At 72.2% G+C, this 115,343-nt stretch carries 98 protein-coding genes, 1 tRNA gene and 3 pseudogenes (2 of these 102 only partly in view); 41 read left to right on the plus strand and 61 right to left on the minus strand.

All coding sequences use genetic code 11. The annotated features are described in order from the left end of the window. Both QIS99_RS12445 and QIS99_RS12450 read left to right on the plus strand, forming a co-directional pair. Positions 1-1,112, plus strand: partial view of an acyl-CoA dehydrogenase family protein gene (locus QIS99_RS12445; RefSeq protein WP_282513281.1) — the 3' portion only. It extends 46 nt beyond the left edge of the window; 1,112 of the gene's 1,158 nt are visible here — the last part of the coding sequence; its start codon lies beyond the left edge, outside the window; the stop codon is at positions 1,110-1,112. Then, positions 1,109-1,981, plus strand: a complete 873-nt coding sequence (locus QIS99_RS12450) for an acyl-CoA thioesterase (RefSeq protein ID WP_282513282.1) — start codon at positions 1,109-1,111, stop codon at positions 1,979-1,981. The genes QIS99_RS12445 and QIS99_RS12450 overlap by 4 nt, the downstream gene beginning before the upstream one ends. 120 nt (positions 1,982-2,101) lie before the next feature. On the opposite strand, the gene QIS99_RS12455 is transcribed toward QIS99_RS12450, so the two are convergent. Both QIS99_RS12455 and QIS99_RS12460 read right to left on the minus strand, forming a co-directional pair. Continuing rightward, on the minus strand, positions 2,102-2,890 hold the full coding sequence (locus QIS99_RS12455) for a phosphatase (protein WP_282513283.1): 789 nt from the start codon (positions 2,888-2,890) through the stop codon (positions 2,102-2,104). A 115-nt stretch (positions 2,891-3,005) separates the two neighbouring features. Next, complete coding sequence (locus QIS99_RS12460) at positions 3,006-4,508, minus strand: PucR family transcriptional regulator (protein WP_282513284.1); 1,503 nt, start codon at positions 4,506-4,508, stop codon at positions 3,006-3,008. A gap of 190 nt (positions 4,509-4,698) precedes the next feature. On the opposite strand from QIS99_RS12460, the gene QIS99_RS12465 reads away from it, so the two are divergent. The 3 genes from QIS99_RS12465 to QIS99_RS12475 all read left to right on the plus strand — a co-directional run bounded on the left by QIS99_RS12465 (position 4,699) and on the right by QIS99_RS12475 (position 8,913). Then, a complete protein-coding gene (locus QIS99_RS12465) occupies positions 4,699-6,183 on the plus strand; it encodes a sodium:solute symporter (protein WP_282513285.1) in 1,485 nt (494 codons plus the stop codon). 76 nt (positions 6,184-6,259) lie between these two features. Further along, a complete protein-coding gene (gene speB / locus QIS99_RS12470) occupies positions 6,260-7,246 on the plus strand; it encodes an agmatinase (protein ID WP_282513286.1) in 987 nt (328 codons plus the stop codon). Next, the gene (locus tag QIS99_RS12475) at positions 7,243-8,913 is read left to right on the plus strand and encodes a thiamine pyrophosphate-binding protein (RefSeq protein WP_282513287.1); all 1,671 of its coding nucleotides are present in this window, start codon (positions 7,243-7,245) and stop codon (positions 8,911-8,913) included. The genes speB and QIS99_RS12475 overlap by 4 nt, the downstream gene beginning before the upstream one ends. Positions 8,914-9,039: 126 nt before the next feature. Here QIS99_RS12475 and QIS99_RS12480 read toward each other — a convergent pair whose 3' ends face one another. After that, positions 9,040-10,485 carry a S28 family serine protease gene (locus tag QIS99_RS12480; RefSeq protein WP_282513288.1) on the minus strand — a complete coding sequence of 482 codons (1,446 nt, stop codon included), beginning with the start codon at positions 10,483-10,485 and terminating at the stop codon, positions 9,040-9,042. 113 nt (positions 10,486-10,598) lie between these two features. After that, positions 10,599-10,949 carry a hypothetical protein gene (locus tag QIS99_RS12485; protein ID WP_282513289.1) on the minus strand — a complete coding sequence of 117 codons (351 nt, stop codon included), beginning with the start codon at positions 10,947-10,949 and terminating at the stop codon, positions 10,599-10,601. Between the two features lie 346 nt (positions 10,950-11,295). Here QIS99_RS12485 and QIS99_RS12490 point away from each other — a divergent pair, with 346 nt between their 5' ends. Next, positions 11,296-11,865, plus strand: a complete 570-nt coding sequence (locus QIS99_RS12490) for a hypothetical protein (protein WP_282513290.1) — start codon at positions 11,296-11,298, stop codon at positions 11,863-11,865. Here QIS99_RS12490 and QIS99_RS12495 read toward each other — a convergent pair. From QIS99_RS12495 to QIS99_RS12510, 4 genes are all read right to left on the minus strand, one after another. After that, on the minus strand, positions 11,849-15,622 hold the full coding sequence (locus QIS99_RS12495) for an ABC transporter ATP-binding protein (RefSeq protein ID WP_282513291.1): 3,774 nt from the start codon (positions 15,620-15,622) through the stop codon (positions 11,849-11,851). The two genes, QIS99_RS12490 and QIS99_RS12495, sit on opposite strands and share 17 nt — an antisense overlap. A gap of 115 nt (positions 15,623-15,737) precedes the next feature. Beyond that, positions 15,738-17,630, minus strand: coding sequence for a glycoside hydrolase family 3 protein (locus QIS99_RS12500; protein ID WP_282513292.1), 1,893 nt, complete (start codon positions 17,628-17,630; stop codon positions 15,738-15,740). A gap of 271 nt (positions 17,631-17,901) precedes the next feature. Then, positions 17,902-18,702 (minus strand): sugar phosphate isomerase/epimerase family protein, encoded by an 801-nt coding sequence (locus QIS99_RS12505; protein WP_282513293.1) that lies wholly within the window; start codon positions 18,700-18,702, stop codon positions 17,902-17,904. A gap of 107 nt (positions 18,703-18,809) precedes the next feature. Next, the gene (locus QIS99_RS12510; RefSeq protein ID WP_282513294.1) at positions 18,810-19,850 is read right to left on the minus strand and encodes a LacI family DNA-binding transcriptional regulator; all 1,041 of its coding nucleotides are present in this window, start codon (positions 19,848-19,850) and stop codon (positions 18,810-18,812) included. A 338-nt stretch (positions 19,851-20,188) separates the two neighbouring features. Here QIS99_RS12510 and QIS99_RS12515 point away from each other — a divergent pair, with 338 nt between their 5' ends. The 5 genes from QIS99_RS12515 (at position 20,189) to QIS99_RS12535 (ending at position 27,288) form a co-directional block, all read left to right on the plus strand. Next, complete coding sequence (locus QIS99_RS12515) at positions 20,189-21,340, plus strand: Gfo/Idh/MocA family protein (RefSeq protein ID WP_282513295.1); 1,152 nt, start codon at positions 20,189-20,191, stop codon at positions 21,338-21,340. Further along, positions 21,337-22,515 (plus strand): dihydrodipicolinate synthase family protein, encoded by a 1,179-nt coding sequence (locus tag QIS99_RS12520; RefSeq protein ID WP_282513296.1) that lies wholly within the window; start codon positions 21,337-21,339, stop codon positions 22,513-22,515. Before QIS99_RS12515 ends, QIS99_RS12520 begins: the two co-directional genes overlap by 4 nt. Then, complete coding sequence (locus QIS99_RS12525; RefSeq protein ID WP_282513297.1) at positions 22,512-23,348, plus strand: sugar phosphate isomerase/epimerase family protein; 837 nt, start codon at positions 22,512-22,514, stop codon at positions 23,346-23,348. The genes QIS99_RS12520 and QIS99_RS12525 overlap by 4 nt, the downstream gene beginning before the upstream one ends. Before the next feature lie 186 nt (positions 23,349-23,534). Next, entirely contained in the window at positions 23,535-25,778 is a 2,244-nt protein-coding gene (gene recD2 / locus QIS99_RS12530) for an SF1B family DNA helicase RecD2 (protein WP_282513298.1), read from the plus strand. Between the two features lie 220 nt (positions 25,779-25,998). Beyond that, the gene (locus QIS99_RS12535; protein ID WP_282513299.1) at positions 25,999-27,288 is read left to right on the plus strand and encodes a citrate synthase; all 1,290 of its coding nucleotides are present in this window, start codon (positions 25,999-26,001) and stop codon (positions 27,286-27,288) included. Between the two features lie 672 nt (positions 27,289-27,960). On the opposite strand, the gene QIS99_RS12540 is transcribed toward QIS99_RS12535, so the two are convergent. The 5 genes from QIS99_RS12540 to QIS99_RS12560 form a co-directional block, all read right to left on the minus strand. After that, positions 27,961-30,303, minus strand: coding sequence for a heavy metal translocating P-type ATPase (locus QIS99_RS12540; protein WP_282513300.1), 2,343 nt, complete (start codon positions 30,301-30,303; stop codon positions 27,961-27,963). Positions 30,304-30,413: 110 nt separating this feature from the next. Continuing rightward, positions 30,414-30,743, minus strand: a complete 330-nt coding sequence (locus tag QIS99_RS12545) for a heavy-metal-associated domain-containing protein (RefSeq protein WP_282513301.1) — start codon at positions 30,741-30,743, stop codon at positions 30,414-30,416. A gap of 145 nt (positions 30,744-30,888) precedes the next feature. Next, positions 30,889-31,812 carry a PrsW family intramembrane metalloprotease gene (locus QIS99_RS12550; RefSeq protein ID WP_408909540.1) on the minus strand — a complete coding sequence of 308 codons (924 nt, stop codon included), beginning with the start codon at positions 31,810-31,812 and terminating at the stop codon, positions 30,889-30,891. A 133-nt stretch (positions 31,813-31,945) separates the two neighbouring features. Then, positions 31,946-32,143 (minus strand): helix-turn-helix transcriptional regulator, encoded by a 198-nt coding sequence (locus QIS99_RS12555; RefSeq protein ID WP_282513302.1) that lies wholly within the window; start codon positions 32,141-32,143, stop codon positions 31,946-31,948. Positions 32,144-32,486: 343 nt separating this feature from the next. Then, positions 32,487-33,392 carry a sugar phosphate isomerase/epimerase family protein gene (locus tag QIS99_RS12560; protein ID WP_282513303.1) on the minus strand — a complete coding sequence of 302 codons (906 nt, stop codon included), beginning with the start codon at positions 33,390-33,392 and terminating at the stop codon, positions 32,487-32,489. Between the two features lie 224 nt (positions 33,393-33,616). Here QIS99_RS12560 and iolC point away from each other — a divergent pair, with 224 nt between their 5' ends. From iolC to mmsA, 4 genes are all read left to right on the plus strand, one after another. Next, entirely contained in the window at positions 33,617-34,549 is a 933-nt protein-coding gene (gene iolC / locus QIS99_RS12565; RefSeq protein ID WP_408909546.1) for a 5-dehydro-2-deoxygluconokinase, read from the plus strand. Between the two features lie 113 nt (positions 34,550-34,662). Continuing rightward, positions 34,663-35,463, plus strand: a complete 801-nt coding sequence (iolB, locus tag QIS99_RS12570; protein WP_282513305.1) for a 5-deoxy-glucuronate isomerase — start codon at positions 34,663-34,665, stop codon at positions 35,461-35,463. Then, entirely contained in the window at positions 35,460-37,346 is a 1,887-nt protein-coding gene (gene iolD, locus QIS99_RS12575; protein WP_282513306.1) for a 3D-(3,5/4)-trihydroxycyclohexane-1,2-dione acylhydrolase (decyclizing), read from the plus strand. The genes iolB and iolD overlap by 4 nt, the downstream gene beginning before the upstream one ends. A 56-nt stretch (positions 37,347-37,402) precedes the next feature. After that, a complete protein-coding gene (gene mmsA / locus QIS99_RS12580; RefSeq protein ID WP_282513307.1) occupies positions 37,403-38,905 on the plus strand; it encodes a CoA-acylating methylmalonate-semialdehyde dehydrogenase in 1,503 nt (500 codons plus the stop codon). 19 nt (positions 38,906-38,924) lie between these two features. Here the strand turns inward: mmsA and QIS99_RS12585 are convergent, their stop codons facing one another. Beyond that, positions 38,925-39,359 carry a GNAT family N-acetyltransferase gene (locus QIS99_RS12585; protein WP_282513308.1) on the minus strand — a complete coding sequence of 145 codons (435 nt, stop codon included), beginning with the start codon at positions 39,357-39,359 and terminating at the stop codon, positions 38,925-38,927. Between the two features lie 118 nt (positions 39,360-39,477). On the opposite strand from QIS99_RS12585, the gene QIS99_RS12590 reads away from it, so the two are divergent. Together QIS99_RS12590 and QIS99_RS12595 are read left to right on the plus strand one after the other, a co-directional pair. Further along, positions 39,478-42,132 (plus strand): alpha/beta fold hydrolase, encoded by a 2,655-nt coding sequence (locus tag QIS99_RS12590; protein WP_282513309.1) that lies wholly within the window; start codon positions 39,478-39,480, stop codon positions 42,130-42,132. Further along, positions 42,129-43,031, plus strand: coding sequence for an ABC transporter permease (locus QIS99_RS12595; RefSeq protein ID WP_282513310.1), 903 nt, complete (start codon positions 42,129-42,131; stop codon positions 43,029-43,031). The genes QIS99_RS12590 and QIS99_RS12595 overlap by 4 nt, the downstream gene beginning before the upstream one ends. A 78-nt stretch (positions 43,032-43,109) precedes the next feature. On the opposite strand, the gene QIS99_RS12600 is transcribed toward QIS99_RS12595, so the two are convergent. The 3 genes and pseudogenes from QIS99_RS12600 to QIS99_RS12605 form a co-directional block, all read right to left on the minus strand. Then, on the minus strand, positions 43,110-44,852 hold the full coding sequence (locus QIS99_RS12600) for a vWA domain-containing protein (RefSeq protein WP_282513311.1): 1,743 nt from the start codon (positions 44,850-44,852) through the stop codon (positions 43,110-43,112). Positions 44,853-45,004: 152 nt separating this feature from the next. Beyond that, positions 45,005-45,141: pseudogene (locus QIS99_RS32175) on the minus strand (acyl-CoA dehydrogenase family protein); the annotation flags it as partial. Between the two features lie 87 nt (positions 45,142-45,228). Continuing rightward, a pseudogene (locus QIS99_RS12605) lies at positions 45,229-45,399 on the minus strand (SCP2 sterol-binding domain-containing protein); the annotation flags it as partial. Positions 45,400-45,553: 154 nt separating this feature from the next. On the opposite strand from QIS99_RS12605, the gene QIS99_RS12610 reads away from it, so the two are divergent. Further along, positions 45,554-47,500, plus strand: a complete 1,947-nt coding sequence (locus QIS99_RS12610; RefSeq protein WP_282513312.1) for an AMP-dependent synthetase/ligase — start codon at positions 45,554-45,556, stop codon at positions 47,498-47,500. After that, a pseudogene (locus tag QIS99_RS32430) lies at positions 47,464-47,829 on the plus strand (hypothetical protein); the annotation flags it as partial. The gene QIS99_RS12610 and the pseudogene QIS99_RS32430, both read left to right, overlap by 37 nt. Positions 47,830-48,021: 192 nt before the next feature. Here the strand turns inward: QIS99_RS32430 and QIS99_RS12620 are convergent. The 3 genes from QIS99_RS12620 to QIS99_RS12630 form a co-directional block, all read right to left on the minus strand. Further along, positions 48,022-48,660 (minus strand): class F sortase, encoded by a 639-nt coding sequence (locus QIS99_RS12620; protein ID WP_408909541.1) that lies wholly within the window; start codon positions 48,658-48,660, stop codon positions 48,022-48,024. Positions 48,661-48,971: 311 nt separating this feature from the next. Further along, complete coding sequence (locus tag QIS99_RS12625) at positions 48,972-49,655, minus strand: hypothetical protein (protein ID WP_282513314.1); 684 nt, start codon at positions 49,653-49,655, stop codon at positions 48,972-48,974. Positions 49,656-49,841: 186 nt separating this feature from the next. Further along, positions 49,842-50,246 carry a VOC family protein gene (locus QIS99_RS12630; RefSeq protein WP_282513389.1) on the minus strand — a complete coding sequence of 135 codons (405 nt, stop codon included), beginning with the start codon at positions 50,244-50,246 and terminating at the stop codon, positions 49,842-49,844. 412 nt (positions 50,247-50,658) lie between these two features. Here QIS99_RS12630 and QIS99_RS12635 point away from each other — a divergent pair, with 412 nt between their 5' ends. Beyond that, positions 50,659-50,817, plus strand: a complete 159-nt coding sequence (locus QIS99_RS12635) for a hypothetical protein (RefSeq protein ID WP_282513315.1) — start codon at positions 50,659-50,661, stop codon at positions 50,815-50,817. Positions 50,818-50,847: 30 nt separating this feature from the next. Here QIS99_RS12635 and QIS99_RS12640 read toward each other — a convergent pair whose 3' ends face one another. Both QIS99_RS12640 and QIS99_RS12645 read right to left on the minus strand, forming a co-directional pair. After that, entirely contained in the window at positions 50,848-52,641 is a 1,794-nt protein-coding gene (locus QIS99_RS12640) for a serine/threonine-protein kinase (protein ID WP_282513316.1), read from the minus strand. 179 nt (positions 52,642-52,820) lie between these two features. Then, positions 52,821-52,893: transfer RNA gene (locus QIS99_RS12645), tRNA-Arg, on the minus strand. Positions 52,894-53,200: 307 nt separating this feature from the next. On the opposite strand from QIS99_RS12645, the gene QIS99_RS12650 reads away from it, so the two are divergent. The 4 genes from QIS99_RS12650 (at position 53,201) to QIS99_RS12665 (ending at position 59,550) form a co-directional block, all read left to right on the plus strand. Next, a complete protein-coding gene (locus QIS99_RS12650) occupies positions 53,201-54,832 on the plus strand; it encodes a dynamin family protein (RefSeq protein WP_282513317.1) in 1,632 nt (543 codons plus the stop codon). Between the two features lie 5 nt (positions 54,833-54,837). Then, positions 54,838-57,243, plus strand: a complete 2,406-nt coding sequence (locus QIS99_RS12655) for a GTPase (protein WP_282513318.1) — start codon at positions 54,838-54,840, stop codon at positions 57,241-57,243. 183 nt (positions 57,244-57,426) lie between these two features. Continuing rightward, positions 57,427-57,924 (plus strand): single-stranded DNA-binding protein, encoded by a 498-nt coding sequence (locus QIS99_RS12660; protein ID WP_282513319.1) that lies wholly within the window; start codon positions 57,427-57,429, stop codon positions 57,922-57,924. 177 nt (positions 57,925-58,101) lie between these two features. Then, on the plus strand, positions 58,102-59,550 hold the full coding sequence (locus QIS99_RS12665; RefSeq protein ID WP_282513320.1) for a Cys-Gln thioester bond-forming surface protein: 1,449 nt from the start codon (positions 58,102-58,104) through the stop codon (positions 59,548-59,550). Between the two features lie 277 nt (positions 59,551-59,827). Here the strand turns inward: QIS99_RS12665 and QIS99_RS12670 are convergent, their stop codons facing one another. The 15 genes from QIS99_RS12670 to QIS99_RS12740 all read right to left on the minus strand — a co-directional run bounded on the left by QIS99_RS12670 (position 59,828) and on the right by QIS99_RS12740 (position 68,262). Next, entirely contained in the window at positions 59,828-61,090 is a 1,263-nt protein-coding gene (locus QIS99_RS12670; RefSeq protein ID WP_282513321.1) for a tyrosine-type recombinase/integrase, read from the minus strand. After that, a complete protein-coding gene (locus QIS99_RS12675) occupies positions 61,090-61,287 on the minus strand; it encodes a helix-turn-helix transcriptional regulator (RefSeq protein WP_282513322.1) in 198 nt (65 codons plus the stop codon). Before QIS99_RS12675 ends, QIS99_RS12670 begins: the two co-directional genes overlap by 1 nt. A gap of 2 nt (positions 61,288-61,289) precedes the next feature. Further along, complete coding sequence (repSA, locus tag QIS99_RS12680) at positions 61,290-62,669, minus strand: replication initiator protein RepSA (RefSeq protein ID WP_282513323.1); 1,380 nt, start codon at positions 62,667-62,669, stop codon at positions 61,290-61,292. Beyond that, positions 62,666-62,911 carry a hypothetical protein gene (locus QIS99_RS12685; protein ID WP_282513324.1) on the minus strand — a complete coding sequence of 82 codons (246 nt, stop codon included), beginning with the start codon at positions 62,909-62,911 and terminating at the stop codon, positions 62,666-62,668. Before QIS99_RS12685 ends, repSA begins: the two co-directional genes overlap by 4 nt. A gap of 5 nt (positions 62,912-62,916) precedes the next feature. Beyond that, a complete protein-coding gene (locus QIS99_RS12690; protein ID WP_282513325.1) occupies positions 62,917-63,102 on the minus strand; it encodes a hypothetical protein in 186 nt (61 codons plus the stop codon). Positions 63,103-63,194: 92 nt separating this feature from the next. Then, positions 63,195-63,740 carry a GGDEF domain-containing protein gene (locus QIS99_RS12695; protein WP_282513326.1) on the minus strand — a complete coding sequence of 182 codons (546 nt, stop codon included), beginning with the start codon at positions 63,738-63,740 and terminating at the stop codon, positions 63,195-63,197. A gap of 5 nt (positions 63,741-63,745) precedes the next feature. Next, positions 63,746-64,057 (minus strand): SpdD-like protein, encoded by a 312-nt coding sequence (locus tag QIS99_RS12700; RefSeq protein WP_282513327.1) that lies wholly within the window; start codon positions 64,055-64,057, stop codon positions 63,746-63,748. Between the two features lie 23 nt (positions 64,058-64,080). Beyond that, positions 64,081-64,239, minus strand: a complete 159-nt coding sequence (locus QIS99_RS12705) for a hypothetical protein (protein ID WP_282513328.1) — start codon at positions 64,237-64,239, stop codon at positions 64,081-64,083. Positions 64,240-64,249: 10 nt separating this feature from the next. After that, a complete protein-coding gene (locus QIS99_RS12710; RefSeq protein ID WP_282513329.1) occupies positions 64,250-64,438 on the minus strand; it encodes a mobile element transfer protein in 189 nt (62 codons plus the stop codon). Between the two features lie 22 nt (positions 64,439-64,460). Further along, positions 64,461-65,153, minus strand: coding sequence for a DUF2637 domain-containing protein (locus QIS99_RS12715; protein ID WP_282513390.1), 693 nt, complete (start codon positions 65,151-65,153; stop codon positions 64,461-64,463). A 95-nt stretch (positions 65,154-65,248) separates the two neighbouring features. Continuing rightward, a complete protein-coding gene (locus tag QIS99_RS12720) occupies positions 65,249-65,404 on the minus strand; it encodes a hypothetical protein (RefSeq protein WP_282513330.1) in 156 nt (51 codons plus the stop codon). 5 nt (positions 65,405-65,409) lie between these two features. Further along, positions 65,410-65,598 (minus strand): hypothetical protein, encoded by a 189-nt coding sequence (locus QIS99_RS12725; protein ID WP_282513331.1) that lies wholly within the window; start codon positions 65,596-65,598, stop codon positions 65,410-65,412. Positions 65,599-65,676: 78 nt separating this feature from the next. After that, complete coding sequence (locus QIS99_RS12730; RefSeq protein WP_282513332.1) at positions 65,677-67,017, minus strand: FtsK/SpoIIIE domain-containing protein; 1,341 nt, start codon at positions 67,015-67,017, stop codon at positions 65,677-65,679. 2 nt (positions 67,018-67,019) lie between these two features. Continuing rightward, the gene (locus QIS99_RS12735) at positions 67,020-67,349 is read right to left on the minus strand and encodes an SCO3933 family regulatory protein (RefSeq protein ID WP_282513333.1); all 330 of its coding nucleotides are present in this window, start codon (positions 67,347-67,349) and stop codon (positions 67,020-67,022) included. Between the two features lie 133 nt (positions 67,350-67,482). Beyond that, on the minus strand, positions 67,483-68,262 hold the full coding sequence (locus QIS99_RS12740) for a GntR family transcriptional regulator (RefSeq protein WP_282513334.1): 780 nt from the start codon (positions 68,260-68,262) through the stop codon (positions 67,483-67,485). An 18-nt stretch (positions 68,263-68,280) separates the two neighbouring features. Between QIS99_RS12740 and QIS99_RS12745 the strand changes: the two genes are divergently transcribed. The 4 genes from QIS99_RS12745 (at position 68,281) to QIS99_RS12760 (ending at position 72,212) form a co-directional block, all read left to right on the plus strand. Further along, the gene (locus QIS99_RS12745; RefSeq protein WP_282513391.1) at positions 68,281-68,757 is read left to right on the plus strand and encodes an NUDIX hydrolase; all 477 of its coding nucleotides are present in this window, start codon (positions 68,281-68,283) and stop codon (positions 68,755-68,757) included. Positions 68,758-69,431: 674 nt separating this feature from the next. Continuing rightward, on the plus strand, positions 69,432-71,096 hold the full coding sequence (ettA, locus tag QIS99_RS12750) for an energy-dependent translational throttle protein EttA (protein WP_282513335.1): 1,665 nt from the start codon (positions 69,432-69,434) through the stop codon (positions 71,094-71,096). 10 nt (positions 71,097-71,106) lie between these two features. Next, entirely contained in the window at positions 71,107-71,538 is a 432-nt protein-coding gene (locus QIS99_RS12755; RefSeq protein WP_282513336.1) for an acyl-CoA thioesterase, read from the plus strand. Continuing rightward, positions 71,535-72,212: a serine/threonine-protein kinase gene (locus tag QIS99_RS12760; RefSeq protein ID WP_282513337.1), complete on the plus strand. Its 678-nt coding sequence runs from the start codon at positions 71,535-71,537 to the stop codon at positions 72,210-72,212. The genes QIS99_RS12755 and QIS99_RS12760 overlap by 4 nt, the downstream gene beginning before the upstream one ends. A 57-nt stretch (positions 72,213-72,269) precedes the next feature. Here the strand turns inward: QIS99_RS12760 and QIS99_RS12765 are convergent, their stop codons facing one another. Further along, positions 72,270-72,674 (minus strand): globin, encoded by a 405-nt coding sequence (locus QIS99_RS12765; protein WP_282513338.1) that lies wholly within the window; start codon positions 72,672-72,674, stop codon positions 72,270-72,272. Positions 72,675-72,880: 206 nt separating this feature from the next. Between QIS99_RS12765 and QIS99_RS12770 the strand changes: the two genes are divergently transcribed. After that, complete coding sequence (locus QIS99_RS12770; RefSeq protein ID WP_282513339.1) at positions 72,881-73,924, plus strand: methyltransferase domain-containing protein; 1,044 nt, start codon at positions 72,881-72,883, stop codon at positions 73,922-73,924. A gap of 27 nt (positions 73,925-73,951) precedes the next feature. On the opposite strand, the gene QIS99_RS12775 is transcribed toward QIS99_RS12770, so the two are convergent. The 11 genes from QIS99_RS12775 to QIS99_RS12825 all read right to left on the minus strand — a co-directional run bounded on the left by QIS99_RS12775 (position 73,952) and on the right by QIS99_RS12825 (position 90,445). Next, on the minus strand, positions 73,952-75,658 hold the full coding sequence (locus tag QIS99_RS12775; RefSeq protein WP_282513340.1) for an FHA domain-containing protein: 1,707 nt from the start codon (positions 75,656-75,658) through the stop codon (positions 73,952-73,954). Between the two features lie 27 nt (positions 75,659-75,685). Continuing rightward, a complete protein-coding gene (locus QIS99_RS12780) occupies positions 75,686-77,110 on the minus strand; it encodes a vWA domain-containing protein (RefSeq protein ID WP_282513341.1) in 1,425 nt (474 codons plus the stop codon). Between the two features lie 84 nt (positions 77,111-77,194). Then, on the minus strand, positions 77,195-78,754 hold the full coding sequence (locus QIS99_RS12785) for a protein phosphatase 2C domain-containing protein (RefSeq protein ID WP_282513342.1): 1,560 nt from the start codon (positions 78,752-78,754) through the stop codon (positions 77,195-77,197). Positions 78,755-78,757: 3 nt separating this feature from the next. Further along, positions 78,758-81,451 carry a serine/threonine-protein kinase gene (locus QIS99_RS12790; protein ID WP_282513343.1) on the minus strand — a complete coding sequence of 898 codons (2,694 nt, stop codon included), beginning with the start codon at positions 81,449-81,451 and terminating at the stop codon, positions 78,758-78,760. Then, positions 81,438-82,835, minus strand: coding sequence for a coiled-coil domain-containing protein (locus QIS99_RS12795; RefSeq protein ID WP_408909542.1), 1,398 nt, complete (start codon positions 82,833-82,835; stop codon positions 81,438-81,440). The genes QIS99_RS12790 and QIS99_RS12795 overlap by 14 nt, the downstream gene beginning before the upstream one ends. A 68-nt stretch (positions 82,836-82,903) precedes the next feature. Beyond that, complete coding sequence (locus QIS99_RS12800) at positions 82,904-83,902, minus strand: glutamate ABC transporter substrate-binding protein (RefSeq protein WP_282513345.1); 999 nt, start codon at positions 83,900-83,902, stop codon at positions 82,904-82,906. 40 nt (positions 83,903-83,942) lie between these two features. Further along, positions 83,943-85,322, minus strand: a complete 1,380-nt coding sequence (locus QIS99_RS12805; RefSeq protein ID WP_282513346.1) for a hypothetical protein — start codon at positions 85,320-85,322, stop codon at positions 83,943-83,945. Positions 85,323-85,552: 230 nt separating this feature from the next. Next, the gene (locus QIS99_RS12810) at positions 85,553-86,569 is read right to left on the minus strand and encodes an N-acetylglucosamine kinase (protein WP_282513347.1); all 1,017 of its coding nucleotides are present in this window, start codon (positions 86,567-86,569) and stop codon (positions 85,553-85,555) included. After that, positions 86,560-87,825 (minus strand): 6-phospho-beta-glucosidase, encoded by a 1,266-nt coding sequence (locus QIS99_RS12815; protein ID WP_282513348.1) that lies wholly within the window; start codon positions 87,823-87,825, stop codon positions 86,560-86,562. Before QIS99_RS12815 ends, QIS99_RS12810 begins: the two co-directional genes overlap by 10 nt. 111 nt (positions 87,826-87,936) lie before the next feature. After that, on the minus strand, positions 87,937-89,130 hold the full coding sequence (locus tag QIS99_RS12820) for an ROK family transcriptional regulator (RefSeq protein WP_282513392.1): 1,194 nt from the start codon (positions 89,128-89,130) through the stop codon (positions 87,937-87,939). A gap of 223 nt (positions 89,131-89,353) precedes the next feature. Next, the gene (locus tag QIS99_RS12825) at positions 89,354-90,445 is read right to left on the minus strand and encodes a mechanosensitive ion channel family protein (RefSeq protein ID WP_408909543.1); all 1,092 of its coding nucleotides are present in this window, start codon (positions 90,443-90,445) and stop codon (positions 89,354-89,356) included. A gap of 312 nt (positions 90,446-90,757) precedes the next feature. On the opposite strand from QIS99_RS12825, the gene QIS99_RS12830 reads away from it, so the two are divergent. After that, on the plus strand, positions 90,758-91,294 hold the full coding sequence (locus QIS99_RS12830; protein ID WP_282513349.1) for an HNH endonuclease: 537 nt from the start codon (positions 90,758-90,760) through the stop codon (positions 91,292-91,294). Between the two features lie 103 nt (positions 91,295-91,397). Here QIS99_RS12830 and QIS99_RS12835 read toward each other — a convergent pair whose 3' ends face one another. Next, complete coding sequence (locus tag QIS99_RS12835; protein ID WP_282513394.1) at positions 91,398-94,430, minus strand: beta-N-acetylglucosaminidase domain-containing protein; 3,033 nt, start codon at positions 94,428-94,430, stop codon at positions 91,398-91,400. Positions 94,431-94,784: 354 nt separating this feature from the next. Between QIS99_RS12835 and QIS99_RS12840 the strand changes: the two genes are divergently transcribed. The 5 genes from QIS99_RS12840 (at position 94,785) to QIS99_RS12860 (ending at position 98,772) form a co-directional block, all read left to right on the plus strand. After that, positions 94,785-95,048 carry a hypothetical protein gene (locus tag QIS99_RS12840; RefSeq protein ID WP_282513350.1) on the plus strand — a complete coding sequence of 88 codons (264 nt, stop codon included), beginning with the start codon at positions 94,785-94,787 and terminating at the stop codon, positions 95,046-95,048. Between the two features lie 83 nt (positions 95,049-95,131). Beyond that, positions 95,132-95,371, plus strand: coding sequence for a hypothetical protein (locus tag QIS99_RS12845; RefSeq protein WP_282513351.1), 240 nt, complete (start codon positions 95,132-95,134; stop codon positions 95,369-95,371). Between the two features lie 206 nt (positions 95,372-95,577). Beyond that, a complete protein-coding gene (locus QIS99_RS12850; RefSeq protein WP_282513352.1) occupies positions 95,578-96,516 on the plus strand; it encodes a DMT family transporter in 939 nt (312 codons plus the stop codon). 55 nt (positions 96,517-96,571) lie between these two features. After that, the gene (locus tag QIS99_RS12855) at positions 96,572-97,480 is read left to right on the plus strand and encodes a LysR family transcriptional regulator (protein WP_282513353.1); all 909 of its coding nucleotides are present in this window, start codon (positions 96,572-96,574) and stop codon (positions 97,478-97,480) included. Positions 97,481-97,722: 242 nt separating this feature from the next. Next, positions 97,723-98,772, plus strand: a complete 1,050-nt coding sequence (locus QIS99_RS12860) for a selina-4(15),7(11)-diene synthase (RefSeq protein WP_282513354.1) — start codon at positions 97,723-97,725, stop codon at positions 98,770-98,772. A gap of 170 nt (positions 98,773-98,942) precedes the next feature. Here QIS99_RS12860 and QIS99_RS12865 read toward each other — a convergent pair whose 3' ends face one another. The 7 genes from QIS99_RS12865 to pepN all read right to left on the minus strand — a co-directional run bounded on the left by QIS99_RS12865 (position 98,943) and on the right by pepN (position 107,585). Beyond that, a complete protein-coding gene (locus QIS99_RS12865) occupies positions 98,943-100,223 on the minus strand; it encodes a cytochrome P450 (RefSeq protein WP_282513355.1) in 1,281 nt (426 codons plus the stop codon). 75 nt (positions 100,224-100,298) lie between these two features. Continuing rightward, positions 100,299-101,636: a cytochrome P450 gene (locus QIS99_RS12870; RefSeq protein ID WP_282513356.1), complete on the minus strand. Its 1,338-nt coding sequence runs from the start codon at positions 101,634-101,636 to the stop codon at positions 100,299-100,301. Beyond that, positions 101,633-102,274: a GTP-binding protein gene (locus tag QIS99_RS12875; RefSeq protein ID WP_282513357.1), complete on the minus strand. Its 642-nt coding sequence runs from the start codon at positions 102,272-102,274 to the stop codon at positions 101,633-101,635. The genes QIS99_RS12870 and QIS99_RS12875 overlap by 4 nt, the downstream gene beginning before the upstream one ends. Beyond that, positions 102,255-102,614 (minus strand): DUF742 domain-containing protein, encoded by a 360-nt coding sequence (locus tag QIS99_RS12880; RefSeq protein ID WP_282513358.1) that lies wholly within the window; start codon positions 102,612-102,614, stop codon positions 102,255-102,257. Before QIS99_RS12880 ends, QIS99_RS12875 begins: the two co-directional genes overlap by 20 nt. Beyond that, on the minus strand, positions 102,611-103,033 hold the full coding sequence (locus QIS99_RS12885) for a roadblock/LC7 domain-containing protein (protein WP_282513359.1): 423 nt from the start codon (positions 103,031-103,033) through the stop codon (positions 102,611-102,613). The genes QIS99_RS12880 and QIS99_RS12885 overlap by 4 nt, the downstream gene beginning before the upstream one ends. Next, positions 103,033-104,721, minus strand: coding sequence for an ATP-binding protein (locus QIS99_RS12890; protein ID WP_408909547.1), 1,689 nt, complete (start codon positions 104,719-104,721; stop codon positions 103,033-103,035). Before QIS99_RS12890 ends, QIS99_RS12885 begins: the two co-directional genes overlap by 1 nt. Positions 104,722-105,017: 296 nt before the next feature. After that, complete coding sequence (gene pepN / locus QIS99_RS12895; protein ID WP_282513361.1) at positions 105,018-107,585, minus strand: aminopeptidase N; 2,568 nt, start codon at positions 107,583-107,585, stop codon at positions 105,018-105,020. Positions 107,586-107,701: 116 nt separating this feature from the next. On the opposite strand from pepN, the gene QIS99_RS32325 reads away from it, so the two are divergent. Genes QIS99_RS32325 through QIS99_RS12910 form a run of 3 tightly spaced genes read left to right on the plus strand, consistent with a single transcriptional unit; the run spans position 107,702 to position 108,986 of the window. Continuing rightward, positions 107,702-107,959, plus strand: coding sequence for an ATP-binding cassette domain-containing protein (locus QIS99_RS32325; protein WP_408909544.1), 258 nt, complete (start codon positions 107,702-107,704; stop codon positions 107,957-107,959). A gap of 36 nt (positions 107,960-107,995) precedes the next feature. Beyond that, positions 107,996-108,799 carry a helix-turn-helix domain-containing protein gene (locus QIS99_RS12905; RefSeq protein ID WP_282513362.1) on the plus strand — a complete coding sequence of 268 codons (804 nt, stop codon included), beginning with the start codon at positions 107,996-107,998 and terminating at the stop codon, positions 108,797-108,799. Further along, positions 108,789-108,986 (plus strand): DUF397 domain-containing protein, encoded by a 198-nt coding sequence (locus QIS99_RS12910; protein ID WP_282513363.1) that lies wholly within the window; start codon positions 108,789-108,791, stop codon positions 108,984-108,986. The genes QIS99_RS12905 and QIS99_RS12910 overlap by 11 nt, the downstream gene beginning before the upstream one ends. 28 nt (positions 108,987-109,014) lie before the next feature. Here QIS99_RS12910 and QIS99_RS12915 read toward each other — a convergent pair whose 3' ends face one another. The 3 genes from QIS99_RS12915 to QIS99_RS12925 form a co-directional block, all read right to left on the minus strand. After that, positions 109,015-109,467, minus strand: coding sequence for a type II toxin-antitoxin system HicB family antitoxin (locus QIS99_RS12915; protein ID WP_282513364.1), 453 nt, complete (start codon positions 109,465-109,467; stop codon positions 109,015-109,017). A 44-nt stretch (positions 109,468-109,511) separates the two neighbouring features. Continuing rightward, positions 109,512-109,703 carry a type II toxin-antitoxin system HicA family toxin gene (locus QIS99_RS12920; protein ID WP_282513365.1) on the minus strand — a complete coding sequence of 64 codons (192 nt, stop codon included), beginning with the start codon at positions 109,701-109,703 and terminating at the stop codon, positions 109,512-109,514. A gap of 147 nt (positions 109,704-109,850) precedes the next feature. After that, positions 109,851-110,717: a LysR family transcriptional regulator gene (locus QIS99_RS12925; RefSeq protein ID WP_282513395.1), complete on the minus strand. Its 867-nt coding sequence runs from the start codon at positions 110,715-110,717 to the stop codon at positions 109,851-109,853. Between the two features lie 109 nt (positions 110,718-110,826). Here QIS99_RS12925 and QIS99_RS12930 point away from each other — a divergent pair, with 109 nt between their 5' ends. Then, a complete protein-coding gene (locus QIS99_RS12930) occupies positions 110,827-112,005 on the plus strand; it encodes an MFS transporter (RefSeq protein WP_282513366.1) in 1,179 nt (392 codons plus the stop codon). Between the two features lie 93 nt (positions 112,006-112,098). On the opposite strand, the gene QIS99_RS12935 is transcribed toward QIS99_RS12930, so the two are convergent. Further along, entirely contained in the window at positions 112,099-113,115 is a 1,017-nt protein-coding gene (locus tag QIS99_RS12935; RefSeq protein WP_282513367.1) for an aspartate-semialdehyde dehydrogenase, read from the minus strand. Between the two features lie 354 nt (positions 113,116-113,469). Between QIS99_RS12935 and QIS99_RS12940 the strand changes: the two genes are divergently transcribed. Next, positions 113,470-113,904 (plus strand): NUDIX hydrolase, encoded by a 435-nt coding sequence (locus QIS99_RS12940; RefSeq protein ID WP_282513368.1) that lies wholly within the window; start codon positions 113,470-113,472, stop codon positions 113,902-113,904. Positions 113,905-114,059: 155 nt separating this feature from the next. Then, positions 114,060-115,343, plus strand: the 5' portion of a protein-coding gene (locus QIS99_RS12945; RefSeq protein ID WP_282513369.1) for a TIGR03767 family metallophosphoesterase. 456 nt of this gene lie beyond the right edge of the window; 1,284 of the gene's 1,740 nt are visible here — the first part of the coding sequence; the start codon lies at positions 114,060-114,062; its stop codon lies beyond the right edge, outside the window.

The following is a 115,343-nucleotide window of genomic DNA, read 5'->3' on the forward strand; positions in this document are numbered from 1 at the left end:
CCCTGCGCGCCTTCATCGAGACCGAGGTCGTCCCCGTCTACGACGAGTGGTTCGAGGCCGGCCAGGCGCCCCGCGACTTCTACTACAAGCTCGGCGAGCTGGGCGTCTTCGGCATCCGTGTGCCCGAGGAGTACGGCGGCGCGGGCATCGACTCGCACAAGTTCGAGGCCGTCATGTACGAGGAGACCGCCCGCGCGGGCGTCTCCTTCGGCGGCTCCGGCGTGCACGTTCTGCTGGGCCTGCCGTACATCCAGATGCTCGCCGACGACGAGCAGAAGAAGCGTTACCTCCCGAAGTTCGTCACCGGTGAGGAGATGTGGGCCCTCGCGATGACCGAGCCGGGCACCGGCTCCGACCTCGCGGGCATGAAGAGCACCGCCAAGCTCTCCGAGGACGGCACGCACTACGTCCTCAACGGCGCCAAGACCTTCATCACCGGCGGCGTCCACGCCGACCGCGTCATCGTCTGCGCCCGCACCGCCGCGCCGACCGCCGAGGACCGCCGCTTCGGCATCTCGCTGTTCGCCGTCGACACCAAGGCCGAGGGCTACTCGGTGGGCCGCAAGCTGGACAAGCTCGGCCTGAAGACCTCCGACACCGCCGAGCTGGCGTTCGTCGACGTCAAGGTGCCCGTCGAGGACCTGCTCGGCGAGGAGAACAAGGGCTTCTACTACCTCGGCCAGAACCTGCCGTCCGAGCGCTGGGGGATCGCGTTCGGCGCGTACGCGCAGGCCAAGGCGGCCGTCCAGTTCGCCAAGAGCTACGTCCAGGACCGCACTGTCTTCGGCAAGTCCGTCGCGTCCTTCCAGAACACCAAGTTCGAACTGGCCGCCTGCCAGGCCGAGGTGGACGCCGCCGAGGCCGTCGCCGACCGTGCCCTGGAGGCGCTGGACGAGGGCGAGCTCACCCCGGCCGAGGCCGCCTCCGCCAAGCTGTTCTGCACCGAGGTCGCGCACCGCGTCATCGACCGCTGCCTCCAGCTGCACGGCGGCTACGGCTTCATGAACGAGTACCCGATCGCCCGCCTCTACGCCGACAACCGCGTCAACCGCATCTACGGCGGCACCAACGAGGTCATGAAGATGATCATTGCGAAGGACATGGGTCTGTGACCTCTCCGCTCGACGCCCTGCTCGATCTGCTCGACCTGGAGCGGATCGAGCGGGACATCTTCCGGGGGCTGTCGCGCTCCGCGATCGTGCCGCGCGTGTTCGGCGGCCAGGTCGCGGCCCAGGCCCTGATCGCCGCCGGACGCACGGTCCCCGAGGGGCGTGCGGCGCACTCCCTGCACGCCTACTTCCTGCGCCCCGGTGACCCGGGCGCCCCGATCGTCTACACGGTCGACCGGATCCGCGACGGCAGATCCTTCACCACGCGACGCGTGGTGGCGGTTCAGCACGGGCTGCCGATCTTCCACCTCTCCGCGTCGTTCCAGGAGTACGAGGAGGGCCTGGAGCACCAGCTGGCCATGCCCGCGGCGCCGGACCCGGAGTCGCTGCCCACCGCCGCCGAGATGCTGCCCCGTGACCTCCCGCCCGACGTGGCCGAACGCCTGGCCGAGGCCCGCGCGGCCGTCGACCTGCGCTATGTGGACACCCCGCCGTGGGGCAGTGTCGGCACCCCGCGCCCGCCGCGCTCCCAGGTGTGGTTCCGCACCAACGGCAAGCTCGCGGACGATCCCCTGCTGCACGTCTGCCTCGCCACGTACGTCTCCGACATGACGCTGCTCGACTCGGTGCTGCTCGCCCACGGGCGCGGCGGCTGGGCGGTCGGTGACGTGGTGGGCGCCTCGCTGGACCACGCGATGTGGTTCCACCGGCCGTTCCGCGCCGACGAGTGGCTGCTCTACGACCAGGAGTCGCCGTCGGCCTCCGGCGGGCGCGGGCTCGGCCAGGCGGGGATCTACACCCAGGACGGACGGCTCGCGATCTCCGTCATCCAGGAGGGCGTGGTGCGGGTGCCACGCGCGAAGGGCGCGTAGGCGTAGGCGAAAGGGGCCTTTGCAGGCCCGGCGAAAGGGCCCCTGGACGGCCCGGCGAAAAGGGCCTCCACGCGCGCGTGGAGGCCCTTTTCGAAAAACCGGCCTCTAGAGGTCCGGTTTTCACGACTCCGGTGTCAGCCCCGCCGAGTCCAGCAGGTACGCCGTCATCGGGTCGTAGAAGCGCGGGTCGGTGACGTGGTCGTCGAGCGGGACCGTGACCTGGACGGTGCCCTCGGCCTCGCCGATGAACAGGGCCGGGTCGTTGCAGTCCGCGTACCCGACGGAGTCCAGGCCGCGCTGGCCCGCGTACCCGGCCCAGCCGTGGTCGGCGACGACCAGGCCGGGTTGGGGGCGGCCCTCGCGCTCCAGGCCGTCCAGGATGGCCTTCATCGGCTCGGGGGAGTGGGTGTGCCACAGGGTGGCGCCGCGCTCCAGGACCGCCACGTCGGCGAACTGGAAGACATAGCCCTCGTCGGCGGTGAGCCCGGCGGGGATCACCACGATCTCGCAGCCGGCCGCACGCAGCGCCGCCGCCGTCGCGCGGTGCACGTCGAGCAGGCCGCCGGGGTGGCCGGTCGCGAACAGCACCCGCTCCTTGCCCGCGGCCGCCTTGCGCAGCCGGGCCCCCATCCGCTCCAGGGCGTCGACCGTCAGCTCCGGGTCGATCGTGTCCTGGCCCGTGCGGTGCCCCGGGTCGTCGACCACGCCGCACCGCTCGGCCATCACCGCGAGCACGTCCTGCTCGTCCGTCCAGCGGTCGCCCAGCTCCAGGCCCAGCCAGTAGTGGCGGTCGCCGTTCGCGAGCTTGCGGTAGTGGGAGAGGTTGTTGTCGCGGGGTGTGGCGACGTCACCGGCGATACGGGTGCGGACAAGGTGGTCGACGAGTGCGGCACGGCTGGGTATCGGCATGCCCCCCATTGTGCCGTCGGCCCGGAGCGGCCGGGCCAGGCGTTCCGAACCCTGGGACCCTCCGTGCGCGAATCCGTACGCGGAAATCCGCACCCAAGGGACCCAAGGGGCGGAATCAGAGGTTCCGCAGGGCGAACCACAACTCCATGCGCACATCCGGATCGTCCAGATCCGTTTCAAGCAGCGTGGAGCAGCGGGCGATCCGCTGCCGGACCGTGTTGCGGTGCACGCCGAGGGCCACCGCCGAACGGTCCCAACTGCCGTGCAGCGAGAGCCAGGTGCGCAGGGTCTCCACCAGGGCCGGATTTCCTGCGAGCGGATCGAGCAGCACGCGCGCGTGCGCCTCGGCCTCCTCGGGCTCGACGAGTGCGGCGAGCCCGGACTCCCGGTCCCGCACCAGACCGGTGCGCGTGACCTCCGCCCGCCGCAGCGCCCGCGCCGCGCGTGCGTCGGCCGCGGCCAGGTCGCCGACGGCGGCCGGGGCGGACGCCCCGAGGGTCCAGCCGGGCGGCGGATCGAGCGCGTGGTCGGCGGGCACGAGCAGCCGTACGACATCCGTGCCGGGCTCGTCGTCGGCCGGGTCGACCAGGGGCGTGCCCAGGGACACGGCGAGCGCGGACGGGGACGGCGGGGTCCGCTCCGCTCGGGACGGCAGCACGCGCGCGTGCACCACGCGCCACGCCTCGCTCCCGAGCAGCGCCCCCGCCCGCTCCGGAGCGGAGCCGAGCAGCAGCCGGACGAGCGCCGCCGACCGGGCCCCCTCCGACGCGCTCTGATGCTCACCGGTGAGCAGCGAGAGCAGCACCACCGCGGCCCCCGTGATGGTGTGATCGCCCGCCGCGCGGTGCTCGGTCGCGACGCCGAGCGCGAAGCCGCGGCCGCCGCCCAGGGCGTACGCCGTCAGGTGCACGGGACCGGCCGTGTCCGCCGCCGCGGTGGGCGCCCCCGGGGTGGCCCGGCGTACGACCGCGGTCAGCTCGCGCAGCGCCGTACGGGCCGCCTCACCGGTGCGCCCGGCGGACTGCAGCTGCGTCCCGTCGGGGCCGTACAGGAGCGCCGCCCCGCCGAGGCGGGCGGCCAGCTGGTGCAGGACCGCGGGGACCGGGTCGGGGCGCGCCGCAGCGGTCGCCAGGCCCTGCTGCGCCTCGGCGACCCGGCGCAGCTCCGCGTGCCGTGCCTCGGCCATCAGCCGCCACACCGCGCGTGCGACGCCGCTGAACGTGGTCTGCGGCGGCACTTCGAGGAGCGGCAAACCGTGCCGGTCGCAGGCCGCCACGAGGGCGCGCGGCACCGTGTCGTGCACCGGCGTGACCCCGAAGCCGAGCGCCGCCCCGCCCGCCCGCACGACCTGCGCCACATAGGCGTCCAGGTTGCCGTCGCCCGCCTCTCCGATGTGCACGCCGGCCGTCAGGAGCAGCTCGCCGCCCAGCAAGTACGGGGAGGGGTCGGAGAGTTCGGAGGTGTGCGCCCAGTGGACGACGGTGCCCGCCTCGCGCGCGTCGGGGCCGGCGATCTGGCGCAGCCCGAGCGAGTCGAGGGCGAGCAGCGCGGACAGCGCCACCGGCACCACGGGCGGGGCCGACGGTGTGGAGGAGGGCAGAGACGCGGGTGTGGACATGAGGAGTGGACGATCCCTCCATTCACGATGAGAGAAGTGGAGGAAACGTACACTTCAGCGTCGCTTTCCGGCCACTTAAGGTCGTGCCGACCGCCGGCCGCGGGTACGGGCGGATGTCCCCTCGGCCGGTCACCCCTCACATCCCCCGTATCTGCACGACACGCCACCGAGGTGCGCAAAGGAGGGCCGCATGGCCGTCGACTACACAGTGATCGTCATCTATCTCGTCGGCATGCTCGCCATGGGCTGGTGGGGCATGCGCCGCGCCAAGTCCAAGAGCGAGTTCCTGGTCGCCGGGCGCCGCCTCGGACCGTGGTTCTACTCCGGGACGATGGCCGCGATCGTCCTCGGCGGCGCCTCCACCATCGGCGGCGTCGGCCTCGGCTACCAGTACGGCCTGTCCGGCGCCTGGATGGTGTTCACCATCGGCCTGGGCATCCTGGCCCTGTCGGTCTTCTTCTCGGCGCGCATCGCGCGTCTGAAGGTCTACACCGTCTCCGAGATGCTCGACCTGCGCTACGGGGGCCGCGCCGGCGTCATCTCCGGCGTCGTCATGTGGGCGTACACGCTGATGCTCGCGGTCACCTCGACCATCGCGTACGCGACGATCTTCGACGTCCTCTTCGACGTCCACCGCACCGTGGCGATCATCCTCGGCGGCACCATCGTCGTCGCCTACTCCACGCTCGGCGGCATGTGGGCGATCACGCTCACCGATATGGTGCAGTTCGTCGTCAAGACGATCGGTGTGCTGCTCCTGCTGCTGCCCATCGCCGTGATCAAGGCGGGCGGCTTCAGCGAGATGAAGGCGAAGCTGCCGACCGAGTACTTCGACCCGCTGGGCATCGGCGGCGAGACGATCTTCACGTATGTGCTGATCTATACGTTCGGCATGCTCATCGGGCAGGACATCTGGCAGCGCGTCTTCACCGCCCGCAGCGACAAGGTCGCCAGCCGCGGCGGCGCCGCGGCCGGCACGTACTGCCTGGTCTACGCGATCGCCGGCGCCGTCATCGGCACCGCGGCCAAGGTCATGTACCCGAACCTGGAGAGCGCCGACGCCGCGTTCGCCACCATCGTCAAGGACGAACTGCCCATGGGTGTGCGGGGCCTGGTGCTCGCCGCCGCGCTCGCCGCCGTCATGTCCACCTCGTCCGGCGCGCTGATCGCCTGCGCCACCGTCGCCAACAACGACATCTGGTCGCGGCTGCGCGGAATCGTCAAGCCCGCCGGGCACGACGAGGGGCCGCACGACGAGGTCAAGGGCAACCGCCTGTTCATCGTGATCATGGGCGCCGCGGTCGTGGTCATCGCCATCGCGCTCAACGACGTGGTGCAGGCCCTGACCGTCGCCTACAACCTGCTCGTCGGAGGACTGCTCGTGCCGATCCTCGGCGGCCTGGTGTGGCGCCGCGGCACCGCGGCCGGAGCGCTCGCCTCCGTCGCCGCCGGCGGCCTCTCCGTCATCGGCCTCATGGCGTACCACGGCATCCTCGCCACCCAGCCGATCTACTACGGCCTGCTGATCTCGCTCGGCGTGTACATCGCCGTCTCCCTGGCCACCCCGCCGACCGACGCGGCCGTCCTCGCCGCCTGGCGCGAGCGCCTCGCGGGCCGCGCCGAGGAGCCCGACGAGCACCCCGCGGCCCCCGCAACCGCTGTGACCAGCAGCTGAACCCCGAGCGCGGCCCATTGTCAGTGGGCCGCGCAACACTTGGAACCGACTCGAACAAGCAGGAGGAAGAACGACCATGAGCAGCGCCGAGACCCCGACCCCCCGCGGCCCCGTCGACTCCTCCCGCGTCCCGCGCTACGCAGGCCCGGCGACGTACGCCCGCCTGCCGCGGCTCGACGAGGTCGGCGGGAAGACGGACGTCGCGGTGGTCGGCGTCCCCTTCGACACGGGCGTCTCGTACCGGCCGGGCGCCCGCTTCGGCGGCAACGCCATCCGTGAGGCGTCCCGCCTGCTCCGCCCGTACAACCCGGCGCAGGACGCCTCGCCGTTCGCCCTCGCGCAGGTCGCGGACGCGGGTGACATCGCCGCCAACCCGTTCAACATCAACGAGGCGGTGGAGACCATCGAGGCCGCCGCGGACGACCTCCTCGGCACCGGCGCCCGCATGATGACCCTCGGCGGCGACCACACCATCGCGCTGCCGCTGCTGCGCTCGGTTGCGAAGAAGCACGGCCCGGTCGCGCTGCTCCACTTCGACGCCCACCTGGACACCTGGGACACGTACTTCGGCGCGGAGTACACCCACGGCACCCCGTTCCGCCGCGCTGTCGAGGAGGGCATCCTCGACACCGAGGCGCTGTCCCACGTCGGCACCCGCGGCCCGCTCTACGGCAAGCAGGACCTGACCGACGACGAGAAGATGGGCTTCGGCATCGTCACCTCGGCGGACGTCTACCGCCGGGGCGCCGACGAGGTCGCCGACCAGCTCCGCCAGCGCATCGGCGACCGCCCGCTGTACATCTCCATCGACATCGACTGCCTCGACCCGGCCCACGCCCCGGGCACCGGCACCCCGGAGGCGGGCGGCATGACCTCCCGCGAACTCCTGGAGATCCTGCGCGGCCTGTCCTCCTGCAACCTGGTCTCGGCGGACGTCGTGGAGGTCGCCCCGGCGTACGACCACGCGGAGATCACCGCCGTCGCCGCCTCCCACACGGCGTACGAACTGACCACGATCATGTCCCGCCAGATCGCCGCGAGCCGGGAGGGAACCACCGCGTGACCCACGACCACGACCTGGAACTGCTGCCCACCGCAGCGCAGAGAGAGGCCGCCCTCAACCCGCCCGCCGGGCGGACCGGGGGAGACCTGGTCGTCGAGACCCTGCGCGGCCTCGGCGCCGCCACCGTGTTCGGCCTGCCCGGGCAGCACGCCCTCGGCATGTTCGACGCGCTGCGCCGCTCCGACCTCGGCTATGTCGGCCTGCGGGTGGAGAACAACGCGGGCTTCGCCGCCGACGCATACGGACGTGTCACCGGCGAGGCCGCACCGCTGCTGCTCTCCACCGGACCCGGCGCGCTGATGTCGCTCGCCGCACTGCAGGAGGCGGCCGCCGCGAGCGCGCCCGTGCTCGCGATCGGCAGCCAGGTCCCGGCGGCAGGCCTCGGCGGCGGCAGACACGGCTATCTGCACGAACTCCGCGACCAGCAGGCCTCGTTCCGGGACGTGGTCAAATCCGTCCACACCGTCCGTACGCAGTCGCAGATCCCCTCGGCGATCGCGGCGGCGTGGGAGTCAGCGCTGACCGCGCCGCACGGACCGGTGTGGGTGGAGATCCCGCAGGACGTCCTCCTCGCCGAGACGAGCCTGCCGGTCGTCACCGCGATGGACGCCACCCCGCGCGAGCTGGTGCCCCGGCCCGAACTGACCGCGGTCGCCGCCGATCTGCTCACCAAGGCCGAGCGTCCGGCGATCATCGCAGGCGGCGGAGTGGTGCGTTCCGACGCCGCGGGCAAGCTGCTCGCGCTCGCCGAGAAGCTCAACGCCCCGGTGGTCACCACCTTCGGCGGCAAGGGCGCCTTCCCCTGGGAGCACCCGCTGTCGCTGCAGTCCTGGATGGAGGACCGGCACACCACCGACCTCCTGGAGGACGCCGACGTCCTGCTCGTCGTCGGCTCCGGCCTCGGCGAACTCTCCTCGAACTACCACACGTTCGCCCCGCGCGGCCGGGTCGTGCAGATCGAGGCGGACGCCGGGAAGCTGGAGTCCAACCACCCCGCCCTCGGCATCCACGCGGACGCCCGCCTCGCCCTCTCCGCCCTGCTCGACACGGTCGAGGAGCGGCCCGACGCGGACGCGGCCGGCCGGGTCGCCGAGCTGCTCGCCAAGGTCCGGGAGCGCCTGGACGGCCAGGAGTTGGCGCTCGAACGGCAGGTCCTGGCCGCCGTGCGCGAGGCCCTGCCCGCCACGTCCCCGTCGTTCTGGGACATGACGATCCTCGCCTACTGGGCCTGGTCCGCCTGGCCCGGAGCGATGCACTCCGCCCAGGGCGCGGGCGGCCTCGGCTACGGCTTCCCGGCGGCGCTCGGCGCGGCCACCGCCGACCCGACCCGCCCGGTGCTCGCGGTCTCCGGCGACGGCGGCGCGATGTACTCCATCGCGGAACTGGCCACGGCCAGGCAGTACGACCTGAACGTCACCTGGCTGATCGTGGACGACGGCGGGTACGGCATCCTCCGCGAGTACATGACGGACGCCTTCGGCGAAGCCACGGCGACGGAGCTGTCACGCCCCGACTTCGTGGCGCTCGCCGAGTCCTTCGGGGTGCCCGCGGTGCGGACCTCGGTGGAGACCCTGGCCGAGGACCTCGCCAAGTCCCTTGCGGCGCCGGGGCCTTCGGTGGTCGTGCTGCCGGCGCTGCTGCGGATGTTCGCGCCTACGCATCTGTGAGGTGCCCTCAGTCGCCGGACGGGCTCACATGGAGCCGTCCGGCGACTGAGTACGAGCCCGCAGGGCGACTGAGGACGAGCCCGCAGGGCGATCGACGGTGCGATGCCCTGCGCTGCGAGCGCGACGCTAGGGCCGCAGCCCCTCCCGTACGTCCCGCTTGTCCAGCTTCGCGTCCCGCGGGGCCAGCGGCTTCGCCTTCGCCGGGTCGGCCTTGACCGCCGCTGGGGCGACTCCGGCCCACTGAAGGATGTCGGCGGTCGCCTTCGCCCGCTCGTCGGCGACGAGACCGGCCACATCGGCGCCGTGGTTGCCGCCCGGCACGGTCACCGCGTACGCGTCCTCAGTGCCCTTGCCCGGGCGGAACGGCTCGGCGCCCCATGGGTCGTTCTGGCCGTACACGAAGAGCATGCGCTCGGCGTTGTGCCGCACCCAGCGGTCCACGTCGCGCATCGCCGACGGGTCGAACGACATCGGGATGTCCCGCGGCACGAAGGTGCGCGGCGGCTGGTAGCCGTACCGGGTCAGGCCCTCCAGGTGCGGCTGCCGGATGGTGGGCGCGCCCAGCTCGGTACCCGCCTGGTAGTAGTACGGCGTGTAATTGGCCAGGCTCTGGTCGGTGTAGGCGGACCAGCCGGCGATCGTGTCGATGTAGTCGAAGAGTTCCTTGTCGCTGACCGCGGCGGCGTCCGGCACGTCGGCGCAGTCCTTCTCCAGGCTGTACTGCCAGAAGCCCCAGGCCGTGTCGAGGACCGTCGCCTCGAAGGCCTTGTCGAGGGTGCCCACGGTCTTCGTGGTGTAGTCGCCCGCGGCCAGGAAGTCCGCGTACAGCTTCTGCAGCGGCTCGCGGCGCACCAGCGCCTCCCGCTCGACGGCCTGCAGCGCCTCGCGGCACTTCTTCGGCCCGACGGTCTCGAAGAACCGGTCGTACGCCGAATCCTCCTTGTTCACCACGTCGTTGGGCGCGACGTACGCGACCACGCCGTCCATGTCGCCGGGGTGGAAGCGCTCGTAGTACGTGGCGGTCATGCCGCCCTTCGAACCGCCCGTGGCCAGCCACTTCTTGGTGTAGATCGGCTTGAGGGCCTTGAACAGGCGGTGCTGGTCGGCGGCGGCCTGCCGGATGTCGAGCTTCGACCAGTCGGCGGGGTCGGGGCGCGACGGGCTGAAGTAGCGGTACTCCAGCGAGATCTGGTTGCCGTCCACGATCCGCGTCGGCTCGCTGCGGCGCGGGGTCGTGGAGACGTGGTAGCCGGAGGTGTAGAACACCGTCGGCCGTGCGGTGTCCTTGTGCAGGACGGTCAGCCGCTGCTCGAACGTGCCCTTGGCGGGCCTGCGGTGGTCGATCGGCTGCGTGTAGCCGAGGACGAAGAAGCGGTAGCCCGGGTACGGCTTCTCCTCGATCAGCCGCATGCCGTCGATCGCGAGCAGCCGGTCCTTGATGTCGGTCTCGGTGGTGGCGGATCGGTCCGCCTGCGGCTGAGTCTGCGGCTGTGCGGCGGTGGCCGCGCCCGCCGCGCTCACGGTGCCTATGAGCACCACGAGCGACAGCAGCCATCTGAGTGCGTTGCGCATGCACCCTCCCCTGTGTCACGGATGTCCGCCGGAACCTATCGGAGCAACTCCTGTGGCACCAGAGGGGATTGGGAGCCCAGTGGCAGTTCAGTGGCCGTCAGCTCAGTTGTCGTTCAGCACTGGATCCAGCGCGGCTTCAGCGAACCGTCGCCGACCGAGCCCGTGACCTTCACGCAGCGGTGGGCGGCGCGCACCGACAGCGGGCCCGCGTACCTGCGGAACGTGCCGGAGCGGGTGATGGCGCGGTGCCCGCGGGCCTGCAGGGTGACGGACATCTTGCGGGCGCGGCCCGGCTTCTCGGCGTACGTGAGGGCGCAGACGAAACCGGCGCCCTTGAAGACGGTGACGCGGCCGGTGGAGAACCTGAACGTCTTGATCTTGTGGCCCTGGCAGGGACCCGCCGCGACGGCCTGGGCGGCGGATGGGGAGACGAGGGCGAACAGCAGGGCGGCGGCGAGCGTCACACAGCCGAGCAGTGTCCGCCGGGCACGCCCGGTGGATCCGCCGCCACGCCCGCGTGCGGCACTTCCACGCGGGCGTGCGGCACTTCCACGCGCGCGTGCGAAGCGTCCACGTGCGCGGGCGAAACGTCCACACGCGCGTGCGAAGCGTCCGGCACCCCAGTCCCGTATCCCACTGCGCACAGTCGCCCCTCCCGTTGCTGCTGCTCCTGCCGCGTGCTGCAGCGTACTGAAGTACGGACGCTCCCCCTAGAGGGGCGGTCGCAGCATCTGACGGAGCTTTACCGGCGCGCGGTGCAACCTCCCGGGGGCACCCGACGTCGAACAGTCAGAGAGAAAGGCGGTCCCCATGGCGAAGACGCCTCCGCGTACGTCCGGCCGCACCGGCCGGTTACTCCTCGTCGTCGCGACCCTCACCGCGCTTGCCGCGGTCCCCGCGGCGGCCGCAGTACAGACGGAACCCGAACCCGCACCCGCACCCGCACAACAGGCGAAGGAGCGCTCGGCACCCGTACAGGCGAAGGAACCCTCGGCCGCCGCGGCGCCCTCCCATTCGGGTGGTCCCAAGAACGTCGCCGAGCGCGTCGCGCACTTCTACGCCGCGTACGTCGACGTCGCCTACTCCGCCAACGACCTCGCCGACGACTCCGCGGCCACCGAACTCCGCAAGTTCTACCTGACGTCCGAGCTGCGCTCCCGGCTCGCCAAGTGGGAGCAGCAGAACGAGGCCGACGGCGTCCTGATGGCGCAGAACGTGCCGAGCGCCTGGAAGGTCACCCCCGGCGACAGCGGCATGGGACACACCTGGTCCACGGTCCGGCTCACCTGGGGCAGCGGCCAGGACCGCACGTACACCTACATCGCGGTGCAGTCGGACCTGGCCACCCGGAAGATCTCCGACATCAAGTCGAAGTACTGACCTTCACCGGCTCGCCCTCCACCGGCTTCCCGATGAACGTGCGCCACAGGCGGGCGTACTTGCCGTCCAGGGCGAGGAGTTCGTCGTGCGTGCCGTCCTCCGCGACCCGGCCGTGGTCCATCACGACGACCCGGTCGGCGCGGGCGGCGGTCGTCAGGCGGTGCGCCACGACCAGCGTGGTGCGGCGCCCGGCGAGCCGGTCCGCGGCCGCGTTGACCTGCGCCTCGGTGGCCAGGTCGAGCGCGGCCGTGGCCTCGTCGAGGAGCAGGATGTCCGGATCGACCAGTTCGGCGCGGGCCAGGGCGATCAACTGCCGCTGGCCGGCGGAGAGATTGCGGCCGCGCTCGTTCACGGCGTGCAGATAGCCGCCGTCGAGCCGGGCGATCATCTCGTGCGCCCCGACGGACCGCGCGGCCGCCTCCACCTCGGCGTCGCTCGCGTCAGGGCGTCCGTACGCGATCGCGTCCCGCACCGTGCCCTCGAAGAGGTACGCCTCCTGCGGCACCACGCCCAGGCGGTGCCGGTATGAGGCGAGGCCCAGCGCGCGCAGGTCCGTGCCGTCGACGGTGACCCGGCCCGCCGTCGGGTCGTAGAACCGGGCGACGAGCTTGACCAGGGTCGACTTGCCCGCGCCGGTCTCGCCGACGAACGCGACGGTCTGGCCGGCGGGGATGCGCAGGCTGACGTCGGACAGCGCGGTCTCGCCGGACGTGGCCGGGTCGGCCGACCCGTACCCGAACTGCACGTCCTCGAAGGCGATCTCGCCGCGCAGGGACGGCACGTCGAGCGGCTCGGCGGCGTTCTTCGTGGACGTGGGCTCGCGAAGCAGTTCCTGGATGCGGCCCAGCGAGACGGTCGCCTGCTGGTATCCGTCGAAGACCTGCGACAGCTGCTGCACCGGCGCGAAGAACAGGTCGATGTAGAGCAGATACGCCACCAGCGCGCCCGTGGTGAGGGTGCCCGCGTCGACCCGGTGCGCGCCCACGATCAGCACCGCGGCCGCCGCCACCGACGACAGCAGCTGTACGAACGGGAAGTACACGGAGATCAGCCACTGGCCGCGGATCCGGGCCTGGCGGTAGCTGTCGCTGCGTTCCCGGAACCGCGCGGCGCCGGACCGCTCGCGGCGGAAGGCCTGCACGATCCGCAGCCCGGCGACGGACTCCTGGAGGTCGGCGTTGACCACCGAGATGCGCTCACGCGCGAGTTCGTACGCCTTCACGCTGGACTTGCGGAAGAAGTACGTGCCGACGATCAGGACCGGCAGCGTCGCGAAGACCACGAGCGCCAGCTGCACATCGATCACCAGGAGAGCGGCCATGATGCCGAAAAACGTCACTACAGAGACGAACGCGGTGACCAGGCCGGTCTGCAGGAACGTGGAGAGCGCGTCCACGTCGGTCGTCATCCGGGTCATGATGCGCCCGGTCAGCTCCCGCTCGTAGTAGTCCAGTCCCAGCCGCTGCAGCTGCGCGAAGATCTTCAGGCGCAGCGCGTAAAGGACCCCCTCGCCGGTGCGGCCCGTCATCCGGATCTCGCCGGTCTGCGCCGTCCACTGCACGAGCGTGGTCAGCAGTGCGAGTCCCGCCGCCGTCCACACCGCGCCCAGCGCGACCTGCTCCACGCCCTCGTCGATGCCGTGCCGGATCAGCACCGGCAGCAGCAGCCCCATCCCGGCGTCCACCGCGACGAGCAGCAGCGCGAACAGCAGCGGCCGCCCGAACCCCCGCAACAGCCGCCGCAACCCGTACGACTCCTCCGCAGCGACCGCCCGCGCCTCGTCCACGCGCGGCGTCTCCGTGGCCGGCGGCAGCGCGTCCACCTGCGCAAGCAGCTCGGGCGTCGCCGGAGTGCCCGCCAGGGCTGTGCTTTCGGCGTCCCGCCGCTCCCGGTCCCCGGTCCACAGCCTCGGCGTGATCCCGCGCTCGGCGTCGAACTCGGCGTCCAGCTCGGCCCGTACGGACATGTCCTCGTCGGCCTCGCCCGCCACCGGCAGCGGTGCGACGTGGCCGGGGGAGACCCCGCCCAGCTCGTCCGGGTCGGTGAGCAGGCGCCGGTAGAGGGCGGAGCGCTCCTCCAGCTCCTCGTGCGTGCCGATGTCGGCGAGGCGGCCCTCGTCGAGCACGGCGATGCGGTCGGCGAGGTTGAGGGTGGAGCGGCGGTGCGCGATGAGCAGCGTCGTACGGCCCGCCATGACGCTGCGCAGGGCCTCGTGGATCTCGTGCTCCACGCGCGCGTCGACGGCCGATGTCGCGTCGTCCAGGACGAGCAGGCGCGGGTCGGTGAGGATCGCGCGGGCCAGGGCGAGGCGCTGGCGCTGGCCGCCGGAGAGGGTCAGGCCGTGCTCGCCGACCTTCGTGTCGTACCCCTCGGGCAGCTCGGCGATGAACCCGTCGGCCTGCGCCGCGCGTGCGGCGGTTTCGATCTGCTCCTGCGTGGCCCCGGGCAGGCCGTACGCGATGTTGGTGCGGACGGTGTCCGAGAACAGGAACGAGTCCTCGGGGACCAGACCGATCGCGGCGCGCAGCGACTCCAGGGTCAGCTCGCGGACATCGTGCCCGCCGACCAGGACCGCGCCGTGCGTCACGTCGTAGAAGCGCGGCAGGAGCAGCGAGACGGTCGACTTGCCGCTGCCGGAGGCGCCGACGAGGGCGACGGTCTCGCCGGGCCGGATGGACAGCGAGAACCCTTCGAGAACGGGACGCTCGTCGTCGTACGCGAACGACGCGTCGTCGAACTCGACCGTCGCGGGAGCGTCCGCCGGGAGTTCCTTCGTGCCGTCCCGCAGGGCGGGCTCGGTGTCGACCAGCTCCAGGACCCGCTCCACGCCCGCGCGCGCCTGCTGGCCCACGGTGAGCACCATGGCGAGCATCCGCACCGGGCCGACCAGCTGCGCCAGATACGTCGAGAACGCCACGAACGTGCCCAGGGTGATCTGCCCGCGCACCGCCAGCCAGCCGCCAAGGGCCAGCATCGCGACCTGGCCGAGTGCGGGCACGGCCTGCAGCGCCGGGGTGTACCGCGAGTTCAGGCGGATCGTGCGCAGCCGGCCAGCGAACAGCTTCCGGCCGACCTCGCGCAGCTTCCCGGTCTCCTGCTCCTCCTGTCCAAAACCCTTCACCACGCGTACGCCCGACACCGCGCCGTCGACCACGCCCGCGACGGCGGCGGCCTGCGCCTGCGCATACCAGGTGGCCGGGTGCAGGCGGCTCTTGCTGCGCTTGGCGATGAACCACAGGGCGGGCGCGACCGCGAGGGCGACCAGCGTCAGCGGCAGCGACAGCCAGGCCATGATCACCAGGGAGATCAGGAACAGCAGGATGTTGCCGATGGTCATCGGCAGCATGAAGAGCAGGCCCTGGATCAGCTGCAGGTCGCTGGTGGCGCGGCCGACGACCTGCCCGGTGGACAGCTCGTCCTGCCGCCGGCCGTCCAGCTTCGCGATCGTGTCGTACATGTCCGTGCGCAGGTCGTGCTGCACGTCCAGGGCGAGACGGCCGCCGTAATAGCGACGGATGTACGTGAGCACGTACACGACGACCGCCGCGCCTATGAGGAGCCCCGTCCACACGGCGAGGGAGCGCTTGGGAGTGTCGATGACGTCGTCGATCACCACCTTGGTGATCAGCGGGACCAGCGCCATCACGGCCATGCCCGCGAGGGAGGCGCCGAGGGCGAGCACCACGTCCCTCGGGTGCCGCCAGGCGTAGCCCGCGAGCCGCCGAGCCCACCCCTGCTGCTGATCTGCCCCGGTCACGTATCGGCCTCCCACCGCGCGCTGCACTGACGGAATGACCAACACCCGCGCGAGGGCATTTCATCCCACCGCAACAAACGGGGGCCGAAGGACGCAGGCCAATGGGGCTGTGGTCCTAGTCCCGGTCCCGGTCCTGGTCCTGCTCCTGGTCCCCGTCCTCGCCCCCGTCCTCGCCCTCGTCCTCGTCCTCGTACGACAATCCGTAGCCGACCGGATACAGCACGCTCCCCGCGTCCTCCGCCCGCTGCACCGGCACCGGAAGCCGGCCCTCCGGCTCCGCCCGGCCGGCGATCACCCGGGCCGCCGCCCGCAGCTCCGTGTCGGTCCAGGAGTACGCCGCGAGGCACGCCCGCACCTGCGGCAGCTGCGCCACGTCGTACGGGTTGCGGATCGCGACCGCGACCACCCGGACGCCCGTCGCCAGCAGCCGCTGCACGAGCGTCCGCTGCGGACTCGTCGCCGTCACGTTGTACGTCCCCACGACCACGGCGTCCTTGCCCGCCGCCGCGGCCACCGCCTCGTCGATCTTCGCGGCGGACGGGGCCGTACCGGTGGACAGCGCGCCGGCCGTGAACCCGAGCTCGGTGAGGGCGCGTGCCAGGACCGTGGTGGGCGGACCCGTCGTACCGGAGGGGGACGCGGGGTCGGCGCCGACCACGAGGACGTTCCGGTGTGCGCGGGCCGACAGGGGCAGCAGCCCGCCCTCGTTGACCAGGAGCGTGGTCGTGCGGTCGGCGATCCGCTCGGCCGCGGCCAGGTGCGCGCGGGTGCCGACTTCCCGCTCCACGCGCGCGTGCGTGACGTACGGCTTCCGGAACAGGCCGCGGCGGGCCTTGAGTTCGAGGATGCGCAGGATCGACGCGTCGAGCCGCTCCTCGGTCAGCTCGCCGTCCCTGACCGCCCGGAGCACCGCGTTCCACGCGACCTCCGGCTGCGGCGGGTTGAGCAGCTGGTCCACGCCCGCCTTCAGGGCGAGCACCGGGACCCGGTCGTCCCCGTACTTGGTGCGGACGCCCTGCATGCCCAGGGAGTCCGTGACGACCACGCCGTCGTAGCCGAGCTGCTCGCGCAGGATGCCGGTGAGGATGGGCGCGGAGAGCGTCGCCGGGTCCTCGGCCGGGTCGAGCGCGGGGACCACGATGTGCGCCGTCATGACCGAGTCGATCCCGGCCGCGATCGCCGCCTCGAACGGCGGCGCGTCCAGCTTCTGCCACTCCTCGCGCGTGTGGTGGATCGTCGGCAGCGAGTAGTGGCTGTCGTCCTTGGTGTCGCCGTGCCCGGGGAAGTGCTTGCAGGTCGCGGCGACCCCGCCGCTCCCGTACCCCTCGACCTGCGCCTCGACGAGCCGCGCGACGGCCTCGGGGTCGGAGCCGAAGGAGCGTACGCCGATCACCGGGTTGGCGGGGTTCACGTTCACGTCCGCGACCGGCGCGTAGTTCTGCCGGATGCCCATCGCGGCCAGCTCCCGGCCCGCGATCAGCGCGGCCCTGCGGGCGTCGGCGGGTGCGCCGGTCGCGCCGAGCGCCATCGCGCCGGGCATCAAAGTGGCCGGTTTCCCGACCCGTGCGACGATGCCGTGCTCCTGGTCGGTGGAGATCAGCACCGGTATGCGGGTGGGCTGTTCGAGCGCCGCGCGCTGGATGCCGTTGGACAGGTCGGCGATCTGGTGCGGCTCGCGGGTGTTGTGCGCCCAGCCGAAGTAGATGATGCCGCCGACGCGGTACTTGGCGACCAGTTCGGCGGCGTTGCGGACGCCCGCCTCTTCCAGGTTCTTGTCGACGTCGGCCTGGTCGGGCTCGGTCGCGGAGTGGCCGTAGACCCGCATCACGAAGAGCTGGCCGACCTTCTCCTCCAGGCTCATGCGGTCGATCAGGGCGCGCAGGGCGGTGCGGTTCACGGTGCTGTCGTCCGCCGCACGCGCGGAGCCGTTGCCCACCGCGAGGGCGGCGGCGGAACCGGCGGTGGCGGCGAGCAGCGTACGTCTGGAGGTGCGGAGGCGATCGGACATGTCGCTCCCGAGACTCGGAGCCCGGGGCGGCACGGCCCTGTGTCCGTGGACCGTGCGGCCCCGGACTGGTGAAGAAAACTGCCGGGAGGATACGGATAGTCGGAAAGTTTCTTACGGTCAAGAAGGCGGGAGCCGAGCGGGCCGCCCGAGGCGCGGGTTGCGCAAGTCGGGCTGCACGCGCGCGTGGTGGCGGGTTTCGTCCGTACGTGTGGGTGGTGCAGGGTTCCGCACGCGCGCGTGGTGGCGGGTTTCGCGACAGGTGGCGCCGCTCTCAGGCCGACTCGTTGAGCAGCCGCCCCAAATGCTCCCGCCCCGCCGCCAGTTGCTCCGGAAGCGGTGGCGCCTCCGGGTGCCAGCGGGCCTCGTACTCCCAGCACAGCCACCCGTCCCAGCCCTCGCGGCTGAGCAGCTCCACGCACTCCGTGAGCGGCAGCACGCCCGCACCCAGCGCGAGCGGCGTGGTGTCGGCGGCGGAGGCGATGTCCTTGACCTGGACGTAGCCCAGATACGGCGCCAGCGCGGCGTACGACATCGAGGGCTCCTCGCCGCCGAGCCAGGTGTGCATGACGTCCCACAGGGCGCCCGCGTGGCGGTGTCCGACGGCGCCCAGCACGCGCGCGGCGGCGGCGCCCGTGCGGTGCGAGTCGTGCGTCTCCAGGAGGATCCGCACGCCGACGTCGGCCGCGTGCTCGGCGGCGAGCCCCAGTCGCCGCGCGGCCGTCGCGTCCGCCTCGTCCGCGCCCTGTTCGCCGGTGCCGCCGGGGAAGACCCGTACGAACGGGGCGCCCAGGTCGCGGGCGAGCGCGCACAGGTCTCTCATCTCCGCGAGCACCGGCGCGTCCGGTCCGGGCGCCGCCACGCGCGCGTACCCGGCGATTCCCAGGACCTGCACACCGGCCGCCCTGAACTCGGCGGCGGCTTCCGCCCGTCCGGCCGCACCGAGCCCGGGGTGCACCGGCTCCTCGGCGTGCGCGCGCAGCTCGACGCCGTGGTAGCCGTGCGCGGTGGCGAGCCGCACCACGTCGGAAAGCGGCAGTCCGGGCACGCCGAGGGTGGAGAAGGCCAGCTTCACGGCGGGCTCCTGGAGGGGGAGAGCGGCGGCGACTTGGGGCGGACCTTAGGAACCGGCGGCCTCAGGGCGCAAGCCTCGCAAGCCCCTGGCCCGCCCTCGGCCGCTGCTCACACCCGTCCCGTGGACCCCCGTACGACCAACTCCCCGTGAATCGTGGCCACGCCGCCCGGCGGCTCCTGCTCGCGGCCCATGGCGATGCGGCCCGCGCGTGCCGCCGCCTCGGCCAGCGGCAGCCGTACGGTCGTCAGGGCGGGCACCGCGTCCACGCTGAACGGCAGGTCGTCGAAGCCGGCCACCGAGACGTCGTCCGGGATGCGCCGGCCCGCCTCGCGCAGCGCCGCGCACGCGCCGAGCGCCACCGTGTCGTTGGCCGCGACGATCGCTGTCAACGCGGGCTCGCGGCGCAGGAGTTCGACGGTGGCCGCGTGGCCGGTGGCGCGGTCGTACGGGCCGTGCAGGGTGAGCTCGTCGCCGCGCGGGAGGCCTGCGGCGGCGAGGGCGTCCCGGTGGCCCTCCAGGCGGTCCCGGGTGGTCGTTCGCTCCTCGGGGCCCGCGATGTAGCCGATGGTGCGGTGGCCGAGCAGCAGCAGGTGCTGGGTGAGGGTGCGGCCGCCGCCTCGGTTGTCGAAGGTGAGCGCGACGGTGCCGGTCTCGGGCGCGGGCGGGCGGCCGCACAGCACCACGCGCGTGCCTGCGTCCGTGAGCCGCTGCAGCTTGGTGGTGAGCGCCGCCGCGTGCTCGGCGTCCTCGACGGCGCCGCCGGTGATGACGACCGCCGCCGCGCGCTGGCGCTGCAGCAGGGTCAGATAGGTCAGCTCGCGCTCCGGTGAGCCGCCGGTGTTGCACACCACCGCGAGCCGCTCCCCGCCCGCGCGCCCCCCGGGTCCGCCGATCTCGGACTGCACGGCGCCCGCCATGATCCCGAAGAACGGGTCGGCGATGTCGTTGACGAGGATGCCGACCAGGTCGGAGGTGGCGGCGGCGAGGGAGCTCGCGGGCCCGTTGAGGACGTAGTCGAGTTCGTCCACCGCGCGGAGCACGCGTTCCCTGGTGGCGGCCGCCACCGGGTAGTTGCCGTTCAGGACGCGGGAGACGGTGGCGGGGGAGACCTGGGCGCGGGCCGCCACGTCCGCCAGGGTCACGGTCATCTGCATGCCTCCGTGGTCTCTCTTCGGTTCCACCTTCGGTTCCCACCGCGTCGGCGGGCGGGGCGGGCGGTTCCCACCGCGTCGGCGGGCGGTTCCCACCGCGTCGGCGGGCGGTTCCCACCGCGCGCGGGCGGTTCCCGCCGCCGAGTGGCTCCCGCCGACGGCCGGAAGACCGCCGCCACGCGCGCGTGGCGCCGCTTTCCGCGACGGTCCGGCGCTCCCTGTGGGGCACTTCGACCGGCCCTCTTGTACGGGGCTCGTCAGGCAGGCTAGCTTTTCTTGCGATAGAAAGCGCTTGCTACGACGGCACAGGCCGGTACGGCGTACGGAGGACACTCGTGACACGTAAGACAGTGCGCATCGCCATGAACGGGGTGACCGGGCGGATGGGCCACCGCCAGCACCTGGTCCGCTCGATCCTCGCGCTGCGCGAGCAGGGCGGCCTCGACCTGGGCGACGGCACCGAGCTGTGGCCCGAGCCGGTCCTCGTCGGCCGCCGCGCGCACGCCCTGAAAGCGCTCGCCGACGCGCACGGTCTGGAGCACTGGTCGACCGATCTGGACGTGGTGCTCGCCGACGACACGGTCGACGTCTACTTCGACGCTCAGGTCACCTCCGCCCGCGAGGAGGCCGTCAAGAAGGCCATCGCCGCCGGAAAACACCTCTACACAGAGAAGCCGAGCGCCACCACGCTGGAGGGCTCCCTCGAACTGGCCCGTCTCGCGGACGCCGCGGGCATCAAGCACGGCGTCGTCCAGGACAAGATCTTCCTGCCGGGCCTGCTGAAGCTGAAGCGCCTCCTGGAGGGGGGCTTTTTCGGCCGTGTCCTGTCTGTGCGCGGCGAGTTCGGCTACTGGGTCTTCGAGGGTGACTGGCAGGAGGCGCAGCGCCCGTCGTGGAACTACCGCGCGGAGGACGGCGGCGGCATCGTCGTCGACATGTTCCCGCACTGGGAGTACGTGCTGCACGAGCTGTTCGGCCGTGTGAAGTCCGTCCAGGCCCTGACCGCCACCCACGTGCCGCAGCGCTGGGACGAACAGCGCAAGCCGTACGCCGCGACCGCCGACGACGCCGCATACGGCATCTTCGAGCTGGAGGGAGGCGCGATCGCGCAGATCAACTCCTCCTGGGCGGTGCGGGTCAACCGCGACGAGCTGGTCGAGTTCCAGGTCGACGGAACGGAGGGCTCCGCCGTCGCGGGCCTGCGCAACTGCCGCGCCCAGCACCGCTCGGCGACCCCGAAGCCGGTGTGGGACCCGGACGTCCCTGCCACCGACCGCTTCCGCGAGCAGTGGCAGGAGGTGCCGGACAACGGCACGTTCGACAACGGCTTCAAGGTGCAGTGGGAGCTGTTCCTGCGCCATGTGGTCCTCGACGAGCCGTACCACTGGGACCTGCTCGCGGGCGCGCGCGGCGTACAGCTGGCGGAGCTCGGGCTCAAGTCCTCCGCCGAGGGCCGCCGGTACGACGTGCCGGAGCTGACCCTGTGACCCTCCTGCTGCCCACGAAAAACGGCGCCACGCGCGCGTACGTGCCGCGGACCGAGCCGTTCCGGCCCTCGGGCTCGGCGCCGCTCGCGTCCCGCACGGTGTTCTCCGCCGCGCATGTCGTGGCCGACCCGTACGCCGACACCTCGCCGGACGGACCGGCGGCCGTCGACTGGGATGCGACGCTCGCCTTCCGCCGCCACCTGTGGTCCCACGGCCTGGGCGTCGCCGAGGCGATGGACACCGCGCAGCGCGGCATGGGCCTGGACTGGGCGGGCGCGGCGGAGCTGATCCGGCGCTCGGCGGCCGAGGCGAAGGCGGTCGGCGGCCGCATCGCCTGTGGCGTCGGCACTGACCAACTGACGGCCGTGCCCGACGCCTTCGCGTCCGCTCCCGCCGCCCTGAGCCAGGTCCTGGGCGCCTACGAGGAGCAGCTCGCGCTCGTGGAGGGGACGGGCGCGCAGGCCATCCTCATGGCGTCCAGGGCCCTCGCTGCCACGGCCCGCGGCCCCGAGGACTACCTCACGCTCTACGGCCGGCTGCTGCGCCAGGCCGCGGAGCCGGTGATCCTGCACTGGCTGGGCCCCATGTTCGACCCGGCGCTCACCGGCTACTGGGGCTCGACCGACCTGGACGCGGCGACGGAAACCTTCCTGGAGGTCATCGCCGCACACCCGGACCAGGTCGACGGCGTCAAGATCTCGCTGCTCGACGCGGATCGCGAGACCGCCCTGCGCCGCCGCCTGCCGCAGGGCGTGCGCTGCTACACGGGCGACGACTTCCACTACCCGGAGCTGATCGCGGGCGACGCACACGGCTTCAGCCACGCCCTGCTCGGCATCTTCGACCCGCTCGGACCGCTGGCCGCGGAAGCGGTGCGTGTCCTCGACACCGGCGACACGGACGGGTTCCGCAAACTCCTCAACCCGACCGTGGAGTTGTCCCGCCATCTCTTCCAGGCGCCCACCCGCTTCTACAAGACGGGTGTCGTGCTCCTCGCCTGGCTGGCGGGCCACCAGCGCCACTTCACGATGGTCGGCGGCCTCCAGTCGGCCCGCTCCCTGCCCCACCTGGCCAGGGCGTACGAACTCGCCGACGGCCTCGGTCTGTTCCCCGACCCGGACCTCGCCGAGGCCCGGATGAAGTCCCTCCTGGACGTGTACGGAGTCGCCCGATGACCGTTGACGTGAGCCGCTTCAGCATCAACCAGATGACGGTCAGGCAACTGCCGCTGCCGGAACTGGTCGCGGCCTGCGGGGAGCTGGGCGTCAGCGGGGTCGGCCTGTGGCGCGAGCCGGTCGCGGCGTACGGCCTCGACGCCGCCGCCAAGCTGGTGCGCGAGGCCGGTCTCACAGTGACGACGCTGTGCCGCGGCGGCTTCCTCACGGCGATCGATCCGCACGCGCGTGTGCGGGCGATCGACGACAACCGCCGCGCCGTCGACGAGGCCGCGACCCTCGGCACCGGCACCCTGGTCCTGGTCTCCGGCGGCCTGCCGCCCGGCAGCCGCGACCTGCACGGCGCCCGCGAACGCATCGCTCAGGCCCTGTCGGAGCTCGGCCCCTACGCGCGCGAGCGCGGCGTGCGCCTGGCGGTGGAGCCGCTGCACCCGATGTACGCGGCCGACCGCTGCGTGGTCTCGACGCTCACCCAGGCCCTCGACCTGGCGGAACGCTTCCCCGCCGACGAGGTGGGCGTCTGCGTGGACACGTACCACCTGTGGTGGGACGACCGGGCCTTCGCGGAGGTCGCACGCGCGGGGGCGGGCGGTCGGCTGTACGCGTACCAGCTCGCCGACTGGACGACGCCGCTGCCGCAGGGCGTGCTCAACGGCCGCGGCCAACTCGGCGACGGCACAGTCGACTTCCCCGAGTGGCACGCACGCATCACCGCCGCGGGCTACACGGGCCCGGTCGAGGTGGAGCTGTTCAACGACGAGCTGTGGGCCCGCGACGGCAGGGAGGTCCTGGCGGAGACGCTGGAGCGGTTCGCGACGGTGCGTTTCCCGTGACCCGCCCCCTCTCGTGACTCGCCCCATCCCTGCCCCGCCCCATCCCGTGACTCGCCCCATTCCCTGCCCCGCCCCCTCCCCTGACCCGTCTCTTCCAGGTCCCCGCGCCGCTGGTCGGGGCACGACCCCAGCCGAGTTATCCACAGGCCCGGCCCGACTGTCCGAGCCCGGCGGTAGCGTCGTGGCATGTCGAAAGCGGCGGGGAGCCCGGCAGCGGGCACGGCAAGGGGTCTGACGGCGGTCGAGGGCGTCCTGGAACGCATCACGTACGCCAACGAGGAGAGCGGTTACACGGTCGCGAGAGTCGACACGGGCCGCGGCGGCGGCGATCTGCTCACGGTCGTCGGCGCGCTGCTGGGTGCCCAGGTCGGTGAGTCCCTGCGCATGGAGGGCCGCTGGGGCTCGCACCCGCAGTACGGCAAGCAGTTCACGGTGGAGAACTACACGACGGTCCTGCCCGCCACCATCCAGGGCATCCGCCGCTATCTCGGCTCGGGCCTGGTCAAGGGCATCGGCCCGGTCTTCGCCGACCGCATCACGCAGCACTTCGGCCTGGACACTCTCGACGTCATCGAGCAGGAGCCGAAGCGCCTGATCGAGGTCCCGGGCCTCGGCCCGAAGCGCACGGAGAAGATCGCCGCCGCCTGGGAGGAGCAGAAGGCCATCAAGGAGGTGATGGTCTTCCTGCAGAGCGTCGAGGTGTCCACCTCGATCGCGGTGCGGATCTACAAGAAGTACGGCGACGCCTCCATCTCCGTCGTCAAGAACCAGCCGTACCGCCTCGCGGCGGACGTCTGGGGCATCGGCTTCCTCACCGCCGACCGCATCGCCCAGGCGGTCGGCATCCCGCACGACAGCCCGGAGCGCGTCAAGGCGGGCCTGCAGTACGCGCTGTCGCAGTCCACCGACCAGGGCCACTGCTTCCTGCCCGAGGAGCAGCTGATCGGGGACGCGGTGAAGCTCCTCCAGGTGGACACGGGCCTGGTCATCGACTGCCTCGCCGAACTCGCCGGTGAGGAGGAGGGCGTGGTGCGCGAGCAGGTGCCGGGCCCCGCGGGGGACGGACCCGTCACGGCGGTCTATCTGGTCCCGTTCCACCGGGCCGAACTCTCCCTGTCCGCCCAGGTGCTGCGGCTGCTGCGTACGGACGACGACCGGATGCCCGCGTTCCAGGACGTCGACTGGGCGAAGGCCCTGGCCTGGCTCCGGCAGCGCACGGGCGCCGAACTCGCCCCGGAGCAGGAGGAGGCGGTGAAGCTGGCCCTCACCCGCAAGGTCGCCGTCCTCACCGGCGGCCCCGGCTGCGGCAAGTCCTTCACGGTCCGCTCGGTCGTCGAGCTGGCCCGCGCCAAGAAGGCCAACGTCGTCCTCGCCGCCCCCACCGGCCGCGCCGCCAAACGCCTCGCCGAGCTCACCGGCGCCGAAGCGTCCACGGTGCACCGCCTGTTGGAGCTGAAGCCGGGCGGGGACGCGGCGTACGACCGGGAGCGGCCGCTGGACGCCGACCTCGTGGTGGTCGACGAGGCGTCGATGCTCGACCTGCTGCTCGCCAACAAGCTGGTCAAGGCCGTGCCGCCCGGCGCCCATCTGCTCTTCGTGGGCGATGTCGACCAGCTGCCCAGCGTCGGCGCCGGCGAGGTGCTAAGAGACCTGCTCGACGAGACCGGGCCGGTGCCCGCGGTGCGCCTGACCCGGATCTTCCGGCAGGCACAGCAGTCCGGCGTCGTCACCAACGCGCACCGCATCAACTCCGGTACGCCACCGCTCACTCAGGGCCTGAAGGACTTCTTCCTCTTCGTCGCGGAGGAGACCGAGGAGGCGGGGCGGCTCACCGTGGACGTCGCGGCCAGACGCGTTCCGGCCAAGTTCGGCCTCGACCCGCGGCGGGACGTCCAGGTGCTGGCGCCGATGCACCGCGGTCCGGCGGGTGCGGGCGTGCTCAACGGACTGCTCCAGCAAGCGGTGACACCGGCCCGGCCGGACCTGCCGGAGAAGAGATTCGGCGGCCGCACGTTCCGCGTCGGCGACAAGGTCACGCAGATCCGCAACAACTACGAGAAGGGCAAAAACGGCGTCTTCAACGGCACCGTCGGCGTCGTCACCGCACTCGACCAGGACGAGCAGCGCCTCACGGTCCTGACGGACGAGGACGAGGAAGTGCCATACGAATTCGACGAACTGGACGAACTGGCACACGCCTACGCGGTCACCATCCACCGCTCGCAGGGCAGCGAGTACCCGGCGGTGGTGATTCCGGTCACCACCGGGGCGTGGATGATGCTCCAGCGGAACCTGCTCTACACCGCCGTGACCCGGGCCAAGAGGCTGGTGGTCCTGGTCGGTTCGCGCAAGGCACTCGGCCAGGCGGTGCGCACGGTCTCGGCGGGACGCCGCTGCACGGCGCTTGACCACCGGCTTCGCGGGAACTGACGATGCGCGGGTGCACCGGCTGATCGATCATTTCGGTGGCAAAGGTCACGAGGGGGTTCCGGAACCGGGGCGAAGGGGGCAGGATGAGCAGGCTGGCGGCACTGAGTGCCGCCAATAGGCCCAATGGTCGACCCCGAGTGCACTCTCCAGGGCCAAATGGGGGATGGTAGAGACAGTCAGGGCACCTCGAAGAAGAGGCACAACGTCGGTGAGGGATGACGTGAGCGACAACTCTGTAGTACTGCGGTACGGCGATGGCGAGTACACCTACCCGGTGATCGACAGCACCGTCGGCGACAAGGGCTTCGACATCGGGAAGCTCCGCGCCCAGACCGGTCTGGTGACTCTGGACAGCGGGTACGGCAACACCGCCGCCTATAAATCCGGCATCACCTATCTGGACGGCGAGCAGGGCATCCTGCGGTACCGCGGCTACCCGATCGAGCAGCTGGCGGAGCGCTCCACCTTCCTTGAGGTGGCCTACCTGCTCATCAATGGCGAGCTCCCCACGGTCGACGAGCTCTCCACCTTCCGCGACGAGATCACCTCGCACACGCTGCTGCACGAGGACGTCAAGCGGTTCTACGACGGCTTCCCGCGCGATGCGCACCCGATGGCCATGCTGTCCTCGGTGGTCTCCGCGCTGTCCACGTTCTACCAGGACAGCCACAACCCGTTCGACGAGAAGCAGCGTCACCTCTCGACGATCCGCCTGCTCGCCAAGCTTCCGACGATCGCGGCGTACGCGTACAAGAAGTCGGTCGGCCACCCGGTGGTCTACCCGCGCAACGACCTCGGTTACGTCGAGAACTTCCTGCGCATGACGTTCTCGGTGCCGGCCGCCGAGTATGACCTGGACCCGGTCGTCGTCTCCGCGCTCGACAAGCTGCTGATCCTGCACGCGGACCACGAGCAGAACTGTTCGACGTCCACCGTGCGCCTGGTCGGCTCCTCGCAGGCGAACATGTTCGCCTCGATCTCCGCCGGTATCTCCGCGCTCTGGGGCCCGCTGCACGGCGGCGCGAACCAGTCCGTCCTGGAGATGCTGGAGCAGATCCAGGCCGACGGCGGCGACGTCGACTCCTTCATCAACAAGGTGAAGAACAAGGAGGACGGCGTCCGCCTGATGGGCTTCGGCCACCGGGTGTACAAGTCCTTCGACCCGCGCGCGAAGATCATCAAGGCCGCCGCGCACGACGTCCTGTCGGCCCTCGGCAAGTCCGACGAGCTGCTCGACATCGCGCTCAAGCTGGAGGAGCACGCGCTCTCCGACGACTACTTCGTCTCGCGCAACCTCTACCCGAACGTGGACTTCTACACGGGCCTCATCTACCGCGCGATGGGCTTCCCGACCGAGATGTTCACCGTGCTGTTCGCCCTCGGCCGCCTCCCGGGCTGGATCGCCCAGTGGCACGAGATGATCAAGGAGCCGGGTTCCCGCATCGGCCGCCCGCGCCAGATTTACACCGGCGTCGTCGAGCGCGACTTCGTCCCGGTCGAGTCCCGCTGACCCGGAGCCTCACCGACACCTCGCCGCGAAACTCGGCGCCCAGGTACTGAGAATCCGGCACCCGGGTACTGAGAATCCCGGCACCCAGATACAGAGAAGCGCCCCGCGACCGGTCCCCCCACGGGCCGGCCTGCGGGGCGCTTCCCTTTGTCCCCGGTTCGGATTCCCCCCACGGGATCCGGCCGGGCGTCCAAGAGTGCTGCGCCGAGCACATGTCGCGGTCCGCCGGGACGCGTACGCACGGGAGGGCCGCTCAAAGCTCCCCGGTGCACGTGCCCCGGCCAACGCTCTCCCCAGCGCCCTGGAGCGCGGGGGTACCTCTGCTGGGAACGTCCCCCAAGACATCCCCATATGGTCCGGAACGCCCCCCAAGACGTTCCAGCCATCGCACTCTTAGACCTGCGAACCCCCTGAATGGTTACGTGCCAATCTCTGTGATCTAGGTCTCTTGTATATGTCCGACTACATACACAAGGGCCCGATTGGGGGATCGGGGACCCAGAGTAAGGGGGTTGTGGGGGGTACGTGAAGGTGTTCACCGATCCTTCTCGTACCCCGAGACAGAACCGTCCCTTCGGCGGACGGCGGACGGCGGACGGCGGACGGCGGACGGCAGACGGCGGACGGCAGGGCGGCAGGGCGGCAGGGCGGCAGGGCGGCAGGGCGGCGGTGTCAGCGGAAGGACTTCAGCCGCAGGCTGTTCGTCACCACGAAGACCGACGAGAACGCCATCGCGGCACCCGCGATCATCGGGTTGAGCAGCCCGGCCGCGGCCAGCGGCAGCGCCGCCACGTTGTAGCCGAAGGCCCAGAAGAGGTTGCCCTTGATGGTGGCGAGGGTGCGCCGGGAGAGCCGGATCGCGTCGGCGGCCACCCGCAGATCTCCCCGTACGAGCGTGACGTCGCCCGCCTCGATCGCCGCGTCCGTGCCCGTGCCCAGGGCCAGGCCGAGGTCGGCGGCGGCGAGGGCGGCCGCGTCGTTGACCCCGTCGCCCACCATGGCGACCGTACGGCCGGCCGCCTGGAGCTCGCGGACGGCGGCCACCTTGTCCTGCGGCAGCACCTCGGCGCGCACCTCGTCGATGCCGACCTCGGCCGCCACCGCCTCCGCCACGGCCCGGTTGTCGCCGGTCAGCAGCACCGGAGTGAGGCCGAGGGCGCGCAGCTCGCGGACCGCGTCGGCGCTGGTCTCCTTGACGGCGTCGGCGACGGTGACGACTCCGCGTGCCACCCCGTCCCAGGCGACGGCCACCGCGGTACGGCCCCCGGCGCGCGCCTCGGCGAGGGCGGCCGACAGCTCGCCGGACAGGCTGATCCCGGCCTCGGCGAGCAGCTGCTCGCGCCCGACCAGGACGGCACGCCCGTCGACGGTGCCGCGCACGCCGAGCCCGGGGACGCCGGCGAAGCCCTCCGGCGCGGGCAGCGGCGCCCCGGCCGTGGCCTCGGCGCCCTGCGCGACGGCCCGGCCGACCGGGTGCTCGGAGGCGTGCTCCAGGGCGCCCGCGTACCGAAGCAGCTCCTTCTTGTCGGTGCCCTCGGCCGCGTACACGTCCTGGAGTTCCATGCGGCCGGTGGTGACGGTGCCGGTCTTGTCCAGGACGACCGTGTCGACGCGGCGGGTGGACTCCAGTACCTCGGGGCCCTTGATGAGGATGCCGAGTTGCGCGCCGCGGCCCGTGCCGACCAGCAGCGCTGTGGGCGTGGCCAGGCCGAGCGCGCACGGGCAGGCGATGATCAGCACGGCGACGGCGGCGGTGAACGCAGCGGCCGCGTCGCCCGTCATGCCCAGCCAGGCGCCGAGTGTGGCGGCGGCGATGAGCAGGACGACGGGTACGAAGACGGCGGCGATCCGGTCGGCGAGCCGCTGCACGGCGGCCTTGCCGCTCTGTGCGTCCTCCACGAGCCGTGCCATCCGGGCGAGTTGGGTGTCGGCGCCGACCCTGCTCGCCTCGACGACGAGCCGGCCCGAGGTGTTCACGGTGGCCCCGGTGACCGGGTCGTCCACGGTCACGTCGACGGGCACGGACTCGCCGGTGAGCAGGGAGGTGTCCAGGGCTGAGGCGCCTTCGACGACGGTGCCGTCGGTGGCGACCTTCTCTCCCGGCCGTACGACGAAGCGGTCGCCGACGCGCAACTGTCCGATGGGGACGCGCACTTCACGGCCGTGGCGCAGCAGTGCGGCGTCCTTGGCGCCGAGTTCGAGCAGCGCCCGCAGCGCGGCGCCAGCCTTCCGCTTGGCGCGGGCCTCCAGGTACCGGCCGAGCAGGATGAACGTGACGACTCCGGCGGCGACTTCGAGATAGATGGCACCGGAGGCGTCGGTACGGGTCACCGTCAGGTCGAAGCCGTGCCGCATGCCGGGCATGCCGGCCGTGCCGAGGAACAGCGCCCACAGGGACCAGCCGAACGCGGCGAGCGTGCCGACCGACACCAGGGTGTCCATGCTGGCCGCGCCGTGCCGGGCGTTGGTCCAGGCGGTGCGGTGGAAGGGCAGCCCGCCCCAGACCACGACGGGTGCGGCGAGGGTCAGCGAGAGCCACTGCCAGTGGTCGAACTGCAGGGCCGGGACCATCGCCATGAGCACGACGGGCAGCGCGAGCACGGCGCTGACGAGCAGCCGCCTGCGCAGCGCCTCGGCCTCGCCGTCGCCTTCCGCCTTGGCCCCTTCTGCCGTGGCCGCATCCGCCTTGGCCCCTTGCGTCCCGGCCGCATCCGTCCCGGCCGCATCCGCCTCCGAAACCGTGGGTTCCGGTTCCGGCGGGACGATCTCCTCGGCGGTGTAGCCGAGCTTCTCGACCGTCGCGATCAGGGCGCTCACCTCGACCCCGTCCGCGTACGCCACCTTCGCCTTCTCGGTGGCGAGGTTCACGGAGGCGGTCACTCCGTCCAGGCGGTTGAGCTTGCGCTCGATCCGGGACGAGCACGAGGCGCAGGTCATTCCGCCGATGGTGAGCTCGACCTCTGTGCCCTCCGGGGCGGTCTCGGGGTGCTCGGTCTCGGTTGCCGTGTCAGTCATGGCAGGTCACGGGTTTCTCTATGTCTGGTCGCTGTACGGGGACGGGGCGCGGCGGGACGGGACGGGACGGGATGGGCGGGGCGGGGCGGCACCCGCCCCGCCCCCGACGGTCAGGCGCGACCGGTCAGCTCGTACCCGGCCTCGTCCACGGCCGCGCGCACCGCGGCCTCGTCGAGCTCGGCCTCGGAGACGACGGTGACCTGGCCGGTGGCGGCGACCGCCTCGACGGAGGTCACGCCCGGCAGCTCGGAGATCTCCGCGGAGACGGCGCCCTCGCAGTGACCGCAGGTCATCCCGGTGACCTGATAGACGGCGGTGACGGCGGAGGTGGCGGTGGCGGTGCCCTCGGGAGCGGCGGCCGCGCTGTCGCCGTGGCAGGAGCCGGAGTGGGAGCAGCAGGAGCCGGTCGTCTGGGTCTCGGTCTCGGTCTGGGCGCTCATGTCGTTCTCCTCGTCGAGGGCGTCTGGTCGGTCCGCGGCCGGTGGCGCGTAGCGTCGGTGTACGAGGCCGGGCGGGCGTGCGGTGCCGCGGCGTAGAAGAGGCAGCCGCCTTCGCTCCCCTCCTGACACTCCCGACTGTATACCCCTAGGGGGTACTTCTCCAAGTGGGGTCACGACGTGCGAGCGAACGTGCCCAGCCGAGGGCGAGCAGCGTGATCACGGCGAGGCCGCCGAGCGAGAAGAGAGTGAAGAGGTGTTGCTGCTCGTCGGTCGGGGTCGGCAGATACCCCTGGGCGAACAGCGAGCTGTCCAGGTGGCTGGTGGTGATCAGGAGAACGAGCGAGACGGCGATCCCGTGCATCGAGTCCCACAGCGCGTGCAGCAGGGCCACGCCGAGGTAGGTGCCGAGCACCGGACCGGCGAACCGCCAGCGGCCGTCGGGGCGCCGGTACGCGAGCAGGACGGCGCCCGTGATCGCCGTCCACAGGCCGTGCCCGAACGGCGCGAGGATTCCGCGCAGGATCTCCGTCTCGATCAGCGCCTGCAGGTCGATGCCCTGGGTGGAGAGCGCGGCGTTGAACGCGTACCCGGCGCTCTCGAACGCCGCGAAGCCGAAGCCCGTGGACGCGCCGAGCACCAGACCGGCCCGCACGCCCCGCAGCTGCGGCCGGTGCCGGAGCAGCAGCATCAGGGCGCCGAGCTTGACCGCCTCCTCGATCAGGCCGACGCCGACGAACATCCACAGCGAGGGGTGCAGCAGGTAGTACTCCATGACCGAGGCGCCGAGGACGCCCAGGATCCCGCCGGTCAGGAAGCAGCCGAGCAGGGTGCCGACGCCGAGATCGGCGCCGTGCCGCTCGTACGCCCACAGCGCGAACACGCACGGCACGAGAAAGCTGCCGAGCAGGATCAGGGTCGGCAGCAGCGTCGAGTTCTGGGTCGTGTACGTGACGATCGCGGTCAGCGCCCACAGGGCGAGCCCGGTCCACAGGCAACGCTTCCACAGCCTGGGGGAGGCGGTGGCGGAGGGGCGGGGGCGGCGCGGGGGTGCGGACGGTGGCTCGGTCACGGGCTGCGAACCCCTCCAAATCGGGTGAAATCCGGGACTTCCCGAGTCTAGGCAGGGGGTGCGGGCCGTGCAGTGCGGACGCGAAGGCCCCCGAGCGGTCGTCGCGCGGGGGTCTGGGCGAGGGCGGTGCGGGTCACTCTCTGCGGCCCCGGTTCCTGGGGCGGCTCGCCACCCAGGCGTGGATGGTGTCCGCGTACCAGTAGGGCTTGCCGCCCTCCACGTGGTCGGGCGAGGGCAGGAGCCCGTGCTTCCGGTAGGAGCGCACCGTGTCCGGCTGGACGCGGATGTGTGCGGCGATGTCCTTGTACGACCAGAGCTTGCGGTCGGTCATCAGTGGTACCTCCCTGTCCGCGCGCAGTGGCGGCCCGGGGGAGCCGTCGGGGGAGCTGGGCGCGAACCGGCCTGCAGCCAGCCTGTGCCCGGCGAGCGACGCTGAGTGACCGTCGGGGAGGGCCTGTTGAACGGGTGTGACGGGAAACCCGCGTTCCCGAGACATGTGTGACGGAAGCCGGACTTTGGTTACGTGAGTGATGCATGGGGCGGGCGGGGCGGCCGTGCGTAAAGGCCGTGTATCTGGTCAAGGCGTGCGCCCCCGGCGCATGGTGGTGCACGGCCGCGCCACGCGCGCCCCGCCGTATACGCCCGCGCGTATACGCCCGCGTGCGCGTACGCGGTCAGGCGCCGCAGCCGCGCAGGTACTGCCGGGTCCGGCGGGCGATCGGCAGCGGCTGCTCAGGCGGGCACGGGTACATGTCCTGCTCGACGATCGCGAACAGCTCGACGCCCAGCTGCTGCGCCGCGTCCAGGACCGGCGCGAGGTCCGGTGTCCCGGTGGGCGGCTCGCACATCACCCCGCGGGCCACGGCGGGACCGAAGGGCAGGTCCTCGGCGCGGACCGCCGCGAGGACGCCGGGGTCGACCTGCTTGAGGTGCAGATACCCGATGCGTTCGCCGTACGTCTCGATCAGCTTGAGGCTGTCGCCGCCGCAGTACGCGTAGTGCCCGGTGTCCAGACACAGGGAGACGAGGTCGGGGTCGGTGGCGTCGAGGAGGCGGGCGACGTTCTCCTCGGTGTCGACATGGGTGTCGGCGTGCGGGTGCACGACGATCCGCAGTCCGTGGCGCTCGCGCAGCTCGCGGCCGAGGCGTTCGGTGCCCTCGGCGAGATGGCGCCACTGCCCGGCGGTCAGCTCGCGGTCCTCCAGGACCTCGCCGGTCTTGTCGTCGCGCCAGAAGGCGGGGATCACGACCAGGTGCCCGGCGCCCGCCGCGCGGGTCAGCTCGGCCACCCGGGAGACGTGTTCCCAGGTCGCGTCCCAGACGGCCGGGCCGCGGTGCAGGCCGGTGAAGACGGTGCCGGCGGAGACGCGCAGGCCGCGCCGCCCGGTCTCGGCGCGAAGGCGACCGGGGTCGGTGGGCAGATAGCCGTACGGGCCCAGCTCGATCCACTCGTAACCGGACTCGCAGACCTCGTCGAGGAAGCGCTGCCAGGGGACCTGACGGGGGTCGTCGGGGAACCAGACGCCCCAGGAGTCGGGGGCCGAGCCGATGCGGATACGCGACATTCGCGGCAACGTCATATCCGTCAGACTCAAGGCGTCCGAAGAGCACTGTCAAGGGCATGATCCGAATGTCAAGGGCATGATCCGAACGTAAGGACAAAGTGTTGACAGGGGTGGGGGCCGGGGCTGGACCCTGGGGGGTGGCTCCCGGGGCAGCGGCGACGGAAGGGGCATCGAGAGTGACCGGTCCGAGCGCACCGCAGCAGCCGCCGCGGCAGGCCGATCCGTACGACCTGATCACCATGGGCCGGATCGGCGTCGACCTGTACCCGCTGCAGACCGGGGTGCCGCTGCCCGACGTCGAGGCGTTCGGGAAGTTCCTCGGCGGCTCGCCGTCCAACGTGGCGGTGGCCGCGGCCCGGCTCGGACGCCGTACGGCCGTCGTGACCCGCACCGGACAGGACCCGTTCGGCAGATATCTCCGCCGGGAACTGCGGGAGCTGGGCGTGGACGACCGCTGGGCCACACCGGTGGACGGACTGCCGACGCCCGTCACGTTCTGCGAGATCTTCCCGCCCGACGACTTCCCGCTGTACTTCTACCGGCAGCCCAAGGCGCCCGATCTCACCCTGCGCGCCGAGGAGCTGGACCTCGACGCGATCGGCCGGACGCGGATCTTCTGGGCGACCGGGACCGGCCTGTGCGAGGAGCCGAGCCGCACGGCGACGCTCACCGCCCTCGCGCATCGCGCCAAGGCCGGCGCGGCCACCGTCCTCGACCTCGACTGGCGCCCCATGTTCTGGGCGGACGGCCCCGACGCGGCCCGCCCGCACTACGCGGCGGCGCTCGCCCACGCCACCGTCGCCGTCGGCAACCTCGACGAGTGCGAGGTCGCCACCGGCGTACGCGAACCCGAGGCCGCCGCCCGCGCCCTGCTCGCCGCCGGGGTCGAACTGGCCGTCGTGAAACAGGGCCCCAAGGGCGTGCTCGCCCTGGACCGCACGGGCGCGCGCGTCGAGGTGCCGCCCGTGCCGGTCGAGGTCGTCAACGGCCTGGGCGCGGGGGACGCGTTCGGCGGCGCCCTCTGCCACGGGCTGCTCGCGGGCTGGCCGCTTGAGCGCACCACGCGGTACGCCAACGCCGCGGGCGCGATCGTCGCCGGTCGCCTCGCCTGCTCGCCCGCGATGCCGTACGCGCACGAGGTCGAGGCCGTCCTGGAAGGGGGCGCGCGGTGAGCCTCGTCGTCGACCCGGCCGAGCAGGCCCGCTCGACGCCGCCGCGCCGCTTCGCCGAGGCCCGGCAGCACAGGCGGCATGCAGCATAGGCGGCATACGGAGAGGACCACCTGATGCACCTGCCGGCGGGCTCCACCGCGACCGGCCCGTACGCCCTGGACATCGACCCGGAACGGGCCGGCTGGACGTACGCGTCCCTGCGGGTCCTGCACCTCGGTCCCGGAGGCTCGCACTCCTTCGGCACCGGGGACAGCGAATGGATCGTGCTTCCGCTGAGCGGTGGCTGTACGGTGCGCACGGACGGTGAAGAGTTCCAACTCACCGGCAGGGCAAGTGTGTTCGACGAGGCGAGCGACTTCGCCTATCTGCCACGTGACGCCCACGCCCAGATCGCCTCCGGCGCGGGAGGCCGCTTCGCCCTGGCAGGAGCGAAGTGCGAGCGTCGACTCCCCGCCCGCCACGGCCTCGCGCCGGAGGTTCCCGTCGAGGAGCGCGGCAGCGGGCGGTGTGCGCGCCGGGTACGGAACTTCGCGGCCGCAAGCGTCTTCGAGTGCGACCGCCTGATCGCCGTCGAGGTGCTCACACCCGGCGGGAACTGGTCCTCGTACCCGCCGCACAAGCACGACGAGCACCGGCCGGGCGTCGAGTCCGAGCTGGAGGAGATCTACTACTTCGAGATCGACGGCCCGCACGGCCTCGGCTACCAACGCGTCTCCCCGTCCCGCCCGGGCGGCACCGACCTGCTCGCCGAAGTCCGGGGCGGCGACGCGGTGCTGGTGCCGGACGGCTGGCACGGGCCGTCCATCGCGCAGCCGGGGCACGCCATGTACTACCTGAACGTAATGGCGGGACCGGGCGCCGAAAGGGAATGGAACATCTGCTTCCACCCCGACCACCAGGAGGGCTACCGATGAGCACCGCAGGAGACACGGCGCGTCTGACCGTCGCCCAGGCCCTCGTCCGTTTCCTCGCCGCCCAGCACACCGAACGCGACGGCGTACGGCAGCGGCTGATCGGCGCCACCTGGGGCATCTTCGGGCACGGCAACGTCGCCGGGATCGGCCAGGCACTCGTCGAGTACGGCGGCCTCATGCCGTTCCACCAGGGCCGCAACGAGCAGGCCATGGTGCACGCCGCCGTCGGCTACGCCCGGCAGTCGCGGCGCCTGTCCGCGCACGCCGTCACAACGTCCATCGGCCCCGGCGCCACCAACCTCACCACCGGCGCCGCCCTCGCCACCATCAACCGCCTCCCCGTCCTGCTCCTGCCCGGCGACACCTTCGCCACCCGCCCCGCCGACCCGGTCCTCCAGCAGCTCGAAGTGCCATACGCGGGCGACGTGTCCGTGAACGACTGCCTGCGCCCCGTCTCCCGCTGGTTCGACCGGATCACCCGCCCCGAGGCCCTGATCCCCGCCGCACTCCAGGCGATGCGGGTCCTCACCGACCCGGCCGACACGGGCGCCGTCACCCTCGCCCTGCCGCAGGACGTGCAGGCGGAGGCGTACGACTGGCCGGCCCGGTTCTTCGAGGAGCGGGTCTGGACCGTGCGCCGCCCGAGCCCCGACCCACATGAACTGGCCTATGCGGTACGGGAGTTGAGCGCCGCCCGCAGGCCCCTGATCGTCGCTGGGGGCGGGGTCCGGTACAGCGCGGCCGAGCACGCGCTGCGGGCCCTCGCCGACGCCACCGGCATCCCCGTCGCCTCGACCCAGGCGGGCAAGGGCGCGCTGCCCCACGACCACCCGGCGGACGTCGGCGGCATCGGCCACACCGGCACCGCCACCGCCGACGCCCTGGCCCGCACCGCCGACCTGGTGCTCGGCGTCGGCACCCGCTGGTCGGACTTCACCACCGCCTCGCACACCCTCTTCGCCGCGCCCGACGTGCGGTTCCTGAACCTCAACATCGCCCCGTCCGACGGCCACAAGATGGCCGGCCGGACCCTGATCGCCGATGCGCGTGCCGCCCTCGAAGCCCTCACGGAAAGCCTCCAGGGCCACCGCGTCGACCCCGCGTACAAGGCCGAGTACACCCACGCCAAGTCCGACTGGGAGTCCCGGGTCTCCGCCGCCTACGCCGCCCCCGACCCCGGCGCCCGCCCCACCCAGGCCCAAGTCCTCGGCGCCCTGGACGCGTTGGCCGACGGCGACGACGTCCTCATCAACGCCGCCGGCTCCCTCCCCGGCGACCTGCACAAACTGTGGCGGGCCCGGTCCGCGCAGCAGTACCACGTCGAGTACGGCTACTCCTGCATGGGCTACGAGATCCCGGCCGCGCTCGGCGTGCAGCTGGCCGACCCGGGCCTGCGGGTGTGGGCGCTCGTCGGCGACGGCACGTATCTGATGATGCCCACCGAGATCGTCACCGCCGTCCAGGAGCATCTGCCGGTCAAGGTGGTGATTCTGCAGAACCACGGGTACGCGTCCATCGGCGGGCTCTCCGAGTCCGTGGGCGCCGAGCGCTTCGGCACCGCCTACCGGTTCCGGGCGCCCGACGGCTCGTACACCGGAGCGCCGCTGCCCGTGGACCTCGGGGCGAACGCGGCCTCGCTCGGGATGCGGGTGCTGCGCCCGAAAACAGTGCGTGACCTGCGCGAAGCCCTCGCGGACGCGCGCGAGTCCGACGTACCCACATGTGTCTATGCGGAGACGGAAACGGCCGACACTGTGTCGGGCGTGCCGCCCGCGCAGGCGTGGTGGGATGTTCCTGTGGCCGAGACCGCGAGCCGCCCGGCGGCGGCCCGGGCCCGCGAGCAGTACGACCGGCAGGCCCGGTCACGCCGCCGCCACCTGTAGGCGCGCCTCCCGCGTGCCGCCGCCATCCGTGAGGAACCGCAAGGGAGCTGTACGCCATGACGAAGACCGTTCACCACTGGATCGGCGGCAGGACCGTGGAGGGTGCGTCGGGTCACTCCGGCCCCGTCACCGACCCGGCGACCGGTGAGGTGACCACCCGCGTCGACTTCGCCTCGGCCGCCGAGGTGGACGCCGCGGTCGCCGCCGCCAAGGCCGCCTACGCGCAGTGGGGCCAGTCCTCGCTCGCCCAGCGCACCGCCGTCCTGTTCAAGTTCCGCGCGCTGCTCGACGCCAACCGGGACGCGATCGCCGAGCTGATCACCGCCGAGCACGGCAAGGTGCACTCGGACGCGCTCGGCGAGGTCGCGCGCGGCCTGGAGATCGTGGACCTGGCCTGCGGGATCACCGTGCAGCTCAAGGGCGAGCTGTCGACCCAGGTGTCCAGCCGCGTGGACGTGGCGTCCATCCGCCAGCCGCTCGGTGTGGTCGCGGGCATCACGCCGTTCAACTTCCCGGCGATGGTGCCGATGTGGATGTTCCCGATCGCCATCGCGTGCGGCAACACCTTCGTCCTCAAGCCGTCCGAGAAGGACCCCTCGGCGTCCCTGAAGATCGCCGAGCTGCTGACCGAGGCGGGCCTCCCGGACGGTGTCTTCAACGTCGTGCACGGGGACAAGGTCGCCGTCGACCGCCTCCTGGAGCACCCGGACGTCGCCGCCGTCTCCTTCGTCGGCTCCACCCCGATCGCCAAGTACATCCACACCACCGCCTCCGCCAACGGCAAGCGCGTGCAGGCGCTCGGCGGCGCCAAGAACCACATGCTGGTGCTGCCCGACGCCGACCTGGACGCCGCCGCCGACGCCGCGGTCTCCGCCGCGTACGGCTCGGCCGGTGAGCGCTGCATGGCGATCTCCGCGGTCGTCGCGGTCGGCGACGTCGCCGACGACCTGGTCGCCAAGATCCGCGAGCGCGCCGAGAAGATCAAGATCGGCCCCGGCAACGACCCGACCTCCGAGATGGGCCCGCTGATCACCGCCGCCCACCGCGACAAGGTCGCCGGTTACGTGCAGGGCGCCAAGGAGCAGGGCTGCGAGGTCGTCCTCGACGGCACCGGCCACTCGGTCGAGGGCTTCGAGAACGGCCACTGGATCGGCCTGTCCCTGCTCGACCGCGTCCCGGTCACCGCCGACGCCTACAAGGACGAGATCTTCGGCCCGGTCCTGTGCGTCCTTCGCGCCGAGACCTACGAGGAGGGCCTGGCCCTCATCAACGCCTCGCCGTTCGGCAACGGCACCGCGATCTTCACCCGGGACGGCGGCGCCGCCCGCCGCTTCCAGCTGGAGGTCGAGGCCGGCATGGTCGGCGTGAACGTGCCGATCCCGGTGCCCGTCGGCTACCACTCCTTCGGCGGCTGGAAGGACTCGCTCTTCGGCGACCACCACATCTACGGCAACGACGGCACGCACTTCTACACCCGCGGCAAGGTCGTCACCACCCGCTGGCCCGACCCGGCGGACGCCCCGGCCGGCGTCGACCTGGGCTTCCCGCGCAACCACTGAGCGGGACCCGGAGCTGGGCTCAGGGTGCGCGGAACTCCCAGGTGAGGACCGCGCACCCGCCCGCGCCCACCGCCCCCGTCGAGCGGTACGCCGCCAGCGCCCCGGCGTTGTCCAGGTCCACGCCGACCCACATGTCGTAACAGCCCAGCTCCTCGCAGAGCGCGGTCAGCGCGGCGATCAGCGCCCGCGCGATGCCACGGCGCCGGTACGGCTCGGCCACGGCCAGCTCGTACAGGCACATCTCGACGCCCTTGTCCGGGTGCAGCATCTCGATGCCCGTGATGAAGCCGACCGGCTGCCCGTCGGCGTACGCGAGGAACATGTGGTGGCCCGCGGCGGACAGGAAGCGCTCCGCCCACTCCGGGCGCGCGGGGGAGTCGAACAGCGGCCCCGCGGCGACGAGTTGGCCGACGGTCGTGGCGCGGCGGATGTCGTGCGGGCTCGTCATCGGCATGACGGGATTCGTACCACGGGCGCGGTACTCGGCACCCCCGGTATACGACCGGGGGAGGTGACGAGGCTCCCCCTGCCGGGTGCTCCGGCTGTCAGACCCCGCCCGTACGGTGGAACGCATGCAACGAGACACGTCAGGGTCCCGTCGGCGGTGGGCCCGGCTGCGCGGACGGCGGCTGCTCGCGATGGTGGCCGCCGTCGCCGTGCTCGCCGGGGCCGGCGCCGCCACGGCCGTCGCCGCAGGTGACGACGGGCCCGCGGTGCACCGCGAGGACCGGTCGCTGCCCATGGGCGGCGGGGTCCGCGTCGACACGTCGTACTTCACGGCGGGGGACGCGGACACCAAACGGCCCGCCGTGCTCATCGGGCACGGCTTCGGCGGCAGCAAGAACGACACGCGCGCGCAGGCCGAGAGGCTCGCCGCCGAGGGGTACGCGGTGCTGACCTGGTCCGCCCGCGGCTTCGGCAGGTCCGGCGGCAAGATCGGCCTCAACGACCCGAAGGCCGAGGTCGCCGACGCATCGCGGCTCATCGACTGGCTGGCGCAGCGCCCCGAGGTCCAGCTGCAGGCCGAGGGCGACCCGCTGGTCGGCATGACCGGGGCCTCCTACGGCGGCGCGGTCTCCCTGCTCACGGCCGGGCACGACGACCGCGTGGACGCCATCGCCCCCGCGATCACGTACTGGAACCTGGCCGACGCGCTGTTCCCGAACGGCGTGTTCAAGAAGCTGTGGGCCGGGATGTTCCTGTCCACCGGCGGCGGCTGCCGGGCCTTCGAGCCGCAGCTGTGCGCCATGTACAACCGCGTCGCCGAGACCGGCGAACCGGACGAGAAGGCCCGGAAGCTCCTCGAAGCCCGCAGCCCCGCAGCCGTCGGCGACAAGATCGACGTACCGGCCCTGATCATGCAGGGCCAGACCGACTCGCTGTTCCCGCTCTCCCACGCCGACGCCATGGCCAAAGCCATCGGCGACAACGGCGCGCCCGTCGCCGTCGACTGGCTCGCCGGCGGACACGACGGCGGCGACCTGGAGGCGAACCGCCTGGAGTCCCGCGTCACCGCCTGGTTCGACCGGTACCTGAAGGACGAGAAGTCCACCGACACCGGCAGCCCCTTCCGCGTCACCCGCTCCGGCGGCGTCGACTCCACCGACGGCCGCACCCAGCAGCGCGGCGCCACCGACAGCGCGTACCCGGGTCTCGACCACGGCCGGCGCGACATCGCCCTGCGCGGCGGGAAGAAGTCCTTCGAGAACCCGGCCGGGGCCAGCCCGCCCGCGATCTCCAACGTCCCCGGCCTCACCGGCGGCTTCACCCAGCTGTCCTCGCTCGGCCTCGGCGGCCTCTCCACCGACTTCCCCGGCCAGCACGCCGCCTTCGACTCGGCCCCGCTGGAGCGCGACCTGACCATCACCGGCTCGCCCACGGTCGACCTGCACATCACCTCCGACCGGGACGAGGCGGTCCTGTTCGGCAAGGTGTACGACGTCGGCCCCGACGGCCGCAGGCAGGTGCTGCCCTCCCAGCTCGTCGCCCCGATCCGGGTCGAGGACGCGCGGCGGGGCAAGGACGTGCGGCTCACGCTGCCCGCGATCGACCACGAGTTCCGCGCCGGCCACCGGCTGCGGCTCGTCCTCTCCTCCACCGACCTCGGGTACGCCTCACCGGCCGCCCCCGCCACGTACACGGTGACGCCGAAGAGCGCCCTGCACGTGCCCGTGGTGCCCGGGCTGACCACCGCGGCCACGCCGCTGCCCGCCTGGGTCTGGTGGCTGCCCCTCGGCGCCCTGGCCCTCGCGGGCGGGCTGCTGCTCACCGCCCGCCGCCGCACCACCCCACCGGCTCCGGACCCGACGCTCGCCGAAGTCCCGCTCCAGATCACGGACTTGAGCAAGAAGTACGGCAAGTCGGACAGCTATTCCGTCCGGGACCTCTCCTTCCGCGTCGAGAAGGGCCAGGTCCTCGGGCTGCTCGGGCCCAACGGCGCCGGGAAGACCACCACCCTGCGGATGCTGATGGGCCTGATCGCCCCGGACGGCGGCGAGATCCGGCTCTTCGGGCACGCCGTGCGGCCCGGCGCGCCGGTGCTCTCCCGGGTCGGCGCCTTCGTCGAGGGCGCCGGGTTCCTGCCGCACCTCTCGGGCCGCGAGAACCTCACGCTGTACTGGGCGGCTACGGGCCGTCCGGCCGAGGACGCGCACATCGACGAGGCCCTGGAGATCGCCGGGCTCGGCGACGCCCTCGCCCGCGCGGTGCGCACGTACTCGCAGGGCATGCGGCAGCGCCTCGCCATCGCCCAGGCCATGCTCGGCCTGCCCGAGCTGCTGATCCTCGACGAACCCACCAACGGCCTCGACCCGCCGCAGATCCGCGAGATGCGCGAGGTGATGATCCGGTACGCCGCACAGGGGCGCACCGTGATCGTCTCCAGCCACCTCCTCGCCGAGGTCGAGCAGTCCTGCACGCACCTCGTCGTCATGGACCGCGGCAGGCTCGTGCAGGCCGGACCCGTCGCCGAGATCGTCGGCTCCGGGCAGACCCTCCTGGTCGGCACGGAGCGGGAGTTGGAGCCGGTGCTCGTCGAGAAGATCGACGCCCTGGAGGGCGTGCAGTCGGCGGTCGCCGCGGACGGCGGCGTCCTGGTCCGGCTCGACGGCGCCACGGTCGCCGAGCTGCTCGCCGAACTCGTCCGGCTCGACGTCCCGGTCACGGGCGTCGGACCGCACCGAAGGCTGGAGGACGCCTTCCTGAACCTGATCGGAGGACCGGCATGAGCACCGCCGTGGACGCTGCTGGGGATGCCGCTGGGGGTGCCGCTGAGGACGCCGTGGATGCCGCTCCCGGCTACCGCGCCGGGCGCACCCTGCCCCTGCGGGTGGAGCTGCGCCGCCAGCTCGGCCGCCGCCGGACGCTGGTGATGGGCCTGGTCCTGGCCGTGCTGCCGCTGATCCTGGTCGCCGCGTTCGCCATCGGCGGCACCCCGGAGGCGAGCGCGCGGCGTGGGGCCACGCTGATGCAGGTCGCCACCGAGTCCGGCGCGAACTTCGCCGCGACCTGCCTGTTCGTCTCGGCCGGGTTCCTGCTGGTCGTCCCTGTCGCCCTGTTCTGCGGGGACACGGTCGCCTCCGAGGCCGGCTGGTCCTCGCTGCGCTATCTTCTGGCCGCGCCCGTGCCGCGCGCCCGGCTGCTGTGGAGCAAGCTCGCGGTCGCCCTCGGCCTGAGCGCCGCCGCGATGCTCCTGATGCCGCTGGTCGCCCTCGCGGTGGGCACGGTCGCGTACGGCTGGGGGCCGCTGGAACTGCCGACCGGCGGCGGTCTCGCGGCCGGTGACTCGGCGCTGCGGCTCCTGGTGGTCGTGGCGTACATCTTCGCGTCCCAACTGGTCACCGCCGGGCTCGCGTTCTGGCTCTCCACGAAGACGGACGCACCGCTGGGCGCGGTCGGCGGCGCGGTCGGCCTGACCATCGTCGGCAACGTCCTGGACGCCGTCACGGCCCTCGGCGACTGGCGGGACGTCCTCCCCGCGCACTGGCAGTTCGCCTGGATAGACGCCCTCCAGCCCACCCCGGGATGGGGCGGCATGATCCAGGGCACGGCGGTCTCGGTGACGTACGCGGTGGTGCTGATCGCGTTGGCGTTCAGGGGGTTCGCGCGGAAGGACATCGTGAGTTAGGGGCTGACGCGGCTTCCCCGGACCCCGCTCCTCAGTCGCCGGGGGCTGACCTATCAGCCCCGGCGATCTGGACGCTACCTAGGCCCGCAGCGAAGCCGCCTGCCGCACGGCCGTCGCCAGCCGCCGCACGTCGACATCGGCCGGATCGTCGGACCCCTGTGCCAACCGGTCCGCGTGCTCGGACAGTTCGGACAACGACATCCGGCCGGGCAGCGGCATGAACCGATCCTCACCGGAACCGGAACCGGAACCGGAACCGGAATCGGAACCGGAACCGGAATCGGAACCGGAACCGGAACCGGAGCCGGAGCCGGAAACCGTGCCCTCTCCGGCCAACGCCGGCTTCGGGTCAGGGCACGACGCACTCGGGTCGTCATACGGGCACCCCGACGGCTCCGGCCGATACGCAGCCGCCCGCAGCGCATCCGCGAAGTACGCCGCGACCGCGCTCACCTGGAAACCCCGGTCCGCCCCGTCCCACAGCGGCTCGCCGAGCTGCTCGGCGCTGATCCGGCGCGAAGCCTCGTGCGGGGTACGGGACTCGGGGTCCTGCCAGCGCACCCGCGCCGTCGCCACATGCGCGTCACCGGAAGCCGCGCCCTCCTTCAGCCGTACGGCATACAGCGCCGTCACCGAGTGCCCGGGGCCGACCTCGCCGCCGTCGACTCGGTCGTCACGGAAGTCCTCGTCGGCCACCCGCCGGTTGTCGTAGCCGATGAGCCGGAACTTCTCGACCGTCTCCGGGTCGAACGCGACCTGCGCCTTCGCGTCCCGGGCGCGCAGCTCGATGTGCGCGGGCAGGTCGTCGCAGAACACCTTGCGGGCCTCGGCGGGGTCGGAGACGTAGGTGGTGTGCCCGTCGCCCTTGTCGGCGAGCTGCTCCATCAGCGCGTCGCCGTACTGGCTGCCGACGCCGACGCCGAAGAGCGTGATGCCGTGCTCGCGGCGGGCCTCGGAGATCCGCTCCAGGATCGTGTCGGCGCTGGTCGCGCCGGTGTTGGCGAGCGCGTCGGAGAGCAGCACGACCCGGTTCGTCGCGCCCTTCGTGCGGCCCTCGACGGCGGTGTCGTAGCCGGTGCGGATGCCCGCCTCCAGGTTGGTGGAGTCGGTGGGCTCCAGGCCGTCGACCGCCTCGTGCACCCGCTCGCGCTCCGCGTCCCCGGCGAGGCGGGTCATCGGCAGTACGGTCTCGGCCTCGTCGCTGAACGTCACGATCGCCACGGAGTCGTCGGCGCGCAGCCGGTCCGTCATGATGCCGAGCGACTCCTTGACCAGGTCGAGCCGTCCGGGCTCGGCCATGGAGCCGGAGATGTCGATGACGAACGTGAGCGCGGCGGGCGGCCGCTTCTCCGCGTCCGCGGACTTGGTGGCGAGCCCGACCCGCAGCAGTGACCAGTCCGCGCCCGCCGCGCCGGGCGCCTTCGCGCCGTCGACGTTCACGGAGATGCCGTTGCCCTTCGGCTGCGGATAGTCCTGCCGGAAGCTGTTGACGAACTCCTCGGGCCGGACCGTCGACGGATCGGGCAACCGCCCCTCGTCGAGGGTGCGCCGCGCGTAACCGTACGAGGCGGTGTCCACGTCCAGGGCGAACGTGGAGAGGTAGTCCGGCGGTGCCGCCTCCTGTCCCTCGGCGTCCTGCTTCTGCCCGCCCTCCGGCGCGGGCGCGACGGCACCCCCGCCCGGACGCGGCGCCTTCGCCGCGGAGTCCGAGGCTCCGATGGCGCCGCCCCCGGAACACCCGGTGAGCAGCACACCCCCGAGGGCGAGCCCCACCACCCCCTTGCGCATCCAGCCGTCCCCACGAGCATCCCCACGACCCATGTCCGGCCGCCCCCTTCTGTCGTCCAGTTCTTGTGACTGTGACGCGGAAGGGGGCGTATCGGACCGGCCGGCAGAGTTGCGGAACGGTCACAAAACCAGCCAGCCCGGCGTTTGCGGAGCCCGAAGGGCGATCGGGGGTCCGGGGGCGGAGCCCCGAGCGCCTGTGCGCCGACGTGGGGCCGGTTCACCTCGAACGTGGCCATCGCGGCCTGGCTCTTCGCGCCCGTGGACCCTCCCGTACGCGGGCGAGCCGGGCGTCGAGCTTCTCCTTGCCGCTGAGCAGGCGGTGCAGTTCTTCAGGTCCTGCTGTTCCTCGGCCAGTTCGAGGGAGAAACCGGCCATCCGGGCGTCACGTCTTCGGGATGTCGAAGTGGCGTCACGCCTTCGGGATGTCGAAGTAGCGGGTGAGCCCGGCGGCGAGCGCGACATCGCCCGCGATCTTGAGCTTGCGGGTCATGAACATCGTGACCGGGTTGGAGTTGCCGGAGACCAGCTTCAGGAACTCGGCGTCGCCCATGACGAGCGTGACGCGCGGCTCGGCGTCCGCAACAACTTCTTACTCCCGAGTAAGCTTACTTAGGAGTCAGACCTGCGTCAGCCCCATTGATTTCTGCTTACGCATCGGTAAGTTGACGGGCGCGTAAAGAACTTGCACTGCAGCACCACAGGGAAGCGAACAGCGCCGACAACGGAGCCGACCCATGGGCGTACGCAAGGATCTGAAACGGGCGAAGCGGCGCAGCGACCTCGCGGCACGCGTCCACACGGAGCTGATCAGGGAGGACGGCGTCGTCCGCGAGGTGCGCACCGCCGCCCTCGGCTCCGCCCCCGCCCCCGGCACGACCGCCGACATCCCCTTCACCAACGCCGCCGAGGCGCCCGACGCGGTGGTCCTGCGCCGCAAGGAGGCCGGCGCCTGGCGGCCCGTGACCGCGGCGACCTTCGCCCGCGAAGTCACCGCCGCCGCCAAGGGGCTGATCGCGGCAGGCCTCGAACCGGGCGGCCGCGTCGCCCTGATGTCCCGTACCCGCTACGAGTGGGCCGTGCTCGACTTCGCCATCTGGGCGGCCGGCGGCCAGACCGTGCCGGTCTACGCCACCTCGTCCGCCGAGCAGATCGCCTGGATCGTCCAGGACTCCGGGGCGCGCTTCGTGATCACGGAGACCGAGGAGAACTCCCGTACCGTCCGCGCCGCCTGTGCGTCGATGGACGATCAGCCCAGGTCGTGGGAGCTGGGCAACGGCGCGGTCCTCGAACTCGCCCGCCTCGGACGGGACATCACGGACGAGGAGGCGGACAAGCGGAGGGCAGCGCTCACCCCCGACACCATCGCGACCGTCTGCTACACCTCCGGCACCACAGGACGCCCCAAGGGCTGCGTCCTCACCCATGGCAATCTGCACGCCGAGGCCGCCGGGACCGTCGACCTGCTACACCCGGTCTTCAAGGAGGTCACCGGCCAGGTCGCGACCACGCTGCTCTTCCTGCCGCTCGCCCACATCCTGGGCCGGGTCATCCAGGTCGCCTGCATGCTCGCGCGGATCGAGGTCGGCCACTGTCCGAGCATCAAACCGGACGAACTCCGGCCCGAACTGCGGTCGTTCAAACCCACCTTCGTGGTCGGCGTCCCGTACCTCTTCGAGAAGATCCACGACACCGGCCGCGCCACCGCCGAGAAGATCGGCCGCGGCGCCTCCTTCGAGCGCGCCGACCGCATCGCCGTCCGCTTCGGTGAGGCCTGCCTCGACAAGTTCCTGGACAAGGGCAAGGGCCCCACGCCCGGCCTCTACCTCGCCTGGGCCCTTTACGACCTGCTCGTCTACCGCCGCGTCCGCAAGGAGATCGGCGGCCGCCTGCGCTACGCGATCAGCGGCGGCTCCCCCCTCGACCGCCGCCTCAACCTCTTCTTCTACGCCGCCGGGATCATCGTGTACGAGGGCTACGGCCTGACCGAGACCACCGCCGCCGCCACGATCATCCCGCCGCTCGGCCCCCGCCCCGGCACCGTCGGCCTGCCTGTTCCCGGCACCTCGGTGCGGATCGCGGACGACGGCGAGGTGCTGATCAAGGGCCCCATCGTCTTCGGCTCGTACTGGAACAACCCCGACGCCACCGAACAGGTCCTGGACAGCGGCTGGTTCGCGACCGGAGACCTCGGCGAGTTCGACGGCGACGGCTATCTGCGGATCACCGGGCGCAAGAAGGACATCCTGGTCACCAGCGGCGGCAAGAACGTCTCGCCCGCCGTCCTGGAGGACCGGCTGCGCAGCCGCCCGCCGATCGGCCAGTGCATCGTCGTCGGCGACAACCGGCCCTTCGTCGGCGCCGTCATCACCCTCGAAGCCGAGGCCGTCGAGCACTGGCTCGCCGTCCGCAAGGCGCCCAGGGACACCCCGATGTCCGAGGCGCTCAAGGACCCGCGGATGCTGGCCGACGTCCAGAAGGCCGTCGACTACGCCAACGAGGCCGTCTCGCGCGCCGAGTCCATCCGTAAATTCGTCGTCGTGGAGGGCGAGTTCACCGAGGACAACGGGCTGCTCACCCCCTCCCTGAAGATCAAACGGCACGCGGTGGCGCGCGCGTACGAGCAGCAGATCGAGGCGCTCTATGAATCCCCGAACGGGCGGGGGCGACCGTCCACCCGCTGACCACTGTGGTCGCGGTCCGCGAACAGGGCGACGGCTTCGCGGTCACCACCCGCCCGACGGGCAGCCGCCTCCGACGCAGGCAGCACGCCCGCACCGCCCGCCACGTGATCCTCGCCGCCGGTACTCACGGTACTCACGGTACTCACGGCATCCACGGCACCCACGGCATCCACGGCATCCACGGCACCCACGGCACTCAGACTCTGCTGCACACCATGCGTGACCGCGGACTCCTGCGCCGCCTCTCCGGCACCCTCGGCCGCCTCACCTGCACCAACTCCGAGGCCCGGGTGGGGGCGTTGACCTTCCCGCGCCGCTGCCGCAAGGCCCGCACAGGCCGAGCTCGCCATGTCCCTGTGGCCCAACAAGGACGAGCAGGACCCGCGCCCTGCGCGCCGGGCGCCCCGTACGCGCGCGTGGCCGCGGTCGCGCCCCGCTCGCCCGCGGTGCCGGAGGGGGCGTACGGGGCGCTGCGGCTGCCTGACTCCGGGGCGGGGGAGGGGACTTGACCTCCCGGAGTCCTACTTGACTCCGGTCAGGCGGGCGTAGACCACCGTGTTGCCCTGGTACGTGTTGGTGCTCGCGGAGTACGCCCCGCCGCAGGTGATCACCCGCAGCTCGGGCCGGTCCGACTGCCCGTACACCCGCGCGTCCGGGAACGCGTCGCCCGGCACCAGCTCCACCCGGTCGACGGTGAACACCGCGGTCCGGCCGTCCTCCCGGTCCACCTCGACGGTGTTTCCGGCGCGCAGCGCGCCCAGGTTGTAGAACACGGCGGGGCCGTTCGCCGAGTCCAGGTGGCCCGCGGTGACGGCCGTGCCCGCCGAGCCCGGCGCCGTACCCTCCTGGAACCAGCCCGCCACCTGCGGCATATTTCCCGGCGGCACGTCGAGCGTGCCGTCCGGCAGCAGCCCGAGGCCGATCAGCGGCGCCTCCACGTGGATCGCCGGGATCCGGATCCGCACCGGCCGGGACACGGGCAGCGCCTCGATCGTGCCGCCGGCCGCGTCCGCACTCGCCGTCGCGGAGGGCGGCCGCGGCGGCTGGGCCTGCGCCCGCACGCCGTCGGCCATCAGCCAGGCGCCGACCAGCACACCGAGCGTGGTGAGCCCCGCGAGCGGGGCCTTGATCCGGGGCAGGGGACGGTACGAGGAGGCCACGGGCTCACATCCGTAGGTGGGGGCGTACGAGAGCGAGGGGGTGGGGGTCGGGGTCGGGGTGGGAGGTGGGAGGTGGGAGTTGGGGAGGAGAGTGGGGGCGCAGGGGGTGCGGTGACCGCCGCTTTGCGCGGCCGGGGGCGTGCGGCCCCCCGTGCACCTGGGGAGCGTTCGGGCACGCGGCCCGGGGCGCGACAGCGGCGGACGCCGCCGTTCAGCTGGTGCTGCGGTTCAGCTGTGGCTGTCGTTCAGCTGCGCCTGTCGTCCCTGTGCCTGTCGTTCAGCTGGTGCTGCCGTTCAGCTGTGGCTGCCGTTCAGCTGTTGCTGGTGGGTCCTGTGTGGCCGGTGCGGTTGCGGCGCCGGCGGATCAGCCACGTACCGCCGATTCCCGCGGCCAGCGCGAGCGCCGCGCCGCCGGCGATCTGCACCCCGGTGTTCTCCGGCGCGCCGCCGCCGAAACCGCCTCTGACCTGGCCGGTCGGGGAGGTCGGGCGGGTGGTGGGGCTGGTGGTCGTGGTCGGGGAACTGACGGTGACCCGCTGGGCTCCCGCCGACGCTCCGCCGGTGCAGATCACGGCCACGGTGTAGCTGCCGGGGCTGACGCCCTGCCAGGAGGCGCTCTTGCTGGTGCCGCCGCCGGCGAGGTCCACCTGTTCGCCGCCGGCGAAGCTGGCGCTGCCGTTGCCCATCAGCGAGGCCTTGCCGCCGTTGGGGCAGGTGGTAGTGGTGACCTGGACCGTCGTACCGGTCGCGGTGACGTTGATCTGCGTGGGCACCACCAGCGGGCCGGACGCCGCGAGGGCGGGGCTCGCGAGCGCCGGGCTCGCGAGGAGGGCGAGCGGGGCGGCGACGGCGGCGACGAACAGACCGGCACCCGGGGAACGCGAGGAAACCGGGGAACGCAGGAAACGCGACGAACTCGACGAACGCGAGGAACGCGAGGAACGCGAGGAACGCGGGGAACGCGGGGAACGGGGGGATATTCGACTCGTACGCATGCGCATGTCCTCCACCGAAGCCCGGGAGGCGGCACCCCCAAGGCGCCGCCGGATCAGGGGAGGTCCCGTGCTCCGTGCCACCGAGCCAAAGCGCTCGGCGCCCCTCGCGCACGCGGGGGACGCCGAGCGGTGGCTGTGCGGGTGACGCGAGTCAGCCGGATGGCGGCATGGAGGTTTAGGTTTCGGCTAGGAGGCCGCTTGTTCGTCCGTGTCGAAGGTGTACGGCGCGGAGATGACCTCCATGCCGTGGCCCGCGGGGTCCATGAAGTAGACGCCGCGGCCGCCGTGGTTGTGGTTGATCTCGCCGGGCTGCTTGCCGTGCGGATCGGCCCAGTACTCGATCCCGGCCGCCTCGATCCGCGCGAAGACGCCGTCGAACTCCTCCTCGGTGACGAGGAAGGCGTAGTGCTGGAGCGTGATCGACTCGGCGGGGATGGACGCGAAGTCCAGGGTGACGCCGTTGCTCGTGGCGACGGGGACGAACGGTCCCCATTCCGTCCCGACCTCAAGACCGAGGATGTGCGCCAGGAATTCCGCGGAAGCCCGGTTGTCCTGGGAGTGAATGATGGTGTGGTTGAACTCGACCGACATGGTGGGAATGCCTCCAGAGGCACTCACGGGCACCTCCACGCTCACCCAGCCGGTGACCAACGCGCGATGCCGTGCCTGGAGGCTAGGCCGGTGAGCCAGGCACGTCCACCGGTTTTGCTCCCTCACCAGCTGGCCGTTCTCCGCCCGCAGCGTCGACGAGGCTCCGGTGACGCACGCGCCCGAGAAGACGGCGCGGTCCACGACGGGCGGGGCGAGGCGAGGCGGACGGCGTTATCGGTGCCGGTGCCGGTGCCGGTGCCGGTGCCGGTGGCAGGGTCGGTGACCGTGCCGTCGGACTCGGACTCGGACTCGGACTCGGACTCGGCCTCGGACTCGGACTCGCGGACTCGGCCTCGGACTCTCGGCCTCGGTGTCGTCGGCGGTGCGCGGGGCGCCGGTGGAGATCAGGTCGATGCCCGCCTCCCAGTGCTCGCCCCCGCCTTCGGAGACCAGCCGGGCCGCGGGGCTGCCGACCGCCTCCTGCGTGACCGTCATCCGCTGGGTGCCGCCGTTGGCCAACTGCGGGGCGCGGCGCCGGCGGCGGACGGGCGTCCCCGGCCGCTGGGCCTGACGGGCCGACGGGTGCCCGCTCCGCAGCTGCTCAGCTCCGACTGCGCAGCGCCGCCCAAGTGTTGGGCCCGACCATGCCGTCGATGTCGAGTCTCTTGGCGCGCTGGAACTTCTTCACCGCGGTTCTCGTGTCCTCCCCGAACTGTCCGTCGACCCCGGCGCCCCCGATGCCGTACCCGCGCTTGCTGAGCATGCACTGCACCTGCACCACGCGCTGCCCCTTGTCGCCGAAGCGGGTGAGGGCGGTGCCCGCGTAGTACGTGCACTGTGACAGCCATGGCGGTTTGGGCTTGGCCGTCGGCTTCGGTGTGGTGGTGGGCGGTCGCTGGCCCTGCTGCCCGCCGGGTCTCCCGGAGGCCGTACGGGTGGGGCTCGCGGGGCGGTTGCTCGACGCCGCGGAGCTCGGCGAAGCGTCCCCGTTGCCCTCGTCCGCGTCGGCCGAACCGCTGCCCCGCGCGGTGCCGGACGCGGACGGCGACGTCAGGCCGGACTCGCCCGCCGGACCCGGGGAGTCGGGGGCGCTCACCGAACCGCCCGGCTCCGGCCCGGCCTCGGTCTCGGGCTCGCCCGGCCGGGTCAGCAGGAACGCGGTCAGGGCGATGGCGACCACGGCGAGCGAGGCGACCACCGCGAGGTGCTTCCGCCGCCCGCGCCCCCGCCCCGCCGACGCGTCCCGCACGCCCGTCTCCCGCGGCAGCGTGCCTCCGGGCGCGGGCGTGGGCCCGAGCGGGGGCGTGGGTCCGAGCGGAGGAGCTGCGGACCCCGGCGCCGCCGCCCCAGGACCGTGAGCGACGTCGGCGGCAGCCCCACTCCCGGCCCCATTACCGGCCTCACGCCCGACCCCCGGCAACCGCAGCTGCACGGTCTGCTCCACCGGCACCTGACTCAGTACGTCGTACGCCTCCCGCCGCGCCGTCACCTGCGCGTGCAGCGGCTCGTGCCACCGCCCGGGCCAGGGCCGGGCCGACGCCGCCTCGCTCAACTGGCCCGGGGTGGGCCGAAGCCCGGGCTCCTTCGCCAGGCAGGCGGAGAGCAGATCCGCCAGGTCGGGGTCCACGGAGACGAGTTCCCCTATGACGTCCGCGTACGGCTCCTCGAACGCGACGCGGTGCATCACGTCCACGCCGGTGCCGTCGCCGAACGGGGCCCGTCCGGTCGCTGCGAAGACCAGGGTGCAGGCCAGCGAGAACACGTCCGACACGACATCGGCCCGCCCGTCCCGCAACCGCTCGGGCGACATGTACGCGGGCGTGCCGACCGCCTTGCCGGTGGTGGTGATCGAGCTGGCGTCGGCGGCCTGGGAGATCCCGAAGTCGATGACGTACGCGCCGTCCGCGCCCAGGATCACGTTGGACGGCTTGAGGTCCCGGTGCACGACCTGCGCGGCCGTCAACTCGTCGAGCGCCCGGCCCAGTTCGCCGACCAGCCGCCACACCCCGCTCGCCGGCAGCGGCCCGAACTCCTGCACGGCCTCCGACAGGTTAGGCCCCGGCAGATACTCGGTGGCCATCCACAGCAGGTCGGAGTCGAAGCCGGTGTCGAGCAGCCGCGGCGCATGCGGACTGCGGACCCGCGCGAGCACGGCCGCCTCCCGCTCGAAGCGCCGCCGGAACTCGACGCTCTCCGCGTACTCCGGCCGGATCACCTTGACCGCGGCGAGCCGCTCCCCGCCCTGCGCGGTGGGCCGCGCGAGATAGACCCGCCCCATGCCGCCGCTGCCGAGCAGCCCCAGCGGCACGTAAGCCCCGATCCGCACCGGATCCCCGCTTCGCAGCCGCCCGGCCCCGGCCATCCCGAGCGCCGCGCCCACGTCCTGCCCCGCCATGACACCCCCGAGCCCTCAGCACCTCAACCCGCTTCGCGAGGCTATCGCAGCCAACTGACATCGCCCGTGCGTCGACGGAGAGCGCGGAGGTGCGGCGGCGGGTGTGGTCACCGGCCGACAGAAAGCCGTCCCGAAGGAGACCGGCAGAAAGCCCCTCCCGAAGGAGAGGCGACGAGAAGCGCCCCCGGCAGGACTCGAACCTGCGGCCAAGCGCTTAGAAGGCGCCTGCTCTATCCACTGAGCTACGGGGGCCGGGTTGCGGCCGTGGCCTGGAGCCCGGATGTGGGGGTGATCCGTGACCTCGCCGGGGACAAGGATAGGGCTCCGGCGTCCTTGTCCCGGTTGCTTCGCCTCCGCGGCGCGATGTGGAGGTTCGGTGAAGCGGTCCCGATAATCGCAGGCAGGTACGAATTCTGCAGCGGTTTTGGCCTCTCGCGCCCCGGGTGTTGTGCACTCGTTATGCCTGCGTCCCCTCTCGTCCCGTCTGTCTCAAGTGTCCGACCGGCGCGCAGGGGCTCATATCCTTCAGAAAGTCGTCAAAATTGGGCATTCTTCGCATGTGGTGACCTTGGACGTACGGCCTCAGCTGCTCGACGCACTCTCCGCCCTGCGCGACCGTGTCGCCTCCGCACGCTTTCCGCTCCCACTGACTGGCGCACCACGCGCGCGTGCCAACCGGGACGAACTTCTCGCGCAGCTCGACGACTATCTCGTGCCCCGGCTGCGACAGCCCGAAGCGCCGCTCCTCGTGGTCATCGGCGGGTCGACGGGCGCCGGGAAATCGACACTGGTCAATTCTCTCGTGGGGCGGCAGGTCAGCGAAGCGGGGGTGCTACGGCCCACTACCCGCACGCCGGTGCTGGTCTGCAACCCGGAGGATCACCACTGGTTCGCGGGACTGCGCGTGCTGCCCGAGCTCACCCGCGTATGGATGCCGGACCACGCCGACCAGTCCGCGCGACCCGAGCGGCGCAGCGGGCGCGGCGAGCGCCGCCCGGGCGCCGAACGGGGAGAGCGCGTGCTCCGCATCGAGACCGCCGCCACCCTCCCACGCGGCCTCGCCCTCCTGGACGCCCCCGATATCGACTCCCTCGTCGCCCGCAACCGCGAACTCGCCGCCGAGCTGATGTGCGCCGCCGACATCTGGGTCATGGTGACCACCGCCGCCCGCTACGCCGACGCCGTGCCCTGGCACCTGCTGCGCACCGCCAAGGAGTACGACGCGACCCTCGTCTCGGTACTGGACCGCGTACCGCACCAGGTCCTCGCCGACGTGTCCCGGCAGTACGGGGCGCTGCTCACCAAGGCCGGACTCGGCGAGGTGCCGCGCTTCACGATCCCCGAGCTGCCGGAGTCCGCGGGCGGCGGCGGCCTGCTCCCCGCCACGGCCGTGGCGCCGCTGCGGGAGTGGCTCACCCACCGGGTCCAGGACCCCGCAGCCGGCGCCCACGCCATGAGCCGCACCGCGGCCGGACTGCTTACCTCGCTCGACTCCCGGATGCCCGAACTCGCCGGGGCCGTCTCCGCCCAGTACGCGGCCGCACTGCGCCTGACGGCCGCCGTCGACGAGGCGTACGAGCGCGAGCACGCGCGCGTGCGGGGGCGTCTGCAGGCGGGCGGCGTCCTCGCGGGCACCGCCCTGAGCCGCTGGCGGAGCTACCCCCTGGACTGCAGCGCCGGTGAACTGCTCGACGCGATCGTGGAGAGCCTGGCCGCGCTCCTGCTGTGCTCCGTCTCCGCGGCCGGACAGCGCATCGACGAGCGGTGGTCCCGTGAGCCCGCGGCGGCCGCGCGTGAGCTCGCCGAGCGCGACGCGGACCGCGAGGGCGCCGAGCACCGGATCGGCCTGGAGGCGCGCAGGTGGAGCCGCGTCCTGGAGGAGTACGTCGAGGACGAGGTGCGCGGCCAGGAGAACCCGCCCGACGCCGAGGTCGTCACCGCACTCCTCGTCACGGCGCTGCTCGGCGGCCGCAGGGCCCGTACCGCGGGGGAGGCGCTGGCCGAGCGGATCGGCGCGCACGGGGCGCTCAAACTGCGCGACCGCGGCGGCCGGCTGCTCACCGAATGCGTCGAGAAGGTGCTGCGCGCCGAGCGCCACCGCAGGCTCGCCCCGCTCGCCGCCCTCGACATCCAACCGGAACCGCAGGCCGAACTCATTGCCGCGCTGTCCGTACTGAAGAAGGAGAGGTGACCGCGGTGACTGCCGTCACTGATCACACCAGCGGCCAGGAACCCACCGAGCCGACGGGAACGGGCGCCTCCGCCTCCTGCGAGCGTTCCGTCGCGGACTCCGGCCGGGACAACTCGGCTACGCGCGACGGGAGTTCGACCACCGGCGACGGAACAAGCACCGGCCCCGGCCCCGGCACCGGCCCCGGCCCCGGCACCGGAACAAGCACCCGCTCCTGGGCCCGCTCCGCGACCCGCGCCCCGACCTCCGACGACAGCGCCGCACCGGCGGGCGGGAAGCGCCCCCGCAGGTCACGAGCAGGACGACGGGCCTCGGCCAGGGACGGCGCGGCCGAGCAGGGCGCAGCCGAGAAGAACGCACCGGAGACGCCGAACGGCTCCGTCGACGACCGCACCACTGAACCCAGCACAACGAAATCCCGCGCAACGAAATCCCGCGCAACGAAGACCGGTACAACGAAGTCCGACGCAACGAAGACCCGCACAACGGAAACCGGCGCTACAAAGAAGGCGTCGGACCGGCGCCACGCACGCGCGGAGAACGTCGGAAGTGACGCGGCCGAAGGGCGTTCCTGGGACGACGGCCTGATCGCCCGCCGAGTCGGCGACCCACCGGACAACACCGGCCACGCGCGCGTGGAGCCCTTCGACCAGCACCGGCACGACGCCCACCGCGACGGCGCCCCGCACAGCTCCGCGTACGACCCGGAACTGCGGGCGCGCCTCGACGCGCTGCGGGAGCTGGTCGGCCTGTCCCGCGCGCGGCTCGACGGGCAGACTCTGGCCGAGGCGGGCCGGGTGCTCGACCAGGCCGCCGCGCGGCGCGGACTCTCCGACCGGCACACGGTCGTCGCCATCGCGGGCGCCACCGGAAGCGGCAAGTCGACCCTCTTCAACGCCCTTGCCGGAGTGGCCATTTCGGACACAGGGGTGCGGCGTCCGACCACCGCCGCACCCATCGCGTGCAGCTGGACGGACGGCGCCGCAGGCCTGCTCGACCGGCTCGCCATCCCGGGCCGACTGCGCCGCAGGCCGCTCCAGCACAGCTCGCAGGGGCCGGTGCTGGACGGCCTCGTCCTGGTCGACCTGCCGGACCACGACTCGGCGGCCGTCGAGCACCGTCAGCACGTGGACCGGATCCTCACCGTGGTGGACGCGGTGATCTGGGTCGTCGACCCGGAGAAGTACGCGGACGCCGTGCTGCACGAGCGCTACCTGCGCCCGATGGCCGGCCACGCGGAGGTCAGCCTGGTCGTCCTCAACCAGACCGACCGGCTGCCCGGCGACGCCGCCCACCAGGTTCTGGACGACCTGCGCCGCCTCCTCGACGAGGACGGCATCGCCCTGGGCGAGCACGGCGAACCGGGCGCCACCGTGCTGTCGCTCTCCGCGCTCACCGGCGACGGGGTCGGCGAACTCCGCGAAGTCCTCGGCCAGTTCGTGGCCGAGCGCGGCGCCGCGGCCCGCCGCATCTCCGCCGACCTGGACGCCGCCGCGGCCCGCCTGCGCCCCGTCTACGCGGCGGGGCGCCGCGTCGGGCTCAGCGAGCGGGCGCGCGAGGAGTTCTCCGACCGCCTCGCGGACGCGGTCGGCGCGGCAGCCGCGGGCCAGGCCGCCGAACGCGCGTGGCGCCGGAACGCGGGCAAGGCCTGCGGCACCCCGTGGCTGCGCCTCTGGCGCTGGTATGAGGACCAGCGCTTCCCGCTGCTGCGCGCGAAGCCGTCGCCCACCCCGCCGGCCGACGAGCAGGCGACGGCCCGGCAGCGCGTGGAGCAGGCGGCGCGCACCGTGGGCGACGAAGCGGCGGCCGGACTTCCGGCGCCGTGGGCGCAGTCCGTCAAGGACGCCGCGGCGCGCGGCGCGCAGGGGCTGCCGGAGGAACTCGACGAGCTGGCGCTGACCGCCGCGTACCCCGCCAGGCGCCCGCCGCGGCCCGGCTGGTGGCCGCTCGCAGTGCTCGCCCAGGCCTCGATGACGCTGCTCCAGATCGTCGGCGGAGTCTGGCTGCTCGGCCAGGTCATCGGCTTCTTCCCGCCCAATCTCGGCTCGCCCGTACTGCTCATGATCGCGGGCATCGTGGGCGGTCCCGGCGTCGAGTGGGCCTGCCGGATGGCGGCGCGCGGCCCTGCCAGGCGGTACGGGATCGAGGCGGAACGGAAGCTGCGCGAGGCCGCCGCCGCGTGCGGGCGCGCGCAGGTGCTCGACCCCGTCGCGGCGGAGCTGCTGCGCTACCGCGAGGTGCGTGAGCAGTACGTGCGGGTCACCGGGGCCGTGGCCGCCGGGCCCACGGTGGCGATGGGGTCGCTGGGTGCGGCCGGGTCGCTGCGGTCGGCGGGGTCCGGGGGCTCGGCCGGGGGCCGGGAAGCGGATCCTCACGATCGGGTGACGGAGTTGTCCACAACCGGCCGGTAGTCCACAGGCCGGAGCGGGCTCGCCCCGCAGGTTGCAGTCTGAGGTCGCGGCGGGTCGCCGGTCGATCTCCGCGCCGCCTGCGGGACGGGCCCGCAGGCATGTCCGGACACGTACGCCGGGCCGTCGACGGCCCGGCGCAGGGAGCCGGCCGCGGGGTGCGGCTCAGGGAGGGGACGAGACGAGATGAACGAGACGATGGTGACGATCGTGGGGAACGTCGCGACGAAGCCGGTCTTCCGGGAGACGCCGAGCGGGCCGATGGTGCGCTTCCGGCTGGCGATGACCTCACGGTTCTTCGACCGCGCGGCACAGAACTGGAGGGACGGGCACACCAACTTCTTCACGGTCTGGGCCTGGCGCTCCCTCGCGGCGAACGTGGCCTCTTCGGTGTCGGTCGGCGAACCGCTGCTCGTGCGGGGCCGGCTGAAGGTGCGCAGTGAGGAGCGCGGCGGGCAGTCGTGGACGTCGGCGGACATCGAGGCGCTCGCCGTGGGCCACGACCTGTCCCGGGGTACGTCCGCGTTCCGGCGCACGAGCCGGGTGACGGTGGAGCCCGGCGCGATGGCGGAACGTCAGGACCCGTCCGGTCAGCCGGATGCCGGGTCCCAACTACCGGACAACGAGCCGCAGTTCGAGCTGCCGGCTCCCGCGGCTGTGCGGGAGCCCGAGCCCGCCGCGTAGGCCGGTCTGGGGGGTGATGTGTCGATGAGGGCAGGTCACCGCCCCATCCGGCGATAACGATTCCGAGTCGGAACGGTTATCTGATGGCATGACAGGGATATGCGGTGCGCGCGGCTTCATAGGATGCCGGGCGTAACTCACGGGGCAGTTGATGCTGCTGGCGGGACCGAACCCCCCATGACCCATGTGAACGGGTCCCGCCCGGAGGGGAATTCAGTGTTTTCTTCGTTCTCAGTACGTCGGCGCGGCTCCGCCCGCCTCGCCGTCGCGGCACTCGTGTCCGGGCTCGTCGCGGCCGGCGCGACCCTCGGCGCGAGCCCGGCGGCCGCCGCCGACGCTCCGCAGCACCAGGGAGGTGCGACCGCGACCCTGGGCGGACTGAAGACCTACGGTCAGGCGGTCATAAGCGAGGACGGCGAGCAACAGCGCATAGCCGCAGGCCTCTTCGAGATGGCCGTGGACGGCGGCGGCATGCTGCAGACGTACTGCATCGATGTCCACAACCCGACCCAGAAGGACGCGAAGTACCAGGAGACCCCCTGGAGCGCGACCTCGCTGAACGGCAACCCGCAGGCGGGCAAGATCCGCTGGATCCTGCAGAACTCCTACCCGCAGGTGAACGACCTGGCGGCGCTCGCCAAGAAGGCCGGTGCCCGCGGGCTGACCGAGGAGGCCGCCGCGTCCGGCACCCAGGTCGCCATCTGGCGCTACTCCGACGACGCGGACGTCGAAGCCCTCGACCCGCAGGCCGAGAAGCTCGCCGACTACCTGGAGAAGAGCGCCCGGGCCCTGCCCGAGCCCAAGGCCTCGCTGACCCTGGACCCGCCGGCCGTGTCCGGCAGGTCCGGCGAGCGGATCGGTCCCGTCACCGTGCGGACCAACGCGCAGAGCGTCACCGTGGCCCCGCCGGCGAACGCCGCAGCCAGCGGTGTCCGCATCGTGGGCAAGGACGGCGAGGCCCGCACCACGGCGGCCAACGGGCACCAGCTCTACTTCGACGTACCCGAGGACGCCGAGGCCGGGACGGCCTCGCTGACCCTGCAGGCCTCGACCACCGTGCCCGTCGGCCGGGCCTTCGCGTCCGAGACGAAGAGCCAGACGCAGATCCTGGCCGGGTCCAGCGTGTCCACCGTGTCCGCGACGGCCACGGCGCACTGGGCGGACAAGGGCCCGATACCCGCGCTGTCCGCGCAGCGGAACTGCGCCAAGGGCGGCGTGGACATCACCGCGGCGAACAAGGGCGACGAGCCGTTCACGTTCGAGCTCATGGGTGCCAAGCACACCATCGCCGCCGGGGACGTGCAGACGGTCACGATCCCGCTGCAGGAGGACCAGGCGTACGACTTCACGATCACCGGCCCGAACGGCTACGAGAAGCGCTTCAAGGGCGTGCTCGACTGCCGGACCGCGGGCAGCACCGGCGGCGACGGATCCTCCCCGGCACCGCAGCCCAGCCCGGCCTCCGCGGGCGGCACCGGCGCCCACGACGGCCCTGACCTGGCCGAGACCGGCAGCTCCAACGCCACACCGATGATCGCGGGCATAGCCATCGCCCTGGTCGTCGTCGGCGGCGGCGCGGTCTTCCTGCTCCGCAAGAAGAAGGACGGGGCGGGCGAGAGCGAGTAGCGCCCGTGTGACTCCGTGAGCACACCGGCCCCGTCGCTCCCGCGCACGGGGCCGGTGTGTATCCCGCGACATCCGCGGGACGTTCCCCGCGACATCCGCGGGACGTTCCCCGCGACATCCGCGGGACGTTCCCCGCGACATCCGCGGGACGTTTCCCCACGACCGGGACACCGGTTTCCGCCTGGCGGTGGCCGTCAGGCAAGATGGGGTGTTACTTGCCGCGAGAGGGCATGAGAAAGCCCCTCACCAGCAGGTTTCCCGCCGATGAGGGGCTGTCTCAGGCTGCCTGGGCCGTCTCTGGGCCGTCGTGGGCGTAACCGGCCGCCGAGTACATGGCGCTGATGGCCTTTCGAGTCCGAGCCTCACTGCTCGGCATGAGGTGCGTGTAGACGCGGAGCGTGAAGCCCGGATCGCTGTGCCCGAGGTAGAGGCTCAGGGCTTTGATGTTCTCCCCGGAGTCGAGGAGGACGGACGCGTAGAAGTGCCGCAGGGCGTGCATCCCGTGCTCGCGGGCAGCGTCGTACCGCTCTCCCTTCTCCGGCTCGGGGATGATCCCGGCGGACGCAAGGGCGGGCTTCCAGTACTGGTCATTGAAGTTCTGGCTCCAGACGGCCTTACCGGTCCTGCCCGTGAAGAAGAGGCGCCGGGTGACCATCGGCCCATCGGGCGTACCCCACGGCAGAGTTACCTCCACGGGCGGGTTGTGCTTCTTGTGCTCGGCGAGTGCAGCGGCTACTGCGGCGTCAAGGGGAACATCTCGGATCTTGCCGCGCTTCGGGGGCGCGAACACCAGTGTTCCCCGGACCTTCTTGACCTGCTGCCGGACGTAGATCCAGCCCAGATCGCCAAGGTTGGCCTCATCAATGCCCAGGATCTCGCCCTGGCGCAGACCGCAACCGCCGCCCAGGTCGACCATGGCTCGGTACTGCTCGGGCAGCGCGGATCGAACGGCGAAGACCTGCGAGGCCGACCAGGGGTGTACTCGTGTTGCCGAAGGACGAGGCGGTTTCACCGATCGTGCCCGGCAAGGGTTCGAGGCCAACAGGCGGTCATCGACAGCGGCGTTGAGGACCGAGGAAGCCGCATCGAAGATGAGCCGCCGGTACGAGTCCGCGCTGACGACGGCCTCAAGCTCGCGCAGCCATGACCGGATGTGCTCCGGCTGGAACGACCCCACAGGTCGCGACCCCAGGTAGGGCAAGGCGTGCAGCCTCAAGCGCCCCTCGATGGCGGCTCGGCTGGTGAGGTCGGTTGTCAGGGAGCCGAGCCAGCGTTCGGTGTATTCGCGAAACGTGGTCTGGGACGCGCGCGGGTCGATGTACTGGCCGCGTGACATGTCGGCTTCGATGTTGGTCAACCACTGCTCAGCGAGCCGCTTCTGACGGTCTGGAAAACTCTTGGACTTCTCGGTGCCGTCCGGGCCGACGTAGCGGGCGCGATAGCGCTGGCCGGTGCCGTGGCGGTCGGTCTTGACCTTGGTGGGCTTTCCGTCGGGGCCGGTCTCGACCTTGTACCAGCGGTCTTGGATGTGTCCGGCCATTAGGCGGCTTCCTCCATCTGGGACTCGACCCAGGCGCGTACTTCGGCGGGGTCGAAACGGAGGTGTCGGCCGACGCGGAAGCCGCGGGGGCCGGTGTGCTTGCGGCGCCACTGGTAGACGGTCTCGATGCTCGGCAGGCCGAACATGGCCACGAGGTCCTCAGGCGTCAGGAAGCGGCTGGGGAGGGCGGTTGCCATGGTCACTGTCCCTTCTCGTCGTCGGCTGTGGCGCGTTCTTCGCGGGCGAGTTCGCGGTTCTGCTCGATGTCGCGGCGGATGTTGGCAGCGAGCCAGGATTCGCCGGGGGTGTGGCCGTGGCCGGCGTACGTCCAGTGGGCGAGGGTGAGCGTGGTCTCCTCGGGCACGTCGTCCGGGTCGGGGAGGCCGAGGGCAGCACGGTGTTGGGCGGCGCGGTAGTCGGCGCGGACCTGGCGGAGGGCGCTGAGGGTGGTGGAGTAGCGGCGGGACTTGGTGGAGAAGTGGCCGCGGAAGCCGAGCATGTGGGCCCAGTCGCGCAGCTTGCGGTCCGGGTAGGTGGCATGGAGGCCGAGGCACGCTTCGATCAACCGACGCGGGTGGTCGGGGACTTCGAGGAGGACGAGGGCTTCTTTGTTGCCGATGCGGCGGTCGACGGTGCCGGTGGTCTCGGCCGCCTTGGTGGCGTACTTGGCGACGTAGGAGGCCACGGCCTGTTCGGTGATCTCGGAGCCGTCGCCGAAGGCCTTGATGGGGCGTACGTCGAGGCGGTCGCCCCAGGCGAAGACACGGGCCGGGTGGTCGCCGGAGGCGGGGAGGTCGACACGGACGCGGGCGGCTGCAGCGTGGATCGCGTCGGTGAGGAGGTCGAGGGTGGCCCAATGCGGTGGCTCGGTGTCGGGTCCGTCGGGGCCGTCGAAGCGGATCACGGCGTGGAAGTGGATCGCGCCGCGCTTCTGGTACTCGGCGACCTTGCCGAAGGAGAGCCGGGACTGTTCCTTGGCCGCCTTTTGCGTGATTCCGGCGCGGGCGGCGATCTCCCGGTGGAGGTAGATCGTGAAGTACCGCCAGAGTTCGGATGCGTGGTTGTTCCACAGCACTGCGTCCGCGTAGTCGTACGTGTCGGGGTCGAGCGGGGTGCCCAACTCCGGTGCGTCCTCGGGGTGGTGGACGCCGCAGCGGCAGGGGCGGTGTCCGGGTCGGTTGTGGACGGGGCCGAAGCTGGGGGCGGTGAGGGTGGCGAAGACGCGGGGGTGTTCGCGGACGGTGGTCGGGGTGCCTTTGTCGCCGACGAGTCCGGCCCGGATGAGGTGGTAGGTGTCGCCCGCGTAGGTCCAGGCGCAGGCGGGGCAGCGGGAGGCGCGGCGGTTGCCGCAGGCGACGCGGAGTCGGCCGCCGGGCTCCATGTCGGTCGAGTACGAGTAGAGGACTTGGCCGGTGGTGCGGTCGCGGGTGACGGTGGAGCCCTGGAGGTGGATGGGGTCGGAGCAGCCGCCGGTGCGGCGGATCTGTTCTTGGATGCGGTCGAAGCCGGGGTTCCCGGCCACCCTCAGCACGTCGGCGAGGGTGGCCGGGGCCAGGTCCGCAGGGGCGGAGGTGGTCACCGAGCACCCTCCTTGCGGCTCTTGCGGGGCCGGTCGGAGTGGTAGCGGGTGGTGCCGAGGTCCTGGCCGTCGTCGTGGATGACGCGAGCGGCGTTGGGGTTGCGGTCGTTCCAGTCCTCCGCGCACACCTTGTGGACGGGCTCACCCGCGTGGGAGCGCAGCGGCGTCGTCGTGTCGCACTGGGTGCAAGGCTTGGCGTCCGACTCGTAGTGCTGGCTGGAGTTCCAGTTCAGGAGTCCCATGCCTGTCACCGCCCGACCCGGACGAGAGCGGGGTTCTTCGTGGTGCGGCCGTGGCCCTTGCAGGTGGGGCAGTCGGCGGTGAGGGTGGCGCGGGTGCCGTCCGGGTTATGGGTGCCGGTGGTGATCGTGACGGTGGCGAAGCCGTCGCAGTCGCGGCAGATGCGTACGCGGGCAGGGCTGTGCTGGGCCATGATGGAACTTCCCTTTCGGGTCCGTTGGATCAGGAAGAGGTGGAGCCGTCCGGGGCGGCGGATCTTTGGCGAGAGAGCCGCCCCGGAGGGCGTTAGCGCGTGTGGCGCCTGCCGTGTCCCTTGGCCGCGTACATCGCGGCGTCAGCGGCGGATAGGGCGTCGGTGAGCATCGGGACCGGCAGGTGTGCGCGGAGACAGTGGCCGACCGAGGCCGCTACCGGCAGGACGTGTCCGTTGTGGTTCACGGGCTGGTCCAGGGCGGCTTGCAGGGCGCGGACGCTGGGTGTGTCGGCGGGGTTGGTGACGATGGCGGCGAACTCGTCTCCGCCGAGGCGGGCGGCGATGCCGTGACGTCCGCACCAGTCGGCCAGGCGGCGGGCGGTCGCAGTCAGGGCGGCGTCGCCAGCGGCGTGGCCGTGGGTGTCGTTGATGGTCTTGAAGTCGTCCAGGTCGATCAGGACCACGAGGGCGTTGGGATGCTTGGCGAGCAGGCGTTCGGCGCGGGCGGTCCATCCGGCGCGGGTGTGCAGACCGGTCAGCGGGTCACGGCGGGCGGTGGTCAGACGCCGCCAGAGCAAGCCGCCGTGAAGTGCCCAGCCCAGGGCCGGTAACCCAGCCGCGATCATGTGTGCGTCCATAGCGATCACCAGTCCTTGTGAAGGTTGTTGACGAGGTGGCGGAGCACCACCGCAGTCACGGCGACGGACACGCCCGCGATCGCGGCGGCGAGAAGCATGGAGACCAGCACCGCGCCGACGACGAGAACCGCGGCAGTGCCGCCACCGACAAGGAGCGCGAGCGAGCCGGGGGTGAGCTGCACCGTGGGCCGGGCAGGAGCCGCCGGGGCGACGGGCGCGGGGGCCGGGGTCTGCGGCTGGTGCTCCAGGGCCGTGCCGGTGAGCGGGATCGTGTCGCCGGTGGGCTGGTCGTTGACCGGGATCTTCGGGGTGAGCATCGGACTGAACTCCCTTCCGCGAGTTACTTGTTGATGACGTGGTCGACGGCGGGGCTCAGGAAGCTGTCGGCGATGAGGTAGCCGCCGAGGAGGAGCAGGGCTACGAGCCACCAGGGCGGGCGGATGAGCTTGATGCCGAGGACTCCGGTGACGGCGATGGCGAGCCAGAGCGGGATTTCCATGACGGGTCTCCTAGGCGGTGCAGCGGTGGGTACGGGCGGCGAGTTCGGCGGCGGAGCGGTTGGCGTATTCGGCGGAGAAGTCGCAGCGGGGCGCGGTGCAGGCGGCGGTGTGGCGGTCGCGGCCGCGTCCGTCGTAGAAGGTGGCGACCTGTACGGGGCCGAACTGGCGGACGTTGCGGAAGCGCCGGTAGGCGGTCATGACGTGTGGTTCTCCTTTCAGATCAGTTGAGTTGGAGCTGAGCGGCGATGGCGTTGCCCATCGGCGCGGGCAGGCCTAGGCGGGCGCGCAAGGTGTCCGGCGTGATGGGACTCCCGTTCGCGGCCTCGTGCGTGGCGGCGATCTTCCGGGCGTGGTCGAGGAGCGCCGGCGGGACCTTCACCGCGTCCGGGACCGAGACCGGAGCGGGCTCCGGCTCGGGCTCGGGTTCAGCGGCGGGCAGTTCCGCGACCGGCTCCGAGGCCGGAGGCTCGGGTGCGGTGTCGAGTTCCGGCGCGGTGTCCGTGCGCTGAAGGTCGACCGCGGGCGGTTCCTCGACCGACGCGGCGACCGGGGCCGGAACGGGCTCCGGGGCGGCGGGCGTGTGGACGAGGAGCGTGCCGCCGAGGAACGCGAGGGCAGGCCAGCCCGCGACGACGATGCGCAGCCAGGCCGGGACGTGTTCGAGGTCGAGGAGCCCAGCGGTGGCGATGTTGGCCCCGAGCGAGGCGGCCAGGGCGATCACGAACCACAGCCAGGCGGCTCGGTCGCTTCGGGCGGTCCTTAGTCGGCGCCAGGCGGCGACAAGGAGCAGGTCGACGCTGATCGGATAGGCCCAGGCCTGCCAGCCCTTCTGTCCGGCGGCGTGGGCCAGGTCGTGCAGGTGGGAGAAGGACAGGGCTCCGGCGATCACGGCCTGAATGAGCACCGGGTCCATGCGGATGCGGTGGTTCACCGTGTCACCTCCTTGCGGGGATTGGGCCCGAGCGGGGCGGGGATCGAAGTCCGGCCGCCCAGCTCCGGCAGTTCGGATCATTCGGCGGCTTCGCCCGAGCCCAGGCAGGCGAGGCAGAGGCCGGTCTGCTGTCCGACCGAGCGGCGCTTTCGGCCGACGCGGACGGCGCGGGCTACTTCGCCGGACCCCTTGCAGGTCGGGCACTTCGCGGGCGGTGCCTTCCGAGTCGCCATGGCGATCACTCGCCCCCGGCCGGGTCGCGCACGTAGTCGTCGGCGTGGTCGACCAGCCACGCTGCGATCTCGCGGTGTTCGTCGGAGTCGGCCGTTTCGAAGACTGCTTCGGCTGTCGCGACTGCCTCAACTAACTTGTTCTGGCGGGTCAGTTCGGCCGAACGCTCCAAGGCCCGGCGAGTGTAAGCACGCATGAGGATCACTCCGTTTTCGGCATGGGCGGGGTAGGGACCTGGCGTGAGACGGTCACGCCAACCAGGGGTGAAGGGGTGTCAGGGAATCGCCGGGGCCGTGGTCGGCTTGGGCGGAATCACCTGGGCCGGGACCGGCGGAGCGACCGGCCGGAAGGGCTCCAGGGCCGGAAGGTCCGGCGCCATGTGCGCGAACTCCCGGCAGACAGCGACGGTTTCCTCGACCGAGGTCAGCGGGGTGCGGATACGTCCCCAGCCACCCGAGGCATCAGCGGCGACGGCCTGTCCGGGCCGGTCGGCGGGGATCGTGCACGCGGCCGGTACGGACTCGGGGGCCACGTCGTTCAGCCCCATCTCGGCGGTCTGCTTGTCGTTGACCCGATGCACCACGCGGCCGGTGAGCTGAGCGCGGAGCATCGTCGCGCCCTTGCCCAGCTCGGAGCCAAAGCGCTGCCCGCAGATCTCCATGAAGAGACCGACCGCGCGCGAGAGCTGAGCGAGGCGGATCAGCCCGGTGACGATGCGCTCTCTCCGTTCCTCGTCCTTCTTCGCCGAGATCAGGAACAGCTCCGCAATCTCGTCCACGAGGACCACGACCGGCACCGGCCGCAGATGCTCGGGCAGCTCCCACAGGTCCGAGACTCCATGCTTGGCCAGCAGGTCGAACCGGTCTTCCATCTCCGCTACCAGCACATCGATCAGTGAAGCCGCGTCGTCCGGGTTCGTGGCGAGCGCCGACAAGCGGGCGGCGTAACGGGACTGTTCGACACCGCGCTTGCAGTCGATCCCGACCAAGGCGACCGGCAGCCGGGCAAGGCCCTTGATCAGGTTGCGCTGGTACATGGACTTGCCGGACTGGTTCGCCCCGAGGGTGAGCGCGTGCGGGATCTGGCGGAAGTCCCGTTCGTAAGCGGTCCCGTCATCCCGCAGTGCAACCGGCACCACCAGATCGCGGGCTACGGCCTTGCGGGGCATCTGCACCCGGCGCAGCACGTCATAGCCAGTCATCCGCAGCTCGACGTAACCGGGCTTGGTCGCGATCACGTGCACCCCGTGGACGCCCCAGGCGTGACGCAGACGCTCCGACGCGGCAGCCACGTCGGCAGGCTCCAGACCGGCCGGCAGTCGCAGGGTGACCCGCAGACCGGTCGAGGTGGGCCGGATACGGCGGATCTTCGGAGCCACCGGCCGAACCTCGCGGCGAGCGACCTTGCGCGACATGAACGCCCGCAGCCCCGACGGCTGAACCGTCAGCCCGCACACATCCATCGTCGTCCGGTACGAGACCGAGAACCGACCCCAGGCCATCGGCAACCCCACCATCGCCCAGTACACACGCGGAGCACGGAACCGGGCGTAGGTGACGCCACCGGCGGCGGTTAAGGCAGTCGCGCCCTCAACCCACAGACTCAGGTCCGCCATGATCAGGCCCCCGTCGTCAGCGCGACCGCGCGGAACGCGATGCCGTGGCGCTTCTGCCCGTTGAACTCGTTCTCCCAGTCACGGGCCTTCAGCCCCGTCACGCTCACCGGCATACCCGGCGCAAGCCCCTCCGGCAGGCCAGTCTCGGGGACGGTGACCTGGTAGAGGTTGCCCTCACCCTCGTCCGAGACGAGCAGCCCCACCGTCGCCAGCGGCGCGTTCGTCTCACGGTCCATCGCCTGTTCACCGGTCTTCTTGTTCGCCATCTTCGGCTCCGGCGCAGTCGCGACGAACACCACAGCGGTCGAAAGGTCGATCTTGAAAGACGGCATTGGTACTCCTCTAGATGAGCTTCGCTCCTGCACTCATGTACAGGAGTTATGAGTAGAAGAGTGCCTAACTCATGTACATGAGTCAAGCGCTACGGAGTGCCCTAGGTGGGTTGGCTGAAAACCGCCCTAGCCGTCAGTCGCGAGCGGCGAAGCGATAGTCAAGAACGAACTGGTCAGCGGCCATGAGCGTGTCGCAGACCTCCACGACGCGACCACTGTCCGAAATTGCATTCCGGACAAGGTGGATGACGGGGGCACTAGGGCTGAGCGCCAGCGCAACCCCTTCCGCCTTCGTCGCAAGGCGAGCGCTCACGGTCTCGGTGAACTCCGCAAGCAGGTGCCCATGCTCTTCGAGTCGGGCATAGATGCCGCCCCCGCCAGGGTTCTCTTCGAACATCTCCGGGATGTCCTTCACGACGTCCCAGGGCAGGTAAGAGGTTGCTTCCTCGGTGGGGACACCGTCGCGAAAGTAGCGCCGCTTGCGCGCCAGGACCTTCGACCCCGACGGCACGTCTAGTCGCTCGGCAATGTCTGTGGGTGCGTCCGCTGGTCCGACGAACAGCACGGTCACCGACGGGACCCCGCCAGACTGCTCGGCTTCTGCCAGGTAAGCGGCCTTACCGGCCTTTCGGTGAGCCCGGCGGAACCGGTCGGACGACTTCCGCTGAACCGGTGGGCGCAGGCGCACGAAGGAGCCACGACCGTGATGCGTCTCGATCAACTGGGCTGCTCGAAGTTCCGCGAAGGCCTTGCGGACCGTACCGGATGCAACCGTGTACCTGGCCATCAGATCGGACTCGCTAGGGACGGCCGCCCCCGGTGCCAACTCCCCCGACTGAATCTGTGCAGCCAGGTCGTCCGCGATCTGTAGGTACTTCGCCTTCTCTGAGGACTTCACGTTGCTACTCGCCATAGTCCTACAGTCTCTCCTATCCTCCTGTACATGAGTAACAGTCACCCTCAGAAGCCGTCAACGCCTCTCCACTCGGTATCGGTGGCCGGAGTCGTGGTGCGTGAAGACGGGCGCGTCCTGGTGATCCAACGTGCCGACAACGGCCGTTGGGAACCGCCGGGCGGGGTGCTGGAGCGGACCGAAGCCATTGAGGACGGGGTGCGCCGCGAGGTCTACGAAGAGACCGGGATCAAGGTGCACGTGGAACGACTCACCGGGGTCTACAAGAACATGACGGCCGGGGTAGTCGCCCTGGTCTTCAAATGCACACCCGAGGGTGGCCACGAACGGCTTTCCGATGAGTCGACCGCAGTCGATTGGCTGACGCCTGACGAGGTCGTAGCCGCGATGAATGAGGCGTACAGCGTCCGCATCGCAGACGCCCTGGCAGGCGAAATGGCCCCCCACGTCCGGACGCACGACGGACGCAAGCTCACCGACCCGGCAGGCATCTAGTCCGGCCAAGCGGGCGCCGAGCTGTTACGAGTTTCTCTACCTCATCAAGGCACCCGGCTGCGCTTCGCTTCGCCGGGCGCGCTTCCCGGCTCCCGCTCCGCGCGACGCTCCTGCCTGCGGCCCGCTCCGCGCGCGCTCCCGCCGACGCGCGCCCACGTGGGTAGGACCGGAGGCCATGAGTCGATCACCCGACATGCGCGCTCACGGTCCAAACCATGCCTCCGGCGGGGGCGCTCAGGCTCCGAGATGGACGGGGCGCCGTTCGCGAGTGCCGGCCGAATGGGGCGGGCGTAGTGGGCTTCCATCCCGTCTGCCGTCGACCCAGGCAGAGCCGAGCAGCCGCGGCCCATGGCGTCCAGGTCGTTCGTACAGTGGCGCGCTCCACCTGGACGCCATGAACCACGCCCGCTCCACGGTGTGTGGGTCGACGGCAGACGGGATGGAAGCCGGGGTGAGTGGTGGGCTGAGGAGCGCGGGCCCGCTGGGCCGTCTCTGGGCCGTGCGAGGCGGATCGAGGGCGACCGATAGCGACAATCAGTGACAGATCATCTGTGGTGGTGATCCCGGCAACGGCCAGGTCAGAGGCCATCCGCCATATGGGTTTCGTTCCTGCGGTAGGCGTACGGCAAGATGGGGTGTATCTGCCCACTTCCAGTTCTGCCGGACGGTTTCTCTTGGCTGAGTACATCTACACGATGCGCAAGACGCGCAAGGCGCACGGCGACAAGGTGATCCTTGACGACGTCACGCTGAGCTTCCTCCCCGGCGCGAAGATCGGTGTGGTCGGTCCGAACGGCGCCGGTAAGTCGACCGTTCTGAAGATCATGGCCGGTCTGGAGCAGCCGTCGAACGGTGACGCGTTCCTCTCGCCCGGTTACAGCGTCGGCATCCTGCTGCAGGAGCCGCCGCTGAACGAGGAGAAGACCGTCCTGGAGAACGTCCAGGAGGGCGTCGCCGAGACCAAGGGCAAGCTCGACCGGTTCAACGAGATCGCCGAGCAGATGGCGACCGACTACACCGACGAGCTGATGGAGGAGATGGGCAAGCTCCAGGAGGAGCTGGACCACGCAGGCGCCTGGGACCTCGACGCCCAGCTCGAACAGGCCATGGACGCCCTCGGCTGCCCGGCCGGCGACTGGCCGGTCACCAACCTCTCCGGTGGTGAGAAGCGCCGCGTCGCCCTGTGCAAGCTGCTGCTCGAAGCCCCCGACCTGCTGCTCCTCGACGAGCCCACCAACCACCTGGACGCCGAGTCCGTGCAGTGGCTGGAGGCGCACCTCGCCAAGTACGCCGGCACCGTCGTCGCCATCACCCACGACCGGTACTTCCTGGACAACGTCGCGGGCTGGATCCTGGAGCTCGACCGCGGCCGCGCCATCGGCTACGAGGGCAACTACTCCACGTACCTGGAGACCAAGCAGACCCGCCTCAAGGTCGAGGGCCAGAAGGACGCCAAGCGCGCCAAGCGGCTCAAGGAAGAGCTTGAGTGGGTGCGGTCCAACGCCAAGGGCCGGCAGGCCAAGTCCAAGGCCCGCCTTGCGCGTTACGAGGAGATGGCCGCCGAGGCCGACAAGATGCGGAAGCTGGACTTCGAGGAGATCCAGATCCCGCCGGGCCCGCGCCTGGGCAATGTCGTCGTCGAGGTCAACAACCTCACCAAGGGCTTCGGCGAGAAGCTCCTCATCGACGACCTGAGCTTCACCCTGCCGCGCAACGGCATCGTCGGCGTCATCGGCCCGAACGGCGCCGGCAAGACCACGCTGTTCAAGATGATCCAGGGCCTGGAGACCCCCGACTCCGGCCAGATCAAGGTCGGCGACACGGTCAAGATCTCCTACGTCGACCAGTCCCGCGAGAACATCGACCCGAAGAAGACGCTGTGGGCCGTCGTCTCCGACGAGATGGACTACATCAACGTCGGCCAGGTCGAGATGCCGTCCCGCGCCTATGTCTCGGCGTTCGGCTTCAAGGGACCGGACCAGCAGAAGCCGGCCGGTGTGCTCTCCGGCGGTGAGCGCAACCGCCTGAACCTCGCGCTGACCCTCAAGCTGGGCGGCAACCTGCTGCTCCTCGACGAGCCGACCAACGACCTCGACGTCGAGACCCTGTCCTCGCTGGAGAACGCGCTGCTCGACTTCCCGGGCTGCGCCGTGGTCGTCTCCCACGACCGCTGGTTCCTGGACCGCGTCGCCACGCACATCCTGGCGTACGAGGGCGAGTCCAAGTGGTTCTGGTTCGAGGGCAACTTCGAGTCGTACGAGAAGAACAAGATCGAGCGGCTGGGCCCGGACGCGGCGCGCCCGCACCGTGCCACGTACAAGAAGCTGACGCGAGGCTGAGGTCGACCAGGTGACCAGGCACATCTACTCCTGCCCGCTGCGCTGGTCGGACATGGACGCCTTCGGGCACGTCAACAACGTCGTCTTCCTGCGGTACTTGGAAGAGGCGCGGATCGACTTCATGTTCCGGCTGGCGCCGGGCGACGGCTCGCCCTCGTTCTCCGGGGGCTCCGTCGTCGCGCGGCACGAGATCGACTACGTACGGCCGCTGGTGCACCGGCACGAGCCGGTGACCATCGAGTCGTGGGTGACGAAGATCGGGGCGGCCTCGCTCACGATCGCGTACGAGGTGAAGGACCCGGACCAGGTGTACGTCCGGGCCTCGACGATCGTCGTGCCCTTCGACCTGGAGGCGCAGCGGCCGCGGCGGATCAGCGCGGAGGAGAAGTCCTTCCTGCAGGAGTACATGGACGACTCGGCTCCGGGGGCGCTCGCCGCATGACGGCCTCGCCGTTGCGTTTCGCCGACGCCGGGGAGGCGGCCGACCTGGCCGCCTTCCTGGCCCGGCTCATCCACTACGACAAGGCCGCGGCCGTACGGCTGCAGGCCGGGGGCGGGGCGCTCGCCGTGTTCGGGCGGCCGCCGTCGTTCGAAGTGCTCGCCATCCGCGCGGCCCGGCTCGCCGAGCCGGCCGAGCTCGACGTGACCGTCTCGGCGGGCGAACTCCTCGAAGGGATCGACGAGTCGGCGGGCAGGGCCACCGTGCCCGGGGCCGTCACCGGCCCGCCGTGGGCCGGGGTACTGCCCCCGCGCGGCGGCTGGCAGCAGCTCCCCGGGCTGCCGGGTCTCGACGCGGTGCGCCGGGCCGTCGGTATCGCGGTCGGTGAATTCCGGTCGCGCACCGAGGAGTTGGACCCGGAGAAGCGCACCCGCGCGGAGCTGGACCGGATCGGCCGGGAGATCTGGTCGCGGCCGGTCGGCGACACCGAACTGCCGGTGCGGGCCGCGCACGCCGCGCAGGCGCTCGGCTTTCTGCGCCCCGCGGCCTTCGAAACCGGACCGGGGAGCGGGCCCACCCTGCTCGCCTCGGGCGCGTGGCTGCGGCTGCGCACGCCGTACGGCTCGATCGCCCTGCGCAGGGCGGGAGCCGGCGCGCTGAGTGTGACACCCACCTAGGTTCTGGCTCTCCCCCAGCTACCGCTGGGAGGTGCCCCCAGGACGGGCTGGTAGGGGTCACCCCGCCGTATTGACCATGGATGCGGCGGCGTACGTCAGGTAGTTCCAGAGCGTGTGCTCGTGCTCCTCGGAGAGGTTCAGCTCCTCGACGGCCACACGCATGTGCTTCAGCCACGCGTCGTGCGCGGCCTGGTCGACGGTGAACGGGGCGTGCCGCATGCGCAGCCGGGGGTGGCCGCGGTTGTCGCTGTACGTGCGGGGGCCGCCCCAGTACTGCATCAGGAAGAGCGCGAGCCGCTCCTCCGCCGGGCCCAGGTCCTCCTCCGGGTACATCGGCCGCAGCAGCGGGTCCTCGGCGACGCCCTGGTAGAAGCGGTGCACCAGGCGCCGGAAGGTCTCCTCGCCGCCGACCTGCTCGTAAAACGTCTGTTCCTGAAGGGTGCCGCGCGGAATCTCCATCACCCGTCCATGGTCTCAGACGGGACGGCCGAGGACTCGGGGCCTAGGACTTCCGCGGATCGAGCGGAGCTCGCGGTTCGCGCGGAGCTCGCGGTTCGAGTGGAGATTCGCGGTTCGAGTGGAGCTTCGTGGTTCGCGCGGCCTTCCGTCGTCGGACAGTCGCTGCCGCAGGCCTCGCCTCCGCGGGGATATCGCAGGACAGTGGGGGCATGGGAGCCGAACTGTCGCGGGAGACACCTGCCGTGGATGTCACGGCCACCGTGGACGACGAGCCCGGTGCCGAGGCCGTACGGGCCGCTGCCGCGCGGGCCGGGCTCGTACGGGAGATCGAGGCGAGCGGCGCCTTCGCGGACGAGCCGCGGTGGCGGGAGGCGTTCGAGGAGGTGCCGCGCCATCTGTTCGTGCCCTACTACTACGTCGGCACGGCGGACGGGTACGAGCGGCTGTGGGGCGAGGACCCCGATCCGCGCCGCCGGGAGCGCTGGCTGCGCGGGGCGTACGCGGACGAGCCGCTGGCCACCCGCGTACGCGACGGACAGCTGATCTCGTCCAGCAGCCAGCCGTCGCTGATGGCGCAGATGCTGGCGGACCTGGGCGTACGGGACGGGGACGCGGTCCTTGAGATCGGCGCCGGGACCGGATACAACGCGGCGCTGCTCGCGCACCGGCTCGGCGACGAGCTGGTCACCACGGTCGATCTGGACCCGGAGATCACCGAGTCCGCGCGCCGGCACCTCGCGGCGGCGGGCCACCGCCCGAGGGTGGTCACCGGCGACGGGGCGCGCGGCTGCCCGGAGCACGCGCCGTACGACCGGATCATCGCGACCTGCACCCTGGAGACCGTGCCGGGAGAGTGGCTTGCGCAGTGCCGGCCGGGGGCGCGGATCCTGACGCCGATGGCCACGGGCCTGCTTCTGCTTGAGGTGCAGGACGGGGAGCGCGCCGAGGGGCGGTTCCTGCACCTGCCCGCGTACTTCGTGCCGCTGCGTGGCGGCGGCCGGGAGGCGGCGGGGGCGCGGTTCGCCGGTGGCTCGCCGCTCACCGGCGGGCTGCCGCACCGGGCGCTGCACAGCGAGCTGTTCCGCTTCCTGCTGACGCTGACCCGGGGCGTGCTCGACCCGCACGAGGCGCTTGCGCTCTGGCAGCGCGAGGGCAGGCCGGCGCGGGAACGGTTCGGGGTCACGGTGAGCGGCTCCGACGTATGGGCCTGGCTGGATGATCCAACCGGCCCGTACGCCTGGCCGCTTCCGTGACCCCGAACGGTCGCGTTCTCCCGCGGGTCAGCCGCGCCTGATGGTGATCGTCGTCCACGCGCCGACGTGCACGCGGTCGCCGTCCTGCAGCGGTACGGGGACGAACGGCTGGATGGGCTCCTCGCCGCCGTTGACCGTGGTGCCGTTGGTGGAGTTCTGGTCGACGACCGCCCAGCTGCCGTCCGGCTGCTGGACCAGGACCGCGTGCTGGTGCGAGACGCCCGGGTCCTCCGGCGGCACCGACAGGTCGATGTCGGGGGTGTCGCCGGTGGAGTGGCGGCGGCGGCCGACCGTGATCTGGTTGCCGACCAGCTGACGCTGCTGCTCCGGGGAGTACGCGGGCAGGTTGAGGCTGGAGGCCTCGGGGCCGCTGCGGTGCATCATCGCCATGAAGTACTCGCGGTCGGGTCTGATCGTCGCCGTCCAGCCCGCGGGCGCCGGGTTCGCCGGGTTCGCCGGGTGGGCCGGGTCCTGTTGGTTCGGCTGGTTCAGCTGGTTCGGCGGCGGGAAGCCGTATCCGCCGCCCTGGCCCTGCGGACCGGGACCGGGACCGGGACCGGGCTGACCCTGCTCCGGGAAGCCCTGCTCCGGGAAGCCCTGCTCCGGGAAACCCTGGCCGGGAGCGCCGGGAGCGCCGGGAGCGCCGGGAGCGCCGGGAGCGCCGGGAGCGCCGGGAGCCCCAGGAGACCCGGGAACGCCAGGGCCACCCAGTCCGCCAGGACCGCCCGGGCCCTGGTCGGGGAAGCCGGGCTGTGGCGGGGCCGGGGCGGGAGCCGGAGGTGCCGGGGGCGCCATGGACTCCTGCGGGGACGGCGGTGCCTGGCCCGAGGGCGGCGGGATCATCCAGTCGTCGTTGCCACCGAGGCCGGGCCCGGGCGGAGGCGGCGACTGCGGACCACCCTGCGGGAAGCCGGGCGGGGGGCCCTGCTGCGGAACGCCCTGCGAGGCGTCGGGGAAGCCGGGCGGCGGCGGGCCCTGCTGGGGGCCGCCCTGCGGACCGGGCCCACCCATCGAACCGGGACCACCCTGCGACATGTCCGGGAACCCGGGCGGCGGCGGACCCTGCATGCCCTGCATGCCCTGAGGGGCCTGAGGGGCCTGAGGGGCCTGAGGGGCCTGGGTCTGCTGGGGGCCGCCCGGCATCGGCGGCGCCGGCGGCGCGGGCATGGACGCGTCCGGCTGCAGCGGCTCCGCGGGACGGTTCACCTGCGAGGGCCGCGAGGACGTGTACTCACTTGAGCCGGGGCCAGGACCGGGACCAGGGCCAGGACCGGGACCAGGGCCAGGACCGGCACCGGGACCAGGACCGGCACCGGGACCAGGACCGGCACCGGGACCGGCACCGGGCGGCGGGCCGGCCTGCGCGAAGCCCGGCGGCAGGTTCAGACCGGGCGCGGGCGGGGGCGGCGGCGCGGGCGCGTGCGACGTCGGGGTGTTGGCGGGGAAGTTCCACCGGCACTCCTCGCAGAACGGGGCGTTCGGCTCGCGCGGGGTGTTGCACTGCGGGCAGTGCTCCTGCGGGCCGCCGGCACCCGGCTGCGGGTAGCCGTACCCACCGCCGGGGGCGGGCGGGCCGGACTGCTGCTGCGGGTAGCCGTAACCACCGTCCGCCGGAGGCGGCGGTGGCGGTGGCGGCATCGCACCGGCCGGCGCGCCTGCTCCTGCCATGCGGTGGCCGCAGACCTCGCACCAGTCGTCGGAACCCGACTGGTGTCCGTTCGGGCAGGTCGGCATGTCGGCGCTCCCCCTCTCCTTCACGTTCTACGTGTCCTGTGCGTGCTGCACGTTCTTGGCGTGCGTGACGCGAACCGTTTTGGTCGACCGGGTTTCGAGAGTCATCTCGTCGGCGTCCTCGACCTTCGCTTTCAGTCGCACAGTACCGGTCGCCGCGTCGACCACGTCGACCACCTTGGCAAGGAGTCTGGCCGTATCCGCGTTGCCGGAGCCCGCGGCCAGCTGAACGGCGCGGCCCAGCTTGGCCGTTGCTCCGTCCGTATCGCCGGACTTACGGGCATCGAGCCCCTGCTGGATGACTTGTGCCAGTTCGGCCTGGCCTGTGTAGTGCGCGACCTGGGGGTTGATCGCCGTGGAGGCCGCCAGGTCGTCCGTCCATACGGCCCGTACGAGACCGTGCGAGAGGTTCTGGACGGTGCCGTCGCCGCGGTCGATCACCAGGGAGACGCGGGCGGCGAGCATCTCCTGGCCGATCCCGGCGTCCGGGACCTCGACGCATACGTGGTAGTCGCGGGACTCGTCGCCCCAGGACCCGGTGGGGTAGTCGCCCGCGCGGGGGCCGACCGGGGTGCGGCGGCCGGTCAGGTCCTCGACGGTGGGCGCGACCTGCTTCACGTACTTGATCTCCGCGCCCAGCGGCGTCCACAGGCGCAGCGCGACATCGGCGATCTCCTTTCCCATCGCCGTCTCCATCAGGTGCGTGAAGTCGGCGGCGAGACCGGCGGGGTCGGCGACGATGTCGGCCGAGCCGAGCAGCGCCGAGGCGATACCCGTGACTTCTTTCACTTCCCAGTCCGTGCCGACGCCGCGCGCGTCACATGTGTACCGCCCGGCGCAGGAGTCCAGGGCGGCCTGCAGTTCCTCGGGCGCTTCGTGCTCGTTGCGCCCGTCGGTGAGCAGGATGCCGTGGCGTACGGCGGCTTCCGGGGCGTCGGCGGAGTTGAGGAGCCGGTCGGCCAGGCGCAGCCAGGTGCCGATGGCGGTGCCGCCGCCCGCGGCGAGCCGGCGCAGCGCGTGCCGGGCCGCTGCGCGCGTACGGTCGTCGGCCACGGCGAGGCGGCCGTCGCCCGGGTAGATCTCCTTGGCGACGTGGGTGCCTGCGATCACCGCGAAGCGGACGCCGTCGCGCAGCGCGTCGATCGCGGCGGCGGTGGCGTCGCGGGCGCCGCGCATCTTCGTCGGCGGGTAGTCCATCGAGCCCGAGCAGTCCACCATGATCGCCACGGCGGCGTCCGGCCCTCCTGCGTCCGGCCCTCCGGCGTCCGGGCCCCCGCTGTCCGTGCTCGCGGTGGCGGGCGCGAGGCCGCCCGTGGTGCCGCCGCCCGTGGTGCCGCCGCCCGTCGACGTCACCGTGACGATGGCGTTGACCTCGCGGCCGCCCTCCGGCAGGTGTTCGTTCGAGTAGACCTCGACGGCGAACTGCGGACCCTTCGGTTTCGCGAAATTGGCCATGGAGAACTGCCTCCCCCTTGTTTCCCCTGGTCCCCGCTTCCCGCCCGTCCCGCCGGGCCGTCAGGCCGTCAGGCCGTCAGGCCGTCAGGCCGAGCCTGCCCCCTGCGACGCGACCGGGAACGGCAGCACGGCCACTGTTACGTTGTCGTGCCCGCCGCCGTCCAGGGCGTGGCCGACGAGGACCTGGGCGCTGTGCAACGGCCGCTGCGTGGCGTCGAACGGCACGGCGGCCGCCATCTCCTCGACGCCCTCCGCGTAGTTCCACAGGCCGTCCGTGCAGACGACGACCACTCCTGGCCGGTCGGGCTTGAACGACGCGGTGTGCGGCTCCAGTTCGTACGCGTCGGCGCCGAGCCAGCCCGTGATGGCGTGGGCCCGCTCGTCCGCGTACGCCTCCGCCTCGTTCATCAGGCCAGCGGCGACCATCTGGGCGGCCCAGGAGTCGTCCTCGGTGAGGCGGGCGGCGGGGACGGAGCGGTCGGCCGGGACCCAGTACGCGCGGGAGTCGCCGACCCAGCCGACGACGAGCAGGCCGCCCGCGACGACCGAGGCGACGATCGTGCAGGCCGGGGCGTTCTGCTGCGGGTCGTGAGGTGTCGCCGGACCGCCCTGCGCGGCAAGGGAGTTGACTGCTTCGGACGCGGCGATGATCGCGTCGTGCATGGCCTGCTGCGGGTGGACCTCGCGGGGCAGCGCGGCGAGCAGCGACTCATTGGCGGCGCGGGCCGCGGCGACCGAGGCCTCGTCGGGGCGGGTCGCGGACGAGACGCCGTCGCAGACCACGGCGACGACCGCGGGCGAGCCGTCGGGCAGCGCGGTGGCCGAGACCGCGAACGCGTCCTCGTTGCGGTGGTGGCGCAGGCCGCGGTCGCTGGCGGCGGCCACGGCGTCCAACTCCTGCTCCATGTGGTCGCGTTCGCGGGGCTGGGCGTGGCCGCAGCGCTCGCAGTAGCCGTCCCGGTCGACGCGGCCCGCGCGGCAGGCCACGCAGAGCTTCAGGCCGGCCGGGGGAGTGGGGGTGGGCGTCGCCGTGCGTGGGTCGGGGGTGGGGCGGGACGGCGTGGAGGGCTCGTCGAAGTCGTCGAGACCGTTCCCGGCGACGGCCGGACCCGAGGGCGCCTGCGCGGGTTGCGGGGGCTGTGCTGGCGGTACGGGCTGTACGGGCTGTACGGGGGCGGGCGCGGGCGGCACCTCCGGCATGGGTGGCACGCCAGGCACGCCAGGCACGCCAGGCACGCCAGGCACGTCAGCCACGGGCGGCGCGTCCGGCACAGGCGGTACGGAGTGCTCCGTACCCGGCATGGCCGCGGCGGAGGCGTCCGAGCTTGACGGGCGGGCGGCGGCGGGGAGTTCGGCGCCGCCCGAGTCCGTGCCGGCGAGGTCGCTCGGCAGGTGCACCGGGGCCGGTACGTCCGAACTGTCCACCTCCCGGGCCTGGGGCCACTCGACCGGGGTGTCTGCCGGGGCGGGCGGCACCCCGCCCGGGCCGATGGCGACCGTGGGGTGTTCGTCCTGCTGTGCGGGCGCTGCCGACAGCTCGTACCCACACGCTCCGCAGAACAGGTCACCCGACTCCAGCGGTTCGGCACAGCCGGGGCACGTCGGCCGAGGGGACCCGGGGGCCACCTGGTGCATCTGCGACATCAATCACACCCACGTCCGGGGGCGGAAACGGTTGGCCCGCTCCACCAGTTCGATCCTTTCGTCGCCGCCTTTGGCGAGCCTGGCGAGCGTCCGGTACGAGCGTTCGAGCCCCAAGCGCAGGCCACGCTCGTCCAGACTGCTGCCGAGCAGCACCGTGTCCCCGGGGCCCTGCGGCGGCGCAGCAGTGCCCCGGCTCCCGGAGAGCACCCAGTCAAGGGCGGCCCCCAGGACCTCGGCCGACAGCTGTTCGCGGCGGACCGCGTCCAGACCGAAGTGCTGCAGCGCCTCGACCTGCCCGGCGGCGGCGGTCAGATCGTCGAGCAGCGGTTCGTGCGCCGCCTGGTCTCGAAGTCGGGCGCGTACGGCGGCTATCCGGGCCGCCGTGAAGTGAATCGACGCCTCCGGTACGGCTTCCAGGGTACGCACCGCCGCACGCCTCTCGCCCGCGGCCAGCTGGACCCGGGCGTGACCGAAGGCGGCGCTGACGTAGCTCGGGTCGGCGGTCCACACCAGGCGGTAGTACTCGGCGGCGTTGTCCAACTGGCCGAGCACCTCCGCGCACACGCCGAGGGCCAGCTTGGGCGCGGGCTCCCCGGGGAACGCGTCGTAGACCGCGTCGAAGGAGAGCGCGGCGGTCTCGAAGTCGGCGGTGGTCAGGGCGGTCAGGCCGCGGTACCAGATCACCCGCCAGTCGTCCGGGTGCGAGTGCTCCAGCTCGTCCAGGCAGCGTACGGCGGCGTGCAGTTCGCCCGTCTCCAGGCGGGCCCGCAGCTCGCGCAGGCGCAGTTCGACGGAGGGCGCGGGGGCGGCGTCGAGCGCGGCGATCAGCTCGGCCGGCGCGGAGGTCATCAGGCCGGCCAGGAACCCGGCGTTGGGATCCCCGGCATCGACCAGCGGCACGGGAAGGGCGAGCGCGGTCGCGGCGGTGTCGAGGGGCCGGACCAGACGCCCGGAAGCGGACCGGCCCTCGGAACCGTCGCCTCCGCCGCCCGAACCGTCGCCTCCGGCGCCCGAACCGTCGCCTCCGGCGCCCGAACCGTCGCCTCCGCCGCCCGAACCGTCGCCTCCGCCGCCCGAACCGTCGCCTCCGCCGCCCGAACCGTCGCCTCCGGCGCCCGAACCGACGCGCCCGGCACCTCCAGCGGAAGGCGAAGGCGCACCGCCCAAGGACCGCACCCCCAGCCGCGACACCGCCCCCTCCCGTTCCACGAACAACTCCGTGTCCGTGACCCGGACTTCCGGCCCGAACAGGGTGGAAAGGGCCGGGCGCGGGCGGCCCGACTGGAGGGCGACCACCTCGCGGAGGACACCCGTCAGCTGTTCGGCCATCTCCTGCGCGGAGGCGAACCGGCGCGCCGGATCGGGGTCGGTGGCGCGGACCAGGAGGCGGTAGAACGACTCGTACCGCTGGAAGACCTCGATGTTGGCGGGGTCGGGCAGGGAGTCCACGAAGAAGTTCGTGTACCCCTGGAAGTCGAAGGTGAGGACCGCGAGCGTACGCGCGACCGTGTAGAGGTCGGACGCGACGGACGGCCCGGCCTCGGCGACCTCGGGCGCCTGGTACCCGACCGTGCCGTAGATCGCCGACTCGTGGTCGTCCAGGCGGCGCACGGCGCCCATGTCGATCAGCTTCAGCTGGTCCTGCTGCTGTATCGCGTTGTCGACCTTGAAGTCGCAGTACAGGAGGTTGCGGCTGTGCAGGTGGCCGAGCGCCTCCAGGGCCTCGATGCCGTACGCGCAGGCCTGCTCGACCGGCAGCGGGTCGCGTCGCCCCTCCGCGGTGCGACGCTCGTTGGCGATCTCCTTGAGGGACTTGCCGCCGACGTACTCCATCACGATGTACCCGTCGAGGGAGCCGGTGCGCTGGTCCAGGTGCTCGACGAAGTTGTAGATCCGGACGATGTTGGCGTGCTCGATCTCGGCGAGGAAGCGGCGCTCGGAGATCGCCGCGGCCATCGCGTCCTGGTCGCCGGTGTCGAGCAGGCCCTTGAGGACCACCCAACGGTCGGACACCGCACGGTCGATGGCCAGGTAGATCCAGCCGAGCCCGCCGTGCGCGAGGCAGCCCACCACCTCGTACTGCCCGTGCACGATGTCGCCGGAGCGGAGTTTCGGGACGAAGGAGTACGGGTGCCCGCACTTGGTGCAGAAGCCCTCGGTGCGCCCCGGGCGGTCGCCGCGCGCCCGGCCCACCGGCGCCCCGCAGTCCGAGCGGGAGCAGAACCGCTTCCGCTCGGGGACCTCCGGGCGCTCCTGGACCATCGCCCACGGGTCGGGCCGCGGCACCTGCGGCACCTCGACCAGGCCCACGCCGAGCCGCCCGCGCCCGGAAGAGCCGGCAGGTGAGCCCGAACTGCGCACGGACACCGACCGGTTGGAGCCCGGCCCGGACAGGGATCGGGTCAGCCGCCCGGAGACCGAGCGGCGGGACGTCGACGAGCGCGACGAGCGCGACGAGCGCGACGAGTGCGACGAGCGGGCGGACCGGGAAGAGTGCGCCGATGTGCTGCCGCGCGCGGGCGTCGTGAGGCCGGTCGGCGCGGACGCCACCAGGCCGTTCGGCGCGACCACCGGAGCCAGCCCGCACACGTCGCAGTACAGCTCGCCGCCGCCCATGTCCTCGTAACGGCCCTCGCAGTCCGGGCGTTGGCAGGCTCTGCGCTCCGCGCTCACCGGCGCCTCCTCACTGGCCGTCATCGGTCCTCCTGCCGCCCTCGGGCGGGTGCTGCTGCGGTACGCGGCCGGAGAGGAGCTCCGCCGCCGCGTGCTGGTAGCGCAGCACGGCGTCCTCGGCGACGCGCAGATCGCAGGGCGCGCTCCACAGCATGCGGCGGGCCGCGTCGTACCGCTCGATGAGCAGCGGGTCCTCGGCGGCGCCGTGCCGGGCGACCTTCGCCTTGTAGGCGTCGAGGCGGCCGCGCAGCTCCGCGCGGACCGCGAGCGGTGCGGTGACGGCGGTCAACGACTCGCGGGCGCGCAGGAGTTCGTCCTCCGCCTGCCGCTCCAGGGCCTCCAGGAGCGGGGAGAGCCGGTGCCACCGGCCGTGTCTGCGGTAGTCGGCGGCGGCCGCGAGCTGTTCGTGCAGCGCGGTGGGCGGGCCGCTCACCGCGGGCACCTCCGTGGCGGCGATCTTGGCAAGTACCTCGCCGCGGGCCGTACGGGCCTCGGCGAGGGTGCGGTCGGCTCGGGAGAGCACGTCCCGCAGCCGGCCGAGGCGCGCCTCGGCGTCCTGGCGGACGGTGAGCACGGCGTCTATCTCACGGCGTACGTCTTCGAGGGCGCGCGCCTCGCGGTCGTACCGCTCAGTGTCGGGGCGGCCGCCGCCGGGGGCCGAACTGCCGGTCCTGGCGCGCCAGAACGCCAGCGGGTCGGAGATCACCTGGGCGCGCAGCCCCGTCAACTCCCGGGTGATGCGCTCCAGATCGTCGCCCGCGGGGTGCTCCCCCGGTCGTACGCCCACGGAGGCGGCGAGCCCGCGGGTGCGGTGCAGCTCGGCGGCGAGGAGGTCGATGCGGGCGGGCAGCGCGGACCAGACGGCGTCGGCGGCCACGACCACGTCGAGGGACGAGGCGTACAACGCGTTCATCCGCTCGACCAGTTCGGGCAGCGTGAACTGTTCGGTGAGCCTGGCGGGGCCGGTCAGGGCCTCGGGGGCGCCGGTGGCGGGCGGTCCGGCGGAGACGGTGACGGAGTGGCCGCGCAGGAGTTCGGTGAGCTCGGCGAGGTCGTCACGGTTCGGCCAGCGCCTGCGGGCGCGCAGCTCGCGGGCGTGGGACAGGGCCGCGGTGTACGCGTCGAAGTACGCCCAGAGGCGGGTGACGGCCTGGTCGGCGGCGGCCCAGCGGTCCGCGGTGACGCCGGTCAGCTCGGCGCCCTCCAGGAGTCTGCGGCCCGCGTGGTCCTGCAGGGCGAGCAGGGACGTCTCCACGGCCTCGTGCTCGGCGCCGAGCCGCTTCAGGGCGCGGTCCACCTCGTCCCGGTCCATGACGGGGACAGGGCCGGAATCGGGGCCGGAACCGGGGACGGGGCCGGTTCCTGGTCCTGGTCCTGCTCCGGGTCCTGCAGGTCCCGCGACGCCCATCGATCACCTCTCGCTGTGCCGGTCCGGCGGTTCGTTTCCGTACGTCCAGGTGGCCTGGTCTGTGCTCTTCAGTCCTCGCGGTACTCGGGTCTCGGCGGGCCGTCGACGTTCTTCAGGTCGTCCGCGAGCCAGTCGTCGTACGCCTCGTCCCAGTCGTCCTTGCGGTAGTCCTCCAGGACCTGGTTGACCTGGCGGACCAGGTCGGGGGAGTCCTTGCTCATCGCCACGCCGTAGTACTCCGTGGTGAAGGGCTCGCCGACCAGCTTCACCATCGGGTCCTGCGCGGCCTGGCCCGCGGCGAGCGCGCTGTCGGTGACCACCGCGTCCACCTCGCCCAGCTGGAGCCGTACCAGACAGTCGAGTTGGTTGGGCACCGTGGTCGACACATCGGCGCCGAACGACTTCCGCTTGAGCTCGGTCTCGGCCGTCGAACCAGCGGCCGAGCACAGCCGCTTGCCCTTCAGCGACGCGTCGTACCCGGTGATCTCCGAGTCCTTGGGGACGAGGAGCTGCTGCCCGGTCTCGAAGTACGCGGTGGAGAACGCGACCTCCTGCAGGCGGTCGCAGGTGATCGTCATCGTGCGCACCACCATGTCGACCTGGCCGGACCGGACCGCCTGCACCCGCTGGTTGGTGGGCACCGCGCGGTACACGACCGCGTCCGGGTCGCCGAGCAGGGCGTCGGCTATGGCCCGAACCAGGTCGATGTCGAAGCCCTCCAGGTCGCCGGTGGACGGGTTGCGGTACCCCCAGCGGTAGCTGTTCTGGTCGATGCCGACGATCAGTTTGTTCGGCTTGTCCTCGCGCTTCTTGATCTTCTCGACCGTGGGCCCCTCCTCCTTGCTCGGGCGCAGGCTGCGCACCGCCGACTCGGGCGTGCAGTCGTCGGCCGCGGCCGGTCGGGTCACGCCGGTGCCGGGGCCGCCCGTGCCGTCGCTCCTGCCGGTGCCGTCCGGGCCGGAGCGGGACAGCGGGAGCAGCGTGAACAGCGCCGTCAGGACGCAGGCGAGCGCCATGGCGGCCACCCCGCCCCAGCCGCGCAGGACGCCGAGCCTCCTCCGGGTCATCTCGCCCCCTCTCGCCGGTCTGACCGGTACCTCGCCGGTCTCATCGGTACTCCGAAAGCCTGCGGCCGATGCCGAGTACGGCGCCCGCCGCGCCGAGCACCGCGACCACCGCCGCGCCGACGGGCAGCCCCGTCATCGCGTCACGGCCGTCCTCGGCGGCTCCCCTGAAGTCCTGCTGTTCATGCGCCACGGCCTGCTCCAGGGCCTTGTCGGCGCGGTCGAAGGACTCGCCGGTCGCCTTGTCGTCGCCTATCACGCGGTCGCGTGCCTTCTCGTAGTCGCCCTGCATGTCGGCCTCGCGCGCGGCCTTGTGGCGTTCCTGCCATTCCGTCACCGCGTCCATCGCCTTCACCACGGGCGCCCGGCCCTCGTCGTCGTCGGCCCGGACCAGGGCCGCGCCGAGGAGACCCGAGCGGGCCTGGTCCGACCCGCCGTCGTCGAGCCGGTGCATCAGCTTGCGGTAGTCCACGTCGTACTTGTCCTGCCCGGCGTCGGGGCCGTCCGGGACCGTCACCGCGCCGCGCGCGACCAGCGTCAGGTTCTCGTTGCTGCGGGCCTGGAGCGTGCTGATCCGGGCGTCGTGCAGGACGTTGAGCGAGCGGACGCCGTGGTCGTACGAGTCGCCGAGCGCGGTGAAGGCGAGGGTGTGCCCGGCGAGCAGCCACAGCAGGGCCGCGGCGGACGTGCCGGTCGCGGTGACCAGGCCGAGGTTGAACACCCGGTTCGTCCTGCGGTAGTTGCGGCGCTGGGCCCACCCCAGGGCGGCGAGTGCGAGCACGCCGAGGGCCAGCGCCGCCCACGGGTACGACTTCGCCGCGTCGTAGTCCGCACTCAGGCGGGCCTTCTCCGCGTCGTACAGCTCCTTGGCGGCGGGGAGCATCTCCGTCTGCATCAGGTCGTTGGCGTTGCGCAGGTACGCCCCGCCGAGGGGGAGGCCCTGGCGGTTGTACGTACGGGCCGTCTGGACGCGTTCCGTGTACTCCGGGAGGAGGGCGTTGAGCGTGGCTATCTCGGCGCTCGCGGTGCCGGAGCCCTTGCTGTTGGCGGCGGCGGTGGCGAGTTTGCGGGCGGCCGTGCGGATGTCGGACTCGTACCGCTCGCGGACCTTCGCCGGTTCCTGGCCCTCGGCGAGGAAGCCGCTCGCGGCGGCCGTGTTGGCGTCGGCGAGCGAGACGTAGATCGCGGCGGCGTCGGCGGTGAGGGGCTGGCTGCGCTCCACGACGTCGTCGGCGGCGGCCGCGCGCGCGGAGGTCTGCCAGGCGGTGACCGCGCCGAACGCGAGGACCAGCAGGGCGAGTACGGCGCCGATGATGCGGAGCCGGCCGGGCTCGGTCGTCGCCGCGGCGCGCAGCTGCTCGGCGCCCTCGGCGAAGGCGGTGCGCCGCCGTGGTACGGCGCTGCCGTTGTGCGGGTCTGTCACCTCTCGACCTCCCCCGTGGTCATCCGACGGTCACCGCTCCCCAGGCCGTCCAGTATGACCGCAGGGACTGACAACGGCCCCGCCGTTTCCTGGATCTTGTCCGTGGCACAGCGGAAACTCGCGTGCCGACCCTTGGACTTGTACACGTGCGGGGGGATTGTTCGGTTCCCGGGGGCGGGGCGGGGAGAACTCAGGCGGGGCGGGGAGAACTCAGGCAGGGCGGCGAGAACTCAGGCGGGCGGCGCATAGTTGGCCCGCAGCCGCGCATGCGCCGATCCCCCCGCCCCCACCCGGTCCAGCCCCAGCAGCGCCGCGCCCAGGACCGGGCGGTCCGTCACGATCAGCGGGGTCGCCTGCGGGGCGCGGGCCGCGAGGCGGGACCGGATGCCCGAGTCCAGGCCGGCGTGGGTGGCCGCGAGGACCGAACCGCCGAGCAGAACCGGAACCTCCGCGTCCAGCAGGTCGAGCCGGTCCAGGGCGACCGTGGCCATCGCGACCACCTCGTCCGCGAGCCGGTCCACCAGGGAGCGGGCCACCGCGTCCCCGCCCGCCGCCGTGGCGAAGAGCACCGGCGCCAGCTCGTGCCGCCGCGCCGCCTCGATCCGGCCCAGGTGCAGGGCCTCGATCAGCGCGGCCATGCCGTCCAGGCCGAAGTGTGCGGGCAGGGTGCGGGCCAGTTCCGTGGGCCCGCCCCGGCCGTCCGCCGCGCGGGCCGCGTGCCACAGGGCCTCCTCCGCCAGGCCCCAGCCCCCGCCCCAGTCCCCGGAGATGCGGCCGATCGCCGGGAACCGCGCGGTGCGGCCGTCCGGGGTCAGGCCCACACAGTTGATGCCCGCCCCGCACACCACCGCCACCCCGAGGGGCGGCGCCCCGGCGGGCAGTCCGGCGCGCAGGATCGCGAAGGTGTCGTTGCGCACGTCGACCGTGCGCCCCCAGCCCCGCGCGTGCACCGCCGCGGTCAACTCCCGCTCCTCGGCCGGCAGATCGGCGTTGGCCAGACACGCCGACACGTGCGCCACCCGGTCGACGCCCGCCCGCAGCCCCGCCTGGGCCAGCGCCCGTACGACCGTCTCCGCGAGTCCGTCGACGGCCCGCTGCACGCCCACGCGCGGTGGCTGGAAGCCCGCGCCGCGCGCGGCGCCGACCACCCGGCCGTCGGCCGCCACCACGGCCACATCGGTCTTGCTGTTGCCCGCGTCGATCGCGAGCACCGATCCGGCGCTCTCGCCGGCGGGTCTCACGCCCACGCCAGGTGCTCCCGGTTGTGGGCGAGCAGCCGGTCGGTGAGGGCGTCGGCGTGCGCGTACTGCCCGATCAGCGGGTGGGCGAGCAGCGCCTTGAAGACCCGGTCGCGGCCGCCGTGCAGGGCCGCTTCCAGGGCGAGTTCCTCGTACGCGTAGACATGGGCGATCAACCCGCGTTGCAGCGGGTCGAGTTCGGGGACCGGAAGGGGGGCGGCGCCGTGCGGGCCGACGCGGGCCTGCACCTCGATCACCGCGTCGTCCGGCAGGAACGGCAGCGTGCCGCCGTTGCGCGCGTTGACCACCTGGTACGGGCTCCCTCCGGTGCCGATGAGGGACGCGGTGAGGTCGACGGCCGCCTCGGAGTAGAAGGCTCCGCCGCGCTTGGCGAGCAGTGCGGGCTTCTCGTCGAGCGCTGGGTCGGCGTACAGCTTCAGCAGATCGCGCTCCATGGCGGCCACTTCGGCCGCCCTGGACGGCTTGGTGCCGAGTTCGCGCACGACCTCGTCGTGCGCGTAGTAGTAGCGCAGGTAGTACGAGGGGATGACGCCGAGGCGGTCCAGGGCGGGGCGGGGCAGGCGGAGGTTGTCGGCGATCTCGTCGCCGGACTCGGCGAGGAGCCGGGGCAGCAGGTCCTCGCCGTCGGGGCCGCCGAGGCGTACGCCGTTCTCCCAGGTCAGATGGTTGAGACCGACGTGGTTCAGGAAGATCTGCGACGGGTCGACGCCGAGGGTCGCGGCGAAGCGGCGCTGGAAGCCGATCGCGACGTTGCACAGGCCGACCGCCCGGTGCCCGGCCTGGAGCAGGGCGCGGGTGACGATGCCGACGGGGTTGGTGAAGTCGACGATCCACGCGTCCGGGTTGGCGCGGCGGACCCGTTCGGCGATGTCGAGGACCACGGGCACGGTGCGCAGCGCCTTGGCGAGGCCGCCCGCGCCGGTGGTCTCCTGGCCGACGCAGCCGCAGTCCAGGGGCCAGGTCTCGTCCTGCTCGCGGGCCGCCTGGCCGCCGACGCGGAGCTGGAGGAGCACGGCGTCGGCGCCGTCGACGGCCGCGTCGAGGTCGGCGGTGGTGGTGACGCGGCCGTCGTGGCCCTGCTTGGCGAAGATGCGGCGGGCCAGGCCCCCGACCAGGTCGAGGCGGTCGGCGGCCGGGTCGACGAGGACGAGTTCCTCGACGGGCAGCACGTCCCGCAGCCGGGCGAAGCCGTCGACGAGTTCGGGGGTGTAGGTGGAGCCGCCGCCGACTACTGCGAGTTTCATGGGAGTTGAGCCTTTCTCGGCCGTCTCGGGTGCGGTCTCGGGTGCGGTCTCGGGTGCCGTCTCAGCCTTTGACGCCGGTCAGGGTGAACGATTCGACTGGTGGTGCCGGGCTCAGCGGCCCGAGGTGTCGAAGACCTCGTCGCGGGTGAGGGCGAGCGCGCTCTCCAACGCGCCGCGCAGCACGGCCTGTTCGGTCACCTCGCCGAGGACGAGGCGGGGCCGGGTCGCGGCGAGGTCGGCGAGCTCGGACTGGATCAGGGCGCGCAGCGGCTCCCCGCCCGCGCAGGTCACACCGCCGGACAGGACGACGAGCCCCGGGTCGAGCACCGCCACGACGGCGGCGAGACCGGTCGCGATCCGCTGCGCGGTCTGCCCGAGCAGTTCGAGCAGCGCCTCGTCACCGTCGACCGCAGCCCCCTCGTCGGCCCGCTCGGCGGCCTCCGCGGCCCGCTTCAGGAGTGCGGCGGCGGTCTCCGCGTACGGCCGCTCGGGGGTGTCGATGCCGAGGGACCTGGCGATCCTGGGCACCGCCTGCGCGCCCGCCAGCTCCTGGAAGCCGCCGCTGTCGGTCTGGGCGACCCGCCGGACGAGCGGGGTGCCCGGCACCGGCAGGAAGCCGATCTCGCCCGCGCCGCCGGTCCGGCCCCGGTGCAGCCGGCCGCCGATGACGAGGGCGGCGCCGATGCCCTCCTGGTTCCACAGCAGGACGAAGTCCTCGTCCTCGCGGGCCGCCCCGAGGCGCTGCTCGGCGACGGCGGCGAGGTTCACGTCGTTCTCGTACTCGACGGGCATCGGCAGGGCCGCGGCCAGCTCGTCGAGGAGCGCGGGGGAGTGCCAGCCGGGCAGGTGGCTCGCGTACCGGAGCCGCCCGGTGTTCGGGTCGAACGCGCCCGGCGTGCCGATCACCACGCGGTGCAGCCCGGCGCGGGTGAGCCCGGCGTCCTGCACGGCGCCGTCGACCGAGGCCAGCACCTGCCGTACGACGTCATGACCGCCGCGGCCGGGCGTGCGCAGCTCGAAGCGGCCCGCCTCGGCGCCGGTGATGTCGGCGACGGCGGCGACGATGCGCTCGGGTGTGACGTCGAGGGCGGCGACGTGTGCGGCGGCGGCGTTCACCGCGTACAGCTGGGCGCTGGGCCCCGGGCGGCCCTCGCTGGTGCCGGTCGCCACGACCAGGCCGGCCGCTTCGAGGCGGGCGAGCAGCTGGGACGCGGTGGGCTTGGACAGGCCGGTCAGCTTGCCGATCCGGGTGCGGGAGAGCGGGCCGTGGGCGAGCAGCAGGTCGAGCGCCGCCCGGTCGTTCATCGCCCGCAGCACTCGCGGTGTTCCCGGCGTTCCGGGCGGCGTGCCGGGTGTCGTCCCGGGCGTCGTGCCGGGCGTCGTGCCCGGTGTCGTGCCGGGTGCCGTGGGGCGAGTCCCCGCCATACGTGCTCCTCCGTACCCAGGGCCCGTACTGTTAGGAAAGTTTCCTGTTGCGTGAGGAACGTAGCAGTGGCCGTCCGGGTGCCGTCAAGGGCCGTACGCCGGACTACTTGTTCATGCCGGCCGACGGGATCGGGGACGCCGCGATCGACTGCGGCGAGTACGTCGAGGCGTACGCGGACGGGGCCGCGACCGCCGGGGCCGCGCTGCCGTCCTCGTCGCCCTCGGCGGCGAGCAGCATCCGGCCCACGATGCGGATGCCCGCCGCGTCGAAGGTCTCCTTGATCCGCCAGCGCAGCTCCCGCTCCACGCCGAGCGCCTTGCCCGGCATCGTCCTGGCGCTGACCCTGATCACCATCTGGTCCAGGTAGACCGCGTCCAGGCCGAGCACCTCGACCGGGCCCCAGAGCCGCTCGTTCCACGGCTCTTCCTTGCTCATCGCGGCGCCCACCTCGGTGAGCGTCTCGCGCACCTTCGCCAGGTTCTCGTCCGAGCGCACCGTCACGTCCACGCCGGCCGTGGCCCAGCCCTGGGAGAGGTTGCCGATCCGCTTGACCTCGCCGTTGCGCACGTACCAGATCTCGCCGTTGTCCCCGCGCAGCTTGGTGACGCGCAGGCCCACCTCGATGACCTCGCCGGAGGCCACGCCCGCGTCGACCGAGTCACCGACCCCGTACTGGTCCTCCAGGATCATGAAGACGCCGGAGAGGAAGTCCGTGACGAGGTTGCGGGCGCCGAAGCCGAGCGCCACGCCCGCGACGCCGGCGCTGGCGAGCAGCGGCGCCAGGTCGATCTCGAAGATGCCGAGGATCATCAGGGCGGCCGTGCCCATGATCAGGAACGAGGCCACCGAGCGCAGCACCGAGCCGATCGCCTCGGAGCGCTGCCTGCGCCGCTCGGCGTTGACGAGGAGACCGCCGAGCGCGGTGCGGTCGACGGCCTGGGCGCTGCGGTTCATGCGTTCTATGAGCTTGGTGATGGTGCGCCGGATCACGTGGCGGAGGACCGTGGCGATCACGACGATCAGCACGACCCGCAGCCCGATGCCGAGCCAGGCGGACCAGTTCTCCTCGATCCACCCCGCGGCATTCGTCGCCTTCTGCTGGGCGTCGTCGAGCTGGTTCACGGGGTCCTTCGCGGACCCCCCGGCCGACAGCGTCGACAGCGTCGACACGACGGACAGAAACACGGCGAGCACCTCCGGGCGTAGCGGCTGCCCACAAAAGGGGAGGAGCGGGCAGACCAACCACACTAACGGGGCATGGTGTGTGGATCGTTGTCATGTTCGAAGGAGAGACCGTCCTCACGTGTGAAGAGAACGTGCCGGTCGGGTGCGCGCCGGATGTCCACCGAGAAGAAGGCCGGACGCCCCCGGGGAATCACGGGTGTGGTCGAAAACACTGCAAGCCCGTTACCGGCGCATGGTGGCGCTTCGACCAGGCATGAGGGGAGACTGAGAGCAGATCGTCCCGGCGCGAGCCACGCGCCGCCGGCGTACAAGGAGGCATCCGTGCCGCATGTCCTGGTCCTCAACGCGTCGTACGAGCCCCTCGGCGTCGTACCGCTCCGCCGCGCGCTCGTCCTGGTCCTTGAGAACAAAGCTCAGTGTCTTGAGGAGTCCGGCGCCTTCATGCACAGCGCTACCCGCACCATCCCCGCACCCAGCGTGGTCCGGCTCAAGCGCTTCGTGCGGGTCCCCTACCGGGGGCCCGTTCCGCTGACCCGGCGAGCCCTCTTCGCCCGCGACGGGGGCCGCTGCATGTACTGCGGTGGCGTCGCAACCAGCGTCGACCACGTCATCCCCAAGAGCCGGGGAGGCCAGCACGCCTGGGAGAACGTGGTGGCGTCATGCCGCCGCTGCAACCATGTGAAGGCCGACCGTCATCTGTTGGAGCTGGGCTGGCGGCTGCGCCACAAACCCGCCCCGCCGTCGGGGCTCGCCTGGCGCATCATCGGCACCGGGCACAGGGATCCGCGCTGGCTGCCGTACCTGCAGCCGTTCGGCGCGGATGACGTGATGGCCCGGATCGACGGCATCTCTGCCTGAGTGATGTACGGCATCTCGGCCTGAGTGATGTCCGGCATCCTGCCTGAGTGGTGTCCGGCATCCCTGTCTGAGTGGTGTCCGGGGGCTCTGCCTCCGGACCACCTCAGTCCCGCACCGCGTACGCCTCCACAGCCCACAGCGAGTACCCGAACCGCGTCCCCCGCTTCTCGCCCTCGATACGCACGAAACGGACGTCGCGCTCGTCCATCCGGACCGTCTCCCGGCCGCCCCGGCCGCCTTGGACCTCGGCTGCCGTGCGCCACTCCTCGCCGTCCTCCGAGACCTTGACCCGGTACCCGGAGGCGTACGCGTCCTGCCAGTGCAGCGCGAGCTTGCCGAGGCGTACCGGACGCTCGAACTCCGCCTGCCACCACGCGTCGTCCTCGGCCGGCGAGGACCAGCGGGTCTCCGGGTCCCCGTCGTTGGCCGCCCGGGCCGGGAAGTCGGGGGTCTCGTCGCCGGACGAGGAGGCCCGCGCGCCGCGCGCCAGGTCGGGCCCGCCGGTGCGCGGGTGCGCGTGGACCGTGAGCGTGCGGGTCTGGCCGCCGTACGAGACGGGCACGGCGTAGCTGCCCGCCGGGGTGGACTCGGGCACCGTGATCTCGACGGGCACCGAGACGTCCGTGCCGCGCGGCACCTTCGCCTCGCGCGGCACCCGCACCTCGACCCCCTTCGGCGCCCGCGCGGTGAGCCTCGCCTGCACATCGGCCGGGCGGCGGGCGGTGAGCTTCGCCGTGACGCGCTGCGCCGGACCGCCGATCTCCGCGTCCGCCTCGTCCTGGCTCAGCTCGAACGCCGCGTCGGCCCCGTCGGCGAACCACGGCACGACGTGCTGCGCGGGCACCGTGGTCCGGACCGCGTCCGCCCGCAGGCCCTTCGCGGCGGTCTCCGTCCAGCCCCGGTCGGTGAGCCGGCCGAGGGTGCGCCAGCCCTCGCCGGGCACATGCGCCTGCACCGTGCCGCGCACGCCGGGCTCCGTCACCGCCGTCACCGCCTCGATGGGCCGCGCGCGCGGCAGCCGCACGGTGTACGAGGTGTCGTCCTCGGCGACCTCGCCGCGCTCCTCGGCCGTGCCGGACCAGCGCTCCGCTTCCTCCTCCGCCTTGTCCAGGAACGGCCCGAGCACGCCCTTGCCGACCGTGGCGCGGCCCGCCCGCACCTCCTCGCGGGCCGTGTCCAGTTCCTGCCGGTGCCGCCAGGCGCGGGCGCCGTCGCCTCGGGTCTGGGCGAGCAGCATGTCGACGGCGGCCTCACCGGCGGCGCCGTACCGGCCCAACTGCTCGGACCAGGGCGCGACTTCGGCGCCGAGCTCGGTGTCGCGCAGCAGCTGCGGGGTCTCGCGCAGCACCGTGAACGCGTCCCGCAGCCGCTTCCCCGCGGCCTCGGTGCGCTTCCGGTCGCCGCCCGCGCGCTCCCGCCAGAAGGCGTCCATCAGCGGCCGCAGATACGCCGACTCCTCGGCGCCGAGCACCGACGATGCCGTGTTGCCCGCGAGGGCCCGTACCGCCGCACGGCGTTCGCGGTCGCCGTCCGCGAGTTTTGACGCGGTGGCGTCGACGGCCGCACGCCAGGACTCCTGCGGGCGGTACGCCTTCGGGTTCCAGGCGTAGTCGGCGGCCGTGAACAGCGGGATGCGGGAGGCCACCGGCTGCTCCATGGCGTTGGCGAGCAGTGCCGCCGAGCCGGTGGCGACGCCCGGTTCGCGGCCCATGTAGGGGCCGAGGAAGATACGGTCCTGCGCGTAGTCGTTGACCGGGTAGTTGTCCATCGTGACCAGTGGATGCCCGAACGCCTCGCGCGCACCGGCCAGTTCCCGCCCCGTGATGGTCTTCGGTACGACGCCGACCCCGGTCCACGCCACCTGCACCCGGTCGTCCAGCTTCCCGGCCAGCGCCTCGCGGTAGTCGGTCGCGCCGTCCTGGAAGTACTCGGTGGGCATCAGGGTCAGCGGCTCCGCGCCCTCGTACCGCTCCCGCAGGTGCGCGGCGAGCGCCCCCGCCACCTTCGACTGCGCGGCGGCGGCCGCCTCGGGCCCGGAGCCGAAGGTCTCGGCGTCGGCTTCGCAGTGCCACTCGCTGTACGACACGTCCTGGAACTGGAGCTGGAAGGCCCGCACCCCGAGCGCCCACATCGCGTCGACCTTGCGGAGCAGCGCCTTCAGGTCGTCGTCGGACGACAGGCACATGGCCTGTCCCGGCGCGACGGCCCAGGTGAGGGTCACGTGGTTGCGGGCCGCCCGCTCGGCCAGGGCACGGAAGCCGGCCCGCTGCTCGGCGGGGTAGGGCTCGCGCCAGCGCGCCTTGCGGTACGGGTCGTCGCCGGGGGCGTACACGTACCGGTTGAGCTTGCTGCGGCCCATGAAGTCCAGCTGTTCCAGGCGCTGTTCGCGGGTCCAGGGCGTGCCGTAGAAGCCCTCGGCGAGGCCGCGCACCCCGGTGCCGGGCCAGTCGCGGATGCGTACGCCGGGTACGGAACCGGTGTCGGTGATCAGCTGGCGCAGGGTCTGCACGCCGTGGAACAGGCCGTCCGCGCCGACCCCTTCGAGGGCGATCGTGGGCCGCCCCGCCACCTCGCCGACGGCCAGGCGGTAGCCGCCGCTCGGCAGGTCGGCGCGGGCGTCGGCGCGCAGGGCACGCAGTGCGGCGGCCGCGCCGGAGCGCCCGCCCCGGCTTGCCTCGCTCCTGCTTGCCTCGCTCCTGCCTGCCTCGCTCCTCGCTGCCTCGCCCGCGTTTGCTTCGCCCGGGCCTGCCTCGGCCGCGCCCGCCTCGCCCGCGCGCACGAGGAGCGCGCCGGTGGGGAGCCGCGCCCCGTCCTCGACCGCGGTGACCCGGCGCGCGCCCGCCTGCCGGAGCAGGGTGCGCAGCGCGTCCACCGCGTACGGGTCGGCGCCCGCGTCCGTGGCGACGTACACCTGCTCGCCGATGCGTACGGCCTGGCCGCCCGCCCGGGCCTGCTGCGGGCGCGGCCACACCTGCGGCGGGGTGCCGTCGCTCGCGCGGTCGGTGGTGGCGGGGGTGTCGGGTTCGGTGACGGCGGGCTGCGGTGGGGCCGCGAGGGCGCCGGGCGCGCCGCCGATGAGGCCGCCGATCACCGCGGCCGCGATGGCCGCCGCCCGCTTTCTGCGCCGCATCTGCACGGCTGCCCCGCCCTTCTTCCGCACGTTCCGCACTCAGCGTCGGACGTCAGCTTAGGGTGCGGCCGCGGCGCCGTTGTTCCGGTGCTGCGGCTTTCGTCGTGGCTGGTCGCGCCCACGCGGCGGAGCCGCCTGTGTCACAGCCCCGCGCCCCTGCCGGAGCCCTCGAAAGCTCCGCAGGATTTCGGGAAGGGGAGGGGGAGGGAGAAAAAACCGCCCGCCCCGCTCCCGATGCGGCGCACAATTGATGGTGAAACCCCTGCTCGCGGCGTGATGTGCGTCACGAAGGCCGCATGCGATCGGCTCCCGTGGGTAGGGAAGCCCATCCGACCATGCCGCCCACCGAAGGAGGCCCTCGTGGCCGCATCGGCTCAGCTTCTGCTCGACGCCCTCTCCAAACGTTCGGAGCTGCGCGACCTGCCGGACATCTCGCTGGTGTCCGACCCCGGCTCCGGGTTGCTCGGCTCCTGTGCCTGCTGCGTCGAAGCGCCCTTGACGAGCGAGCCCCCGCTCGCCGACGCCGCACCCCTCACCAGCGAACCCCCGCTCGCCGTCGCCCCCCTCACGAGCGAGCCCACCGCCACCGGCACCGCCGCGGGAGCCGACCCCTCCTTCTACTGACCCGCGCCGCGCCGCCCGCCGGTCGGGCCCCTACGGGCACCCCGGGCGCGCGGCCCGTTCGGGCACCCGCTAGTTTGGGCACCGTGGACAAGAAGAACGCCCTGCGCACCGGCGCCGTAGCAGCCGGTACGACGCTGATGATGCTGCTCATGTCGTCCCCCGCGCTCGCGCTGACCCGCGACGACGGCGACGACCCCGGTCCTGGCCTGAACGTGATGGAGACCCTCGGCCTGTACGTTGTGGCGCCGATCGTTCTCTTCCTGGTCATCGCCGGCCTGGTGATGGTCGGAGACAAGTCCCGCAAGGGGCAGAAGCAGGGCTGACGCCCGCAACTCTTCGCGAGGGCGCGCCCCACCACAGCGGTGGGGCGCGCCCTCGTCGTCTGTCCTGCACGCCTTGACCCTTGACCTTTCAGCTCCGCTGAACAGATCCGTCGAAACTTTTCGATGGACCTAAGCGACTGGGCGGTGCGACGGTAGGCCCGTCACATCGGCGAGACGCCCGCGAGGCGGAGAGGCAAGGGGTACGAATGGCGGTCCTGGAGCAGGTCCACGACAGCACGCAGGGCAGCGGCGCGAAGGAGGCCAAGGCCCGCCGGGGCGCCACCTTCGGCCTGCTGCTCGCCGGGCTCGCCACGGTGGTCTGGTCGGGCAGCTTCGTCACCTCCCGGGCGCTCGCCGACTCCGTACCGCCCATCCAGCACGCCTTCTGGCGCTGGATCATCGCGCTCCTCGCCGTCGCGCCGTTCGCCGCCCGCGCGGCCTGGCGGCAGCGGGCCCTGCTGCGCGCGCACCTGCGCTATCTGCTGCTCGCCTCGCTGCTCGGCGTGACCGTCTACAACACCCTGGTCAACCAGGCCGGGATCTCCACCACCGCCGGGAACATGGGCATGATCATGGCCGCCTCGCCGGTCGTCATGGCGCTCCACGAACGCCTCGGCGGCACCCGGCTCGGCGCCCGCAGGATCGCCGGCCTGCTCATCGCCTGCGCCGGGGTGCTGCTGCTCGTCAGCAAGGGCTCGCTCGCCATGGACTTCAGCGCCGGCGACCTGTGGATGCTCGCGGCGGCGCTCTCCTTCGCCTCGTACAGCGCGCTCCTTCGCCGTCGGCCCGCCGCGATCGAGGGGCCGTCCTTCCTGTTCACGACGTTCGTGCTCGGTGCGCTGATGCTGTCGCCGGTGTACGTGGCGAGCCTCGTGCTCCAGGGCGGGTTCGAGCCGACGCCCGCGACCGTCTCGCCGCTGCTCTACGTCGGAGTGGTCTCCTCGGCCGTCGCCTTCTTCGCCTGGAACAAGGCGGTCTCGCTGATCGGCGCCGCCCGCGCCGGGGTCGTCTACTACCTCCAGCCGGTCTGCGTGGCGCTGCTCTCCTTCGCGGTCCTGGGCGAGCCGACCGGGGTGTTCCAGGTGCTGTGCATGGCGCTGATCCTCGGCGGCGTCGTGCTCGGCGCGGCCCGCGCCGCCAAGTGAGCGGGGCCCTCGGGCGCGGGCGGCCCGGCCGGCCCAAGGGCCTAGGTTTCCGGTCATGACACAGTGGGACATCAAGAAGCTGCAGATCCTGCGCACCCTCAGCGAGCGCGGCACCGTCACGGCCACCGCGCAGGCCCTCCTCATGACCCCCTCGGCGGTCTCGCAGCAGCTGTCCAACCTCGCCAAGGAAGTGGGCGTACCGCTCCTGGAGGCGCACGGGCGCCGGGTGCGGCTCACCGACGCGGCCCACCTCGTGCTCCGGCACGCCGAGGCCGTCTTCGCCCAACTGGAGCGCGCCGACGCCGAATTGGCCGGGTATGTGCGGGGCGAGGCCGGGGAGGTGCGGGTCGGCGCGTTCTCCACCGCGGTACCGGCGCTGGTCGTCCCGGCCGTACAGCGGTTGCGCGCGGCGGCGCCCGGGATCGAGGTGCGGGTACGGGAGGCGGAGGCGGCGGAGGCGTACGAGCTGCTGTCCGGGGGCGAGGTGGACCTCGCGCTGTCCCTCGCCGCGCACGCGCCGACCCCGCGCGACCCCAAGTTCACGCGGGTGCCGCTGCTGGCCGACCCGCTGGACGTGGCCCTGCCGGTCGGGCACCCGCTGGCGGGCCGGGCGCGGCTCGGGCTCGCCGAACTCTCCGCGGAGCCCTGGATCTTCGGCGGCAGCGGGCCCTGGTCGGAGATCACCCTCGCGGCCTGCGAGGCGGCCGGGTTCGTCCCGGAACAGGCGCACAGTGCGGCCGGCTGGACCGCGATCATGGCGATGGTCGAGGCGGGCATGGGCATCGCCCTCGTCCCGCGGATGGCGGCCGTGCGCCGGGCGGGCGTCGCGATGTGCACCCTGGGCCCGGACCAGCCGCGCCGCCATGTGGTCGCCGCGCTGCGTCGGGGTGCGGAGGACGGGCCGGCCCTCGCCCGCGTCGTGGCGGCGCTGCGGGAGGCGGCGAACGGGCTCGGGCGCGCCTGAGGCCACGCCCGCCCCCCATGCAGTACGCCTGAAGCGCGCCCAAACCACGCCTGAGCCACGCCTGAGGAGACGTCAATCACGCTTGGTACGGGCTTACTTCGGGTAGTCCGCGAGCCGCGCAAGCCACTCGCTCAGTTCTTCACAACTTAAACATATTCCGCTTTCCATCAGTGGATACGATGCGAGGCGCCTTGATCAACATGGGGGCGCGGTTCATGCCCCGCGACGAGAGTGAGTGCTCAGTGGGGACCGACCTGGCCGTTCCGCCCATTTATTCGCCGTTCGCCGAAGCGATACATCCGCTCTACCGGGACATCGACCAACAGACCGCACTCTGGGCCGAGAAGTTCCGAATAGGCTCCGACGAGCTGCGCGGCCGGCTGGTCCGGCACGACATCGGCGGCTTCTCGGCGCGCATCCTGCCCGAGGGCCGCGAGGAAGTCGTCTCGCTGCTCTCCGACTTCGTGCTGTGGCTGTTCGGCGTCGACGACGGACACTGCGAGGAGGGCGAACTCGGCCGCAAGCCCGGCGAGTTGTCCGGCTACCTCTCCCGTCTCCTGCGGGTCGCGCAGAACCCCGAGACGCCGATGCTCCCCGACGACCCGCTCGCCGACGGCCTGCGCGACCTGCGCCGCCGCGTCGACCACTACGGCACCGCGGGCCAGGCCGCCCGCTGGGTGGACGCCCTGCGCGAGTACTTCTTCTCCGTCGTCTGGGAGGCCTCCCACCGCACCGCGGGCACCGTCCCCGACCTGGACGACTACACCCTGATGCGGCTGTACGACGGCGCCACCTCGGTCGTCCTGCCGCTCCTGGAGATGGGGTACGGCTACGAACTCCAGCCCCACGAACGGGACAACACCCGGGTACGGGCCGCCGCCGAGCTGGCCTCGTTCATCATCACCTGGGACAACGACATCTTCTCGTACCACAAGGAAGCGGGCGGGAAGGACGAGTTCTGGCTGAACGCGCTGCGGGTGCTTGAGCGGGAGCGGGGCGTGTCGTCCGAGGCGGCGCTCGACCTCGCGATCTCCCAGCGGGACCGGGCCACGAACCTCTTCCTGCTGCTCTGCGAGCGGCTGCGGGCCGACGCCAGCCCGCAGCTGAAGCAGTACCTGGACTCGCTCGGCAGCTTCATCCGCGGGGCGCAGGACTGGGGGATCACCTCGGTGCGCTACACCACCCCGCACGACCCGGCCCGTTTCCCGGACGCGTTCCGACAGACGCCGGTGGACCCGAGCGTGCGGCCGCTGGGGATCGCGGCGGTGGACTGGTGGTTCGAGCTCGTGTGATCTTTACGGGCGCCGGGGTTGCGGTTGTCCTTCCAGCGCGGGTGGACCGTGGTTGGTTGCGCAGTTCCCCGCGCCCCTGATCAGGGGGTGTGCTGTCGTTCGTTCCCCGACGGTTCGTCGTGGTTGCTCGCGCAGTTCCCCGCGCCCCTGAGGGGCCAGCCCCGCGGCCCCTAGCGCTGCTCCGGCAGCGGTGTGCGGGGCGGGGTGAAGCGGACCGGGAGGGAGTGCAGGCGGCGGGAGATCCAGGCCGAGACCACCCGCAGCTCGTCCTCCGGCACCGCGAGCCGGATGTCGATCAGCCGGCCGAGGAGCGTCTCCACGCCGGTGTCGGCGATCGCGCGCCCGATGTCCTGCCCGGGGCAGCCGTGCGGGCCCGCGCTGAACGCGAGGTGCGAGCGGTTGCCGTGCATGGACGCCGTCAGGTCGGGGCGGATCGCCGGGTCGACGTTGCCCGCCTCCAGGCCGAGCAGCAGCATGTCGCCGGCCCGGATCGCGTGGCCGCCGAGCTCCGTGTCGCCGATCGCCCAGCGGGTGGGAAGCAGCGCGATCGGCGGATGGTCCCACAGCACCTGCTCCAGCGCGTCCGGCAGCGTCATCTGGCCGCCGGACAGGCTGCCGCGGAAACGGGCGTCGGTGAGCACCATCCGCAGGGTGTTGGCGATCAGGTTCGCCGTCGGCTCGTACCCGGCGACCAGCGTGAGCCGCAGGTGCTCGCGGATCTCGTCGTCGCTCAGGCCCGACTCGTGGCCGATCAGCCAGCTCGTGAAGTCGTTGCCCGGCTGGACCCGCTTGCGCGCCACCAGGTCGCTCATCGTGTCCACCACGAAGCGGTTGCTCGCCACCGAGGTGTCGCTGCCGCGGGTCATGTCGCGGACCGCCTCGACCAGCTTCGGCCCGTACTCCTCCGACATGCCGAAGTGGTGGGTGAGCACCATCATCGGCAGCTGCTCCGCGAACTCCTCGACGAGGTCGGCGCGGCCCCGGCCGGCCATCTGGTCGACGAGCTGGTTCGCGTACCGCGTCACATAGCGGCGCAGGCTCTGCCGGTTGAACAGGTCCAGGCTGTCGGTGACCGCGAGCCGGAGGCGGGCGTGCTCCGGTCCGTCCGCGAAGGCGAGCAGCGGCTGCCAGGCGGTGAGCGGCAACAGCGGGGAGTCGGCGGCCAGTTGCCGGTTCCAGACGCGGGAGTCGCAGGTGAACCGGGACGGGGTGCGCATCACGTCCAGGTTCTCCCGGTGCCCGAGCACCAGCCAGGCCGGGACGTCGCCGTGCACCAGGACCGGGGCGACCGTGCCGTGCTCCGCGCGCAGCCGCGCGTACAGCTGCTGCTGGTCGTTCTCCGCCTCGGGGCCGAAGATCCGCCGCGGCAGGCTCGCGCCGCCGGCGTGCGCGGGGCAGCCGGGCGGCGGCGCCGGCGAGGTGAAGCCGACGGGTTCCGGGGCGGTGGTCATGGGGACGGCCTCCAAAACAAGGGCGTACGGGCGCTGCGGCCGGGGTTCGGCCGCAGCGTCGGCAAGACGTAGGGGTCAGCGTGGCTGCACGGTCATCGGGATGCGGTCGGCGTGCGGGACGGCCGAGACGACCTCCTTGGGGACGTGCCCCGTGGAGGGGACCAGGCGCCAGCGCGGCAGCAGCGTCGCCAGCGCGATCGTCGCCTCCGTCCAGGCGAACTGGTCGCCGATGCACTTCCGGTTGCCCGCCCCGAACGGGATGTACGCGCTGCGGTGCAGCCCGGCCTCGGCCTGCCGCTCGGGCAGCCAGCGGTCCGGGTCGAAGGCGTCCGGGTCCGGGAAGAACCGCGGGTCGCGGTGGAGCGCGTACAGGCTGAAGCCGACCTCCGCGCCCGCCGGGAGCCGGAAGCCGCCGAGCTCGACCTCCTGCGTGGTCCGGCGCATCAGCATCGTCACGCCGTGCAGCCGGATCACCTCGTCCAGGACGCGGCGCAGCGCGACCAGCTTCGGCACGTCCTCGACGGTCACCGGGCGGTCCCCGACGACCTCGCGGATCTCGGCGACCACCTGCGCGTCGAACTCCGGGTGCAGCGCGAGGTGGTGGAAGGTCCAGGCGAGCGTGGCCGCCGTGGTCTCGGCGCCGGCGAACAGGATGGTGGACAGCTCGTCCCGCACCTCCACGTCGGACAGGTCGCGCTCGGCGAGCAGCAGCGAGAGCAGGTCGCCCGCGTCGGTGTGGCCGGTCCTGCGCCCGGTGGCGATCACCTCGTCGATGACCTGCCGCAGGTTCGCCGCAGCCGTGTCGAACTCCCGGTTGGGGCGGATCGGCACCCGGTCGAGGAACTTCGGCGAAGCCGCCCGTACGAGGAGGTTGCGCAGCGCGATCGGCAGGTTGGTGCGGATCGCCTCCACCGCGGGCAGGCCGATGTCGGTGGAGAACAGGGTGGAGGCCAGCGTCTCGATGGCGAACTGGGCCATCTCGTGCTCCAGCTCGATCTCCTGGTCCGCCGACCACGAGTCGGCGAGCGTCTGCGCGTTGCGGCTCATCACCGTCGTGTACTGCGCGATGCGGTCCTTGGAGAACATCGGCTGGATCAGGCGGCGGTGCGCGCGGTGCACCTCGCCGTTGGCGTTGGCGAGGCCGTTGCCCGCGAGGGGGCGCAGCCGGTCGAAGAAGCGGCCCTTCTCGAAGCTGCGGGCCTGCCCGACCGTCACCTCGTGCACAAGCTCCGCCGTCGTCGCCACGTACAGCGGCATCGTGCCCAGGTCGATACGGACCAGGTCGCCGTGCGCGGCCAGGGACTTGAGGAAGCCGAAGGGGTCGCGCACCAGCTTCAGGGCGTGCCCGGCGAGCGGGATCGCGCCGGGCACCCGGGGTATGGCGGACGTGCCGGGGGTCTCGGTCAGGGTCACGGTGCCTCCGTATCAGCGACAGCGAGGGTCTGCAGGTACCGCATCAGGGCCATCAGCACGTCCCGGCTGGACGTGCGCAGGCGGGCGTCGCAGTCCACGATCGGGACCGACGCGGGCAGGTCGAGCGCGCCGCGCAGCTCCTCGACCGGGTAACTCGGCGCGTCCGGGAAGGAGTTGACGGCCACGACGAACGGCACGGAGCGCTCCTCCAGGCGGCCGATCACGTCGAAGCTGACCTCAAGGCGGCGGGTGTCGACCAGGACGACCGCGCCGAGCGCGCCCTCGAACAGGCCGCGCCACAGGAACCAGAACCGCTCCTGGCCGGGGGTGCCGAACAGGTACAGGACCAGCTCGTCGTTGATGCTGATCCGGCCGAAGTCCATGGCGACCGTCGTCGTGGACTTGCGTTCCACGCCCGCGGTGTCGTCGACGCCGACGCCGGCCTGCGTCATCGTCTCCTCGGTGGTCAGCGGCCTGATCTCGCTGACCGAGCCGACCAGGGTGGTCTTGCCGACGCCGAAGCCGCCGACGATCACGACCTTGACCGCCGCGGCCGCCGTGTCGGGCAGCGCGTCCTCGCTCCGCGGCCCGGCGGCAACCGTGACCGAGCCGGGGCTCTCAGAGCTTCTGAAGTCCATCGATCACTGCCTCAATCAACGCGATGTCGGGGAGTTTTGCGGGCGGTACGGGCGGTCGGGAGAACACCCGGTTGTCGGCGATGAGGTCGCTGAGCAGCACCGTGACGACGCTGACCGGCAGGCTCAGATGCGCGGAGATCTCCGCGACGGACAGCGGCCGCTGGCAGATGCGTACGATCGCCGCCTGCTCGGGCTGCATCCCCGGTCTGGGGCCCGACCTGGCCACGATCAGGGTGACCAGGTCGAGCGTCGTCTTCGCGGACGAACCACTGCGGCCGCCGGTGATGACGTAGAGCCGTTCGGGGCCGCCCCCGTCCCAGTGCGGTTCGTCCGCGTTCACCTGGCGGCCACGTCCTGCCGGGGCGGGGTGCTCAGGTGCTCGCCGATGCGCAGGACCAGGTCCCGCATGCGCTGGCCCATCAGGCCCGCGTCCACACCCTCGTCGGCGAGCACGGCGAGGAACGCGCCCTGCCCGGCCGCCATCAGGTAGAAGAAGCCGCCGTCCATCTCGATCACGACGAGCCGCATCCGGCCCTCGCTGTACGGGAGTTCGGCCGCGACCGCACCGGCCAGGCTCTGCAGTCCCGCGCAGGCGGCGGCGAGCCGGTCGGCGGAGTCGGTGTCGGCGCCGTACTGCGCCATGCGCAGGCCGTCGGCGGAGAGGACCACGACCTGCCGGGTCTGCGGAACGCCTTCGGCGAGGTCCTTGAGCATCCAGTCCATGTTGGCGGCCTGGCCCGCGTGTCCCTGCTGCTGCATCACTGCTCGTTCCCCTTGCTAGCCGACGCCGAAGGGGCGTCGAGTTCCTGTGCGGCCCTCGGGCTCGGGCCGTTGCCGGTCGCCGCGGGGGCGGCGCCGCTGGTCTCGCCGGACAGGCCGCTCTGGAAGGCGGCCAGCCACATGCCCGGCTGGACCCCGTCCGAGCCCTCCTCGGCAGCGGGGCGCCGGGACTCGGCGGCCGGGGCTGAGGGGGCCCGGCGGCGCCGCTGCGGCAGGCCGTTCGTGGTGCGTTCGGCCACCACGGGCACGTCGTCGTCCACCGGGTTCGTGGGACCGGTCACCGGGCGCTCCGTTCGGGGTGCGGTAGGAGCCTGTGCGGGCGTTGCGGCCCCGGCGGCGGTCGCGGGGGCCGGTGCGGCTGCGGGCGCGGGCACGGAGGCCGGCGCCGACTCGGTGCGCGGGCCCGGAACCTGCGCCACGGACGGCTCCGGCCGCGCCTCCACAGCCGAAGCCGTACGACCAGCCGGGGCCGTACGACCAGCCGATGCCGTACGACCGTCCGGAACCGTGGCACCGGCCGGAACCGTGGCACCGTCCGGAACCGTGGCACCGGCCCGGTTCGTGCGCGGCCCGGACGCGGCGCCGATGCCGTGCGCGAGGCCGGTCGCCTGGGCCACCGTCGTAATCAGGTCCTGCGGCACGATCAGCACGGCCCGGACGCCGCCGTACGCGGACGGCCGCAGCGACACCTGGAAGCCGTACGCCTGCGAGAGCCGGCCGACCACGGCGAGGCCGAGGCGCGGGCTCTCGCCCAGGTCGTACACGTCGATGCCCTGCTGCGCCTGCTTCAGCATCCGCTCGGCGCGGCCGCGGGCCTCCTCGCTCATCGAGACGCCGCCGTCCTCGATCTCCACGGCGATGCCCGACTGCACGTCGACGGCGGTCAGATGGACCTTGGTCTGCGGCGGCGAGTAGCGGGTCGCGTTGTCCAGGAGCTCGGCGAGCGCGTGGATCAGCGGCTCGACGGCGGTGCCGACGACGGCGATGTCGGACACCGAGTGCAGCTCGACGCGCTGGTAGTCGATGATCCGCGACATCGCGCCGCGCATCACCGAGTACAGCGGCACGGCCCGTGACCACTGCCGGCCGGGCCGGGCGCCGCCGAGCACGGCGATGGAGTCGGCGAGGCGGCCGATCAGGGCGGTGCCGTGGTCGATGCGGAGCAGGTCGCCGAAGACGTCCGGGGACTGGCCGTGCCGGTCCTCCATCTCCCGCAGCTCCTGGGCCTGTTGGTGCACGATCGCCTGCACGCGCCGGGCGATGTTCACGAACGCGCGCTGCGCCGAGTCGCGCAGGTCCTCCTCGGCGGTCACCGCGTCGATGACGGAGCGCAGCACTTCGAGGTGGGCCTCGGGCGCCTGCAGCGAGGCGAGCACGTCCTCGGGGAACTCGCCGCGCCGCAGCCGCCCCACGATGTCGGGAAGCAGCGTGTCGGCGAGGTGTAGCGTCTCCGCCTCCTGCCGCCGCAACGCGACCTGCCAGGCGGCGGACTCGGCGTCCAGGGCGGCGATCCGGCGGCCGCGCCGGGCGGACTCGGCGCAGGCGATCCCCACGGCGAGGGTGGCCACGCCGCCGGCCGCGATCACGGGCAGGACGGCGGCGGATGCGACCAGGAACGCCGCGACCGCGGTGCCCACCGCGAGGCCCAGCGGGGGCAACAGCCACAGGGGGACGGGAGACTTGGAACTTCGTGGGGATGCCCCCGCGCGAACCCTCTGCACTGCGTTACTCCCGTACGTACGCGAAGATCATCAGATGGGTCGGTAGCGTAACGCCTTCGGGTGAACCCTTACGACCAGGGGGCAAGCCGCCGGTTACATCTGCGTGTCGGGGGACAAGCGGGACACACCGGGCGCGCGGGCCCGCCGGGAACCGCCCGGGACGGACGCGCCGGGGCCCGGCCCCGGGAGCCGTCGCGCGACTCCCGGAACCGGGCCCGTGGTGCGGGTTCTCAGGCCGGTGTTCAGGCCGCCGCAGCGTCCGCGGCCTGCGCCTTCAGGGCCCGCTCGACGCCCGCGCGGGACTCCGAGATCAGCCTGCGCAGCGCGGCGTTGGGCTCCTCGACGGCCAGCCACGCGTCCGTCGTGTCGAGCGTGGCCTGCGCGACCTGAAGCGCCGGATAGAGGCCGACGGCGATCTGCTGAGCCATCTCGTGTGAACGGGACGCCCACACATCCTTCACAGCGGCGAAGAACTTTTCCGTGTACGGGGCGAGAAGTTCACGCTGATCGACCTGGACGAAGCCCGCGATCACCGCCTCCTGCACGGCGTTCGGGAGCTTGTCGCTCTCCACGACCGAAGCCCATGCCTCCGCCTTGGCCTCGGGGGTGGGCCGGGCCGCACGCGCGGTGGCCGCGTGCCGCTCGCCCGCCGCGGTCCTGTCCCGCTCGTACTCGGCGGCGATCTCCTTCTCGCCCGCCCGGCCGGTCGACGCCAGCCGCTCCAGGAACGCCCACCGCAGCTCGGTGTCGACGGCCAGGCCCTCGACCGTCTCGGTGCCGTCCAGCAGGGCGGTGAGCAGGTCGAGCTGGGTGTCCGTGCGGGCGGCGGCGGCGAAGGCGCGGGCCCAGGCCAGCTGGTGGTCGCTGCCCGGCTCGGCGTCCTTCAGGTGGGCGAGGGCCGCCTCGGTCCAGCGGGCCAGGCCCCTCTCGCGCCAGTCCGGGGCCGCGTACAGCTCCAGGGCCAGCTTGACCTGGCGGTGCAGGGACTGCACGACGCCGATGTCCGACTCCTTGCCGATGCCGGAGAGCACCAGCTCCAGGTAGTCCCGGGTGGCCAGCTCGCCGTCCCGGGTCATGTCCCAGGCGGAGGCCCAGGACAGGGCGCGCGGCAGCGACTCGGCGAAGTCCCCGAGGTGCGCGGTGACGGCCTTCAGGGACTCCTCGTCGAGCCGGACCTTCGCGTACGACAGGTCGTCGTCGTTGAGCAGGATCACGGCGGGCCGCTGCTTGCCCACGAGGGCCGGTACGGCGGTGAGTTCACCGTCGACGTCCAGCTCGACGCGGTCGGTGCGGACCAGCTTGCCGTCGGTCAGCTCGTAACTGCCGATCGCGATGCGGTGCGGGCGGAGCGTGGGCTCGCCCTTGGCGCCGGCGGGCAGCGCGGGCGCCTCCTGCCGCACGCCGAACGAACGGATGACACCGTCCGCATCGGTCTCGATCTCCGGCCGCAGCACATTGATCCCGGCCGTCTCCAGCCACAGCTTCGACCAGGTCTTCAGGTCGCGCCCGCTGGTCTCCTCCAGGGCGCCGAGCAGATCGGTCAGGCGGGTGTTCCCGTACGCGTGCCGCTTGAAGTAGGCCTGCACGCCGCGGAAGAACTCGTCCATGCCGACGTACGCCACGAGCTGCTTGAGGACGCTCGCGCCCTTGGCGTAGGTGATCCCGTCGAAGTTCACAAGAACATCATCGAGATCGCTGATCTCGGCCATGATCGGGTGCGTGGACGGCAGCTGGTCCTGCCGGTACGCCCAGGTCTTCATGGAGTTGGCGAACGTGGTCCAGGAGTGCGGCCACTTCGAGCCCGGCGCGTAGGCCTGGCAGGCGGCCTCGGCGTAGGTCGCGAACGACTCGTTCAGCCACAGGTCGTTCCACCACTCCATGGTGACCAGGTCGCCGAACCACATGTGCGCCAGCTCGTGCAGGATCGTCGAGGCCCGCACCTCGTACGCGGCGTCGGTCACCTTGGACCGGAACACGTACTGGTCGCGGATGGTGACCGCGCCCGCGTTCTCCATCGCCCCGGCGTTGAACTCCGGCACGAACAGCTGGTCGTACTTGGCGAAGGGGTACGGGTAGTCGAACTTCTCCTGGAACCACTCGAAGCCCTGCCGGGTCACGTCGAAGATCGCGTCGGCGTCCAGGTACTCGGCGAGCGAGGGCCGGCAGTAGATGCCGAGCGGCACGCGCTGCCCGTCCTTCTCGTACGAGGAGTGCACCGCGTGGTACGGGCCGACGATGAGCGCCGTGATGTACGTGGAGATCCGCGGCGTCGGCTCGAAGACCCAGAGGTCGTCCTTCGGCTCGGGCGTCGCCGAGTTGGAGATCACCGTCCAGCCGCTCGGCGCCTTCACGGTGAACTGGAAGGTCGCCTTCAGGTCCGGCTGCTCGAAGCTGGCGAACACCCGACGGGCGTCCGGCACCTCGAACTGCGTATACAGATACGCCTGATCATCGACAGGATCGACGAACCGGTGAAGCCCCTCACCGGTGTTCGTGTACGCGCAGTCCGCGACGACCTTCAGCTCGTTGCGCCCGGAGAGCAGCCCCGGCAGCGCGATCCGGGAGTCGGCGAAGGCGGTGGCGGGGTCCAGGGAGGCGCCGTTCAGGACGATCTCGTGCACGGTCGGCGCGACCAGGTCGACAAAGGTCTCGGCACCCGCCTCGGCACTGTCGAAGCGCACTGTGGTCACCGAGCGGTACGTGCCTCCCTCCTGCGCGCCGCCGAGATCCAGATCGATCTCGTACGCGTCCACGGTGAGCAGGCGCGCCCGCTCCTGTGCCTCTACGCGGGTCAGATTTGTGCCAGGCACGCGGTCATCTCCTCGGGGTGGGGTGGAGTTCGTTACGGGACTTTTCGGCAATCCTTGCACGTCCTTTGGGCGTGCTGGGCGGTGTACGGGACGTCGCGGGGAGAGGTCGGGTTCGCGTGCTGGAGATCAAGGGCCTGGGCGACGTGAACTTCAACCCCATCCGCGCCCACACCTACGACGACGGCCACCGGGCGGCCGACGGCATCGACTTGTCCGTGCACCGCGGGGATCTGGTCTCGCTCGTCGGCCCCTCGGGCTGCGGCAAGACGACGCTGCTGCGGTGCGTGGCGGGGCTGGTCCAGATCGCTACGCGGGAGTCGGCGGAGTTCGTGTCCCTTCGGGCTGCGGTGGGGCGGGCGGTTCGGCGAGAATGAGGGCAATTGTCGTGCTGGTGGCGGGAGTTGGGTCTGGTGGGCACGAGGTACGGAGACTGGGTCAGGCAACGCCGCGAGGCTGCGGGGATGACACAGCAGGAGCTGGCCGACGCGGCGGTGATGACGCGGTCGCACATCGCGCATATCGAGGCCGGGCGGAGGATCCCGTCCCGGGAGGATGCGCGGAGGCTGGACCGGGCACTGGGGACGGGAGATGTGCTGCAGAGGTTCCGGCCTGGGGATGACGAGCACCCTGTGGCCGATCACTTCGAGTCAGCGCGCCAGTTGGAGCAACAGGCCACGGCGATCCGGGAGTTCGGCCTCAGCTATGTGCCGGGCCTCCTCCAGACCGAGGCGTACGCCCGTGCCGTCGTCAGTGAGACTGCCTATCCGCCGCTCAGTCAGGAGCAGCGCGAGAAGGTCGTCGCCACGCGGCTCCGGCGGGCCGAGATTCTGTCCGACCCGGTAACTCCTTTGTTGTGGACCATGCTCGACGAGGCGGTTATCCGGCGTCCCATCGGCGGCCCGGCGGTGATGGCGGAGCAACTCGGTTACCTCGCCGACCTCGCTGACAGCGGACGTATCCGTGTCCACGTGCTGCCGCTCGCGGCTGGAGGTCACCCGCTGCTGCCGAGCATGCTGAAGCTGATGCGGTTCGAGGACCAGCCCCCGGCTGCCTACACGGAAGGCCTCGGCACCGGAGGCGTCCAGGACTCCCCAGCCCTGGTCGAGGTATTGCAGGGCGCATACCATCATGCGCTGGGCGATGCCCTGCCGGTGAAGGACACAGTCGCCCTGCTGAGGGGCACAGCGAAGGACTATGCACACCATGACAGTTGAGCGCCGTAGCGGCTGGCGCAAATCCAGCTACAGCACTGGCAACAACGACGACTGCGTAGAGGTACGCGACGACGTTCCCACCGCCATCCCCGTCCGCGACTCCAAGAACCCCCACGGCCCCGCCCTCCTCATCCCCAGGGCAAGCTGGGCCTCGTTCCTCACGGCGCTCAACGAACACTGCGTCTGAATGACGAGCACGCTTGGCAATGGCAGGGTCAGGACGGCTGCTTGATCGAACGGTGGCCGGTGCTCGTGCCCGCAGAGCGCCGGGACTTCGCGCTCTTGGGGGCGAGCTGGGAGACCCGTTGATACGAGATGCCGAGGACCCGCGCGGCGTCGCGGACGGTGAAACCGCGCCTTGTCAGAGTCCGGGCGGCAGCGGCGAGTGCCCGGTCTTCCTCGGCGTCGGCGGCCAGCTGCTTCTGGCGGGCTACGTCGAGCTCGTCCAACGCGTCGACGACGTCCGGGTCGCCGGGGCGCAGCTCGACGGTGAACGGCTCGTCGATGCCCGCGTCTTCATGGACGGTGTGGACGAGGTCCTCGGCCATCTCCTGTGCCTCGGTCCAGGTGGCGCCCTGGGTGAAGGTCACGTAGTTGTCGGGAAGGCCCTTGACCTGGACCGCCCACCACTTTCCGTCTCGCGTGGCCTGCGCGGCGTACGTCTTCATGCCCTCATCTCCTCGTCGGTGTTGCCCCGGAGGGCGGGGAGGCCTCAGGCCTCCTCCGCCCCCCGGACGATCGCTCTGGCTGTGCCTTCGGCGATCTCCGTGTGCCTCGGGATGATCAGGGTCTTGGTTCCGAAGTTCCAGACTTCGTGGCCGCCGCCCTGTCGCCTGAGGCTGAAGCTCACCCCCTTGTCGGATGCCATCTGATTCAGCGTCCTGATGAGGTCTCGCTTCTTCACGCTCACTGTCTAACGTAAACGAACATGTCTGTCTAATCCAGACGAACAAGATTCGGGTATCTGTGCAGATCGCCTTCGCCGACCGAGGGCTGTTTCCTCCCGCCCGGAGCCAGGCAGTAGCGGTTCTGACCCCGTGGCCCGCGCCGCTCAGCCCGTTTCCCTGACCGCCCGAGCGAACGCCCGGACCCGTTCCGTCTCGCCGTCCCGGTGCCAGATCAGGCCGAGGGTCGAGTCCGGGAGGCCGTCCGCCGGGACGTGGGCGATGTCCTTGCGGGCGTGGTACTCGGACGTCGGGCCGCACAGGAGCATTGCGGCCTGGCCGGTGGCCACCAGGGTCAGGCCCTCCTGGAGGGTGCGGACCGTCGGGCCGGGCAGGTCGGACGGGGCCTGGGCCCTGCGCCAGTACGCGGGGGCCGGGGGAGCGGGCGTGATCAGCGGGGTCGCGAAGACCTCCGCGGCCGTCAGGGACGTACGGGACGCGAGCGGGTGGCGGGCGGAGACCGCGACGTTCTGCCGCTGCTCCGCGAAGCGCGGGCCGAGTACCAGGTCCGGTTCGGTCACCGGCAGGAGGACAACCGCCGCGTCCACCGTCCCGGCACGGACCGCCCCGAACGGGTCGGAGAACGGTAGCTCCACGATCTCGGTGCCGCAGTCCGGATGCGCACCCCGGAACGCCGCCAGCGCCGCCATCAGCCCGTCGTCCGCCGTGCCCTGGAAGCCGATCCGTAGTACGCCCTCCACGCCCCGCGCAGCCGACCGCGCGTCCTCGACGGCGGCGCGCAGCTCCGCGTACGCCGGACGCAGTCGGGTCAGGAAGCGCTCGCCGAGCGGGGTGAGCGCGACGCGCCGGCTGGTGCGGGTGAACAGCCTTGCCCCGACCCGGCGTTCCAGCGCGCGCAGCAGCTGGCTCACCCGGCTCTGTGAGACCCGCAACTGCTCGCCCGTCCGGCCGAAGTGCAGCTCCTCGGCGAGGATCAGGAAGCACTCCAGCTCCCGCGCCTCCAGGCCGCCGATGCCGTCCACCCTGCCCACCCTGCTCCTTCTGTCGATCGATGAGCCTCGCTCATTCAAGGGTGAGATCTTCGGCGTTGTTCCCCGCACCCGTACGGCGTTGGCTTGGGGCATGCGAACCGAACCCCAACTCGTGGCTCCCGCAAGGGCCTTGCCCCTGCCCGTGCTCGCCGCCGCGATCGCCACCTTCACCGTCGTCACCGCGGAGATGCTGCCCGTCGGGCTGCTCACCCCGCTCGCCGCCGGGCTCGGCGTCTCGCCGGGCACGGCCGGGCTCGCCGTCACCCTGCCCGGCTTCGTCGCCGCGTTCGCCGCCCCGCTGCTGCCCGTCGCCGCGCGCACCGCCGACCGGCGCGCCGTCCTCGTCGCCCTCCTCGCGCTGCTCGCCGCCGCCAACCTGGCCTCCGCGCTCGCCCCGCACTTCGCGGTGCTGCTCGCCGCTCGGGTCCTGGTCGGCGTGGCCATCGGCGGGGTGTGGGCGATCGCGGCGGGGATCGCACCGCGGCTGGTGCCGGAATCGGGGGTGGGGCGGGCCACCGCGATCGTGTTCAGCGGGATCGCCGTGGCGTCCGTCGTCGGGGTGCCCGCGGGCACGTTCCTCGGCGAACTCGTCGGCTGGCGCTGGGCGTTCGGCGCGGCCGCACTGCTGGCCGCGGCCGTCGGCCTGCTGCTCGCGGGCGCGCTGCCGCCGCTGCCCGCCGAGCGCGGTGCGGGCGGTCTGCGTACGGTCCTCGGCGCGGCCCGGCTGCCCGGCGTACGGGCCGGCCTGCTGGTCGTGCTGTTCCTGGTCGCCGGTCACTTCGCGGCGTACACGTACGTACGGCCCGTCCTTGAGCGGGTCGACGGGCTCGGTGCCGCGCTGGTCAGCGGGCTGCTGCTCGCGTACGGGGTGGCGGGGATCGCCGGGAACTTCGTCGGCGGCGCCCTCGCCCCGCGCGACCCGCGCCGCACCCTCCTGGTGATCTCCGCGGTGCTCGCGGCCGTGGTGCTCGCCCTGCTCGCCGCCGGGGCCTCGCTGCTCCTGTCCGCGGTGCTGCTGCTGATCTGGGGTCTGGCGTACGGCGGGGTCTCGGTGTCCACCCAGAACTGGATGGCGGCCGCCGCACCCGCGGCACGGGAGCCCGTCTCGGGCCTCTACGTGGGCGTCTTCAACGTCGCCATAGCCCTGGGCGCCCTGCTCGGCGGCCGTGCGGCGGACGGGTTCGGGGTGGACGGAGCGCTGTGGCTGGGAGGAGGGCTGGCAGCGGCCGCGCTCCTGGTGGTGGCAGGCAGCAAGCGCCGGACCGGCTGACTTCTCAGCCGGACCGGCGCTTGCGGACGAGCCCGAAGGGCGATCGACGGGGCGCGGGGCGACCCGCGCCTCACGTCGACGTAAGCCCGACCATCAACCCTTCAGCTCAGCCGCCACCAGCTCCGCGATCTGCACAGCGTTCAGCGCCGCGCCCTTGCGGAGGTTGTCGTTCGACAGGAACAGGGAGAGGCCGTTCTCGGCCGTCTCGTCGCCGCGGATGCGGCCCACGTACGAGGCGTCCTTGCCCGCGGCCTCCAGCGGCGTCGGGACGTCGGCGAGGACCACGCCCTCCGCGCCCGCGAGGAGCTCCTTGGCGCGCTCGGGGCTGAGCGGGCGCTCGAAGCGGGCGTTGACCTGCAGGGAGTGGCCGGAGAAGACCGGGACGCGGACGCAGGTGCCGGAGACCTTCAGCTCCGGGATCTCCAGGATCTTGCGGGACTCGTGGCGGAGCTTCTGCTCCTCGTCGGTCTCGTTCAGGCCGTCGTCCACGATCGAACCGGCCATCGGCAGGACGTTGTACGCGATCGGCGCCACGTAGTTGTTCGGCGCGGGGAACTCGACCGCCGAGCCGTCGTGCGTGAGCTTCGGGGCGTCCGCGCCGACCTTCTCGACCTGCGAGTACAGCTCGTCCACGCCCGCGAGACCGGAACCGGACACTGCCTGGTACGTGGCGACGACGAGCGCGGTCAGGCCGGCCTCGGCGTGCAGCGGCCTGAGGACGGGCATCGCGGCCATCGTCGTGCAGTTCGGGTTGGCGATGATGCCCTTGGGACGGTCGACGATCGCGTGCGGGTTGACCTCGGACACGACCAGCGGGACCTCGGGGTCACGGCGCCAGGCCGAGGAGTTGTCGATCACCACGGGGCCCTGCGAGGCGACCTTCTCGGCGAGCGCCTTGGACGTGGCGCCACCGGCCGAGAACAGCACGATGTCCAGGCCGGTGTAGTCGGCCGTGGAGGCGTCCTCGACGGTCACACCGTCGAGCACAGACCCGGCGCTGCGGGCCGAGGCGAACAGGCGCAGCTCGTCGATCGGGAACTTCCGGTCGACGAGGATCTTGCGCATGACCGTGCCGACCTGACCGGTGGCTCCGACGATTCCGACCTTCACAGCTGTTCCTCCGCGTTTCCGTACATGACGTCATCCGTGCATGCCGTCTGGCATCCATGATGCGTCTGTCCAGGTCCGGCTTGTCCAATCCATTGTCCGACGTGCAAGACGCCACACCGAGGGGCGGGCACCCGGCCGGGCGCGGCGCCCGCCCCTCACTCAGCGAGACCGAACCACTACGGCACGACCTTCTCGATGCGTACGGAACCCGACCCCGCGACCCTTTCTCGCGCTCCTCGCCCTCGCCTGCGCGCTCCTCGTCGCCACCGGCCTGCTCGGCCACCGTCCGACGGCCCGCCGGACGGGACGGCGATACCCGGTGTACTGGCGCTGACGACGCTCTAACGTCGGGGGATGCAGAAGGAGTTGAGGGTGGCGGCCTACGCCGTGTGCACAAGAGAAGGACAGGTCCTCCTCGCCCGCCTGTCCGGAGGCAGCGTCGCCGGCCACTGGACGCTGCCCGGCGGCGGCATGGAGCACGGCGAGGACCCCTACGACACGGTGATCCGCGAGGCCGAGGAGGAGACCGGGTACGCGGTCGAGCCCGTCACCCTCCTCGGCGTCGATTCGATCCGCCGCCGCTACCCGCGCAAGTACGGCACGTACGCCGACTTCCACGCCCTGCGCCTGGTCTACGAGGGCCGGATCACGGGCGGCACCCTGCGCCACGAGCAGCACGGCTCGACGAACCTGGCGGCCTGGCACGACCTGGCGGCGGTGGGAGAGCTGCCGACGGTGGGCCTGGTGGACGCGGGGCTGCGGCTGTGGCGTGCCACCGGGGGATCCTGAGGGCGCGCGATCCGCCCGCACCCCGCCCGCCCCGCAGGGGCCCGTACCCCGATAGGTCACCCCCGTTGCGACGGCGTTCACGCGGACGCCATCCCCGCTGCCAAGCATCCAGAGGACCGCAGCCGCGAACGCACCGCACCCGGGGAGACCGCGCCATGTCGCGCATCCGCTCTGTCGCCGCCAGCCTCGACCGCCGTTCCTTCCTCGCCGCCGCGGGCGCCGTCTCGGCCTCCACGGGCATCGGCCTCGCCGTCGGTCTGAGCGGCGGCCCGGCCAACGCCGCCCGCGCGGGTGGCGCCCGCACGCCGCTCACCTCCCGCAGCGCGCCCGCCGCGCCCCTCGCCCCGTACACCGCGGGCACCACCCTGCACAGCGCCTCCGCACCCCGCGCAGGCCAGGGCTACGTACGGCTCGGCGAGGGACCCGCCTGGACGCGGGTCGTGCGCGGCGACCTCGCCGCCCCGCAGTCCGGCCGCACCGACCGGCGCACCGCGCTCGCCGCGTTCGTCCAGTTCACCGACCTGCACATCGTGGACACCCAGCACCCGCTGCGGTACGAGTACGTGCGCGCCGAGACGTCCAGCGCCTGGCGGCCGCAGGAGACCCTGTCGGTGGCCGGCGCGGTGGCGCTGGTGGAGCGCGTGAACGCCCTGCGCGGCGCACCCGCCACCGGCGCGCCCCTCAGCTTCGTCATGACGACCGGCGACAACACCGACAACAACTCCCGCGCCGAACTCGACTGGTTCCTGCGGACGATGAGCGGCGGCAGCATCACCCCGAACACCGGCGACCCGCGCCACTACGAAGGCGTCCAGAACAGCGGCCTCCAGCAGTACTGGCACCCGGACCGCGCCGACTTCCGCGACGCCGACAAACAGCTCGGCTTCCCCGCGGTCCCCGGCTTCCTCCGGGCCGCGACCCGCGAAGTCCGCAGCCCCGGCCTGAACCTGCCCTGGTACTCGACGGTCGGCAACCACGACTCCCTGCCCGGCGGCTGCTACGCCTCCGGCGACCCCTGGTTCCACGACTTCGCGGTCGGCGGCAAGAAGCTGATGTCACTGCCCGAGGACCGTGCCGCCGCCTTCTGGAAGTCCGTGAAGAAGGGCCTCGACCCGAAGGGCGACCGCTTCCGCGAGCTGATGCGCACCGAGAAGAAGCGGCTGACCTCCGTCACCCCCGACGCCTCCCGCGCCCCGTTCACCCCCACCGAGTACGTCCGCGCCCACCTCGACCCGGCGTACGCGGGCCAGGGCCCCGCCGGTCACGGCTACACCCAGGACAACGTGGACGCGGGCACGCAGTACTACGCGTTCCGCATCGCCGACGACGTGCTCGGCATCAGCCTCGACACCACCGACCCGGCGGGCCACTACGAGGGCTCCCTCGGTACCGCTCAACTCGACTGGCTCAAGGGTGAGTTGGCGAAGGCCGAACGGGAC

Origin of the sequence: Streptomyces solicavernae (genome assembly GCF_029968095.1) — a bacterium.
GTDB lineage: Bacteria > Actinomycetota > Actinomycetes > Streptomycetales > Streptomycetaceae > Streptomyces > Streptomyces solicavernae.

Bases quoted from the DNA above. Each gene is read 5' to 3' on its own strand.
- QIS99_RS12455 (WP_282513283.1), bottom strand. From the start codon at position 2,890: ATGCCGATACCCAGCCGTGCCGCACTCGTCGACCACCTTGTCCGCACC.
- QIS99_RS12460 (WP_282513284.1), bottom strand. From the start codon at position 4,508: ATGTCCACACCCGCGTCTCTGCCCTCCTCCACACCGTCGGCCCCGCCC.
- QIS99_RS12465 (WP_282513285.1), top strand. From the start codon at position 4,699: ATGGCCGTCGACTACACAGTGATCGTCATCTATCTCGTCGGCATGCTC.
- speB (WP_282513286.1), top strand. From the start codon at position 6,260: ATGAGCAGCGCCGAGACCCCGACCCCCCGCGGCCCCGTCGACTCCTCC.
- QIS99_RS12480 (WP_282513288.1), bottom strand. From the start codon at position 10,485: ATGCGCAACGCACTCAGATGGCTGCTGTCGCTCGTGGTGCTCATAGGC.
- QIS99_RS12490 (WP_282513290.1), top strand. From the start codon at position 11,296: ATGGCGAAGACGCCTCCGCGTACGTCCGGCCGCACCGGCCGGTTACTC.
- QIS99_RS12500 (WP_282513292.1), bottom strand. From the start codon at position 17,630: ATGTCCGATCGCCTCCGCACCTCCAGACGTACGCTGCTCGCCGCCACC.
- QIS99_RS12510 (WP_282513294.1), bottom strand. From the start codon at position 19,850: ATGACCGTGACCCTGGCGGACGTGGCGGCCCGCGCCCAGGTCTCCCCC.
- QIS99_RS12525 (WP_282513297.1), top strand. From the start codon at position 22,512: ATGACCGTTGACGTGAGCCGCTTCAGCATCAACCAGATGACGGTCAGG.
- recD2 (WP_282513298.1), top strand. From the start codon at position 23,535: ATGTCGAAAGCGGCGGGGAGCCCGGCAGCGGGCACGGCAAGGGGTCTG.
- QIS99_RS12540 (WP_282513300.1), bottom strand. From the start codon at position 30,303: ATGACTGACACGGCAACCGAGACCGAGCACCCCGAGACCGCCCCGGAG.
- QIS99_RS12545 (WP_282513301.1), bottom strand. From the start codon at position 30,743: ATGAGCGCCCAGACCGAGACCGAGACCCAGACGACCGGCTCCTGCTGC.
- QIS99_RS12555 (WP_282513302.1), bottom strand. From the start codon at position 32,143: ATGACCGACCGCAAGCTCTGGTCGTACAAGGACATCGCCGCACACATC.
- QIS99_RS12560 (WP_282513303.1), bottom strand. From the start codon at position 33,392: ATGACGTTGCCGCGAATGTCGCGTATCCGCATCGGCTCGGCCCCCGAC.
- iolC (WP_408909546.1), top strand. From the start codon at position 33,617: ATGGGCCGGATCGGCGTCGACCTGTACCCGCTGCAGACCGGGGTGCCG.
- iolB (WP_282513305.1), top strand. From the start codon at position 34,663: ATGCACCTGCCGGCGGGCTCCACCGCGACCGGCCCGTACGCCCTGGAC.
- iolD (WP_282513306.1), top strand. From the start codon at position 35,460: ATGAGCACCGCAGGAGACACGGCGCGTCTGACCGTCGCCCAGGCCCTC.
- mmsA (WP_282513307.1), top strand. From the start codon at position 37,403: ATGACGAAGACCGTTCACCACTGGATCGGCGGCAGGACCGTGGAGGGT.
- QIS99_RS12585 (WP_282513308.1), bottom strand. From the start codon at position 39,359: ATGCCGATGACGAGCCCGCACGACATCCGCCGCGCCACGACCGTCGGC.
- QIS99_RS12590 (WP_282513309.1), top strand. From the start codon at position 39,478: ATGCAACGAGACACGTCAGGGTCCCGTCGGCGGTGGGCCCGGCTGCGC.
- QIS99_RS12595 (WP_282513310.1), top strand. From the start codon at position 42,129: ATGAGCACCGCCGTGGACGCTGCTGGGGATGCCGCTGGGGGTGCCGCT.
- QIS99_RS12600 (WP_282513311.1), bottom strand. From the start codon at position 44,852: ATGGGTCGTGGGGATGCTCGTGGGGACGGCTGGATGCGCAAGGGGGTG.
- QIS99_RS12610 (WP_282513312.1), top strand. From the start codon at position 45,554: ATGGGCGTACGCAAGGATCTGAAACGGGCGAAGCGGCGCAGCGACCTC.
- QIS99_RS12625 (WP_282513314.1), bottom strand. From the start codon at position 49,655: ATGCGTACGAGTCGAATATCCCCCCGTTCCCCGCGTTCCCCGCGTTCC.
- QIS99_RS12630 (WP_282513389.1), bottom strand. From the start codon at position 50,246: ATGTCGGTCGAGTTCAACCACACCATCATTCACTCCCAGGACAACCGG.
- QIS99_RS12635 (WP_282513315.1), top strand. From the start codon at position 50,659: ATGCCCGCCTCCCAGTGCTCGCCCCCGCCTTCGGAGACCAGCCGGGCC.
- QIS99_RS12640 (WP_282513316.1), bottom strand. From the start codon at position 52,641: ATGGCGGGGCAGGACGTGGGCGCGGCGCTCGGGATGGCCGGGGCCGGG.
- QIS99_RS12660 (WP_282513319.1), top strand. From the start codon at position 57,427: ATGAACGAGACGATGGTGACGATCGTGGGGAACGTCGCGACGAAGCCG.
- QIS99_RS12665 (WP_282513320.1), top strand. From the start codon at position 58,102: ATGACCCATGTGAACGGGTCCCGCCCGGAGGGGAATTCAGTGTTTTCT.
- QIS99_RS12670 (WP_282513321.1), bottom strand. From the start codon at position 61,090: ATGGCCGGACACATCCAAGACCGCTGGTACAAGGTCGAGACCGGCCCC.
- QIS99_RS12675 (WP_282513322.1), bottom strand. From the start codon at position 61,287: ATGGCAACCGCCCTCCCCAGCCGCTTCCTGACGCCTGAGGACCTCGTG.
- QIS99_RS12685 (WP_282513324.1), bottom strand. From the start codon at position 62,911: ATGGGACTCCTGAACTGGAACTCCAGCCAGCACTACGAGTCGGACGCC.
- QIS99_RS12690 (WP_282513325.1), bottom strand. From the start codon at position 63,102: ATGGCCCAGCACAGCCCTGCCCGCGTACGCATCTGCCGCGACTGCGAC.
- QIS99_RS12695 (WP_282513326.1), bottom strand. From the start codon at position 63,740: ATGGACGCACACATGATCGCGGCTGGGTTACCGGCCCTGGGCTGGGCA.
- QIS99_RS12700 (WP_282513327.1), bottom strand. From the start codon at position 64,057: ATGCTCACCCCGAAGATCCCGGTCAACGACCAGCCCACCGGCGACACG.
- QIS99_RS12705 (WP_282513328.1), bottom strand. From the start codon at position 64,239: ATGGAAATCCCGCTCTGGCTCGCCATCGCCGTCACCGGAGTCCTCGGC.
- QIS99_RS12710 (WP_282513329.1), bottom strand. From the start codon at position 64,438: ATGACCGCCTACCGGCGCTTCCGCAACGTCCGCCAGTTCGGCCCCGTA.
- QIS99_RS12715 (WP_282513390.1), bottom strand. From the start codon at position 65,153: ATGGACCCGGTGCTCATTCAGGCCGTGATCGCCGGAGCCCTGTCCTTC.
- QIS99_RS12720 (WP_282513330.1), bottom strand. From the start codon at position 65,404: ATGGCGACTCGGAAGGCACCGCCCGCGAAGTGCCCGACCTGCAAGGGG.
- QIS99_RS12725 (WP_282513331.1), bottom strand. From the start codon at position 65,598: ATGCGTGCTTACACTCGCCGGGCCTTGGAGCGTTCGGCCGAACTGACC.
- QIS99_RS12730 (WP_282513332.1), bottom strand. From the start codon at position 67,017: ATGGCGGACCTGAGTCTGTGGGTTGAGGGCGCGACTGCCTTAACCGCC.
- QIS99_RS12735 (WP_282513333.1), bottom strand. From the start codon at position 67,349: ATGCCGTCTTTCAAGATCGACCTTTCGACCGCTGTGGTGTTCGTCGCG.
- QIS99_RS12740 (WP_282513334.1), bottom strand. From the start codon at position 68,262: ATGGCGAGTAGCAACGTGAAGTCCTCAGAGAAGGCGAAGTACCTACAG.
- QIS99_RS12760 (WP_282513337.1), top strand. From the start codon at position 71,535: ATGACGGCCTCGCCGTTGCGTTTCGCCGACGCCGGGGAGGCGGCCGAC.
- QIS99_RS12770 (WP_282513339.1), top strand. From the start codon at position 72,881: ATGGGAGCCGAACTGTCGCGGGAGACACCTGCCGTGGATGTCACGGCC.
- QIS99_RS12775 (WP_282513340.1), bottom strand. From the start codon at position 75,658: ATGCCGACCTGCCCGAACGGACACCAGTCGGGTTCCGACGACTGGTGC.
- QIS99_RS12780 (WP_282513341.1), bottom strand. From the start codon at position 77,110: ATGGCCAATTTCGCGAAACCGAAGGGTCCGCAGTTCGCCGTCGAGGTC.
- QIS99_RS12785 (WP_282513342.1), bottom strand. From the start codon at position 78,754: ATGTCGCAGATGCACCAGGTGGCCCCCGGGTCCCCTCGGCCGACGTGC.
- QIS99_RS12790 (WP_282513343.1), bottom strand. From the start codon at position 81,451: ATGACGGCCAGTGAGGAGGCGCCGGTGAGCGCGGAGCGCAGAGCCTGC.
- QIS99_RS12795 (WP_408909542.1), bottom strand. From the start codon at position 82,835: ATGGGCGTCGCGGGACCTGCAGGACCCGGAGCAGGACCAGGACCAGGA.
- QIS99_RS12800 (WP_282513345.1), bottom strand. From the start codon at position 83,902: ATGACCCGGAGGAGGCTCGGCGTCCTGCGCGGCTGGGGCGGGGTGGCC.
- QIS99_RS12815 (WP_282513348.1), bottom strand. From the start codon at position 87,825: ATGAAACTCGCAGTAGTCGGCGGCGGCTCCACCTACACCCCCGAACTC.
- QIS99_RS12820 (WP_282513392.1), bottom strand. From the start codon at position 89,130: ATGAACGACCGGGCGGCGCTCGACCTGCTGCTCGCCCACGGCCCGCTC.
- QIS99_RS12850 (WP_282513352.1), top strand. From the start codon at position 95,578: ATGGCGGTCCTGGAGCAGGTCCACGACAGCACGCAGGGCAGCGGCGCG.
- QIS99_RS12855 (WP_282513353.1), top strand. From the start codon at position 96,572: ATGACACAGTGGGACATCAAGAAGCTGCAGATCCTGCGCACCCTCAGC.
- QIS99_RS12865 (WP_282513355.1), bottom strand. From the start codon at position 100,223: ATGACCACCGCCCCGGAACCCGTCGGCTTCACCTCGCCGGCGCCGCCG.
- QIS99_RS12875 (WP_282513357.1), bottom strand. From the start codon at position 102,274: ATGGACTTCAGAAGCTCTGAGAGCCCCGGCTCGGTCACGGTTGCCGCC.
- QIS99_RS12885 (WP_282513359.1), bottom strand. From the start codon at position 103,033: ATGCAGCAGCAGGGACACGCGGGCCAGGCCGCCAACATGGACTGGATG.
- QIS99_RS12910 (WP_282513363.1), top strand. From the start codon at position 108,789: ATGACAGTTGAGCGCCGTAGCGGCTGGCGCAAATCCAGCTACAGCACT.
- QIS99_RS12915 (WP_282513364.1), bottom strand. From the start codon at position 109,467: ATGAAGACGTACGCCGCGCAGGCCACGCGAGACGGAAAGTGGTGGGCG.
- QIS99_RS12930 (WP_282513366.1), top strand. From the start codon at position 110,827: ATGCGAACCGAACCCCAACTCGTGGCTCCCGCAAGGGCCTTGCCCCTG.
- QIS99_RS12940 (WP_282513368.1), top strand. From the start codon at position 113,470: ATGCAGAAGGAGTTGAGGGTGGCGGCCTACGCCGTGTGCACAAGAGAA.